Source organism: Nonomuraea sp. NPDC049419, assembly GCF_040676995.1.
Lineage (GTDB): Bacteria > Actinomycetota > Actinomycetes > Streptosporangiales > Streptosporangiaceae > Nonomuraea > Nonomuraea salmonea.
Map to the genome: position 1 here is coordinate 334,279 of NZ_JBFAQB010000005.1, position 115,343 is coordinate 449,621.

The window sequence follows — 115,343 nt, forward strand, 5'->3', positions numbered from 1 at the left end:
GCGCTCCAGCGCCGACCCGATCGAGCCGTGGCCGACGATCAGCACGCGCGAGTCGGCCAGCACGCCGGTGTGGTGGTAGGTCCACTCGCCCCTGCGCTGCGCGTCCACGAAGCCGGGGAACTCCCTGAGCACCGCGATCATCGCGCCCACCGCCCACTCGGCGGTGCCCGCGTCGTGCACGCCGCGCGCGTTGCACAGCACCGCGCCCTCCGGCATGTGCGGACGGTACGGCTCCACGCCCGCCGTCACCGTCTGCACCAGCCGCAACGACGTCATCCTCGCCAGCGTCCCCGGCACGTCGGGCACGGTCACCAGGGGCGGCACCCACACCTCGACGTCCTCCACGCCGTCCGGCATCGGAATTTTGCTGTGGTAAACGGCGCATTCGACGCCGGGGAGGTCGGAAAGTGCAGCTGCCACCGAATCGGACGGAACCCAGGTCTTCATGCCGAGAACCTTACGACTCCGGGGGCAGGATGGAACACATGAGGAAGCTCTGGACGATCATGCTGCTGGCCGTCCTGACCGCGTGCTCCGCGGGTGACGGCGAGGTGCCGCCCACGGCCGCGGTGTCCGCTGCCGCCGCTCCCGGCGAGCCGAAGGACGTCGCGACCGGGCTGTCCGTGCCGTGGGGGATCGCGTACCTGCCGGGTGGCGACGCGCTCGTCACCGAGCGCGACACCGCCCGGCTGCTCCGCGTCACGCCCGCCGGCCGGGTCACCGAGCTGGCCACCGTCCGGGAGGCGCGGCCCGACGGCGAGGGCGGGCTGATGGGCGTCGCCGTCAAGGACGACCAGGTCTTCCTGTACTACACCGCCGAGACCGGCAACCGCGTCGTGCGCTACCGCCTCGCCGGCGACGCGCTCACCGACGAGCACCTGCTCGTCCGCGACATCCCGAAGGGCGGCATCCACAACGGCGGCCGGCTCGCGTTCGGGCCCGACGGCCACCTGTACGCCACCACCGGCGAGGTCGGGGACGGCGACCTCGCGCAGCAGCGCGACTCGCTCGGAGGCAAGATCCTGCGCATGACCGTGGACGGGGCTCCCGCGCCCGGCAACCCGTTCGGCACCCTCGTCTACAGCTACGGCCACCGCAACGTCCAGGGCCTCGCCTGGGACCCGTCCGGGCGGCTCTACGCCTCGGAGTTCGGCGCGAACACGTGGGACGAGGTGAACCTGATCAGGCCCGGCGGCAACTACGGCTGGCCCGAGGTCGAAGGCCGCGGCTCCGACCGGCGCTACATCAACCCGATCCTGACCTGGCCCACCTCGGACGCCTCCCCCTCGGGCATGGCCTACGCCAACGGCTCGCTGTGGGTCGGCGCCCTGCGCGGCGCGCGTCTGTGGCAGATCCCGCTGAGCCAGGACGGCTCCGCCGGCACCCCGGCCGCCCACTTCACCGACCGTTATGGCCGCCTCCGCGCGGTAGCGTCGGCCCCGGACGGCACCCTGTGGATAGGCACCAGCAACAAGGACGGCCGCGGCTCCCCGAACCCCGGCGACGACCGCCTCATGACCCTGACCCCCTCCTGACCCGGACCCCTGGTCCTTCGGGCTCGTCAACGACGGTCCAGACCGAGCAACTCCGAGACCGTGACGAATCGGTACGACCTGAGAGCCGACGACGAAGAACGTCGCGCGAACGCGCTGCTCGGCGAGCCGGCTGGAAGGTGCGGACGTCCATCAGCTCGTACAGGCCCATCGGCCCAAGGAGGAGGATGGCGAGAAGGGCCACGACAAGCTTGAGCCATCTTCTCCGCACGGGTGGACGGCGGCGCCCCGCCCGGTCCCACTCCTCCGAAGAACCTCAGCCCGCGCCACCCGGCCGGACGATCCTGCGCAAGGTGCCACTCACCCGAAGGACCTCAGCCCTTCCGGAACTGAGGTCCTCCCATACGCCGTTAGCGGGTGCAGACGGTTTGGGGGCGGGGGCGGTACTTGGTGGTGACCTTCTTGTCCTTCTTCAGGATCTCGCCGTCCTTGTGGAAGACGCGGGTCACGTCGACGGTGAAGCCCTGTTCGCCCGTTGTCGGGACGCAATCCGGGGCGGAGCTCACCTCGCGGCGGAACGGGGTGAAGGCGCGCCGTTCCGACTCCACGGCCTCGATCTTGTCATAGCGCTTGACGCCCCACAGCGTGACGGTCACCGACGTCGGCGTGGACGCGGTCTTGATGAGGACCCCGTTCTCCGAGTCGTTGCGCCACTTCAGGTCGGGCTCCGGGTAGAGCAGGGTCGCGTCGCGGCCGACGGGGTAGCTCGAGGAGAAGTGGTCCAGGGGCTGGTGCTCGACGTCGTCGAACCCGGCGAAGTACGCCGCATTGTACATGGTGGTGGCGAACTGCGCCCCGCCTCCGCCGACGACGTTGACCATGCGCCCGCCGACGACCTGCCCGGCCTGGACGTACCCGTCCTCGACGGTCCGCTCCCCGAGCGCGTCGTTGAGCGAGAACGTCTCGCCCGGCCTGACCACGTACCCGTCGAGCTTCTGCGCCATGCGCTGGATGTTCGTGACGCGCGGCTGGCAGCAGTCGAACGTCGTGGTGAACGACGCCGCGATCTCCTTGATGCCGAGCCCCTCGATGCGGGAGGTCTCGACGGTCGGCGCGACGGTGCCGAGCCGGACCGCGACGACCCGGCTGCCGCCCTGGTCGAAGACCTTCTCGGCGTCCCTGGCGAGCAGCTTGTCGTTGACCCCCCGCCCGGGCCGCGAGGGCACGAGGACGGGCCTGCCGTTGACGATCTCGTACGTGGCGTCACGCGGCTGCTGCGCCGCGTCCACCAGGTTGCCCTCGACCTGTTCGAGCACGGCCTTGGCGTTGAACTGGGGCACGAGCCGCCCTTCGCCGTCCACGCCGTACGTGAGGTTCGCGGCGATCATGGCCGGCGGGATCTGCACCTGCTTGGGCCCGAGCGTGAGCGTCAGCGGCGCGGCGACGGCGGCCCTGGCCTTGGTCAGCGCCTCTTCGACGGCCCCCGAGCTGGTGACGGGCTTGGCCGGCCGGAGGGTGAGCACGACGGACCCGCCGCCGCTGAGGAAGGCGTCGCCGATCCTGCGTACGGCGTCCTCGCGGTCGAGCAGCACCCCGTTCGCCGGTGTCCGGGCCTGGGGCTCCAGCCCCGAGTAGGTGATGCGCCCCTCACGGGCGGGCTTGTCGACGGACCCGGCGAGCCCTTCGACGGTCCGCGTGAGCTGGGCGGCGTCCAGGGTGATCTTCGGCGGCAGGTCGGTGGTGCCGGTGAGCCCCCGCCAGACCTCCTCAGGCGTGGGAAACCCGCTGGGCGCCTGGCCGATGGTGCCGACGACGTCGAGTTCGAGCCCGGCCTCGTCGGGCTGGATCGTCTCCTTCTGCCCGCCGATGTCGGCGATGACGGGCTTGCTGAGCTTGCTGGCCAGCTCGGCACGCAGCTTGTCCGCGGCCTTGGTCACCGTCAGCCCGCCGATGTCGACCCCGGCGACCCGGGTGCCGCGCAGCACGGAGCCGGACATGAGCACGGCCGGCACCACGTAGGCGAGCGCGGCCAGGATCACGACCAGCGAGACGATCGCGGGCAGCAGCCGGCGACGGCGGGGCGGCTCCGGCTCGTACGACGACGGGCGCTGCGGCGTCCCGAAGACGGGCGCGGGTTGCGCGGGCTCCTTCTCGGAGGCCATGGGCCAGGGCTGGGCCGGCGGAGCGGCCGGTGGCAGCCCGCCGTTGCCCGGCGTACCGCCCGCGGCGCTCGGGCCTTGGGCCGGTCGGGGCTCCTGACGTTCCGGCGGGCCGAAGATGTCGCGGGAGACCCCGGGGGGCAGCCCTTCGATCCGCGGCTTCCTGGAGACGCCCGACGTGGGTAAGGGCACCGAGGCGAACGGGTCGGTCGGTGATTCGATCGGTCCGGCGTTTCGCACGCCTCAATCTCCTCCCGGTCCGCAGCCAAGTCTCAGGCAACAGTAAGGCACGCAGATCCGCATATGTCACGGGAAATGGCTACGGAAGTGTGTCAACCTAGCCACCGGTAGCGATGTTCGGGCCGTCCAGCGGTGCCGTAACGGGGCCGCAACTCGGCCTGGCCGACCGCGCACAGGTGCTCCAGATAGCGCCGGGCGCTGACCCGCGACAGGCCCGTGAGCTCGGCGGCCTCGGCCGCGGACAGGTCGCCGCCGGCCTCCCGCAGCGTGTCGGCGACCAGCGCGCAGGTGGCCGGCGACAGCCCCTTGGGCATGGGGGCGGCGGACGGCAGGACGCCGAAGAGGCGGTCCACGTCGTCCTGGCGCGCCTCGGGGCCGATGGCGGTCAGGCGTTCGCGGGTGGCGGCGTACTGGCGCAGGCGCTCGGTCAGTGCGGCGGCGGTGAACGGCTTGATGAGGTAGTTGACCGCCCCGCCCCGCATGGCCTCCCTGACCGTGGGCACGTCACGGGCGGCGCTGATCATGAGGACGTCCACGTCGTGCAGCGCCTTGAGCACCTCCAGGCCCGACATGTCGGGCAGGTAGATGTCGAGCAGCACCAGGTCGGGCCGCAGCTCCCTCGCGGCGGCGAGCGCGTCGGCGCCGCTGTGGGCGACCGAGACCACCTCGAAGCCGGGCACGCGGCGCACGTAGCCGCTGTGGATGCGGGCCACCATGAAGTCGTCGTCCACCACGAGGACGCGGATGTCCCGATCGGTCATGAGACCGCCCTCGCAGGAAGCAGCGTGCGGCCGCTCACGAGGCGGCCCTCGCCGGGAGCAGGGCGGTGAAGACCGCGCCGCCGCTGTTGCGTACCCGCACCCACCCGCCCCGGCGCAGGCACGCCTGCCGGGTGAGCGCCAGCCCCAGCCCGCGCGGCCCCGAATGGGCGGCCTTGGTGGTGAAGCCCTCCCTGAAGACCTCCCCCACCAGCTCGGGCGCGATGCCGGGGCCCGAGTCGCCGACCCGCACGTGTAAGCCGTCCGCGTCGGCCCGTACCGAGACCTCGATCGTGCCCTCCGCGCCGTCGAGCGCGTCGATGGCGTTGGCGACCAGGTTGCCGACCACCAGGACCGCGTCGCGCGGGTCGCCGAGCACGCCCTCGGGCACCGAGGAGTCGCCGGAGAGCACGAGCCTGGCCCCGCGCTCGGCCGCCTCGGCCGACTTGGCCATGAGCAAGGCCGCGAGGGTCGGGTCCTGGACGCGTTCGCGCAGGTCGATGGCGTTGGTGTGGTGGGTGCTGCGGGTGATGAAGCCGATCGCGGCCTCGTGCTCGCCGAGTTCGAGGAGGCCGACCACGGTGTGCATGCGGTTGGCGAACTCGTGCGCCTGCGCCCGCAGCGCGTCCGTGGCGCTGCTGGTGTCGTCCAGCTCGCGGGCCAGGCGGACCAGCTCCGTACGGTCGCGCAGGGTGACCACCCAGCCGAGCTGGCGGCCGCGTACCCAGACGGGGGTGCGGTTGAGCACCAGCACCCGCTCGCCGTGCAGCACGACGCGGTCCTCGCCGGGGTCGGCGCCGCCGAGCACGTCCCGCATGCGGTCGGAGACGGCCATCCTGGTGAGGTCCTCGCCGACGTCGCCGAGCAGCTCGCGGGCGGCGTCGTTGACCAGCGTGACGCGCCCGTCCATGTCGAGGGCGAGCACGCCCTCCTTGACGCCGTGCAGCACGCCCTCGCGCTGCTCGAGCAGCGCGCCGATCTCGCGCGGCTCCAGCCCGAACGTCTGCCTGCGCACCCGCGCCGTGATGAACGCCGCCAGCGCCAGCCCCGCGAGCAGCACCGCCAGGGCGGTCCAGATGAGCGGCGGCAGGGCGTCGGAGAGCTGGCTGATGACCGTGGTCTCCAGCACGCCGACGGAGACCAGGCCGATGATCTCGCCGTACTCGTCCCTGATGGGCGTCTTGCCCCTGACCGTGGTGCCGATCGTGCCCGTCTCGGTGCCGACCCAGCTCCTGCCGGTCCGCAGGACCGTGCTGCCGTCGGTCGACAACCGCTTGCCGATCAGCGAGGCGTTGGGGTGGGCGTAGCGCCGCTGGGCGGTGTTGGCGATCACCACGTAGTCGGCGCCGGTCTCCTGCTGCACGCTCATCGCCAGCGGCTGCAGCACGCTCTCCGGGTGCTCCAGCTCGAACGCCTCGCGTACCTGCGGCAGCGCGGCCACCGACTGCGCGATCGCCAGGGCGCGCTGCTCGTGCAGCGCGTCCAGCTGGTCGCGGGTGTGCTCCGCCCACACGCCTGCCGTGCCCCCGACGGCGAGCAGCACGATCACCATCTGGAGCGCGAACAGCTGGGTCCCGAGGGAGGCGTCACGAACCCGTCTCACCCTGCACATGGAAACAAACGGAGGTCACGTCCGGGTCGCGACCAATACGACCACTACGACGGCAACCACGCAAAGGCTCGACGCCGGCGGGGAACGGACCTCACCATGCCAGTCCTGACGACTGTGAGATCCCCCCTTGGAGTGATCATGCGCTTGCGCGTATTCGCCGCCCTCGCGGCACTCTCCCTCGGCGCGCTGACGGCCTGCGGCGACACGGGCGGCGGCGGCACGTCCGCGAACGCCACGCTGCGCATCATGGCCCCCGCCGCGCCGGGCGGAGGCTGGGACCAGACCTCCCGCGTGGCCGAGCAGGCGCTCAAGGCCGCCGACCCGCAGCGCAAGGTCGAGGTGTACAACGTGCCGGGCGCCGGCGGCACGATCGGCCTGGCCCAGCTCGCCGGCGAGAAGGGCAACGGCAACCTGCTGATGACGATGGGCCTGGTCATGGTGGGCGCCATCGAGCAGAACAAGTCGAAGGTCTCGCTGGCCGAGACCACGCCCATCGCCAAGCTGACCGAGGAGTACGAGATCGTCGTCGTCCCGGCCGAGTCCCCGTTCAAGTCGCTGGCCGACATGGTCGCGGCCTGGAAGGCCGACCCGGCGAAGGTGTCGATCTCGGGCGGCTCGGCGGGCGGCACCGACCACATCGTGGCCGGCCTGATGGCCAAGGCCGCCGGCGTCGACCCCAAGCAGGTCAACTACATCGCGCACTCCGGCGGCGGCGAGGCGCTGAACGAGCTGCTCGGCAACAAGGTCAGCGCCGGCATCTCGGGAGTGGGCGAGTTCGCCGAGCACGTGAAGTCCGGCAAGCTGCGGGCGCTGGGCGTCACCTCCGGCGAGCGGCTGCCCGACCTGGACGCCCCCACGCTGAAGGAGGCCGGCCTCGACGTCGAGCTGTCCAACTGGCGCGGCTTCGTGGCCCCCGCCGGGCTCTCCGACGCCGACAAGCAGGCCCTGACCGACCTGGTCACCAAGATGCACGACGCGCAGCCGTGGAAGGACGCGGTGGCCAAGAACGGCTGGATCGACTCCTTCCAGACCGGGCAGCAGTTCGCCGACTACCTCGCCGCCGAGCAGACCCGGGTCAAGGGCATCATCGCCGAGATGGGGCTCGTCTCCTGATGGCTCGACGGTGGCGGCCCGAGCTCGGGCTGGCGGTCGTGGTGCTGGTGCTGGGCGTGCTCGTCGTGGTCGGCACGCTCGACGTGTCGGCCGCGGCCTCCCAGCTCGGCCTCGGGCCGCGCTTCTTCCCCATGCTGGTGGGCGGCACGATGGTGGTGATCGGCCTGTTCTACGTGGCCGACGTGCTGCGCGGCGGCCACGCCGACCCCGAGGAGAGCGAGGACGTGGACGCCGACGCGCCCACCGACTGGCGCAGCCTCGGCCTGGTCAGCGGCATCTTCCTGGCCTTCGCCGCACTGCTGAACGTGCTCGGCTGGATCATCGGCGCGAGCCTGCTGTTCTTCGGCCTGTCCGTCGCGCTCGGGGCCGGGCACAAGCTGCGCGCGGCCGGGATCGCGGTGGTCATGGGGGTGGCGACGTACCTGCTGTTCGTCAAGGGGCTCGGCGTGTCGCTTCCGGGCGGGCCGCTGGAGGGGCTGATCTGAGGTGACCTCGTTCCAGCTCCTGCTCGACGGCTTCGCCGCCGCCCTCACCCCCGTCAACCTCCTGTACGCGCTCATCGGCGTCACCCTCGGCACCCTCGTCGGCGTGCTGCCCGGCATCGGGCCCGCGATGACCGTGGCGCTGCTGCTGCCGATCACCTTCACGGTGCCGCCGACCAGCGCGTTCATCATGTTCGCCGGCATCTACTACGGCGGCATGTACGGCGGCTCGACCACCTCCATCCTGCTCAACACGCCGGGCGAGTCCTCCTCGATGATCACGGCGCTGGAGGGCAACAAGATGGCCAGGCGCGGGCGGGCGGCGCAGGCCCTCGCCACCGCGGCCATCGGCTCGTTCGTGGCGGGGACGATCGCCACGGCGCTGCTCGTCGTGGCGGCGCCCGCGGTGGTGGCCTTCGCGATCTCCTTCGGGCCCGAGGACTACTTCGCGCTGGCCATCCTCGCCTTCACGGCCGTGTCCTCCGTACTGTCCCGCTCGATCGTGCGCGGCCTCGCCTCGCTCGGCCTCGGCCTGGTGATCGGGCTGATCGGCATCGACCAGCAGACCGGGCAGGCGCGGCTCACGCTGGGCATCCCGCAGCTGCTCGACGGCATCGACGTGGTGATCGTCGCGGTCGGCCTGTTCGCCCTGGGCGAGGCCCTGTACGTCGCCTCCCGCCTGCGGCACGCCCCTCCCGAGGTGGTGCCGGTCGGCCGGGCCTGGATGGGACGCTCCGACTGGCGGCGCTCGTGGCTGCCGTGGCTGCGCGGCACCGCCCTGGGCTTCCCGTTCGGCGCGCTGCCGGGCGGTGGCGCCGAGATCCCGACCTTCCTGTCGTACGCGGCCGAGAAGCGCCTGGCCAAGGGCGTCGCCAAGGAGGAGTACGGCAAGGGCGCCATCGAGGGGGTCGCCGGGCCAGAGGCGGCCAACAACGCCTCCGCGGCCGGCACCCTGGTCCCGCTGCTCACGCTGGGCCTGCCGACGTCCGCCACGGCCGCGATCATGCTGGCCGCCTTCCAGCAGTACGGCCTCCAGCCGGGGCCGCAGCTCTTCGACCACAACCCGGCGCTGGTGTGGGGCATGATCGCGTCGCTGTTCGTCGGCAACGTGATGCTGCTGGTGCTCAACCTGCCGCTGGCGCCGCTGTGGGCGCGCATCCTGCGGATCCCCCGCCCGTACCTGTACGCCGGGATCGTGCTGTTCGCCGCGCTCGGCGTCTACGCCCTGAACGCCACGATCGTGGACCTCTTCGTCCTGTACGTCCTGGGCCTGCTCGGCTACGCCATGCGCCGCTTCGGCCTGCCGGTCGCGCCCGCGGTGATCGGGATGATCCTGGGCCCGATGGCCGAGATCCAGCTCCGCCGCGCCCTGGCCATCGGCGCGGGGGACGTGACCGTCCTGATCCGCAGCCCGGTCGCCGTCGCCCTGCTGCTTCTCTCCGTACTCGCCCTCCTGACCCCCCTCTTCAGGACCTGGTACGCCCGCCGCGCCAGAAACAGGACCGACGCGGACACGACCAGCGCTCGCCCCTGACAGGAACAGGGCCGGACACGCCAGGAGGGCCCCGCCGACGTTGCGGGGCCCTCCTGGCAAGGGTCACTCCTGGACGCCGAGCTTCTCCAGGATGAGCTGCCGGGCCCTGGCCGCGTCGGCCTTGCCCCTGCTGGCCTTCATGACGCCACCGACCAGCGCACCGGCGGCGGCGACCTTCCCGGAGCGGACCTTGTCGGCCGCGTCGGCGTTGTCGGCGATCACCTGGTCGATGATCGCGGACAGCTCGCCCTCGTCGTTGACGATGCGCAGCCCGCGCCGCTCGACGACCTCGTCGGGCGTGCCCTCGCCGGCCATGACGCCTTCGAGCACCTCACGCGCCAGCTTGTCGTTGAGCGCGCCGGAGGCGACCAGCTCGGTCACCCGGGCGATCTGCTCGGGCGTGATCGGCAGGTCGGCGAGCGCGACGGCGTTCTCGTTGGCCCGCCGCGCCAGCTCGCCCATCCACCACTTGCGCGCGTCGGCCGCCGGCGCGCCGGCCGCGACCGTGGCCTCGACCAGCTCGATCGCGTCGGCGTTGTGCATGGCCTGCATGTCGAGGTCGGACAGGCCCCACTCGGTCTGCAACCGCTTGCGCTTGACCGACGGCAGCTCGGGCAGCGCGGCCTTGAGCTCGGCCACCCACGCCGTGTCGGGCGCGATCGGCACCAGGTCGGGCTCGGGGAAGTAGCGGTAGTCCTGCGCCTCTTCCTTGGACCGGCCGGATGTGGTGGTGCCGGTGTCCTCGTGGAAGTGGCGGGTCTCCTGGATGATCTTCCCGCCGTCGGCCAGCACCGCCGCCTGACGCTCGATCTCACTCCGCACGGCCCGCTCGACGCTGCGCAGCGAGTTGACGTTCTTGGTCTCCGTACGGGTGCCCCACTCGGACGAGCCGCGCGGCATCAGCGAGACGTTGACGTCGCAGCGCAGCGAGCCCTCCTCCATGCGCACGTCGGAGACGCCCAGCGAGCGCATGATCTCGCGCAGCTCGGTGACGTACGCCTTGGCGACCTCGGGCGCGAGCCGGTCGGTGCCGGGGATGGGCTTGGTGACGATCTCGACCAGCGGGATGCCGGCGCGGTTGTAGTCGACGATCGAGTAGTCGGCCCCGTGGATGCGCCCGGTGGCGCCGCCCACGTGGGTGGACTTGCCGGTGTCCTCCTCCAGGTGCACCCGCTCGATGCCGATCCTGATCGTCTGGCCGCCGACCTCGACGTCGAGGTAGCCGTCGAAGCAGAGCGGCTCGTCGTACTGGGAGATCTGGTAGTTCTTCGGCATGTCCGGATAGAAGTAGTTCTTCCGGGCGAAGCGGCACCACTCGGCGATCGAGCAGTTCAGCGCCAGGCCGATGCGGATCGTCGACTCGATGGCCTGCGCGTTGGCCACCGGCAACGCCCCGGGGAGCGCCAGGCAGGTGGGGCAGACCTGCGTGTTGGGCGGAGCGCCGAAGGTCGTCTTGCAGCCGCAGAACATCTTCGACTTGGTGCCCAGCTCGACATGCGTCTCAAGGCCGAGCACCGGCTCGAAGCGCTCGAGCGCTTCGTCGTACGGCATCGTTCCTGCTGTGTCAATCACGGATCAACCTCAGTTCTTTCAGAGCCTCGCACGTCTCGGTGACCCACAGACGATACGAGGGCACGCTTTCCAGGTAGTGCAGGCTCATCGTTTCGGCGATGTGCGTCAGGTAGTCACTCGCCTCACGTCCCGCCCGCCTGCGGCGCCTGCCGGTAGCGACGATGTCCTTCAACGTCCGTTTCGGATCGGACAGGCATTCCACCCGTGACAGTCGATCCCCTTCGAAGACGTCTTTGGCGTTCCATGCCGACCCCGCCACATAGCGCAGGACCTCCGGATCGCTCAGCGCCCAGCTTTCCATCTCGCGAACCGGAACCACTCTCACCAGCGGACGCTCCAGCCGGTGCCTCTCCCATGCCTCCTGTAAGGGGGCCCAGTATTTCTTCTCCTCGCGCTCCGGCGCCGCCGAACCGTCGTAGTGGTAGAAGAGCAATGTCATCCCTGCAACCGCCGCTCGGGCGGCCCTGCACACGGCGTCATGCCGAGTTTCCCGGTCCTGTACGGACAATCGCAGGACCTGCACAGGCGCCACACCAAGGTGGTGCGGCAGACAGACGCGGTCGAGGGCACGTTCGAGCAACACCGGCAGGAAGTCGTAGTCGGAGTTGCCCTCGGCGGTCAAAAAGGCGTTGACCTCAATCACGAGCGCCCTCCAGCAACTGCCGCGCCTCCTCTTCCGAGATGGCCGCGAAAGCACGCCACTCGGGCTCAGGCACTACTAGACCGACCTCGTCAAGGGGTGGCGTCCCACCGGGAGAGACCGGCGCCAAGTGGCGGGCACGTGAGACCCGGCTCCTGACGCCCGGCTCGCCGGGCTCCGGCACCGTGATCCAGTCCATGACCAGAAGTGCCTCGCGGTCATCGAAGGCCACGAGCATCAGCGGCGAGTGGCTGCTCATGATGAGCTGGGCGAGAGGCTCTTCCTCCGTTGCGTCCCCGGTGGGATCCGTGACGAGTTTCCTCAGATGACGGACGAGCTCCCGCAGCCGCTGCGGATAGATGCCGTTCTCAGGCTCCTCGAAGCAGATCAGTCCGCGATGAGCGGGATCGTAGAGCGCCGCGAGCAACGCCAGAACCCGCAACGTGCCGTCCGAGGCGACCCGGGCGCTCACCCTGCCCTCGTCCCGGGTGCGGAGATAAATCTCCCACTGCTCCTTGGCGGCGTTCTCCTCCACCTCGATGCCGGCGAAGCCGCGGACGATGCGTGCCATGTCCGTCGCGATCTCATTCAGCGAGCTGCCGTACTCGTCGGCGGTCGTCTGCTCGATCCTGCGCAGGACCTTGGCGAGGTTCGCCCCGCTCGGATCGAGCTGCTCTCCCCTCTGATGGCGTGAGCTGGGCATACGGAGGGAGGCCGGGTCCAGCTGGAGGAACCGCCACGACGCGATCTCCCTCCTGAGCGCGTACAGAAGAGGGAACTCTCCCGCCGACGTGATGCTCGAGAGGACGGTGGCCTCCGCCGCATGAGCGGCCAGCTCGCGCTTACGCCCTTGCCGTCCTTCTTGCGCGATGCGGAAGACCTGACGGCCTGCGTCGTCCACAGTCGTCTCGAGCAGCGGCGACTGTCGCTTGTAACGGAGGAAGGTGGACCGAAAGCCCCTTCCTACCCGCTGCCGCCGGGCCCAGATATCGTCGGCTGCCCTGATCGGCCAGGCTTCTTCCCTGGCCACGTAGGGCCGCACGAACCCATCCTCGCTCTGACGCTGCACGATCTCCAGTTCGTAGCGGATGCGGGTGTGGGACACTTCGAACTCCGCGCCGAACTGGTCCACCACCTTGGGGTCCAAAAGGACCTCGACCGCGAACGTCATGCGGTCCACCACCTGGCCGTCCCCGCGCCGTCTGAACAGCTCACCCAAGTCGCCTCTGGCCGCCGCAAAGGCGTCGTAGAGGCCGGCGGTGTCGACGAGTCGGCGAAGCAGCTGGATCCCATCGAACAAGTTGGACTTGCCACTGGCGTTCGCACCAATGACGACGAGGAACGGCGGCACGTCGAGCTTGAATCGCGCGAACGATTTGAACCCGTCGATCTCGATGCGCGTGAGCACGCCGCCGTCCCTCCTCTCGCCCTACAGCTCCGGCGCCTTCGCCAGCAGGCCGCCGCCCCAGCGGCTCTCCAGGGCCTGCTCCACGGCCGCGCCGACGCGGTAGCAGCGGTCGTCGGCCAGGACCGGCGCCATGATCTGCAGGCCCACCGGCAGGTCGTCCTCGTCGGCCAGGCCGACCGGCACGGACATGGCCGCGTTGCCCGCCAGGTTGGAGGGGATGGTGCACAGGTCGGCGAGGTACATCGCCATCGGGTCGTCGGCGCGCTCGCCGATCGGGAAGGCCGTGGTCGGCGTGGTGGGCGAGACCAGGACGTCGACCTGCTGGTAGGCGGCCTCGAACTCGCGCGCGATGACCGTGCGCACCTTCTGGGCCTGGCCGTAGTAGGCGTCGTAGTAGCCGCTCGACAGCGCGTACGTGCCGAGCATGATGCGCCGCTTGACCTCGGGACCGAACCCGGCGGCCCTGGTCAGCGCCATGACCTCCTCGGCGCTGCGGGTGCCGTCGTCGCCGACCCGCAGGCCGTAGCGCATGGCGTCGAAGCGGGCCAGGTTGGACGAGCACTCGGACGGCGCGATCAGATAGTAGGCCGGCAGCGCGGTCGTGAACGACGGGCAGGACACCTCGACGACCTTGGCCCCGAGCGACTCCAGCAGCTGGACGGCCTCGTGGTAGCGGGCCAGCACGCCCGCCTGGTAGCCCTCGCCGGAGAACTCCTTCACCACGCCGATGCGCATGCCCGCGACGTCGGGGTGCTTGGCGGCCTCGACCACGGACGGCACGGGCGCGTCGATGGAGGTGGAGTCCATCGGGTCGTAGCCGGAGAACGCCTCGTGCAGCAGCGCCGCGTCGAGCACGTTACGGGCGAACGGGCCCGGCGTGTCGAGCGAGCTGGCGAAGGCGATCAGGCCGTAGCGCGACGATCCGCCGTAGGTCGGCTTCATGCCGACGATGCCGGTGACCGACGCGGGCTGCCGGATGGAGCCGCCGGTGTCGGTGCCGGTGGACAGCGGCGCCTCGTACGCGGCCACCGCGGCGCTCGACCCGCCCGACGACCCGCCGGGCACCTTGGACAGGTCCCACGGGTTGCGGGTGACCTGGTAGGCGGAGTTCTCCGTCGATGAGCCCATGGCGAACTCGTCGAGGTTGGTCTTGCCCAGGATGACCAGGCCGGCCTCGCGCAGGCGGGCGGTGACGGTGGCGTCGTAGGGCGGCTGCCACCCTTCGAGGATCTTGGACGCGGCCGTCGTCGGCATGTCGCGCGTGGTGAAGATGTCCTTGTGGGCGATCGGCACGCCGGCGAGCGGCCCCAGCTTCTCGCCCGCGCGCAGCCGGGCGTCCACGGCCCGCGCCTGCTCCAGCGTCGTCTCCCGATCGACGTGGAGGAACGCCTGGACCTTGGGCTCGACCGCGGCCATGCGGTCGAGGTGCGCCTCGGCCACCTCGACGGCCGACACCTCACCTGCGGCGATCATCGAGCCCAGCTCGGCGGCGGTCTTGCGGATCAAGCTCATGCCTCCTCCCCGAGGATGCGCGGCACCCGGAAGCGGTCGTCCTCGACGGCGGGCGCGCCGGAGAGCGCCTGCTCGGGCGTGAGGGACTGTCGCACCTCGTCGGCACGGAAGACATTGGTCAGCGGAAGCGCGTGCGACGAAGGCGGCACATCCTCGGCGGCGACCTCGGCCACCTTCGCGACCGACTCGATGATCGCATCGAGCTGGGTGGCGTAGTGATCGAGCTCGTCGTCGGTGAGCGCCAGCCTGGACAACCGGGCCAGGTGTGCGACCTCGTCGCGGGTTATGGCGGACATGAGTCGTTGAACCCGTTTCGTGGATGGAGTCTTTGGACACTGCCATCCTAGGGGTCTTGACGTAGCAGCCCTGAACGCATTATCCGGTCAGGCGGAGCTGACCTCCGGCTGGTACTCGTACTCCACCGATCCCCCGGTCCTGTCGCGCAGCCAGACGGCGGTCTCGTCGGCCGGCATCGGCCGGCAGAACAGCCAGCCCTGCCCCACGTCGCAGCCCAGCTCGACGAGCCGCATCGCGACGTCGTCCGACTCGACGCCCTCGGCCACCGAGCGCAGCCCCAGCGAGCGTACGAGGTCGACGATCGAGCGGACGATGCGGTAGTCGTCCTCCGACTCGGCGATCCGGCGGACGAACGAGGCGTCGATCTTGACCTCGGAGACGGCCAGCCGCTGCAGCCGGATGAGCGAGGAGTAGCCGGTGCCGAAGTCGTCGAGCGCCAGCGGCACGCCGAGCGCGGCCAGCGCCTTGATGGTCTCCTGCGTGTACGCCTGGTCGCCGGTCAGGATGCGCTCGGTGACCTCCAGCTGGATGGCGGCCGGCGGCAGCGCGTATTTCGCCAGGCCCACCTCCAGCTGCTCGGGCAGCGCGGAGCCGAGCAAGTCGCGGGCCGAGATGTTGACCGAGATCTGCACCCGCAGCCCGGTGTGCCACCAGGCCGCGGCCTGCCGCAGGGCCTCCTCGATCACGTACGCCGTGAGCTGCCGCATCAGGTACGACTGCTCGGCCAGCGGCACGAAGTCGGCCGGCGCCACGGGCCCGTGCACGGGGTGCCGCCAGCGCAGCAGCGCCTCGACCCCCTGCACGTCGCCGGTGCCGAGCGCCACCTTGGGCTGGTAGTGCAGGCGCAGCTCGTGGTTGTCGATGGCGCGGCGCAGGTCGCCGAGCAGGGTCAGGCGTTCGGGTGAGTTGCGGTCTTTGTCGGGCTGGTAGAGCTCGACGCCCGTACGTCCCTCCTTGGCCAGGTACATCGCCACGTCGGCCCGCTGCAGCAGCAGCTCGAAGTCGGGCGCGTGGTCGGGATAGAGCGCGATGCCGACCGAGGCGTCGAGGTCGAACGTCATGCCCTCCAGGCGTACCGGCTCGGTCAGGGCGGCGCGCAGCCGGGCCGCGACCTCCCTGGCCGCGTGGGCGTCCCTGATCGAGGGCAGCAGCACGGCGAACTCGTCACCGCCCAGCCTGGCCACGACGTCGCCAGGGCGTACGGAATGGGTGAGCCGGTGCGCGACGAGCTGCAGCAGCCGGTCGCCGACCGGGTGGCCCATCGTGTCGTTGACCTCCTTGAACCGGTCGAGGTCGAGGAGGAACAGCCCCACCCGCTCGTCGTGGCGCACCTCGGCCAGCGCCTCCTCGGTGCTGACCACGAGCATCTTGCGGTTGGGCAGGCCGGTCAGCTCGTCGTGCATGGCCTGGTGGTCGCGGCGCATGGACAGCGTGGCGGTGAAGTAGACGGCGGCCAGCGGCGCCACGAACAACGGAACGAGCCCCGGCGAATGGCTCATCACGACCACCACCAGCGGCGCCAGGCCCAGCAGCCCGATGTAGACCAGCCCCTGCGGGCCGACGCTGGCCCTGAGCACGCGTACGAGCGAGCGCCGCTCGTGCAGCGCGACGGCACTGCACACGAGGGCACCCCTGACCAGGAAGTACGCGACGCCGGACAGCGCGATCGCGAGCAGGTCGCCGCCCTTCGGCACCCACGGCACGGCCGGGCTCGGCACGATGCCGAACGTCCCCAGCACCACGGCCGCCGCGATCAGCGCCAGGGAGGACTGCGCGATGTTGAACATGACCCGATGCCACGACTTGCGCGTCACCACGCCGTTGATGGTGACCGCCACGGCCTGCATGAGGACCGCCACGGGCAGCCCGAGGTGCAGCAGCACCGCGAAGGTGAACATGGTGGACGGGTACGTGCCGCCCACGGCGGTCGCTGACGACACCATGACGGGCCGCAGCTCGCCCAGGATCACCAGCACCGCCAGCACCCAGAACAGCGGGGTGCGGGCGAGCTCCACCAGACCGGACGGGTCGAGCCGGAGCATGGCCACGACGAGGCCGGTGAAGCCGATCACGGTGACGCCCGCGAGATAGCCCCACAGCGGCGTGCCGACGCGTGGTCCGGTGTCGCGGGTGTCGGTTGGGTCAGTCATCGGTAACAGAACCCCCATTAGGTCACTATGGGAGGGTACGACCTTCACCCCACTTCGCGAAACCAAGCGCGTACGTTCCGTCACTTCTCCTTTCCGACATATACCCAAAAAGCACCCTCTGTAGCAAACCGAGCACGCTACGACGACCCGTAGGGCCCGACCCGGCACCCCCGCACCCCGGAAAAAGACCGCCAACCGCACAACGCGACGACCCGAAAACCCGCTGGGGACACGCTCCCCTGCCCCTTCAAGCGGCTCGGGCGACGCGCCGGGTGGTGGTCGGTCTTGTAGAGGGCGTGCCGAAAGGGGGTCAGTCAAGCGAAAGGGGTCAGCCAAGCGAAAGGGGGTCCGCCCGCGTCCGCGAACGAACCCCCTCCCGCTACCTCCGTCAGGCCTCGGGTTTGGTGGCGACCTCGGCCGCTGCCTCAGGGCCGTCCTTCAGCAGCACCTCGAAGCCGGCGCCGTCGAGGATGGGGACCCCGAGATCGACCGCCTTGTCGTATTTCGAGCCCGCGTTCTCCCCCGCGATCAGGAACGAGGTCTTCTTCGACACCGAGCTGGACACCTTGCCGCCCCTGCTGGTCAGCTCGTCGGCCGCGGTGTCGCGGGTGTAGCCCTCAAGGGTGCCGGTCACCACGAAGGTCAGGCCCTCCAGGGTCTGCGGCCCCTTCTCGGGCGCGGGCTCGTCCTCCATGCGGACCCCGGCCGCCCGCCACCGCTCGATGATCTCGCGATGCCAGTCGACCTCGAACCACTCCTTGATCGTGGCCGCCACCTTGGGCCCGATGCCCTCGACGGCGGCCAGCTCCTCCTCGGAGGCGTTCATGATCGCGTCGATCGAGCGCATGGCGTCGGCCAGCGCGCGAGCGGTGGGCGGGCCGATGTGCCGGATCGACAGGGCCACCAGCACCTGCGCGAGCGAGGACTGCTTGGCCCGCTCGAGCTCCTCCATCAGCCGCAGCGCGTTTTGGCTGGGCTCGCCGTTGATGTTGGAGAAGAACGTGACGACCTTCTCCTGACCCGTCTTCGGGTCGATCTTGGGCAGCCCGGTCTCCTGGTCGCGCACCACCGACCTGATCGGGATGAGCCGATCGAGGGTCAGGTCGAACAGGTCGGCCTCGGTGCGCACCACCGGCTCCTGCGGCGGCAGCGGCTGGGAGAGCGCGGTGGCCGCGACGTAGCCGAGCCCGTCGATGTCGAGGGCGCGCCGCCCGGCGGCGAAGAACAGCCGCTCGCGGATCTGCGCGGGGCAGCCGCGCGCGTTGGGGCAGCGCAGATCGGCGTCGCCCTCCTTCTCGTAGGCCAGCTGCGTGCCGCACTCGGGACAGTGGGTCGGCATCACGAACTCGCGCTCCGAGCCGTCGCGCAGCGGCACGACGGGACCGACGATCTCGGGGATGACGTCACCGGCCTTGCGCAGCACGACCGTGTCGCCGATGAGCACGCCCTTCTTCTTCACGATCGCGGCGTTGTGGAGCGTGGCCCGCTCGACCGTCGAGCCGGACACCGACACCGGCTCCATCACCCCGAACGGCGTGACCCGCCCCGTGCGCCCCACCCCGACCTGGATGTCGCGCAGCTTGGTGTTGACCTCTTCTGGCGGATATTTGTAGGCGATCGCCCAGCGCGGCGCCCGCGAGGTGGAGCCCAGCTCCCGCTGGGTGCGGAAGTCGTCGACCTTGACCACGACGCCGTCGATCTCGTAGGGCGGGTCGTGGCGGTGCACGCGGTAGTGCTCGATGAACTCGTTGACCTCGTCGAGCCCCGGCACGACCTTGTAGAGGTCGCTGACCGGCAGCCCGAACTCGCGCAGACGGTCGTAGACCTCGGACTGGGCGCGCGGCTCCGCCGCGCCCTCCCACACGCCGATGCCGTGGACCAGCATGCGCAGCGGCCGCTGCGCGGTGATGCGCGGGTCCTTCTGCCGCAGCGTGCCGGCCGCGGAGTTGCGCGGGTTGGCGAACGGCGGCTTGCCCTGCTCGACGAGCTGCTCGTTGAGCTTCTGGAAGTCTTGGACCGGGATGTAGACCTCGCCGCGCACCTCGACCAGGCTCGGCACGTCGTCGCCCTTGAGCCGGTGGGGGATGCCCTTGATCGTGCGGACGTTGGCCGTGACGTCGTCGCCGGTGCGGCCGTCGCCGCGGGTGGCGCCGCGCTCCAGCTTGCCGTCGCGGTAGACCAGCGCGATGGCCAGCCCGTCGATCTTGAGCTCACAGAGATAGGGGCCAGGGTCGCCCTCGGCCAGCCGCTCGGCCCGCTGCATCCAGGCGAGCATGTCGTCGGCGTTGAAGGCGTTGTCGAGGCTCTCCATGCGGTTGAGGTGCTGGACCTTCGCGAAGTCGCCCGACACCGGCGCGCCCACCTTCTGGGTGGGCGAGTCGGGGGTCTGCAGCGAGGGGTGCGCCTCCTCCAGCGCCAGCAGCTCTCTGAACCACTCGTCGAACTGGGCGTCGCTCACCGTGGGCTGGTCGAGCACGTAGTAGCGCCAGCGCGCGTCCTCGACCAGATCACTCAGCTCGGCATGCCGCTTGAGCGCGGCCACCGGCACGCCCTCGACCTCGGCGCCTGGCTCACTCACGCAGCGTCTCCTTCCGTACGACGACCTGAGCAAACGCTACCGCCGACCACCGACAAAACCATGACTCAGCCGCCCTGGTTCGCGGGATCGTCCCGCAGCACCTGAGCCGCCTTCCTGCACGCCGCCAGCGCCGCCCGCGCGTACGCGGGAGACGCGCCCGCGAGCCCGCACGCCGGGGTCAGCACGACCTGCCCGGCCAGCCGGTCGGCGGCGAACCCGAGACGCCGCCACAGCTCGACGGCCGGCTTGGCGACCACGCCCACGTCGGGCAGCCGGGTGTCCCTGCCGGGCACGACGCCCATGAACAGCGTCATCCCCGCCTCGAACAGCTCGCCCAGCTCGTCCTCATCGCGCCGCCGCATCAGCGACGCGTCCACCGACACGCCGCGCACCCCGGCCCGCCGCAGCAGCGCGTACGGCACCCCGGGCGCGCAGCAGTGCACCACCGCGGCCTCGAACGAGCGCAGCGACTCCTCCACCCGCCACTCCTCGACCGCCGCGAGCCGCCCGAACCCGGACGCCGTCGGCACCGTGCCGGCCAGCACGCCCGGCAGCCCCGGCTCATCGAGCTGCAGCACGATGTCCGTCACCCCGGGCAGCCGCCTGCGCACCTCCGCGCAGTGCTCGGCCACCCCCTGCGCCAGCGAGGCCGTCAGGTCGCGTACGGCGCCCGCGTCGGAGAGCATCTTGTCGCCGTGCTTGAGCTCGATCGTCGCCGCCAGCGTCCACGGCCCGCAGACCTGCAGTTTCAGCGGCCCCGCGTAGTCGTGGCCGACCTCCTCCAGCCCGTCGAGGTCGCGCCGCAGATGATCGACGGCCCGCTGGTGGTCGCGCCCCGGCCGGTCGGTCAGCCGCCAGCCCGACGGCTGCACCTCGACGGGCAGATCGATGAGCAGCGCCGCCGTCCGTCCGACCATGTCGGCGCCGACGCCTCTGGCGGGCAGCTCGGGGAGGTACGGCAGCCCCGGCACCTCGCCGAACACGACCCTGACCGCCTCGAGATGATCATTACCGGGGTGCGAGCCGACCCCTGAGGCTTCCCATGTGGACCCGGGCTCAGTAGACATGGGCACAAGCGTAGGCTCTGCCGCATGAAGCTCACGAAACACGACCACGCCTGCGTACGCGTGGAGAAGAACGGCAAGGTGCTGGTCATCGACCCGGGCGCGTTCACGAGGGGCCCGGTGCTCGACGGCGCCGACGCGGTGCTCATCACGCACGAGCACGCCGACCACGTGGACGTCGACAAGCTCAAGGCGGCTTCGCCCGGCCTGGAGATCTACACGTGCGAGGCCGTCGCGGCCGGGCTGACCGAGGTGCCGGGGAAGGTCCAGGTCGTCCGCGCGGGCGACGGCTTCGAGGCGGCCGGGTTCAGGGTGCAGGTGTTCGGTGAGTGGCACGCCTTCAACCACCCCGACATGGCGATCGTCCAGAACGTCGGTTTCCTGCTGGACGACGAGGTGTTCTACCCGGGTGACGCGCTGACCGACCCCGGCGTCGAGGTGCCCACGCTGCTGGTGCCGACGAGTGCTCCCTGGCTCAAGCTCGGCGAGGTGGTGGAATATCTGCGCAAGCTCCGGCCGGCGCGGGCGTACTCGACGCACGACGCCCTCTACAGCGAGATCGGCCTCGGCCTCGTGGACAACTGGCTGCGCATGGAGGCCGACAAGCAGCAGGCCGACATCCGCCGCATCCCGGTCGGCGAGTCGGTGACGATCAGCTAGCCGACATGATCGTGGCCGATCCGATGACCGTCGGCCCTGAGTAGAGCACGGCTGCCTGCCCGGCGGCGACGCCCGTGGCGGGCCGGTCGAGCTCGATGGTCAGCCCGCCGCCGGTCTCGTCGAGCCGGCAGGGATAGACCTCGCCGTGCGCCCTGAGCTGCACGGTCAGGTCGTCGAAGCGGGACGGGCCGTTCCACACCGGGCGGCCGCAGACGATCGTGGTGACCTGCAGCGCCGAGCGCGGGCCCACCGTGACCGTGTTGGAGACCGGCTCGATGGACAGCACGTAGCGGGGCCGGCCGTCGGGCGCCGGGCGGTCGATGCGCAGGCCCTTGCGCTGGCCGACGGTGAACCCGTGTGCGCCCTGGTGGCTGCCCACCACCTCGCCGCTCTGGTCGACGATCGGGCCCTCGGCCGAGCCGAGCCGCTCGGCCAGGAAGCCGCGGGTGTCGCCGTCGGCGATGAAGCAGATGTCGTGGCTGTCGGGCTTGTCGGCCACGGTCAGGCCGCGCCGGGCTGCCTCTTCGCGCACCTCGGCCTTGGTGGAGTCGCCCAGCGGGAAGATCGCGTGGCCGAGCTGCTCGCGGGTGAGCACGCCCAGCACGTAGGACTGGTCCTTGCCCTCGTCGACGCTGCGCGACAGCACGCCGTCGACCAGCTTGGCGTGGTGGCCCGTGGCGACCGCGTCGAAGCCCAGCGCCAGCGCGCGGTCGAGGACCGCCGAGAACTTGATCTTCTCGTTGCACCGCAGGCACGGGTTGGGCGTGCGGCCCGCGGCGTATTCGGCGACGAAGTCCTCCACCACGTCGCGCTGGAAACGCTCGGCCATGTCCCAGATGTAGAACGGGATGCCGATGACGTCGGCCGCGCGGCGCGCGTCACGGGAGTCCTCGATCGTGCAGCAGCCCCTGGCTCCCGTGCGATGGGATTGGGGGTTGGCCGACAACGCGAGATGCACACCCGTGACGTCGTGACCTGCCTCGGCGATGCGGGCAGCGGCCACCGCTGAATCGACGCCGCCCGACATGGCGGCAAGCACTCGCAGTCCCATAACGCTTCCAGCGTAGTGTCCGGCCGGGAGTGCGCGACCATGGGCTCGGTCTGGAAGGATTCGGCCATGCGACTGTTCGGGCGCAAAGACGCAGACGAAGGGGCGGGCCGGCAGGGCGAGGCCATCGCCGGATTCTGGACGTGGTGGCAAGAGACCAGGCCGCGGCTCGACTCGCTGGTGGCATCCGGCGAGACCGGCGACCTCGAGGAGCTGCTGGCTCCCGCGGTCTCCGCGATCGATCCAGGGCTGGTCTGGGAGGTGGCGCCCGGCAAGGAGGCCGCGCACGCCCTCGTGGTGACCGCGGCCGGCGACGCCGAGCTGCGCTCGCTGGCCCACCGCTGGGTCAAGGGGGCGCCGCCCGCCGACCTGCTGTGGGAGTTCCACCCGTCGCGCCAGGCCAATCCGCGCGCCGGCGAGCTGGCCCTCGACGTGGGCGGGCTGACGTTCGGGCTCGACAAGCTGACGCTGGGGCTGCGGGTGCCGCGCAACCAGGCCAGGGTCGACGTCGCCGCCTACCACCCGATCTTCGGCGAGCTCGACGAGGACACCCGGCTGGAGAGCGCGCTGCTCGCCCTCGACTGGCTGCTCGGCGAGGACGACGTCGCCCGGTGGGTGGGCGAGATCACGGCGGTCACGTTCGAGCCGATCGACGCCGTCGCGGCCGTCCACCTGCCCATCGTCGTCGCCGACGTGGCCTCCGGGGCCGGCGAGGACGAGTGGGTGCTGATGGAGGGTCAGACCGGCGGCGGCGCCGCGCTGGTGGCGACCGCCCGCCATCCCTTGCGTCCCGTCGATCATCCGCTCTGCGATCAGCACCTCGCGATCACGCTCCCCTACGCGCACTGCGACGACAACGGCCTGCCCGCGGGCGACTCGGTGACCGCGCTGCGCGACTTCGAGGAGCGGCTGGCCGCGCGGCTGGCCAAGCGGCGCGACGAGGCGGTGATCGCGGTGCACCTGAGCGCCGAGGGGCACCGCGTCGTCCACGTCTACGCCGACCCTGCGGGCGACGCCGTCACGCACGCCGAGGAGCTGGCCGCCGGCTGGGACGAGGGCAAGCCGCGGGTCGACGTCGCCCACGACCCGGCCTGGACGGCCATCGCCCCCTTCCTGACCTGAGCCTGCGGCGGGGGCCGGCTGAGGCCGGCGCTGGACCGGGTGTGGCGCGGGCCGGCTGAGGCCGGCGGCGGACCGGTTGAGGCGGGGTCAGCTGAGGCCGGCGCGGCGGGCGCGCTCGACGGCGGCGGGCAGCACCTCGATCAGGCGGTCGACGTCTTCGCGGGTGGAGGTGTGGCCGAGGGTGAAGCGGAGCGAGCCGCGGGCGGTGGCCGCGTCGGCGCCCATGGCCAGCAGCACGTGGGACGGTTGCGCCACCCCGGCCGAGCAGGCCGACCCGGTGGAGCACTCGACGCCCTTGGCGTCGAGCAGCATGAGCAGCGCGTCGCCCTCGCAGCCGGGGAAGGAGAAGTGGGCGTTGCCGGGCAGCCGGTCGTCGGGGTCGCCGTTGAGCACCACGTCGGGCACGGCGTCGCGGACGCGCAGGATGAGCTCGTCGCGCAGCGCCGACAGGCGGCGGGCGAGGGTCTCCTGCTCGCGTACGGCGACGGAGACGGCGGCGGCGAGCCCGGCGATGGCGGGCGCGTCGAGCGTGCCGGAACGCACGTCGCGCTCCTGGCCGCCGCCGTGCAGCACCGACACCGGGGTGACCCCCCTGGCCAGCAGCAGCGCCCCGGCCCCGATGGGCCCGCCGACCTTGTGGCCGCTGATGGTGACCGCGTCGGCGCCCGAGCCGGAGAACGACACCGGCAGCTGCCCGACGGCCTGCACGGCGTCGCTGTGGAACGGGATGCCGTGGTCGTGGGCGATGGCGGCCAGCACGTGGACCGGCTGGACGGTGCCGACCTCGTTGTTGGCCCACATGATGCTGACCATGGCGATGTCGTCGGGGTCGCGCTCGATGGCGGCGCGCAGCGTCTCGGGGTGGACCCGGCCGAGCTCGTCGGCCTCGAGCAGCTCCAGCTCGGCGCCCTGGCTGTCGGCCAGCCAGTGGGCGGGGTCGAGCGCGGCGTGGTGCTCGACGGAGCTGATGAGCACCCGACGGCGCGGGCGGCGCGCCCAGTAGAGGCCCTTGATGGCGAGGTTGTCGGCCTCGGTGCCGCCGGAGGTGAAGACGACCTCGCTGGGCCGGGCACCGAGCGCGTCGGCTATCGTCTCCCGGGCCTCTTCGACCACCCTGCGGGCCTGGCGGCCCGCCGCGTGCAGCGAGGAAGCATTTCCGACGCGTTTGAGTTGATCCGTCATGGCCTCGATCGCCTCGGGCAGCATGGGGGTGGTGGCTGCATGATCAAGATAGGCCGACGGTCTGGTCACCCGTTCAGGGTATCTCGTTTGCGACTGTACCGTCCGGACGGTACAGTTGAGGCATGCGAAGGGACGAGCTGTTGGACGCGGCGGAGGATCTCCTCTGCGACCAGGGCTCGACCGCGCTCACCCTGGCCGCGGTGGCCGAACGGGCGGGCGTGAGCAAAGGCGGCCTGCTCTATCACTATGGCTCCAAGGATGACCTGATCAGGGGCATGGTGGAGCGGCTGATCGACGACTTCGACGAGCTCGTGGCCGCCCAGCCGGGCGCGACCTACACCGAGCGCTATCTGGGCGCGACGCTGGCCGCCGTACGCTCCGGCCGCCTGCGACGGTGGGCCGTCGTCACGGGGGCGTCGGGCAACCTGTTCCTGCTCGCTCCGCTGCGCGAGGCGATGGCCCGATGGCACCGCGAGGGGCTGAGCGACGAGCCCGATCCGCTGGCCGCGCAGATCGTCCGGCTGGCCTGTGAAGGGCTGTGGGACGTGGCGAGCCACGACCCCGAGCTCAACAGCGAAGAGGACCTCCAGGCCCTCGAACGCCGCCTGTCCGCGCTGCTCACCCCCGGCTGAGCCGACGCCCCTCCCGGGGCACCTTCCCCCTCCCCCCTCAGGGCGCCTTGACGGCGCCCCTTTGACGTGCGCCGTACCGGCTCCCGGTGCGGCGCTCGGCGTGCCGGAGCGAGCCGGCGCGCTCTGACGCATGACCAAGAACACGTACGACTTCAGTGAGGTGTGGCCTTATGACCCGCGAGCTGAGGAGTGCCCGTTACGGGGCGGTCCTCACCTTTGTCCTTGCCGGCCTGATGGTGGGCACGATGACCGTGCGCATCCCAGCCCTGACCGACAAGCTCGGCCTCTCCGAGGCCATGGTCGGGACGATCCTGCTGGCATGGGGCCTGGGCGCCCTGGTGACGATGCAGTCCATGCGCCGCGTCATGGCGCGCGTGGGCAGCAGGGCGGTGTTGCGGGCAGGTGGTCCCCTGACGGCGCTGAGCCTCCTCGGCGTGGGCCTCGCCCCCGACCTGCCGCTGCTGCTGACGGCCGTGGTGCTGTTCGGCATGGCCTTCGGCGTCATGGACGTCGCCATGAACGCCCAGGGCTCGGCCGTCGAGCAGGCGTACCGGCGGCCGCTGATGAACGGCATGCACGCCGGCTGGTGCGTGGGCGCCATCTCAGCGGGCGCGCTGGGCGCCCTGGCCATCGCCGCCGGGCTGCCGTTCACTGTGCACGTCACGCTGATCGGCCTGCTCTCGCTGCCGGTCATGGTGCTGCTCGGCCGCACGTACCTGGCTGAGCCGCCGGCCGCCGAAACGCGCGCGCAGGGGCGGCGCCGCCTGCCGCCGGTCGTCTACCTGCTGGGCGCGATCATGTTCTTCGCGTTCATGGTCGAGGGCACGGTGGCCGACTGGAACGGCCTCTACCTGCGCGACGAGCTGGGCGCGCCCGAGGCCGTGGCGGCGCTCGGCTACCCGGTGTTCGAGGTGGGCATGCTCATCGCCCGGCTGACCGGTGACCGGCTGCGGGTCAGGTTCGGGGTGCGCGGCATGCTGACCGTGTCGGGGGTGGCGACGGCCGGGTTCTTCGCGGTCGTGCTGCTGGCTCCCGCGGCGGTGGTGGCCGTGTCGGCGATGTTCTTCGTCGGGCTCGGCGTGGCGACGATCTCGCCGCTGACGCTGTCGCTCGCGGGCACCGCGACCGACACGCCGGGGCCTGCGATCGCGCAGGCCGGCGCCATGGGGTACGCCGGGCTGCTGCTCGGCCCCGTGGTGATCGGGTTCCTGTCGGACGCCGCGGGCCTGCGTACGGCGCTGGGCATCGGCGTGCTCCTGGGCCTGCTGATCGCGCTGTCCGCGCGCCTGCTCCCCGGTCGCGGGACGGCCGAGGTGACCTCCCTGCCGGAGCCCGAGCCGGAGCCCGTACGGGCCGCCGCCTGAGAGTTCCCTGTGCGTTCCGCGCGGGCGGTCCCCACGTCACCACGTGGGGCCGTCCGCGCTCACAGGGAACTCACAGAACCGTTCAGAACGCCCCCAGACGGCCGCCGCAGGCTGGATCGCATGATCGAGCTGACCGGACTGACCAAACGCTACGGCGAACACACCGCCGTGGACGATCTCACCTTCACCGTACGGCCGGGCCTCGTCACCGGCTTCCTCGGCCCCAACGGCGCGGGCAAGAGCACGACCATGCGCATGATCCTGGGCCTCGACCTGCCCACGTCGGGCACGGCCACGGTCCTGGGCCGGCCGTACCGCGAGCTGCCGCATCCGCTGCGCTCGATCGGCTCGCTGCTGGACGCGACCGCCGTGCACCAGAGGCGGACCGCGTACAAGCACCTGCTCTTCCTGGCCCAGACGAACGGCATCCCGGCCACCCGCGTCCACGAGGTGCTCGACCTGGTCGGGCTGGCGGACGCGGCGGACCGGCCGGCGGGCCGGTTCTCGCTGGGCATGGGCCAGCGGCTGGGCATCGCCGCCGCCCTGCTGGGCGACCCGCCGGTGCTGGTGCTCGACGAGCCGGTCAACGGGCTGGACCCGGAGGGCGTGCGATGGGTGCGGGCGCTGATGCGGGGCTGGGCGGCCGAGGGGCGGACGGTGCTCGTCTCCAGCCACCTGATGAGCGAGATGGCGATGACCGCCGACCGGCTGGTGGTGGTCGGCAAGGGGCGGCTGCTCGCCGAGGGCGACATCGCCGACTTCACCGGGTCGGGGCACGTGGTGGTCGTCCGTACGCCGGACGCCGGCTCCTTCGCGCGGCGGCTGGAGCTGTCCGGCGGCCGCGTCGAACCCGGCCACACGAACGAGCTGCTGGTCACCGGCATGACCGCACCCGACGTCGGCCGGCTGGCCGCGGCCGAGAACGTCACCCTGCACGAGCTGAGCACCCGCGGCCCGACACTGGAGGAGACGTTCATGGAGCTGACCCGCGACGCCGTCGAGTTCGGAGCGGCCCGATGATCGAGACGCAGACGCTCAGGGCCGAGTGGACCAAGTTCAGCAGCGTCCGGGCCACCATGGTGCTGTCACTGGCGGCGGTGGCCATGTCGGCCTTCCTCGGCTGGATGTTCGCCAAGGCCTCCGTCATCGACTACCTCACCTCCACACCACAGGAACGGCTCGACTTCTCCCCTGTCGAGATGGGCATGCGGGGCGTGTTCCTGGTCCAGCTGCTGATCGCGGGCATCGGGGTGCTGGTGGTCTCCTCCGAGTACGGCTCGGGCACCATGCCGGCGACCATGGCCGCCGTCGGCAGGCGCGGGAAGCTGCTGGCCGCCAAGGCGGGCATGACGGTGCTGACCGCCCTGCCGGTGAGCGTGGCATCGGTCGTGCTGATGTTCACGATCAGCCAGAGCCACCTGGCCGCGAGCGGGGTGCCGTACACGATGCCGGGCGAGCCGATCGGGCTGCGCATGCTGCTCATCGGTCCTGTCGTGCTGACGCTGATCGCGCTCTTCGGGCTGGCGCTCGGCTTCCTGCTGCGCGGCACCGCCGCCGCGGTCAACGTGGCCACCGCCTTCCTGCTGCTGCCGGCCCTGTCGGACGTGATGCCCGGGGTCGGCCCCTTCGTCGAGTCGTACTGGCCCAACGCGGCGCCCTTCAAGGCGATCTACGGAACGCACGAGCTGCCGGACGTGATGGCGTACGGGATTGTCGTGGTCTTTGTGGCGGTCATGATGGTCGCGGCCTTCGTCCGGTTCAGGGACCGGGACGCCTGATTACCCTGGAGACCGGGAGGTGGCTGACGTGGCCGAGCGGCTGCTGGTGGTCGACGACGAGCCCACCGTCAGAGAGCTGCTGTCGGCGACGCTGCGCTTCGCGGGCTTCGAGGTGGGCTCGGCGGCCGACGGCGTGCAGGCGCTGGAGGAGGCCCGGCGCGAGCCGCCCGACCTGGTGCTGCTCGACGTCATGCTGCCCGACCTCGACGGGTTCGAGGTGCTGCGCCGGCTGCGCGCCCTGCCCACGGCCGACGGCCGGCCGGTGCCGGTGCTCTTCCTGACCGCCCGTGACGCCAAGACCGACAAGATCAATGGGCTGCGACTGGGCGGCGACGACTACGTCACCAAGCCGTTCGACCTGGAGGAGCTGCTGGCGCGGATCCGCGCCATCCTGCGGCGCACCGGCGCCGGCGACCACACGCTGGTGGTCGGCGACCTGGAGGTCGATCCCGACGGCCACCAGGTCACCAGAGCCGGGCGGCCGGTACGCCTGTCGCCCACCGAGTTCAGGCTCCTGCACCACCTGGTGCTCAACGCCGGCCGCGTCCTGCCCAAGGCGAGCATCCTCGACCACGTCTGGCGTTACGACTTCGCGGGTGACACCAGCATCGTCGACACCTACATCAGCTACCTGCGCCGCAAGCTCGACTCCGGCGACTCGCCCAAGCTGATCCACACCGTGCACGGCGTCGGCTACGTCCTGCGCCGCCCGAAGCCGTGATCGCCCGGCTGCGCGGGCTCTCGCTGCGCGCCCGGCTGCTGGCCATCACGGTCCTGCTGCTCGTGGTGGGGCTGGCGGTGATCGGGTCGGTGCTCGTACGCCAGCTCGAAACGCAGCTCATGGCCCGCGTGGACGCCCAGCTCGCCCCCATGGGCGCGGCGATGTCGGCGGTGCCGCCGGAGCTGGCCACCGCGCTCAGCACCCGGGCGGGCGACACCCCGATGGTCCTCACCGATCTCGACCTCGTCAGCCGGATCCACGCGGCCTACCTGGCGCCCGACGGCCGGGTGCTGCGCGCGTTCGGCGAGAGCGGCATCGACCTGCCCCGGCTCGACACGGTGGCCATCGCCGAGCGGGGCGGGCGGCCGTTCACCGTGCGGGACGCGGACGGCTCCGAGTGGCGGGCGGTGGCGCTGCCGGCCCGGCGTACCAGTGCCGAGGTCGGGCACACGGGCGTGGTGGCGGCGGTGTCGCTGGACGGGCTGCACTCCACGGTCGATCGCATGTGGGTCGTCTGTTACGTCGCCGGAGGGATCCTGCTCGCCTTGCTCGCCCTGGTCGGCGGGCTGGCCATCCGGGCCGGGCTGGCTCCGCTGCGGCGGGTGGAGGAGACGGCGGCGGCCATCGCCGGGGGTGACCTGTCCAGGCGGGTGCCCTCGCCAGGGCCCGCCACCACCGAGGTCGGGCGGCTGGCCCGCTCGATCAACGCGATGCTCGCCCAGATCGAGCAGGGCGTCACCGCCAGGGTCGACTCCGAGGCGCGGATGCGGCGGTTCGTCGCGGACGTCAGCCATGAGCTGCGCACGCCGCTGTTCGGCATCAAGGGCTTCTCCGAGCTGTACCGCATGGGCGGCACCGAGGCCGGGCCCGCGCTGGCCCGCATCGAGAGCGAGTCCGGGCGGCTCGCCACGCTGGTGGACGATCTGCTGCTGCTCGCCGGGCTCGACGAGGACGACGGGCCTGGGCTGGAACTGACGCCCATGGATCTGCGTACGCTGGCCGCCGACGCCCGCCACGACGTCACCGCCCTCGATCCCACCCGCCCCATCACCTTCACCGGTCCGTCCGGCGGCCCCGCCGGCACCGCACCGGTCCTGGGCGACGAGGCCCGCCTGCGCCAGGTCGTCAGCAACCTCGTCGGCAACGCCATCACCCACACCCCCGCGGGCACCCCGATCAGAATCGGCGTCGGCGCCGAGCGGGGCGAGTCGGTGCTGGTCATCGAGGACGAGGGCCCCGGCCTCACGCCGGAGGAGGCCGCCCGAGCCTTCGACCGCTTCTACCGCGCCGACGCCTCCCGCGCCCGCGCGACGGGCGGCGCCGGCCTGGGCCTGGCGATCGTCCGCTCGATCGTCACCGCCCACGGCGGCCACGTGGACCTGCGCACGGCCCCCGGCCAAGGCGCGACCTTCCGCATCCGCCTCCCCACCCATGAAGACCGCCCGCCCTGACCGCACCCCACCAACCCAGGGAGCCACCACAAGACCGCCTGACACCCCCGCTGCCGCGGAGGGGCCGGGACGCGTGGGGGGCGGGAGGCGCAGGAACGCGGGGTGGGGCGGTACGCGGGCTTGAGCGCGATCGGGCGCGAGGGCGCGAGCCCCCTTTTCCTGGGCAAGCGGAAGGGGCCGGGCGCTCGTCCCGGCCCCTCAGCGACTTACCTACTTGCGCTTCTTGATCTCTTCGGTGAGCTGGGGGACGACCTGGTGGAGGTCGCCCACTACGCCGTAGTCGGCGAGCTCGAAGATCGGGGCCTCCGGGTCCTTGTTGATGGCGATGATCGTCTTCGCCGTCTGCATGCCGGCCCGGTGCTGGATGGCGCCGGAGATGCCGGCCGCGATGTAGAGCTGCGGCGAGACGGTCTTGCCGGTCTGGCCCACCTGGAACTGGTGCGGGTACCAGCCGGCGTCCGTGGCGGCGCGCGAGGCGCCCACCGCGGCGCCCAGGGAGTCGGCGAGCTCCTCGATGACCGAGAAGTTCTCGGCGGAGCCCACGCCGCGGCCACCGGAGACGACGATGGCGGCCTCGGTCAGCTCGGGGCGGGCGCCCTTCTCCTGCTTGACGCGCTCCACCACGCGGGCGGCCTTGGCGGCGTCGGACAGGGCGACCGCGACCTCCTCCTCCGTGCCCGCGCCGGCGGCCGGCACGGGGGCGGTGGAGTTGGGACGTACGGCGATGATGGGCGTGCCCTTGCGGACCCGCGCGTGCACGTTGATGCCGCCGCCGAAGATGGACTGGTCGGCGACGAAGCCCTCGCCGAGGCCGACGGCGTCGGTGATGACGCCGGAGTCGGTCTTGATGGCCAGCCGCCCGGCGATCTCCTTGCCCTCGGCGGTGGCGGCGATGAGCACGCCGGCCGCCGATTTCTCGGTGACGAGCTGGGCGAGCAGTTCGGCCTTGGGCGCGACGACGTGGTCGACCAGGTCGCCTGAGGCGGCGACGTAGATCTTGTCGGCGCCGTATTCGGCGAGGCGGGCCTTGGCCTCGGGCGTGATGCCGGGGCCGGCCCAGACGGCGGCGGGCGTGCCGAGGGTGCGGGCCAGGGTCAGCAGCTCAAGCGTGACCTTCTTGACCTCACCGTCGACCTGCTCGACGAGAACGAGAATGTCCGACATATCAGTGAATCCCCCGTTCTCAGATGAACTTCTTGGAAGCCAGGAAGTCGGCCGCGTTCGCGCCGCCGTCGCCCTCGTCCTTGACGATCGTGCCGGCCGCGCGCGGCGGGGCCGGGGCGAAGTCGACCACCTCGGACCAGGCGGCGCCCAGGCCGACCTGGTCGGCGTCGATGGAGGCGTCGCCAATGGCGAGCGTCTCGACCGGCTTCTTCTTGGCCGCCATGATGCCCTTGAACGACGGGTAGCGCGGCTCGTTGATCTTCTCGACCACGGAGACGACGGCGGGCAGCGTGGCCTCGACGCGGTCGTAGCCGTAGTCGGCCAGCCGCTGCACGGTGATCGTGCCGCCGTCGACCTCGACCTTGTTGGCGAGCGTGAGCTGCGGGGTGCCGAGCCGCTCCGCCAGCATGGCCGGCAGCATGCCGGTGCGGGCGTCGGTGGACTCGGAGCCCAGGATGACCAGGTCGAACCCGATCTTCTTGAGCACCTGCGCCATCGCGTACGAGGTGGACAGCGCGTCGGAGCCGTGGAGCGCGTCGTCGCTCAGGTGGACGGCCTTGTCGGCGCCCATGGCCAGGGCCTTGCGGATGGTCTCGGTGGCTCTGGCGGGGCCCATGGTCAGGACGGTGACCTCACCGCCGTGGGCCTCCTTCAGCTTGAGCGCCTCCTCGACCGCGTACTCGTCAAGCTCGTTGACCACGCCGTCGGCGGCGTCCCGGTCGAGCGTGTTGTCATCGGACCGCAGCTTGCGCTCGGTCGCCGTGTCGGGGACCTGCTTCACGCAGACGACGATGTTCATGGCCGGTGGCCGACCTCCCGTAGTTCGCCTGCGCCCCCGCCTCGTTGCGGTGGGCGCCGAATCCATCTGTCCAGACTGCCAGGTGCCCCGGGGGCATCCGACAGAGGGTCTGCCGAGGTTTCGCCGTTATGTTACCCATGGGTAGCTTCCGCGCAAACCGAGCACGGCGGCTTGCCCCTACCATACCGAACTTTATTCGGTCAGCACCTGTGACATCTCTTACGCCGACAGCAGGAACACGACCCCCACCACCAGCGCCGTACCCGCGAACAAGGCCAGCGTGAACGCGCTGAACCACGTCGCCAGCCCGAAGCAGAGCCCCACCGTCCCCGCCACGCTGAGCAGATTCGCGATCATCCGGCTGCGCCGGTAGGGGCCCTTCGAGAACAGCGCCACCCCCGCGTCGCTCACCACGGCCAGCGCGTACGCCGCCAGCAGGAACAACGACACCTCGGGCAGCGGCTCCCGCGCGGCCGCCGCCAGCAGCGCCACGAACAGCGCCGACCCGATCAGCCACCGCCTGCGCACCTTCTCCCGGTGCCGCGCCCTGGACTCCTCCACAGAGCGCCGGTGCTGCTCCTTGACCGGCGGCCGGATCTCCCTGGTGCTCATCTCGTCGTGCTCGGCGACCCGGGGACGTACGGGCCCGAGGCGCGGAGGCGGCACGTGGGCGACGGGCGCCACGCCGAGCCGGTCGCAGATCTGGGCGGCCGTGGGCCGCCGCGCCGGATCGGTGGACAGGCACTCGCGTAACAGCGGCTCCAGCCAGCCCGGCGCGCCCTCCAGGTCGGGCGGGTGGTGCACGACCCGGTAGGCGACGGCGGAGGCGGGACCCTGCCCGTACGGCTGCCGCCCGGTGGCCGCGTACGCCAGCGTCGCCCCGAACGAGAACACGTCGGCCTCCACCCCGGCGGGCCGCCCCTCCAGCACCTCGGGCGCCAGGTAGCCGGGCGTGCCGACGACCGCCCCCGAGGCGGTGACGGACAGCGAGTCGAGCGCGCTGGCGATGCCGAAGTCGATCACGACGGGCTCGCCCTCGGTCATCATGACGTTGGCCGGCTTGAGATCGCGGTGGACGACCCCCGCATCGTGCATGGCGAGCAGCGCGTCGGCCAGCCCGGCGGCCAGCCGCCGCAGGTCGGCGACCGGCACGGGCACGGCGCTCAGCGGGCGGCCCTGGACGTAGCGGGTGACGAGGTAGGGGCGGTCACCGTCGAGCGAGGCGTCGAGCACCTCGGCGATGTGCGGGCCGCCGACGATGCGCATGGTCTCGACCTCGCGGGCCAGCCTGGCGAGCGCCCCGCCGTCGGCGGCGACATGGGGATGGAGCACCTTGACCGCGACCGTACGCCCCTCGGCGTCGAGCGCCAGGTGCACCTCGCCGAAGCCGCCGGACCCGAGACGGGAGAGAAGCTCGTACGGGCCGAGGTGCTCGCTCATACTTCATCTCTCCCCCCGTGGGACCAGGCGGACACTCAGGACCAGGGATTCAGGAAGCTCAGCCCCAGACCGTCCATCAGGCTGCCGATCAGGCCGGTGATCAGGCCGATCGTGCTCTGCCTGGCCTCGTTGGCGAGGCTGTCGATCACCGATTCCGGAGCTCGCCACGGATACCAGTCGGTGGCCTGCCCCATCGCGAACATGACGGCGAACAGCGCCGCGGTGCCCACCAGCAGCACCGCGATCAGCGCCGCGCCGGGACTGCGCAGCACGCCGGTGAGCGTGCGGGTGACGGCCTTGCGCGGGGCGCCGCCGCCGGGCAGCACGAACAGGCCGGCGGTGAAGGCGCCCGCCGCGTACGCGGCCGCCTCGTTGATGGTGAACGGCCCGGCGAGGTGCAGCACGCCCCAGACGCACACGCCGAACAGCAGGGCCAGCGGCACGTGCACGACCGTGACGAGCGCGGACTTGATCAGCGCCCACGGCGTGCCGACCAGGACGAGCAGCGGGTCGGCGGCACTGCTGCCGCGCACCTGCCGCCGCTTGACCATGTCGCCGAACAGGTATTCGCCGATGCGCAGGACGAGCGCCAGCGCGACGGCGATCGCGCCCGCCATGACCGGCATCACCACGCTCAGCGCCACCAGCGTGACCAGCAGCAGCAGGCCCACGACCTGGCTGCCGAACAGGTAGCGCTTGCGCTCGGCGGGCGGGGTGTACTGCGGCGGTGGCGGCTCGTAGGGCCTGGCCTGTGGCTGTGGTCGGGGCGCGGGGTAACCGGCCACGCGCTGGTCGGGGCGCGGCGCGGGCGGCCTGGCGGCCATCGGCGCGGGCACGTAGGGGGGCGGGCGCTCCTCGCGCCTGGTGGGCGTCGGTGAGGGCGGGGGCGGCGGGGCGGCCTTGCCGTACTCGACCGGCGGCAGCAGGTCGGAGAAGGTGTCCATGGTGCGGGTGCGGTCGGCCAGCCGCTTGGTGCCGGTCGGCCCGTCGAAGGACGCCTCGTTGAACGTCGTCACCGACGGGTCGAGCGCCCTGGCCATGCGCAGCAGCTCGGGCGCGCTCGGCCGGGCCTCGGCGTCGACGTGGAGCGCCCTGCTCAGCCAGCCGCGCAGCCAGGCGGGCGCCTTGTCGAGCTGGGCCCGCCCTTCCATGATGTTGAAGCAGACCGACTCGAACGTCCCCGTGCCGAACGGCGGCGCCCCGGTGGCGGCGAAGAACACCGTGGAGGCCAGCGCGTGCACGTCGGCGGCCTGGGTGATCTCGGAGTCGCGGATGATCTCGGGCGCGAGGTAGCCGGGCGTGCCGACGAACATGCCGGTCTGGGTCAGCCGGGTGGCGTTGACCAGGTGGGCGATGCCGAAGTCGATGACCAGCGGCTCGCCGTCGACCAGCATGACGTTGGACGGCTTGAAGTCGCGGTGGATCACGTCGGCCGCGTGGATGGCCACCAGCGCCTGGCAGAGCCCCTGAGCGAGCCTGATGACCTGGCGGGCCTCCAGCGGCCCCTCGGTCAGCACGGTGTCCTCGAGCGTGCGGCCCGGCGCGAACCTGGTCACGACGTAGGGCTGGCCGCCCACGAGCTCGGCGTCGATGACCTCCGCGACGTAGGGGCTGCGCACCCTGCGCATGGTCTCGACCTCGCGGGTGAGCCGGTCGCGCGCCTTGAGGTCGGCGGCGACGTGGGGATGCAGGACCTTGATGGCGACTTCCCTGCCCGCGCCGTCGAGGCCGAGGTGGACGACCCCCATGCCACCTTCGCCGATCTTCCTGACCAGGCGGTAGGGCCCGAGGCGTTCTGGTGCTTGGGTGTTCATCGCCACCTTCCCCGCGTCATCCCCCGGAATTCCCCCTCAACCCTTCCAGCTGCTCCACCACTGCGTCGACGTTCAGCGGAGTCCATACACCGGCCCCCTTTGGCTTGTCCCCGAACGTGCCGTAAGCGAGGATCAGCGAGAGCGCGGCCGCGGCCACCAGGACTCCCGCCATCACCATCGCCGCTGTTCTCGAGGGTACGAGCGATGAGAGCGTTCTGCGCATCTGTTTGCCCGGGCCTTCCACTCCTGGGCCGGCGCAGACCGTCCACAGGGCGATGGATGCCCCCCAGGCCAGAGCGTAATAAGGGCTCATGTTCACGACGACGGTGAGCAGCAGCGTCACCGGCAGCCCGAGGATGAGCGCGTAGAGCGTGAGCGCCAGCGTGATGCCGACCGATTTGGCGAGCACGGCGGGGTAGGCGAAGACCCTGACCACGTCGAGTGCCGCCGCTCCCGCCGCCCTGCGGGCCGTCAGCTGCGGCTGCGCCAGGTCGGCGGCGCGCAGCAGGATGACCGCGGGCAGCGCCAGGACGGCCACGATGACGGGAGCCCGCACGGCCGCCACGATCATCAGGACCAGCAGCATGGCCGCGGAGACGCCGTACGCGCGGGAGCGCTGCAGCACCCGGCCGGGCGGCACGCTCGGGATGTACGGCTCGCGCATGGTGCTCGGGTCGGGCTGCTGCTGCGGGTAGGGCTGCGGCTGCGCCGGGATGTACGGCGGCGGCTGCAGCGGCATCGGGTTGGGCCGCGCATAGTCGGACCGGCCTGCGTTGGGATGGCCTGCGTTGGGATGGCTCACATGGGGGTGACCCGCGTTGGGGTGACCCGCGTGCGGCAGGCCCGGGTGCGGCTGGCTCGGGTGCGGCCGGCTCGGGTTGGGCTGGCTCAGGTTGGGCTGACTCAGGTTGGGCGCCGGCGGCTGGGTGAGGCTCCGGAACTCGGGCGAGTCGGGGCGTACGCGCCGGGTGGGCACGTCACCCTCGCCCGCCGGCGGCGGCACGGGAAGCCCCTGCTGAGGCAGGCTCTGGCTCTGCGGCGGCTTGCCGAGACCGGCCTCGCGCTGGATGCGCCGCAGCTCCTCGGGCGAGACCCGGCGGGTCGGCCACGGGTCGGGCTGGTCCGGCAGCAGCGAAACGTATTGCTGCTCGGGCTGGGCGGGCGGCGGCACCGGCGGGCTCGCCTGGTGGTCCTGGCCCTCCAGCAGCCGCCGCGGCGTCACCGGCGGGGTGGAGACGTCGTACGACGGCTTGTCGCTCACCCGCGGCGGGACCGCGCGCGAGCCGTCGGTGCGCGGCACCGTGGAGATCTCGTCGGGCGCGTCGCCCGGCGGCGGCTTGGGCAGCATGCGGGCGGTCTGCTCGGCCAGCTCGGCGGCCTTGGGCCGCTTGGCGGGGTTGCGCGAGAACGCGGCCTTGAGCAGCGGCCGCAGCTCGGCAGGCGCGGCGCTGATGTCGGCCTTGCCCGCGGTGATGTTGTAGAAGATCATCTCCAGCGTGCCCTTGCCGAAGGGCGGCTGGCCGGTGCCGGCGTAGAGCAGGGTGCCGGCCCACGCGTGGATGTCGACCTCGGGGCCGGCCTCCTGGCCCTCGATGATCTCGGGCGCGAGGTAGCCGGGCGTGCCGATGAACATGCCGGTCTGCGTCAGCCTGGTGGCGTCGACCGCCTGGGCGATGCCGAAGTCGATCAGCACGGGCTCGCCGTCGAGGATGAGCACGTTGCCCGGCTTGAGGTCGCGGTGGATCACGCCGACCGAGTGGACGGCGGCCAGCGCGGTGGCCACCCCGTGCGCGACCTTGACCAGCGCGGGCAGGTCGAGCGGGCCGTCGTCCTTGACGATCTCGTCGAGCGGCCGGCCCGGCACGTAGCGGGTGACGATGTAGGGGCGATGACCGGTGACGTCGGCGTCGAGCACCTCGGCGATGTATTTGCTGCGCACCCTGCGCATGGTCTCGACCTCGCGCGAGAGCCGCCGCCTGGCGACCTCGTCGCCGGCGACCTCCGCGCGCAGGACCTTGACCGCCACCTGCCGACCCTGGGGGTCGACAGCGAGGTGGACAACGCCCATCCCGCCTTCACCGAGCCGCCTGAGCAGCCGGTAAGGGCCTAGTCGGTCATCGTTCATGGCATGAAGCACCATACCGGCTTAATCCCCGCCCACGAGATGAACCATGAGGCCACATTCCCACTCGTACAACGTCCAAGAAGCCCTCTCCGGTTTCCCAAACGACGGTCTCGAAATGGCCTCGATTCCGCCGTCAGCCGGCCAGGGAGAGCACCTCCGCCTTCTTCAGCCCGGCCAGGGTGGCGCCCGAGACCGCGAGCTTCGACCTGCGCACGCCGCTGCCGATCACCACGCGCGGCTGCTCGGCGACCCTGGTGTCGACCAGGACGGGCCACTCCTCGGGCAGGCCGAGGGGGGTGATGCCGCCGTATTCCATGCCGGTGCGCTCGACCGCGTCTGCCATCGGCGCGAAGCTCGCCTTGCGGGCGTCGAGATGCCTGCGCACGACGCCGTTGACGTCGACCCGCATCGTCGCGAGCACCATGCAGGCGGCGTAGCGCGTCTCGCCGCCCCGCTTGGCCGCCACCACGACGCAGTTGGCGGACTCGTCGAGTGACACGCCGTAGCGCTCGCAGAACGCCGCCGTGTCGGCCAGCTCGGGGTCGATCTCGGCCACCTCGACGCCCTCCAGGTCAGCGACGGCACGCGCCACCGGGTCGGCCAGGAGGTCGGGCCGTACGGTCGCGGGCACCCACTGCAACGTCATCTCCAACTCCTCGTCTCGCTTCTCCTGACGAGCCTATTGCGGCCGCCGGAGCAGCGTGCGACGTCACGGAGACCGCAACACGCGCTGGTGCAGCCCGGTGACGACGGCGCGGGCCGACTCCATGGCCCCCGCCTGCCAGGCGATGAGGTGGGTGAGCCAGTCGCCCGCGAAGTAGACCCTTCCTGCCGGACGTTGCAGAAGAGTGAACGACGGATCAAAGGAGGGCCAGCGCACCCAGCCGCCCAGGATGTGCTCCTGCCGGTGCCAGGCGATGGAGGCGCTGCCCAGGACGTTCTGGCGGTATTTCTCGCCGTGGATCTTCTTGCCCTGGGTGAGCGCCCTGCGCCTGCGGTCCTCAGGGGTGAGCGCGCCGTACAGCTCGGCCTCGGGGCCGGTGTTGTAGTAGCCGACGAGCAGGCCGCGCTCGGCGTGGTAGTCGTGCGAGGGGTACCAGATGTGGGTGATGTCGAGGTCGGTCTCGGTGACGCCGCCGTAGATGCGGTCCTCGCGCTCCCACCAGCGGGTGCCGTACTCCAGGCCGATCTTGCCGGCGGCGACCGGGACGGGGGTGGCCAGGGCGCCGGTCACCTGGGCGCCGAGGTTGTGCGGGATCTTGGCGAGGACGTGCGGCGGGAGCGCGGCGATGCAGTAGTCGGCCTTGAGCACGCCGCCGGTGTAGGAGACCTCGACGCCGTCGTCCATCGTGGTGATCTTGGTGACCTTGGCGCCGGTCTTGATCCGGTCCGTGCCGACGGCCTCCTGCAGCCTGGTGACGATCGCGTCCATGCCGCCGACCGGCTGGAACATGGGAGTGGCCTGCTCGTAGCCGAAGTCGTTGGTGATCGCGCGGCCGGTGCCGGCGGCCAGCACCTGGCGGAGGGTGCCGGGGGCGTCGAGCGGGGTGCCGCCGTCGACGGCGGGAAACTTCTCGAAGCCGCGCCGGGGCGAGCCCTCGTACTCGTGCCTGGGTCCGAGGTCGCCGAATCGCCGCAGGAACTCCAGCAGGCGTTCCCTGTCGTCCTTGGTGAGGGTCCTGTTCAGGGCGCCGGAGTCGGTGACTTTCGCGAGGAGTTCGGCGACATATCCGTATATGTCGGCGCGGGCGGTGCGGGCTCTGACCGTCCTGTTGTCGACGTGCACGTACGCCGCCGCGTTCGAGTTGACGAACGTCTCGATCGGGATGCCCAGCTCGCGGCAGTAGTCGAGGGTGACCATCCACGGCGCGATGCGGCCGGGCCCGGCGTTGAAGTAGACGCCCTCGCCGAACGTGACCTCCTGAGCCGGGCCGTTCAGCTCGGTCAGGCGGTCGCCGCCGCGCAGCGTGAGGTTCCTGCCGCCGGCCTTGGGCCGCGCTTCGAGCAGCGTGCAGTCGTAGCCGGCCTTGCCCAGCTCGTACGCCGCCGTCAGCCCCGCCACCCCGGCCCCCAGGATGACCACGCTGGCCGACGCCTTGCCGCGCAGCGTGAAGTCGCCCGCGCGCGGCGGCGTGAACTCCTTGTCCTGCCCGGTGGGGGCGAGGCCGAGCGCGCCCATGGCGGCGTACATGGCGCCCGCGCCCCCCGCCGCGCCGATCCCGACGAGCAGGCCGCGCCGGGTGAGCGCGGCCCCCTTGCCGTCAGCCATAGGGCCCGCTGCCGCACGCGACCTGGCCGCCGATCGTGGCGAAGATCCCGAACAGGGCCATGATCTGGGCGAAGTCGTCGGTGGTGAACTCGGTGTGGCGGGTGCCCACCTGCTTGACGCCCGGCACCAGCGAGACGGCGGCGGCGATGGCGGTCGAGTTCCACTCCACGCCCAGCGTGTACGGCGCCGGCACCACGTACGGCGTGAAGTCGCTCAACCGGCCCAGCGCCCGCGCGGTGGCCTCACGGATCCTGCCCTGGGCCACGCTCGGCGGCAGCAGCTCGGCCGAGAACTTGTCGATGCCCTTCTTGACCGCCACGGTCTCGACGTCGCCGAGCAGCTCGCGGGCCTCCTCGCCGACCGCCTCGTCCCCGGTCACCAGGACGACCGGCACCCCGTGGAACCCGGCGCACGCCGCCACCAGCCGGGTCTCGCCGCACAGGTCGCCGTTGAGGTAGACGTTCTGGATCTCCTTGCCCATCCAGGTGTGGTTGAGCACGCCGTCGGGCACCCCGGCACGGGCGTGGTAGCCGACGAAGCAGGCCGCCTGGAACGTCCCGTCGAGGCCCTGCGCCATCCGCTGCGCCTTGCCCGGCCCCCTGATGAGGCTGGCCCGCGGGTCGAGCAGGTCGATCCTGAGGTTCTTGGTGGAGCCGTGGGCGTCGTTGACCAGCACGCTGTCCGCCCCGGCCGCGAACGCGCCCTCGACCGCCGCGTTCGCGTCGGCCGTCATCAGCTCGCAGCCGCGCTCGTAGCCGCGCTTGCCGGCGTGCATCTCCTCCGGGTCGGTCAGCCCGGTCACGCCCTCCATGTCCACCGACAGGTAAACCTTCACGCCCCTGCTCCACTCCCCCAGGTCTCCACCTGGCGCACTTCCGGCTCCGTCATCAACCCGATGTTCGCCTCGACGAACGCGGCCGCCTCCGCGCGCCACGGCTCAGGGATCTCCTCCAGGGCCGGCGGGTAGCAGTGGTCGAGCCAGCTCGTCGCCTCCTCGCTGACGTCGAAGTAGTCGAGCGCGGGCGCGAGGACGGTCTTCTCGATGCCGGGGACGCGGGAGAGCCCGTACTGGATCATCTCCTGGCCGCCGTACGGCGGTTTCTTGAGGTATTTCCTGACCGACGGGTGCTCGGCCTTCATCGGCGAGTCCAGCGGGCGGCGCTCGACGGCGGCCTGGATGAGCTCCTTGTAGAAGCACTTGCCGCACGTGCGGCAGGGGCCGTCCACGCCCTGAAGGCACCAGCGGACCTGCTCGCGCAGCGGCGAGCCGAGCGCGAGACGCATGGTGACCGCCTCGCTGACGCCGCCGACGGGCAGCACGATGTGCAGGCCCGCCGCCGCGAATAAGCGCCCCCAGCGGCCGTGCGGCGCCCACATGGGGTTGTCGGGGGTGAAGCGGCCCAGGTAGCGGTCGCCGCCGAGCCAGCGCGAGCCCAGCTCGTAGCCGAAGCCGAGGCCGCCCAGGTCGAGCTGGTCGGCCAGCAGCAGCGCGCCGGCGGCGACCGCGTGGTGCTCGGGGTAGCCGGGGCGGGGCTCGGCCAGGGTGTATTCGAGGTCGGAGCTGACCGTGGTCAGCTCGCGGCCGGTCTTGGCGGCCAGCTTGGCCAGCACGTCGGAGCGGTAGTGGGGCCAGCGGTTCGGTACGCGCGGATGCGCCACCCGCTGGAAGTGAACAAACGGGGCATCCGGGTACATCGTGGCCGCCGCGACCGAGTCGGCGCCGCCGCTGTAGGAGATGGCCAGCCGCGACCCCGGCCGCCGCCGCTCCGCGCCCACCGGGCCCGCCTCGACGCCGAAGCCGTCGTGCAGCACCTCGGCCAGCTCGGCGGAGATCGCCCGGTCGAACGTGACGCGCCGGCGCGTCCACGGGGCCACGACCGTCCAGGCGGCGACGGCGTACAGGTCGGGGTGTGCGTCCTCGGGGACCCCGGTGATCGAGCAGGAGTTGATGGCCAGCTTGATCGGGTAGTCGTCGGAGGCCCTGCCGGTGATCTCGTCCTCGGAGTCGAGACGGAAGCTCAGCTGCGCGGCGCCCGTCCAGGTCACGCGCACGGCTGCTCCTCGGCGCGGCCCCGCTCGTCACGCAGCTGGTCGATGGCCTGCCAGACGAGGACCTCGTTCTGCAGCACGCCGTCCAGCGCCTTGGCGGTCTCCTGGGCGAGCCGGTGGGTCTCGTCGACCTTCTTCTTGTCGATCACGGGCGGGCGGACCTTGCGCAGCCGCTCGACCTCCTCCTGGAGGGTCTGCATCTCCCGCCGCAGCGTCTGCACCTCCCAGAGCGCGTCCCTGATGTCCTGCCGGTGATCGGCGATCGAGATGTAGCGGGAGTCGAACCACGTGCGCACGGCCTTTCTGAGCCGTGCGGGGACCAGGACGCGCTTCATGGAAGGCCACCATAGTGGTAAACGAATCCCGCTATGGACGGGCGTAACCGAATGTGATGGCTTCGGGGGGAATCGCTCAGCGGCCCGTGAACTTCGGCTTGGATCGCTCGGTGAAGGCGCGCATGCCGGCCTTCGCGTCCTCGGTGGCGAACATGCCGGAGAACTGCAGCCGCTCGATCTCCAGGCCCGTCTCCAGGTCGGTCTCCAGGCCCTGGTCGATGGCCTGCTTGGCGGCGCGCAGCGCCACGGCGGGCCCGCCGACGAACGTGGCGGCCCATTCGAGCGCGGCGGTGTAGACCTGCTCGTCCGGCACCACGCGATCGACCAGCCCGATGGCGAGCGCCTCCGCGGCGTCGACGTGGCGGCCGGAGAAGATGAGGTCCTTCGCCCGCGCGGGGCCGATCAGCCGGGGCAGGCGCTGGGTGCCGCCCGCGCCGGGGATGAGGCCGAGCTGCACCTCGGGCTGGCCCAGCTTGGCCGACTCGCCCGCCACCCGGAAGTCGGCGCACAGCGCCAGCTCGCAGCCGCCGCCCAGGGCGTAGCCCGTGATGGCGGCGATGACCGGCTTGCCGATGCGGGCGATCGCGGTCAGCGCGCCCTGGAGGGTGACGGAGTGGGCGGACATCTCGACGTACGACATGTCGGACATCTCCTTGATGTCCGCGCCGGCGGCGAACACCCGCGCGCCGCCGTACAGGATCACCGCATGCACCTGCGGGTCGGCGTCGATCAGCGCGGCCGCCTCGGCGAGCTCACGCTGCACCTGAGCGTTGAGCGCGTTCATCTTCGGACGGTCTAGACGAATCGTGGCGATCTGGTCGGCCACCTCGACGCTGACGAACTCACCCATGACCCAGAACCTAACAGCCGCCGATCACCGCGCGGCAGCCGCCTTCACCTCGTCCACGGACTTCTTGCTCCGCGCCACCCTGACGAGCGCGGCCGACAGGCGCGCCAGCTCGTCGCCGGACCCGGCGAGCTTGGCGAGCGGCCCCGCCTGCCGCGGCAGGCCCAGCTTGCCCGCGCCGTCCAGCACCCGCCGGTCCAGGTGCGGCGCGACCTGCGGCCAGACGGCCTGGACCTCGCGCAGGAAGATGTCGGCCCCCGTCGGGCCGATGCCGGGGAACTCGGTCAGCAGCTCCGCGATCCGCCGCTCGTCGCCGCCCGCCTCGTCGCGCAGCCGCCGCAGGTCGCCCTTCCACCGGTCGAGGAGCAGCTCCGCGCCGTCGCCGAGCATCGTGGCCGTGCGCTCGTCGTAGCGGCGGTAGTGGCCGCGGCCCAGCGCGTCCACCCGGTCCTGCCAGCTCGCCTCGCACATGCCCTTGGGCGTGCCGTACCCGGCGGCGAACAGCTCCTTCGCCGCCGCCACCGCCACGTCGGCCGAGATGCGGGCGCTCAGCAGCGTCGCGAGCACCAGCAGCTCGTAGAGCGGTTTCGGGCGGTCGGCGAGTTTGATGCCGGCCTCGCCCGCGTACGTGCGGCCGTAACGGTCGAGCAGCGCCTCCAGCACGGCTTCATCGGTCTTCGCCATGCCGTCCCCGCTACCCGGCGCTGCCCGGCGCATGTGTTTGCTGCTCCGAGGTGGGGGGAGTCGGAGGGTTCCAAGAGGACAAAGGAGCAGGTCGTGCTGACATTGACCGATAACGCCGTGGTCGCCATCCGCGACCTCTTGGTCGGGGAGAACGTGCCCGCCGACGCGGGCCTGCGCATCGCCCCGAAGGCAGACGAGGCAGGAACGCTGGAGGTCACGCTGGCGAGCACGCCGCACGCCGGTGACCAGGTCGTCGAGAAGGAGGACGTACGGGTGTTCGTCGCCGAGGACGCCGTACGGATCCTCGACGACAAGTCGCTGGACGCCCAGCCGGGCAGGCCGGGGCAACCCTCGTTCCGGCTCGACCGGCGCGGCTGACGCGGACGCTGTGAGAGGGGGACGCAGCGGACGTTTCGTGTCACGATGACGGCGCGTCCTTTCCAGGGAGTGTCCGATGTGTCACGACCCGCTGCTTCCTCCGTCCGTGGCCGCCGCGCTCACCGACTACCGCTCGTTACGTGACGCGCACGACGTCCGCTGGGCGAACCGCCCCTCTCGTACGTGGTCCAGGCGTGGACCACCCTCTACCTCCGCGACGACGCCTTCTGGGGGGTGACACCCCGCGAGCACCGGCGTGGCGCGGGGGCAAGGTGAAGCCGCAGCGGGTCTATGATGTTGGAAAGTAAAGCGGCGGGAGGTCGGGCGTGCGGATGTCGCAGTGGGCTCACGACATGTTCGGACAGCGGGCGTCCCTGGTCAGGGAGTGCGTCGCCGAGGCGTTGTCGGTGGCCGCCGACAACGCGCGCGAGGCCCAGGAGGTCGCGCGCACCGATCATCTGCACCCGTTCGGGTTCACGCTCATGTCGCGCAAGTTCGAGGCGCTGGCCGAGGCGTTCCAGGACCTCGGTGACGTGCGCATCGTCAAGCCAGGCGGCTCCCAGCACGAGCTGGTGGCGCTCGACGGCACGCTGCTGTTCCCGTTCCGCTACGCCAAAGACCGCGCGGGCAGCGTGATGAGCGCCCGCATCGGCGACGGGCGGCCGTCGGCGCTGGTGCAGGCGCTGTTCAACCGGTTCGGGCCGGAGCCGCGCATGCGGCAGCTCGCGCTGCACGACGTCGCTCCTCACGCGGTGCCGGTGGCCGAGGCGCTCGGCGACCTGCCCGACGACACCCGCCTCGTGCTGATCGCGTACGCGGCCAACGCCCACGCCGGGCTGCTCGACGCCTGGTGGGGCGAGGCCGAGCTGCTCGACCGCCTCGGCAGCCTGCGCTGGCACCACTGCGAGGAGATCCCGCTCACCCAGGAGGCCGCCGCGCTCACCCAGGGCGACACCGCGGCGGCGTTCGACCAGGGCGCGCTCCCCTCCCCCGAGCTCAACCCCCGCTCGGCCGCCCCCGCCCCCATCCCTCTCTGGCCGGAAGCCGCCGGCGGTGCGTGACCCCGGCTCCCCCGGGCCGACGCCACAGGCGGTGGCGGACGCGTTCGACGCGACGCGGCTCACGCAGGCTCGTCATCTGGCCGCGCTCACCAAGAAGGAGGTCGCCGAGCGGCTCGGCGTCTCGCCCGCCGCCGTCGGGCAATACGAGGCGGGCGTCACCCGGCCGCGGCCCGACCTGATCCCGCTGCTGGCCGAGGTGCTGTCGGTGCCGGCGGCGTTCTTCCTGTCCGGGCGGCCCCACGGCAAGCTCGACGGGTCCATGGCCCACTTCCGCAGCCTGCGCTCCACCCGGGCCTACCAGCGGGCCAAGGCCGTGGCCTTCGTCGAGCAGGTGTGGGAGCTGACGTACGCGCTGGAGAGACGCGTCCAGCTGCCCGCCGTCGACCTGCCGGGGTTCGCGGGCGGCGAGATGCACTCCGCGCTGCCGCGCGACCCGGCCGGCGCCGCCCGCGCGCTGCGGGCCCACTGGGGGCTCGGCACGGGCCCGATCAGCCACCTCGTACGCCGCATGGAGTCCCACGGCATCGTCGTCGCCTTCCCCCGCCACGACCCCGACGCCGTCACCGTCGACGCCTTCTCCACCTCCAGCCTGCCCAGGCCCATCGTGGTGCTGACGCCCAACCGCTTCGACGACATCTACCGCCACCGCTTCACCGCCGCCCACGAGCTGGGCCACCTCGTGCTCCACGGCGACACCGCGGCCGGCGACTCCCAGCAGGAACGCGAGGCCGACGCCTTCGCCGCCGAGTTCCTGACGCCGCGCGAGAGCATCCTGCCCCGCCTGCCCTCCCGCGCCGACCTGCGCAAGCTGGCCGAGCTGCGGCAGACGTGGGGGGTGTCGGTCGACTCGCTGCTCTACCGGTGCCGCGAGACCGGGCTGCTGTCCGACTCGGCGGCCGGCCGCGCCTACCAGCGGCTCAACGCCCTGCGCGGCCAGCCGGGCTTCACCAACGAGCCCGTGTCCGGCTACCCGGGCGAGCAGCCGGTGCTGCTGGCCGAGGCATTCGAGCTGGCCTGCCGTGAGGGCTCGCTGAGCGCGGCGGCGCTGGCCCAGGAGCTGGCCTGGCCGATCGCCCGCGTCCGCGAGCTCATCGGCCTCCCCGACCGCCGCCCGTCGCTCCGGCTCGTCCCCTGACCGCGCCGGTCAGCGCGTGCCGCCAGGCGGCCACCAGCATGTCGCCCGCCAGCGGCCCTTCCCTCACCATCACGCGAGTGTGGGGTCTGGGAAGCGGCGCTTGACCTCAAGTGGGCTTGGGGTTGCAGGCTCGGGGGACGAAGCTGTTCGTCGTTTCTTGGAGCACGTCATGCACGCCGTCGTTCTGCACGCCTTCGGTCCCGCCGAGAACCTTCGCTACGAGGAAGTCCCCGACCCCGAGCCCGGCCCCGGGCAGGTGCGCGTCGCCGTCAAGGCGGCCGGGGTGCACTTCATCGAGGCCGTCATGCGGTCGAGGCCGACAGGAGGTTTCACGCCGCCGCTGCCCGAGCTGCCGGCGATCATGGGCGGAGAGGTCGCGGGCCGGGTGGACGCCGTGGGGCCTGACGTCGATCCGTCCTGGATCGGCCGTGACGTGGTGACGTCGGGCGGGCGGCCCGGCGGGTACGCCGAGCTGGCCGTGGCCGACGTGACGGCCCTGCACCCGATGCCCGAGGGGCTCGACCACGTGACGGCCGTCGCCATGATCGTCACCGGCGGCACCACCCTGCACTACCTGGACGTGGCCGCGCTGACGCCCGGCGACGTGGTGCTGGTGACGTCTGCGGCCGGCGGGATCGGGCGGCTGGTCATCCAGTACGCCCGCCGCCTCGGCGCCACCGTGATCGGCGCGGCGGGCGGCCCCGCCAAGGTGGCGGCCGTCCGCGAGCTGGGGGCCGACCTCGCCGTGGACTACGACCTGCCCTCCTGGGACGAGCAGGTCGCCGGGCACCTCGGGGGCCGCAAGGTCACGGCGGTGCTCGACGGGGTGGGCGGCGACAAGGCGCGGGCCGCGTTCGGGCTGCTGGCCGACGGCGGCCGGTTCCTCACCATCGGCAGCGCCTCCCAGCAGGACTTCTGGCCCGACGACGACACCCTCGCCGCCCGCGGCCAGACCGCGACCAACGCGCTGCTGGTCCTGCTGGAGCACCCGGAGACGCGACCCGCGTACGAGGCCAAGGCCCTCGCCGCGGCGGCCGACGGAGCGCTCGTCCCCGCCGTCCAGACATTCCCCCTGGAGCAGGCCGCCGAAGCCCACGCGGCCATGGAGTCCCGCCGCACCACGGGCAAGGTCGTCCTCGTCCCCTGACCCGCGCGGCGCGTGGAAAGCGGGGGTGGTCCTGGATGGGGTGGGGGCGGGTTCTAGGGTGCTTGGCATGGCTGATCCCCTTGCCGATCCGGGAACGCCCGACTGTCGCGGTGCGGCTCGCTACCTGTGGTGGCTGGTCGTCCGGCAGCCTGGGCGGGTGTTGCTGGGGGCGTGCTTAGGGACGGCGTGGATGGTGTGCCTGACGCTGCCGCCGTACCTGCTCTCCCGCGCCATCGACGACGGGCTCGCCACGGGGGACCTGGCCGTGCTGACCGGCTGGGTGGCGGCGGTGCTCGGCACCGGCGTGCTGAACGCGTGGCTGGCCATCATGCGGCACAGGACGATGACGCGCGTACGCATGGACGCCGCCTTCCGCACCGCCCACGTGGTGGCTCTGCAGGCGACCCGGCTGGGTGCGGCGCTGCCGCGCAAGGTGACGGCCGGTGAGGTGGTCACGATCGGGTTCGGGGACGCGGCCATGATGTCCGCCACGCTCACCGTCACCGGGCCTGGCGTCGGCGCGGTGCTGGCCTACATCGTCGTGGCCGTGCTGCTGCTGGCGGTCTCCCCGGTGCTGGCCGCCGTGGTGCTGCTGGGCGTGCCGCTGCTCGTCGTGCTGCTGGGGCCGCTGCTCGGACGGCTGCGCGGGGTGGAGACCGCGTACCGGGCCGGGCAGGGCGAGCTGGCCGCCAGGTTCGCCGACATCGCGGGCGGGCTTCGGGTGCTGAACGGCATCGGCGGCAAGGACGTCTACGCCGCCCGCTACCGGCGCGGCTCGCAGGAGCTGCGCGAGCGCGGCTACCGGGTGGGGGCGGTGACGAGCTGGATCCACGCGCTGGGGGTCGGGCTGCCCACGCTCTTCCTGGGGGCGGTGACGTGGCTGGCGGCCAGGATGGCGGTGCAGGGCGACATCACGGCGGGGGAGCTGGTCGCGGTGTACGGGTACGCCGCCGTGCTGGTGGTGCCGGTGTCGTTCTTCGTGGAGGGCGGTTACGACATCAGCAGGGGTCTGGTGGCGGCCCGCAGGACCGTACGGTTCCTGTCGCTCGAACCCGAGGACCTCGGGACGCCGGGCGCCGCGCCGCCCGCGCCGCCCGATGGCGTGTTGCGTGACGGCGTGTCCGGGGTGGAGCTGGCGCCGGGGCGGCTGACGGCGCTGGCCGGCGCGCGGGCCGCGGAGGGTGCGGCGGTGCTCGACCGGCTGGGCGGGTTCGCCGAACCGGCCGCTACCTGGGACGGGGTGAGCCTGCGCGACCTCGACCCCGCCTGGGTGCGGGAGCGCGTCCTGGTGGCCGACAACGAGGCCGACCTGTTCGCGGGCACGCTGCGTGAGGTCGTGGCCGGTCGCGCCGACCCTTCGGACGCGGAGCTGGAGCTCGCCCTGCACGCCGCCGGGGCCGAGGACGTCGCCAGGCACGGCCTGGACGCGCCCGTCACCGCCCAGGGCCGCAACCTGTCCGGCGGGCAGCGCCAGCGGGTCCGGCTGGCCCGCGCCCTGCTCGCCGCCCCCGACGTGCTCCTGGCCGCCGAGCCCACCTCGGCCCTGGACGCCCACACCGAGGCCGTGGTCGCCGCCCGCCTGCGTGCCGTACGCGCGGGCCGCACGACCGCCGTCACCACCACCTCGCCGCTCGTCCTTGAGCAGACCGACACCGTCTACTACCTGGTCGACGGCACGGTCGCGGCCTCCGGCGACCACCACACCCTGCTCCGCGACTCCCCCGGCTACCGCGCCCTCGTCGCGCGCGGCGAGCCCGACGGGAGCGGCGAAGGGGACGAATCCCCCGGCGACCTCGACAGCGACCCCATCGGGGCCGGGACAGGAGGCCGATCGTGATCGCGGAGGCGCGAGGCCGCGAGGCGGCGGAGGCGGTGGATCGGTTGCCGGTGGCCCGGCCCGCCCAGGTGCGGCGGGCGTGGGTGCGGCTCGTGCGGATGGACGGGCGGGCGTTCGCCGGGATGCTGGCGCTCAACGGGCTGGCCGCGGCGGCGGGGCTGGCCGCGCCGTGGTTGCTCGGCCGGATCGTGGACGAGGTGCGCGCCGGGGCGGGCCTTGCGACGGTGGACCGGCTGGCGCTGGCCATCCTGGTGTGCGCGCTGGCCCAGATCGTGCTGTCACGGTACGCGGGCCTGGCCGGCCACCGGTTCGGGGAGCGCACGCTGGCCCGCATCCGCGAGGAGTTCGCCGACCGCGCGCTCGCCCTGCCCGCGACCACGGTCGAGCGGGCGGGCACGGGCGACCTGATCACCAGGGGCACCACCGACGTGGCGGCGGTCGGCGCGACGTTGCGCGACGCGGGCCCCACGATGGCGATCGCCGCCGTGCAGGCCGGGTTCGTGCTGGCCGCCGTGTTCGTGCTGAGCCCGCTGCTGGGCGCGTGCGGGGTGGCCGGGCTGGCCGGGATCTGGTTCGCGACGCGGTGGTACCTGCGCAGGGCGGTGACGGCGTACCTGGCGGAGGGCAGGGCGAACGCGGCCCTGGCCGAGGAGCTGGCGGCCACCACGAGCGGCGCCCGCACGGTGGCGGCGCTGCGGCTGGAGCACCGCCGCCTGTCGGTGTGCCGCCGCGCCATCGAGGAGTGCCGGCGCACCCGGGTCAGGACGTTGTTCCTGCGCAGTGTGCTGTTCCCGGTGGTGGACGTCTCGTACGCGATCCCGGTGGCCGCCGTCCTGCTGCTGGGCGGCGTGCTCATGGCGCAGGGCACGGTGACGCTGGGCACGGTGACGCTGGGCACGGTGGTCGCGGCGGCGCTCTACCTGCGGCAGCTGTCCGCGCCGCTGAACACCATCCTCGAGAACCTGGAGCTGCTGCAGAGCAGCAGCGCGTCGTTCGCCCGGGTGGAGGGCCTGGCTCAGGCGCCGCGCGGCGGGCCCGCGGGCGCGGCCCCCGAGCCGGTGGACGACCGGATCGAGGTGCGCGGCGTGTCCTACGCCTACGACGGAGGCCCCGACGTCCTGCACGGCGTGGATCTGCGGGTACGTCCGGGCGAGCGGCTCGCGATCGTCGGCCCCTCGGGGGCGGGCAAGACCACGCTGGGCCGGCTGCTGGCGGGCATGGACGCCCCGCGTACGGGCGAGGTCACGGTGGGCGGCGTCCCCGTGGCCGGGCTCGACCCTGACCGGCTGCGCGAGCGCGTCATGCTCGTCACCCAGGAGCACCACGTGTTCCTCGGCACCGTACGCGACAACCTGGCCATCGCCGCCCCCGACGCGACCGACGCCGAGCTGCGCGCGGCGCTGAACGCGGTCGGCGCCGACTGGGCCGTGGACCTCGACGCGCACCTCGGCCCCGGCGGTCACCGCCCGGACGGGGCGCAGGCGCAGCAGCTCGCGCTGGCCAGGGTGGTGCTGGCCGACCCGCACACGCTGATCCTGGACGAGGCCACGGCCCTGCTCGACCCGAGGACGGCCCGGCACACCGAGCGCGCGCTGGCCGCCGTGCTCGCGGGCCGCACGGTGATCGCGATCGCGCACCGGCTGCAGACGGCCCGCGACGCCGACCGGGTGGCGGTCATGCGCGACGGCCGGCTCACCGAGCTGGGCACGCATGAGGAGCTGGTGGCGGCGGGCGGCGCCTACGCGGCCCTCTGGCACTCCTGGAACGGCGACCCCACCTCACGAACCACCCGCTGAGCCTCCCCGGCCCTCCCACGCCGCGCCCGGCACCCCCCATCGAGCCTCCCCCGACATAGCGGCGCCATGACCGTTAAGAGCTGAAAAATATCTTCGCAAAGATCTCGCCTGAGAAGGAAAATGTTGAGACGCTGAATCGCACTATGCGCCCCCAGCCCCGAGGAGTGGTTCATGCGCAGACTACTGGCGACCTCGCTCGTCGCCCTGCTGCCGTTAATCCCGGCGAGCCCCGCCCAGGCAGAGCCGCCGGCGGACCGGCAGCAGGCGTTCGCGTCCGCCGCGAAGGAGTTCGGCGTCCCCGAGAGCGTGTTGCTGGGTGTCTCCTACCTGGAGTCCCGCTGGGACGCCCACGCCGGGCAGCCGTCGAGCGACGCCGGCTTCGGCCCGATGCACCTCACCGACGCCGCCGCGTTCACCGCGGGCAACCACCATGACGCGGGCGAGGAGGACGCGCGCGGCGACGACGGCCGTCCGCTGCCCGCCCCCGAGGCCCGCCCGGCGCCGGCCGAGCTGCCGGCCTCGCTGCGGACCATGGAGCGGGCCGCGCAGCTGACCGGCGAGAGCCGCGAGCGGCTGCGTTCCGACGCCGCCGCCAACATCCGCGGCGGCGCGGCGCTGCTGGCCGAGTACCAGAAGGCGCTCGGCGCGCCGCTGAGCGACGACCCTGGCCAGTGGTACGGCGCGGTCGCGAAGTACTCGGGCGCCGAGGAGTCGGGCGCGGCCAAGTTCTTCGCCGACGAGGTCTTCTCGATCATCAAGGAGGGGGCCGAGCGGACGACCGACGACGGCCACCGGGTCCGGCTGCCCGCCGTGCCGCGCCTCGACGCGATCGAGAAGTGGCTGGAGAAGCTCGGCCTGCGCCCGCCGGTGCGTCCCGACGGCATCGAGTGCCCGGCGTCGATCTCCTGTGAGTGGATCCCGGCCGCGTACGCGCAGCTCCCGAACGACGACTACGGCCACTACGACCTGGCGAACCGCCCGGCCAGCCAGAAGGTCGACTACATCATCATTCACGACATGGAGGGATATTTCCTGCCCTCCATCCGCCTCAACCAGGACCCCGCCTACGGCGCGAGCTGGCACTACTCCGTCCGCTCCACCGACGGCCACATCGCCCAGCACATCAAGACCAAGGACGTCGGCTGGCAGGCCGGCAACTGGTACGTCAACGCCAAGTCCATCGGCATCGAGCACGAGGGCTTCCTGGCGGAGGGCGGCACCTGGTTCACCGAGGCGATGTACCGCTCGTCGGCCCGCCTGGTCCGCTACCTGGCGCTGCGCCACGGCGTGCCGCTCGACCGGGCCCACATCCTGGGCCACGACAACGTCCCCGGCACCCTGCCGACCACCGTGCGCGGCATGCACGAGGACCCGGGGCCGTTCTGGGACTGGGCGCACTACTTCAAGCTGATGGGCGCGCCGCTGCACGGGCTGGGCGGCCCCCGCTCGGGCGCGGTCATGATCAGGCCCGACTTCGAGACGAACAAGCCGCACTTCTACGGCTGTGACCGCCAGAACCCGGAGGCCGACTGCCCGCCGCTGCCCGCCCACACCGTGTGGCTGCGTACCGAGCCGCGCGAGGACGCGCCGCTGGTCAAGGACATCGGCAAGCACCCGACCGGCGAGTCCCTCTACAGCGTCTACGACCACAGCGCCCGCGCCAGCACCGGCCAGCGCTACGCCGTGGCCGAGCGCAGCGGCGACTGGACGGCCATCTGGTACCTCGGGCAGAAGGCGTGGTTCCACAACCCGGCCGCCAACCCGACCGCCGTGCCGTCGATGGGCCTGCTGGTCACCCCCAAGCCGGGCAAGGCGACCGTGCCGGTCTACGGCAGGGCCTACCCCGAGGAGGAGGCGTACCCGGAGGGCATCCCGTACCAGGCGGTGACCCCGCTGCAGTACACGTTCTCGGCGGGCGAGAAGTACACGCTCGCGGGCGTGGCGCCGGCCGAGTATTACCGGGCGGTCACCTTCAACCTGGAGGACCACACGGTCGTCCGCGGCAAGACGAAGTATCTGCAGATCCAGTTCGGCCACCGCGTGATGTTCGTCAAGGCTGACGACGTGCGGGTGACGTTCTCCGGGTGAACTCCGTGACGGCGCGCCTGGTGCTCTCGAGCGCCTCCTGAGAGGAGTCGAACGTGCGCTGGGCGACGCCGACGAACACGCAGTCGACGACGAGGAGCTGGCTGATGCGGCTGGCCAGGGCTCCGGGACGGAACTCCGTCTCGCGCCCGGCCGAGATCAGCACGTGTTCGGCCAGCTCCGCGATCGAGGAGCGGGGGTTGTTGGTGATGGCGACCGTGGTGGCCCCCGCCTCCTTGGCGCGGGTCAGCGGCTCGATCACGTCGGGGGTCTCGCCCGAGGTGCTGATGCCGATGGCGACGTCGCCTTCGCGCAGCAGCACCGCGCTGGTCAGCGCGAGGTGGGCGTCCTGGAAGGCGTGGGAGGACAGGCCGATGCGCATCAGCTTCTGGGCGACGTCCTCGGCGACCAGGCCGGAGGCGCTGACGCCGTAGGCGTCGATCCTGCGGGCGCCGACGATGGCGTCGACCACCAGGCCCAGCCGCTCGGAGGTGAGCTGGGCGACGGTGTCGTTGATCGCCTCCGACTCGGCCCGCGCCACCTTGTGGATGACCTCCGACAGCGGGTCGTCGGGGGCGAGGTCGCCGGGCACCAGCCGGTCGGGCTGCGCGGCCGCCGCGGCTAACGCCAGCCTGAGCTGCGGGTATCCGGCGAAGCCGAGCAGCCGCGCGGTGCGCACGATCGTGGCCTCGCTGGTGCCCGAGGCGGCCGAGAGCTCGGTGATGGTGCTCCTGGCCACCGTCGCGGGGTCTTCGAGTATGAGGCGGGCGACGGTCTGGGCGGCAGGCGTCAACGACGGCAGCACACCGCGAACCGTGGCCACCAGTGTGTCGGCCCGCAGGCCGTTCCCGTTGTCGTCCACCCCCTGATTATGCCGCGTTGACCGCATTGCCGGCCCCGGCCCGCAGTCCTACCGCAACGTCCCGTTCGTCATGCCGGCCGGCTCCTCGGGAACGGTGACGAGCCCCAGCTCGGCCGGGGTGACGAGCAGCGGGTGGTGCGGGACGACGCGCACGGTGTAGCCGAACGCGCCGGTGCGGTCGAGCGGCACCTTCCCGGTGTAGTGGGCGCGCCGGTCGTCGTCCACCGACTGCACCGACAGCGTCGCGTACACCGGGTGCACCAGCTCGTCGTGCGGCCCGACCTTCCCGTAGGCGGCCTGCACCTGGACGTCGTCAGGGTCGAGGTCGCCGAGCGCGATCGTGGCGTGCAGCTCGATCGCGGCCCCCACCTCAGGCGTGTCGCCGACGCCGGTCGCCTCGACGTGCTCGACCCGCACCCCCGGCCAGGCCCTGGCCACCCGCACCCGCCAGGCGGCGAACGCCTTCGCGGGGGCGTAGGAGTCGGCCGACAGCGCGCGGGCGGAGGCGGCGGCCGGGTTGTAGAGGGTCAGCACGTAGTCGCGGAGCATGCGCCCGGCGAGCACCTTCGGCCCGAGCGAGGCCAGGGTGTGCTTGACCATCTCGATCCAGCGCCGCGGCAGGCCGTCGAACGCCCGGTCGTAGAAGCGGTCGGACACCTCATGCTCGATCAGGTCATAAAGGGCGGCGGCCTCCAGCTCGTCGCGCCGGTCGGAGTTGCTCACGCCGTCGGCGGTGGGGATGGCCCAGCCGTTGGTGCCGTCGTACCACTCGTCCCACCAGCCGTCGCGGATGGACAGGTTGAGCCCGCCGTTGAGCGCGGACTTCATGCCCGACGTGCCGGACGCCTCCAGCGGGCGCAGCGGGTTGTTCAGCCAGACGTCGCAGCCCTGCACCATGAGCTGCCCGAGCGCCATGTCGTAGTCGGGCAGGAACACGATCCGGTGGCGGACCTGCTGCTGGTCGGCGAACTTGACGATCTGCTGGATGAGCTTCTTCCCGCCCTCGTCGGCCGGGTGCGCCTTGCCGGCGATCACGATCTGCACCGGCTTGTCGGGGTCGAGCAGCAGCTCGGTGAGCCGCTCGGGGTCGCGCAGCATGAGCGTGAGCCGCTTGTACGACGGCACCCGCCGCGCGAACCCGATGGTCAGCACGTCGGGGTCGAGCGCGTCGTCGATCCAGCCCAGCTCGGCGTCGGAGGCCCCGCGCTCGCGCCACGACCGGCGCAGCCGCACGCGGGCCCCTTCGACCAGCCGCTTGCGCAGCGTGCCGCGGATGTGCCAGATGTCGGCGTCGGAGATCTTCTGGATGCCCTCCCAGCCGCGGGCCCGCTCCAGCAGCGTGGGCAGCTCGCGTCCGGCCAGCTCCATGAACTCGCGGCCGACCCAGGTGGGCGCGTGGACGCCGTTGGTGATCGACCCGATCGGCACCTCGTCCAGGTCAAAACCGGGCCAGAGATCTTTGAACATCTCCCGGCTGACTTCTCCGTGCAATTGGGACACCCCGTTGACCCTCTGGGCCAGCCGCATGCCCATCACGGCCATGTTGAACCGGCTCGGGTCGGCCTCGGCGCCCAGCGCGAGAATGCGCTCGACCGGCACGGTCGGCCAGGAGTTGGGCCCGCCGAAGTGCCGCTCGATCATGTCGCGCGGGAAGCGGTCGATGCCGGCGGGCACGGGCGTGTGGGTGGTGAACACGGTGCCTGCGCGTACGGCCTCCAGCGCCTCGTCGAACGACATGCGGGCCTCGGTCAGCTCGCGGATGCGCTCGAGGCCGAGGAAGCCGGCGTGGCCCTCGTTGGTGTGGAAGACCTCGGGGTCGGCGTGCCCGGTGATGCGGCAGTAGGCCCTGATCGCGCGTACGCCGCCCACGCCGAGCAGCAGCTCCTGCATGAGTCTGTGGTCGGTGCCGCCGCCGTAGAGGCGGTCGGTGACGTCTCTGGCCGCGTTGTCGTTCTCGGCCACGTCGGAGTCGAGCAGCAGCAGCGGCACCCGGCCCACCTGCGCCACCCACACCTGGGCGTGCAGGACCCGCTCGTCGGGCAGCGACAGGCGGATCTTGACGGGCGTGCCGTCGGGCTCCTTGAGCAGGCTGAGCGGCAGCCCGCCGGCGTCGAGCGACGGGTAGTGCTCCAGCTGCCAGCCCTCGGGCGACAGGGACTGCGTGAAGTAGCCGTGGCGGTAGAGCAGGCCCACCGCGAGGATGGGCACGCCCAGGTCGCTGGCCGCCTTCAGGTGATCACCCGCGAGGATGCCGAGGCCGCCGGAGTATTGCGGCAACGCGCCGGCGATGCCGTACTCGGGCGAGAAGTAGGCGATGGCCCTGGCGCTGTCGGGCAGCGTCTGGTACCAGCGCGGAGAGGTCATGTATTCGCGCAGGTCGTCGGCCGCGTCGGCGAGGCGGCGCAGGAACCGGCGGTCGGCGGCCAGCTCGGTGAGCCGGGCCGGGGCGACGGCGCCGAGCAGGGCCACGGGGTCGTGGCCGACCTGTTCCCACAGCTCGGCGTCGACCTCCGCGAAGAGGTCCATCGTCTCCGGGTGCCAGGACCAGCGGAGATTGTGGACGAGCTCGCCGAGGGCGGCCAGCTCCGCGGGCAGGACGGTGCGGACGGTAAACCGGCGGATAGCTCTCACGTTTCTGCACCCTACGGGCTAGGAGGGACCTCTGAGTCCTTCACCCTCATCAAGGCCGTTCAAACCCCTTCCGGGAACAAGCATGAAGAGGGACTATTGGGGCAACTTTCCAGGTTGTTGGGCCTTCCTGCACACAGTCCGGGGAGGTCTATCCGCTGCTGTCCACAATTTACATGCAAGGATCGTTCCTGCCAGGGAAAGCCTCCGGCGGTACCGGGAGTACCGCCGCAAACCCTTGAATGCGATGATCGGACGAATTCCCATCACGGACATCTCCCCCGTCGTCGACTGCGGGCAGTGGCCCGCCAAGGCGGTCGCCGGCGAGACCTTCGAGGTCTCGGCGACCGTGTTCAGAGAGGGCCACGACGCCGTCGCGGCGGGCGTGGTGCTCACCGCGCCCGACGGACAGCGCGGGCGCCTGAGACCGATGCGCGAGCTGGCGCCCGGCACCGACCGCTGGGCCGTCGAGGTGTGCCTGCCCGCCGAAGGCGACTGGCTGTTCCGCGTGGAGGCGTGGAGCGACCCGATCTCGACCTGGCTGCACGACGCGGAGATCAAGATCCCGCGCGGCATGGACGTCGACCTGATGTGCGAGGAGGGCGCCCGGCTGTTCGAGCGGGCGGCCAAGGCCGTACGCGCGGCCGACTGCCCCAACGCCGAGGGCACCAGGGCCACCAGGCAGCGCCAGAACGGGAACGGCAACGGCGACAGCGCGTGCGGCCATCGCGCCGCCCTGCTGTCCATCTCCGCCACGCTGCGTGACGAGAGCCTCGACCCGCGGGCCAGGCTGTCCATCGCCCAGCTCCCCGAGACGGCCGCGCTGCTGGAGGCGCACCCGTTCCGCGAGCTGGTGACCAGGTCGAAGTCGCACAAGGTGAGGGTGGACCGCCGCCGCGCGCTCTACGGCTCCTGGTACGAGTTCTTCCCCAGGTCAGAGGGGGCGGTGGTCGACGAGAACGGCGTGTCGAAGTCCGGCACGTTCCAGACGGCCGCCAAGCGGCTGCCCGCGATCGCCAAGATGGGCTTCGACGTCGTCTACCTGCCGCCCATCCACCCGATCGGCACCACGTTCCGTAAAGGGCGCAACAACACGCTGAGCCCCGAGCCCGACGAGCCTGGCTCGCCGTGGGCGATCGGCTCCGAGGACGGCGGCCACGACGCGATCCACCCCGACCTGGGCACGATCGAGGACTTCGAGGAGTTCGTGGAGCGGACGAGGGCCCTGGGCATGGAGGTGGCGCTGGACTTCGCGCTGCAGTGCTCGCCCGACCATCCGTGGGTCAAGGAGCACCCGGAGTGGTTCACGATCAGGGCCGACGGGTCGATCGCGTACGCCGAGAACCCGCCCAAGAAGTACCAGGACATCTACCCGATCAACTTCGACAAGGACCCCGAGGGGATCTACAACGAGGTCAAGCGGGTGCTGCGGCACTGGATGGACCATGGGGTGCGGATCTTCCGGGTGGACAACCCGCACACCAAGCCGGTGGCGTTCTGGGAGCGGCTGCTGGCCGACGTGCATCGCACCGACCCCGATGTGATCTTCCTCTCTGAGGCGTTCACGCGGCCGGCGATGATGCGTACGCTGGCGAAGACCGGTTTTCACCAGTCCTACACCTATTACACGTGGAAGAACAGCAAATGGGACGTTGAGAGCTACCTGACCGAGCTGGCCAAGGAGACCTCGGCCTACCTGCGTCCGAACCTGTTCGTCAACACTCCCGACATCCTGCACGAATACCTGCAACACGGCGGTGTCCCGGCCTTCAAGATCAGGGCAGTCCTGGCCGCCCTGGCGTCGCCGACCTGGGGCGTCTACTCCGGGTACGAACTCTTCGAAAACGTGCCGGTTCGGCCCGGGAGCGAGGAATACCTGGATAGCGAAAAATATCAGTACAAACCTCGCGATTGGGCTGCGGCTGAACGTGAAGGACGCACCCTCGCCCCCTTCATCACTCACCTGAATTTGTTCCGAAGAGCGCATCCCGCACTGCAAGAATTGCGTAATCTACGGTTCCACAGGGTCGACCAACCGGACATCGTTTGCTTGTCCAAACGGCTCCCGGGCGCCTATGACACGGCCACACGAAGGCACGGGCTGGGCGACGTCGTTCTGGCGGTCATCAACCTCGATCCACATCACACCCACGAGGCGACTGTAGAACTCGACCTGCCTGCACTCGGGCTCGACTGGAACGCGGAGTTCGTCGTCGACGACGAGTTGTCAGGCGAGTCGTACCGCTGGCGGCAGAGCAACTATGTACGCCTCGACCCCCACATCCAGCCTGCCCACATCCTGACCGTACGAGCCGCGCCACGGTAAGACCTGAATTCAGCGGGGAGTCTTCGACGTGTGTGAAAGCGCCTCCCTCATGAGCCTCCTGCGAGGCGGCTCATGAGCTCCACACCCATTCCCAACACCTTTGACGAGGAGAAACCGCGCGATCCCCATTGGTACAAGCGCGCGGTCTTCTACGAAGTCCTGATCCGGGGTTTCTCCGACTCCAACGGCGACGGGACCGGCGACATCAAGGGCCTCATCAGCAAGCTCGACTACCTGCAATGGCTGGGCGTCGACTGCCTCTGGCTGCTGCCGCTCTACGACTCGCCGCTGCGCGACGGCGGTTACGACATCTCGGACTTCATGAAGATCCTGCCCGAGTTCGGCGATCTCGGGGACTTCGTACGACTGGTCGACGAGGCGCACAAACGCGGCATGCGGGTCATCGCCGACCTGGTCATGAACCACACCAGCGACGCCCATCCCTGGTTCCAGGCGTCCCGGCACGACCCCGAGGGGCCGTACGGGGACTTCTACGTCTGGTCCGACACGGATGAGAAGTACCAGGACGCCCGGATCATCTTCATCGACACCGAGACGTCGAACTGGACGTACGACCCCGTACGCGGCCAGTACTACTGGCACCGGTTCTTCCACCACCAGCCCGACCTCAACTACGACAACCCGGACGTGCAGGAGGCGATGCTGGAGGTCCTGCGGTTCTGGCTGGACCTGGGTATCGACGGGTTCCGGCTGGACGCGGTGCCGTACCTCTTCGAGGAGGAGGGCACCAACTGCGAGAACCTGCCGAAGACCCACCAGTACCTCAAGCAGGTGCGGGCCGAGGTGGACCGCCTCTACCCCGACCGGGTGCTGCTCGCCGAGGCCAACCAGTGGCCGTCGGACGTGGTGGAGTACTTCGGCGACCCGGTCGGCGGTGGGGACGAATGCCACATGGCCTTCCATTTCCCGCTGATGCCCCGGATCTTCATGGCCGTCCGCAGGGAATCCCGCTTCCCCATTTCCGAAATTTTGGCCCAAACACCGAAAATTCCGGAAAATTGCCAATGGGGGATCTTCCTCCGTAACCACGACGAGCTCACCCTCGAAATGGTCACGGACGAAGAACGCGACTACATGTACACCGAGTACGCCAAAGACCCCCGCATGCGGGCGAACGTCGGCATCCGCCGCCGCCTGGCCCCTCTGCTGGAGAACGACCGCAACCAGATCGAGCTGTTCACCGCGCTGCTGCTGTCGCTGCCCGGCTCCCCCGTGCTCTACTACGGCGACGAGATCGGCATGGGCGACAACATCTGGCTCGGTGACCGCGACGGCGTGCGCACCCCCATGCAGTGGGACCCCGACCGCAACGCCGGCTTCTCCGACTGCGACCCCGGCCGGCTCTACCTGCCGGTCATCATGGACCCGATCTACGGTTATCAGGCCATCAACGTGGAGGCCCAGCAGAAGAACGCGGGCTCGCTGCTGCACTGGACCCGCCGCATGATCGAGATCCGCAAGCGCCACCCGGTCTTCGGGCTGGGCGGTTACGCCGAGCTCAACTCCTCCAACCCCAGCGTGCTGGCGTTCGTCCGGGAGCTGGGCGACGACCGGATGCTGTGCGTGAACAACCTGTCACGCTTCCCGCAGCCGGTGGAGCTCGACCTGCGCAGGTTCGTCGGCGTGTCGCCCGTGGAGACCATGGGCGGCGTTCCATTCCCGGCAATTGGCGAGCTTCCGTATCTTTTGACGCTTCCCGGGCATGGGTTCTATTGGTTCACACTCCCGCCGGCCATCACCCAGGAGGAGTAGGGCGTGCTTGATGAGCTCCTTGCCGCATGGATCAGCCGTCAGCGTTGGTTCGGCGGCAAGGGGCGCCCGATCGACGACCTGTCGATCGACGCGGACGTCGAGCTCGCCGCCGGGCTGCGGCACCTCATCGTGGCCGTCTGGCAGGACGGCTCGCGCGACCGCTACCAGCTGCTGCTGGGCGAGCGTGACGACCTGCCGGATCGGCTCTCCCACGCCCTCATCGGCACCCATGACACCACCTACCTCTACGACGCGGTCCACGACAGCGACCTGATGCACGTGCTGCTCGAAGGCATGGCCGCCGACGGGACCCGCAACGGCCTGCGCCTGCGGCACGTGCCGGGGCACACCGTGGACACCTCGCCGCGCAGTCTCGTGCTGGGGGCCGAGCAGTCCAACACCTCGCTGGTGTTCGGGGACGCGTACATCTGCAAGCTCTTCCGCCGGCTCATCCCCGGCGTCAACCCCGAGCTGGAGATCATCACCGCGCTCGCGGCCAGGAACGCGCCGCACATCGCGCAGCCGTACGGGTGGATCGAGGCCGACCTCGACGGCACGGACACCACGCTCGCGATCATGCAGGAGTTCCTCACCCCCGCCAACGACGGCTGGGACCTCGCCCTGGCCAGCGTGCGCGACCTGTACGCCTCACTGCCCGAGGTGCCGGCCGGCGAGGCAGGAGGCGACTTCGCGGCCGAGGCGCTGCGGCTGGGGGTCGCCACCGCGCGCGTCCACCACGAGCTGGCCGCCGCCTTCCCCACGAGCGTCGTCGAGATCCACGAGGTCAAGCGCATGGCCGAGGGGTTCAGGCGGCGGCTCGGGCGGGCCGTGGCCGAGGTGCCCGAGCTGCGGCCGCATGTGAGTGCCATTGAGGCCGCCTATCACCAGGTGGAACTGCTCACCACCGAGGTGCCCGTGCAACGGGTTCACGGAGATTTCCATCTCGGACAGGTCATGCGCACGCCGACGGACTGGGTGATCCTCGACTTCGAGGGCGAACCAGGACAGCCGCTCGCCGAGCGCCGCGCCCTCTACTCGCCGCTGCGTGACGTGGCCGGCATGCTGCGCTCGTTCGACTACGCGGCCCGGCACCTGCTGCTCGGCAACTCCGAAGCCGAGCGGCTGGAGCCCCGGGCGCAGGAGTGGGCCGACCGCAACCGCGCCGCCTTCCTCGACGGCTACACCGAGGGCGGCGGCGTCATCAACGCCGCCGACGCGGCGCTGCTGCGGGCGTTCGAGCTGTCCAAGGCGGTGTACGAGGTCGTGTACGAGGCCCGCAACCGCCCCACCTGGATGCCGATCCCCCTGGCCGCCTTCCGCCCGCGCGCGGCGTGACCGCCGTCAGTCCGAGACCGCCGCCAGTCCGAGACCGCCGCCAGTCCGAGACCGCCGCCGGTCCACGACCGCCGTCAGTCCGAGACCAGCTCCTCGACCAGCCCCGACAGGCCCTCGTGCGCCAGGCCGCGCGCCACGCGGCGCTCCAGGATCTCCTGCATCGGCAGCAGCAGGTCGGGCCGCACGCCCTGCTCGCGGAACGCGCGCACCAGGTTCGCCACGCCGGACCTGTTGATCTCCAGGTTGGAGACGTCGGTGCCGTGGTCGCCCGACTCCATCTTCTCCGCCCACGCCGGCTGCTGGGCGGCCATCGCGTTCAGCCACGGGACCAGCAGGCCGGCGGTGAAGTCCCGCAGCGGGTAGCCCGCCGAGCGCACCAGGGCGGCGGCCTCCAGGAAGCCGGCCATCTGGCCGTACATGCCGGTCAGCATCGCGAGGTCGAGCAGCGGCGCCATCCCAGGGTCCGCGCCCGTGTACTGGGGGCGGGCCATGGCGGACAGCGCCTGCTCGTAGCGGTCATAGGCGGTCTTGGAGCCGCTGTAGAGGATGAGGGCCCCCGGCGTGGCGATCATCTGAGGGACGGCCATGATGCCGCCGGCCAGGTGGTCGCCGCCGCGCTCGGTCACCAGGGCGGCCACCTCGCGGGCCTCGGCGGGGCGGCTGGTGGTGAGGTTCGCGATGATCCGGCCCTGCAGCTCGGCGCCCTCCAGCGTGGCCGTCACGGACCGGCTGTCGAGCAGGCAGGCGATGACCAGCTCGCTCGCCGCCACCGCCTCCGCCGGGGTGGCCGCCTGCTTCGCGCCCTCGGCGACGAGGGGGGCGGCCTTGGCGGGCGTACGGTTCCAGACCGTGACCTGGTGGCCGGCGGCGAGCAGGCTCTTGGCGAGCGCGGCGCCCATGAGGCCGAGGCCCAGAACGGAGATATTTTCCGACATTTCAGTGTTCCTTAGGGATGAGGATGTTGCGTCGGGATCCAGGCTGCTGGTGGGCGGTTATGGTCGGGTTCTGAGTTGGTTATGGGGGTTCTTCGGATGCGGTTCGGGGTGCTGGGGCCGCTCGCGGTGTGGTCGGCGGACGGGCGTGCGGTGCGGGTGCCCGAGGTCAAGGTCCGCGCGCTGCTGGCCAGGCTGCTGGTCGACCCCGGGCGTACCGTCTCCGCCGACCGGCTCGTCGAGGACCTCTGGGGCGGGCGGCCGCCCGCCGACGCCTCCGCCGCGCTGCGGGTCAAGGTGTCGCAGCTGCGCCGGGCCTTGGGTGAGCGGGAGCTGGTCGCGTACCGGCCGCCCGGGTACGCGCTGCGCGTCGAGCCCGCGTCCGTGGACGCCGCCCTGTTCGAGTCGCTGCTGCGGCGCGCCCGGCACACCGCCGCCCTCGACGAACGCGCCGCCCTGCTGCGCGAGGCGCTCAGATTGTGGCGGGGCCCGGCCTACGCCGAGTTCGCCGATGCGCCCTTCGCCGTCTCCGCCGTGGCCAGGCTCGACGAGCAGCGGCTGGTGGCGTACGAGGAACTGGCCGAGACCCGTCTCGGGCTGGGCGAGCACGCGCTGGTCGCCGCCGATCTCCCCGGCCTCATCACCGCCCATCCGCTGCGGGAGCGCCTGCGCGCCGCCCACGTGCGCGCCCTCAACGGCGCCGGCCGCCCCACCGAGGCGCTGGACGCCTACCAGGACCTCCGCCGTCGCCTCAAGGACGAGCTGGGCCTGGACCCCAGCCCCGACCTGGCGGCCCTCCACCAAGCCGTCCTCCGCCAGGACCCGACCCTCGCGAGCGCGCCCACCCGAGGTTCGACCGCCGTGCGACCGGGCGCGCTGCCACCCGAGGCTCCGCCCCGCACGAACCTCCCCGCTCCCCTGACTCCCCTGGTCGGGCGGGAAACGGCGGTGTCCGAGGTGCGCGCTCTCCTCCGCGATCACCGGCTTGTCACCCTCACCGGCCCCGGAGGCGTCGGCAAGACCCGCCTCGCCCTGGCCGCCGCCGCTCGGCACGAGACGCCCTTCGACGGCGCCTGGCTCGTCGAACTGGCCGCGCTCCGGCCTGAGGCGCGGGTGGTCGAGGTCGCGGAGGCCATCGCCGCCGTGCTCGGCCTACGCGACGACACCCCGGACACCCTCCAGAACCACACGCCCGGGCCCCGCGACGGCGTCCCGGGCTCGCTTCAGGACCGTCTGCCCGCCGCCCTGGCCGGCCGGGCCACGCTGCTGGTGCTGGACAACTGCGAGCATGTGATCGAGCAAGTCGCCGAAGTGACCGCCCGCCTGCTCCGGGCCGCGCCCGACCTGCGGGTGCTGGCCACCGGTCAGGAGCCGCTGCGCATCGAGGGCGAGGCGGTCTACGCCGTGCCCCCGCTGGACCTGGACGCGGCGGTCGCCCTCTTCACCGCCCGCGCCTCGGTCGCCCCCGATTCCCACGTGGCGGAGATCTGCGCGCGGCTGGACGGGATCCCGCTCGCGCTGGAGCTGGCCGCCACGCGGATGCGCACGCTGACGCCCAGGCAGCTCGTGGAGCGGCTGGACGACCGGTTCAGGGTGCTCGCCTCCGGGATGCGCGACGCGCCGGCCAGGCAGCGCACGCTGCGAGCGATGATCGACTGGAGCTGGGAGCTGCTGACGGACGCGGAGCGGGTGGTGCTGCGCCGCCTGGCCGTGCACGCCGACGGCTGCACGCTGGAGGCGGCCGAGGACGTCTGCGCCGAACCCGGCCTCGACGTGCTCGACCTCCTGGCCCGCCTGGTGGACCGCTCGCTCGTGGTCAGGACGGCGCCGCACGAGGCGCGGTACCGGCTGCTGGAGTCGGTGGCGGCGTACTGCGTGGAGCGGCTGGAGGCGGCCGGGGAGCTGGAGGAGGTGCGGCTGCGGCACGTACGTCATTACGCCGCCCTGGCCGAACGGCTGGAGCCGCACCTGCGCGGCCACGGCCAGCGGGAGGCGCTGGCCCGCCTCGACGCCGAGGGCGCGAACCTGCGGGCGGCGCTGGAGACGGCGGTCAGGACACGGGCGGCGGCCGAGGCGCTGCGCCTGGTCAACTCCCTGGCCTGGTACTGGGTGCTGCGCGGAAGACTCGGCGAGGCAAGGCGCGCCCTGGAGTCGGCCCTGTCTCTGACCCTGCCCCCGGCCCTGTCCCCGGCCCTGTCCCCGGCCCTGTCCCCGGCCCTGTCCCTGGGCACGGACGGCTCCGGCGCGGCGGAGGCCGAAGGGTGGCTGGCGGGGGTGACGCTGCTGGCAGGCAGGCTCGTGCCGGTGGATCGCCTGCGGTTCGAGGAGATCGCCGATCGGGGGCGGCGGGCGCGGGTGCGGTGGTTCGTCGGGCACGCCCTGTACGGGTACGACGATCTGTCGGCGAGCGTGGGGCTCATGCGGGCGGCGCTGGCGGAGTTCGGCGAGCTGGGCGACGAGTGGGGCACCGCAGCCGCGCTGACGGTGCTCGGGCGGCATGCCGGCCTGCTCGGCGAGCTCGGCACCGCACGCGATCACGCCGAGCGCGGGCTGGCGGTGTTCAGGGCGGCCGGGGACCGGTGGGGCGAGCTGCGGGCGGCGGAGAACCTGGGGACGCTGGCCGAGATCACCGGCGACTACGAGCGGGCGGCGGCGCTGCGCACCGAGGTGCTGGGGCTGGCGGAGGAGCTGGGCCTGTGGAGCACGGTGCCGGACGCGCTGTCCAGGCTGGGCCGGGTCGCGCTGCTGACCGGCGACCACGCTCGGGCGGACGACCACCACGAGCGGGCCAGGCGGCTGGCGGTGGCGCAGTCGAACCGGCCCGCCGAGGAGTTCGCCGAGCTGGGGCTGGCGATGAGCGCGCGCAGGCAGGGCCGGCTCGATGAGGCGGAGCGGCGGTTGCGTGCCTGGCTGGGCTGGGTCGCGGACGTGGCGGGCGACCCGGGGGCGGCGCTGATCCTGGCCGAGCTGGGGTTCGTGGCCGAGCAGCGCGGCGACCCGGCGGGCGCCCTCGACTTGCAGCTCCAGGGCCTGGCGATGGCCCGCAAGGTCGGCGACCCGCGGGCGACGGCGCTCGCCCTCGAAGGTCTGGCGGGCGCGCGGGCACTCGGCGGCCGCCATGAGGAGGCGGCGCGGCTGCTCGGCCGGGCCGCCGCGCTCAGGGAGTCGGTGGGCGCGCCGCTGCCGCCGGGCGAGCGCGGTGACGTGGACCGGATCTCGGCGGCCGTCCGTACGGCGCTGGGCCAGGAGGCGTTCGCGACCGCCCTGGCGGCGGGCGCCGCCCTCCCCCTGGAGGACACCTTTTAGCGGGCAACGCCGGAAAGCGTCCCTGTTGCACCTTTTGTCTAAACCCAAGAACAACCCCTGTTTTTCGCACTTGCAGTGATTGTCAGGGTGAAAGCGGGCAGTGCCTGGGAGGAACGGTCATCATAGGGCAGTGTTGGGAGCATGCCGATGAGGACAGAGCTCGACCGCCTCGCGGGCGGCGCGCACCACGACCCGCACTCCGTGCTCGGAGCGCACCCCGTCAGCGGCGGGGTGGTGTTCCGTGCACTGCGCCCGCTCGCCGAGCGGGTGCGCGTGGTGTTCGAGGACGGCTCTGCCCACGACCTGAAACACCAGGCCCACGGCGTGTTCGAGGTGACCGTGCCGGGGCTGGACAAGGTGCCGGCGTACACGTTGAGCGTGAAGTATCAGGGCTGCGAGCCGATCGAGATGCTCGACCCCTACCGGCACTGGCCGACGCTCGGCGAGGTGGACCTGCACCTCATCGGCGAAGGACGGCATGAGCGGCTGTGGGAGGCGCTCGGCGCCCGCGTGATGGAGCACGAGGACGTCGAGGGCACCGCGTTCGCCGTCTGGGCGCCCAACGCGCGCGGCATCCGGGTGGTCGGCGACTTCAACCACTGGGACGGCACCGCCTACCCCATGCGCTCGCTCGGCCGTTCAGGGGTGTGGGAGCTGTTCGTGCCGGGGCTCGGGGCCGGGCAGCGGTACAAGTACCAGATCCTGGGCGCCGACGGCGTGTGGCGGGACAAGGCCGACCCGATGGCGCGGCGCACCGAGGTGCCGCCGATGACCGCCTCGGTGATCGACAAGTCCGACTACAGCTGGCAGGACGACGCCTGGATGGTCGAGCGGCGCGAGCAGCAGCCGCAGACGGGGCCGATGAGCATCTACGAGGTGCACCTGGGGTCGTGGCGGCCCGGCCTGTCGTACGTGGAGCTGGCCGACCAGCTCTCCGAGTACGCCGCCGACCTGGGCTTCACCCACGTGGAGCTGCTGCCGGTGGCCGAGCACCCGTTCGGCGGCTCGTGGGGCTACCAGGTGACCTCCTACTACGCTCCGACCGCCAGGTTCGGCACGCCCGACGAGTTCCGCCACTTCGTGGACCGCATGCACCAGCGCGGCATCGGCGTGCTGCTCGACTGGGTGCCCGCGCACTTCCCGATGGACGACTGGGCGCTGGCCCGCTTCGACGGCACCCCGCTGTACGAGCACGCCGACCCGGCCAGGGGCGAGCACCCCGACTGGGGCACGTACGTCTTCGACTTCGGCCGCAGGGAGGTGCGCAACTTCCTGGTGGCCAACGCGCTGTTCTGGCTGAAGGAGTTCCACATCGACGGCCTGCGGGTGGACGCGGTGGCCTCGATGCTCTACCTCGACTACTCGCGCCGCGAGGGCGAGTGGACGCCGAACGTCTACGGCGGCAGGGAGAACCTCGACGCGGTCGAGTTCCTCAAGGAGATGAACGCGGTCTGCTACCGCGAGGCGCCCGGCATCTCGACCGTGGCGGAGGAGTCGACGGCCTGGCCGGGGGTCTCGCGGCCGGTGCACCTGGGCGGGCTGGGCTTCGGCTTCAAGTGGAACATGGGCTGGATGCACGACACGCTCGAATACCTGCGCCACGAGCCGATCTTCCGCCAGTACCACCACCACAAGATGACGTTCTCGCTGCTGTACGCCTACTCGGAGAACTACGTGCTGCCCCTCTCCCACGACGAGGTCGTGCACGGCAAGGGCTCGCTGCTGGGCAAGATGCCCGGCGACGAGTGGCAGCGGTTCGCGCAGCTGCGGGCGCTGCTGGCGTTCATGTGGGCGCATCCGGGCAAGCAGCTGCTGTTCATGGGCGGCGAGTTCGGTCAGGGCTCGGAGTGGTCGGAGAGCCGCGGGCTCGACTGGTGGGTGCTGGAGTTCGACGGGCACCAGGGCGTGCAGCGGCTGGTCCGCGACCTCAACAGGATCTACCGCGAGACCCCCGCGCTGTGGGAGCAGGACTCCAAGCCGGAGGGGTTCCGGTGGATCGACGCCGACGACGCCTCGGGTAACACGTTCTCGTTCGTCCGCTACGCGAACGACGGGTCGGCGGTGGCGTGCGTGGTCAACTTCAGTGGCGGGCCGCACGAGAACTACCGGCTGGGGCTCCCGTACGCGGGGCAGTGGACAGAGATGGTCAACACCGACGCCTACGACTACTGGGGCAGCGGCGTGGGCAACATGGGGCTGGTCGAGGCCGGGGACGAGCCGTGGCACGGGCTGCCGTACTCGACGACGCTGCGGGTGCCGCCGCTCGGCGCGGTCTGGCTCACGCACCCGGGCAGCCGGCTGAACGATTGAGGGGCGGCTGCTGAAAGTTCGGTGAGAAAGCGGGGCGGGGGCCTGTGCCTGCCCGGAAAATCACCCTAAACTCCGAGATCATCCCCTCTCGGAGGACGCGTGCGATTCCGCCCCTTGTTCGTGACCTCGATCGCGCTGGCCCTGCTGCCGCTCGCGGGCCCGGCGTACGCCGATCCGACGCCGGCGCCCACCCCGGGCGTCACCCAGCCGGTCACCCCGCCCGTCACACCGCCGGCCACCCCGCCGGCCACCCCGCCGCCCCCTGAGGAGACGCCTCCGCCGCCACAGGAGACGCCCAAGACTCCTGAGGAGAAGGTCGAGGAGGGCTTAGGCGTCGACGGCGGCACCGAGCGGGCCATCGTCGAGCTGACCGACCCGGCCCAGCACGCCCCCGTGGCCACCCAGGCCGCAGCCGAGAGCGTGGACGTGCTGCTGCAGCCGCAGGACCAGCCGTTCATGGTGGTCGAGGGCACCGCCGCGGAGCTGGCCAAGCTGGCCGCGGACCCGCGCGTCTCCTCCATCCACCGCGACCGCCTCTACAGCCCGGCCGAGGTCACCCCGAACCTCTCGCTGATCGGCGCCGACCAGGTGCACCAGGGCAGCAACACCGGCGCGAACCAGGCCGTGGCGGTCATCGACACCGGCATCGACGTGGACCACCCGTGGTTCCAGGGCCGGATCCTGGCCCAGGCGTGCTTCTCGGCGACCGAGGACGCGGGCGTCGAGTCGCTCTGCCCGAGTGGCGCGACCGAACAGCTCGACGGCGACGCGGCCTCGGCCACCACGCCGAAGTGCCTGCTGGGCTCGGTGAACATGTGCGACCACGGCTCGCACGTCGCGGGCATCGCGGCCGGCACCGGCGGCGTCGCGCCGGGCGCGGGCATCGTGGCGGTGCAGGTGTTCAGCCGGATCAACGACGAGGACCTGTGCGGGGAGGCGGCCTGCCTCATGGCGTACGAGTCGTCGCTGCGCCGGGCTCTTGAGTACGTACGGGACCTGAACGTCGCCAAGCCCATCGCGGCGGTGAACCTGAGCCTGGGCGGCTGGCTGTACGACACGAGCTGCGACACCGAGCCGGAGGGCGCCGTCTTCAAGGAGACGATCGACGCCCTGCTGGCCAGGAACATCGCGACCGTGGTGGCTGCGGGCAACGAGTACTACGAGGGCGTGGCGCACCCGGCCTGCGTCTCGACGGCGGTGGCGGTGGGCGCGAACGACAACGAGGACCGCATCGCCGACTTCTCGAACCGGGGCCCGCTGCTCGACCTGTTCGCGCCGGGCGTGGACATCACCTCGGCGGTGCCGGACGACGCGACGACCGCCTACAGCGGCACCTCGATGTCCACCCCGCACGTGGCGGGCGCGCTGGCGCTGATGCGCGAGGCGAACCCCGACGTGCCGATGACCGAGCTGATCGAGAAGCTGAGGACCACCGGCCGCCCGTACGTGTACGAGGCCGCCGGCGCCCAGGTCACCACGCCGCGCCTGGACCTGGCGGCGGCCATCGCGGGGGCCACCACGCAGCCGCCCGTCTCGCAGAGCCCGGCGCCCGGGTCTCCGCCCGGCGAGCTGGAGCCGGACCCGACCGACAGCAGCGGCCCCACGCCGCAGCCGGAGGAGCCGGGCGACCAGCCCTCGACGCCGCCCAGCCCCGTACCGCTGCCGACGGTGACGGTCACGGTGACCGTGACGCAGACGGCGACGCCCGCGGCGCCGGCGGCGGCCGTCTGCACGCGGGGCACCGCAGCCGAAAACGGGGCCAAGAAGCTCAGCGCCAAGGCGTGGGCCGTGGAGCTGCACCGCAGCAGCGGCAAGCTGTCCGACGAGACGCTGACCTGCTACCTGAAGCTGATCGCGAAGTCGAGCAAGGTGTTCCCCGAGCTGACCAAGGCGTCGTCGCTGGGCAAGGCGTACCGGGTGATCAAGGGGACGAGCAGCGGCAAGGCGAAGCTGGACGGCGCGCTGCTGACGGCCTGGCTGAACTGGGCGCACGGCACGAACGGCACCAAGGCGCTGACGGCGGCGGAGAAGGTGCGCCTGTCGAGCAAGCCGTCCGCGAAGGCGCTGAAGAAAGCCACCGCGAACATCCTCAAAACCGTCAAATAGCCACATGTAGCGAGAAGGCCGGTCGAATGTGGACCGGCCTTCTTCTCTTCTCCCGATTCCCCGTAAAGAACCCTCCATCGTTTCTCTGCCTCACATACGTCACTGACATCACAGTTGTCACAGGCGGGGAGGTAGCGGCTGTAATCAGCCGGGAGCCGGACGCGCTTCACGGCTCCAGCCTCCGGGAGGAACAAGTGAGGCTACGGTCTCTGCTGGCCGGCGCGGCGACGCTGGCCCTGACATCAGCCGTGCTCTATGCGGCCCCCGCATTCCACGCCGACGCCGCCGACACGGGCGATCCGATCATCAGCCCGGCACTCGCCTCGGAGGTGCAGGCGAAGAGCCGGGTCCGCTCCATCATCCAGCTCAAACCAGGTCAGAGCGTGCAGGCGGTGGCCGCCGACCTGGAGCAGGCGTCCGACGGCAGCCGCATCGTCGAGGCGACGGGCTCACCGCACTTCTTCGTCGCCGAGGTGGACCGGCGCACGCTCGACAAGCTCAAGCAGGACGATCGCGTGCACTCGGTCTACAAGGACGAGCTGAGCATGCCCTTTCTCGACGTCAGCACCGCCCTGATCCGCTCGAACCGGGCGAACGCGGCGGGCTGGAACGGCACCGGCACCACCATCGCCGTGCTCGACACCGGGATCGACCGGGACCACCCGTTCTTCACCGGGCGCATCGTGGACGAAGCCTGCTTCTCCTCCGCCAGCGCCACCGACGGCACGGTCTCGCTCTGCCCCAACAACCAGCCCAGCCAGACCGGGCCTGGCGCGGCCGACGCCGAGACCGCGCAGTGCCTGGTCAACGGGCAGAACGCGTGCTCGCACGGCAGCCACGTGGCGGGCATCGCAGCGGGCAAGATGACCGAGGGCGCGCCCGCCAACGGGGTCGCCCCCGAGGCGCGGCTGCTGCCCATCCAGGTGTTCAGCCGGGTGGACAACGCCCTGACCTGCGCGCTGCGGGGCAGCACCGCGCCCTGCTTCCTCAGCTACACCTCCGACCAGAAGCTGGCGCTCGAGTACGTCTCGCGGGTGGTCAGGAGGCACAACGTCGCCGCGGTGAACATGAGCCTGGGCGGCGGGACGCCGTACTCGGAGGCGTGCGACAGCGACCCGACCGCCGCGGGCGTCAAGCCGGAGTTCGACGCGCTGGTGAACCTGGGCGTGGCGCCCGTGGTCGCGGCCGGCAACAGCGGGTTCGCCAACGCGGTGGCCTCGCCGGCCTGCATCTCCACAGCCATCGCCGTGGGGGCGACCGACGACGGTGACCGGCTGGCCTCGTTCACGAACAGGGGGCCGCTGCTGGACCTCTTCGCGCCGGGCGTGGCCATCAACTCGGCGGTGCCCGACGACGCGTACGGGGACAAGAGCGGCACCTCGATGGCCGCGCCGCACGTCGCGGGGGCATTCGCGCTGCTGCGCCAGGCCAACCCGGACTTCACGGTCGCGCAGAGCCTGCAGCGGCTGCGGGACACCGGGACGGCGATCCAGTTCGACGCCTCGGGCACGCCGGTGGTCACCTCCAGGATCGACCTGGAACGCGCCACCACCACGGCGCAGGCCGGCATGGACCCCCGGCTCTGAGCGCGGAGCAGCTGCTACCGGCGCTCAAGCGCACCGGTGGTGACCGGTCCTGTCACCTCGCCGCCGGGGGCTGAGTCCTCCGGCGGCGCGCGGGAACGTACGATGTGCACGTGCCCGGCTTCTTACGCTCCATCTGGAGCGAGCCCCGCCCGCCCGATCCCCCGTGCCGGGTGTGGCACGACTGGGTGCTGGTGGGCCTGCTCGTGCCGGCCATCGTGCTGGAGGGCCTGCTCAGGGACGACCTGCAGCACCGCCCGCTGTCCATGATCTTCGCGCTGGCGCTGCTGCCCACCCTGCTCGTGCGGCGCACCCATCCGCTGCTCGCCCTGGCCGTGCCCATCGTGCTGACGGGCCTCATCCAGCTCACCACCGGGGCCGACCCGTCGGGGCTGACGGCGTCGGCGTACGTGCTGCTCCTGCTCCACGCGCCCGCCCGCTGGGGCAGCGGGCGGGAGGCACTGGCCGCGCTCGGGCTGATGGTGCTCGCGGTGCTCACCGCCACCGTCTCCGGCGTCATCGCGCCGGGTGACGTGCTCGGGGCGTTCAGCGCCGTGTTCGCGGTGTTCGCGCTGGGCGCGACCTTCCGCTTCCTCACCCGGGCCAGGATGCGCGAGCTCGACCAGGTCAAGCTGCTCGAACGCGAGCAACTCGCCCGCGACCTGCACGACACCGTGGCCCACCATGTCTCGGCGATGGCGATCAGGGCGCAGGCGGGCATCGCGACCGCCGCCACCGATCCGGGAGCGGCCGTGGACGCGCTGCGGGTGATCGAGGCCGAGGCGTCGCGCACGCTCGCCGAGATGCGCGCCATGGTGCGGGTGCTGCGCAGGGACCAGGTCGCCGAGCGGACGCCCAACGCGCGCCTCGCCGACCTCGAACAGCTCGCGGGACGACCGTCCGGCACCGGGCCCGTCGTGGTGCTGGAGATCGACGGCGACCTCGGTGGCGTGCCGCCGTCGGTGGGCGCGGCGGTCTACCGGATCGCCCAGGAGTCCGTCACGAACGCCCGCCGCCACGCCAGGCACGCCACCAGGATCGACGTGCGGGTGACGGTGGACGACACGTCGGTGCGGGTGAAGGTGAGCGACGACGGCGACAGCACCGCCGGCCGTCCCGTGATCTCGTCCGGGTACGGCCTGCTCGGCATGGCGGAGCGCGCCGACCTGCTGGGCGGCACCTGCGAGGCGGGACCCAACCCGGGCCGCGGCTGGACGGTCACCGCCGTGCTGCCGCGCTCAGGACCTCAGGCGGAGCTCGGCAGGCGACCGGCCGCGAGCCGGACGGAGCGGTGGGCGGGAGGACAGGCGTGAGCGAGCCCATTCGGGTGATCGTCGCGGACGACCAGGAGATCGCGCGTACGGGGCTGCGGATGATCCTCGACGCGCAGCCCGGCATCGAGGTGATCGCCGAGGCGGGGGACGGCGCGCGGGCGGTCGAGCTGGCCAGGCGGCTGCGGCCGGAAGTGTGCCTGTTCGACATCCGCATGCCGAGCTGCGACGGCATCGAGGCGACCGCGCGGCTGGCCGGGCCCGACGTGGCCGACCCCCTCGCGGTGGTCGTCATCACGACGTTCGACCTGGACGAGTACGTCTACGCGGCGCTCAGGGCCGGCGCCCGCGGATTCCTGCTCAAGGACGCCGGGCCCGACCTGCTGGCCCAGGCCGTACGCGCGGCCGCGGCCGGCGACGCGCTCATCGCCCCGAACGTCACGGCGAGGCTGCTGTCCACGTTCGCCGGCACGGGGCCCGCCCAGCCGCTCGCGCAGCCGGTCGAGCCGCTGACCGAGCGGGAGGAGGAGATCCTGCTCACCGTGGCACGCGGGCGGACGAACAGCGAGATCGCCGACGAGCTGCACATCTCACTCAGCACGGTCAAGAGTCACGTCGCCAGCCTGATGACCAAGCTCGGGGTCCGCAACCGGGTGGAGATCGCCATGTGGGCGTACGAGACCCGCCGGGTGCGGCGCTGACCTGCGGATCCCCCACTCGGCGACGGCCAGGTTGATCATCCAGGCAGCGGCCTGGAGCAGGGCGCGGGCGAAGGCATCCGGCGCTCCCGCCGCCGCCTCCCAGAGCCCCAGGGTGAACGCCTGCGTGCCGGCGCCGAGGCCGAGCGCGTACGCGCGGGTCATCCAGGCGCGGTGCCGGCGGACGTCCCGGCGCCGGATGGCGGCGAAGCCGCGGACGAGCGCGACCGCCATGAGCGTCCCGAACACCAGCCGGAACGCGGTGAGCAGGCCCTCGTCGCGCGGCGGGAGCGGCGCGAACAGCGTCATCCACACCGCCGACAGCGCCGACACGAGCCCCGCCACGACCAGCACCCGCCCGGCCACCCGATGCCATCCGCGCCTGCGCCGCCGAAAGCGCGGCGCGAACTGAAAGGCGCCGAGCACGGTGTAGAGCGGCGAGGCCGTGACGTGCAGCGCCAGCGGCACCCCATGCGCCGCCTCCCCCGGCAGGTTGCCCACCCGCAGCACCCCGGCCACCACGGGCACGAGCCCCAACGCGATCAGCCCGGCGGGCACCGCCCATCCACCTGGAGTTCTCATGCCGCGATGGTGGCCGCGCGGACCGCACGGGGGCATCGGCCCAGGGGCCCGTTCCCTGGGGCCGTTCGGCGGGCTCGCCCGTCGTACTTTCGGCTGCCGGACGGTCCCGCTTACGGCCGTTACGCCGCCCCTGGTCGCGCACTCACACTGAGGCCGTCAGCGCAGCGAACCAGCAGAAGGAGATGCGCGATGAAGGCCTGGGTCCTCCGCCGGTACGGCTCCCCCGACGTGCTCGACCTCACCGACCTCGACCGCCCCGCCCCCGGCCCAGGCGAGGTCCTGGTCCAGGTCAAGGCCGCGTCCGTCCAGCCCTGGGACTGGCACCTGATGCGCGGCGAGCCGCTGATGGCCCGCCTGGTGGGCCCGCTCGGCTTGCGCCGGCCGCATCTCAGCGTCCTGGGCGCGGACGTCTCCGGCGTCGTGGTCGCGGCCGGCGAGGGGGTGACGGAGTTCGCGCCGGGCGACGAGGTGTGGTCGATGCCCGAAGGCGGCGGGTTCGCCGAGTACGTCACCATCCCCGCGGACAAGGTCGCGCGCAAGCCGCACCACCTGTCGTTCGCGGAGGCGGCGGCCGTGCCGCTGGCCGCCATGACGGCGCTGCTCGCGATCCGCGACCACGCCAAGGTCAGGCCGGGGCACCGGATGCTGGTGAACGGCGCGTCGGGCGGGGTGGGCACGTTCGCGGTGCAGCTCGCCAAGGCGTACGGGGCGCACGTCACGGCCGTGTGCGGCGGCAGGAACGCGGGCCTGATGCGCACGCTCGGCGCGGACGAGGTGATCGACTACGCCAAGGAGGACTTCACCAGGGGCGGCCGGCCGTACGACTCCCTGCTCTCCATCGCGGGCAACAGGAAGTTCCGCGAGTGCCGGCGGGTGCTGCGGCCCAAGGGCGTGTGCGTGCTCATCGGCGGCTCGCCGGGGCGGTGGGTGCAGCCGATGGGGCAGCTCATCGGGACGGTCGCGGCGTCCACGTTCGTCTCGCAGCGTGCCGTCGTGGCGAACGTGGTCGGCTGCCCCGAGATCCGCCGCAACCTGGACGAGCTGGCGGGGCTCATGGAGGACGGCAAGGTGCGGTCGGTGATCGACAGCACGTACGCGTTCGACGAGCTGCGGCCCGCGATGCGCTACCAGGAGGAGGGGCACGCGACCGGCAAGGTCGTCCTCACGATGTGAGCCGGGTGTGAGCCGGGGAACCCCTGGTCCGGCAAGGCCGCATTTCGAATTGTGTCGCTTAGGGTGGCTTCTATGGACGCAGGCAAGGCGATCTTCGAAACCGTCGGCAAGCTCCGCCAGCGGCGTACGGCCCCGCTGGTGCTGGAGCTCGACCTGACCGAGGGCCTCACCGAGGGCCCGCCGTCCGATCCGCTCGCCGCGGTGCTGTCGATGCGCAAGCCGCGCCTGGCCGACATCCTGTCCGGGCTCAAACGGGCCCGCCAGGACCCGAAGGTCAGGGCGCTGGTCGTGAAGATCGGCGGCAACCCGCTGGGCCTCGCCATGGTGCAGGAGCTGCGCCAGGCGGTGATCAGGTTCCGGGCGTCGGGCAAGCTGACCGTCGCGTACGCGGAGACGTTCGGCGAGTTCGGCGGCGGCACCGTCCCCTATTACCTCGCCACCGCGTTCGAGCGCCTCTACCTGCAGCCGAGCGGCGACGTCGGGCTGACCGGACTCGCCATGGAGCAGCGGTTCGTCAAGGGCGCGCTGACCAAGCTCGGCATCGGCTACGAGGCCGGCCAGCGGCACGAGTACAAGACGGCCGTCAACACCTTCACCCAGGACCACATGACCGAGGCCCACCGCGAGTCGGCGGCCCGCCTCCTCGAGTCGGTCACCGAGACGGTCGTCGCGGGCATCGCCGACGGCCGCCGGCTCGACCCCGGCAAGGTGCGCGAGCTGATCGACCGCGGGCCGTTCACCGCCGCCGAGGCGAAGGAGGCGGGGCTGGTCGACGGGCTGGCCTACCGCGACGAGGTCTACGACGAGCTCAAGCGCGCCGCCGGCGAGGACGCCCACCTCCTGTACGTCTCCCGCTACGTCAAGGGCGCCTCCGTACGCAAGCTGCCCCAGCCCATGGCCGACGGCATCGCGCTCGTCCACGGCACCGGCATGATCAAGAGTGGCCGCAGCGGACGCAGCCCGCTCGGTGGCGGCGGCGCGATGGGGTCCGACACGATCAGCGCCTCGCTGCGCGCCGCCCGGCGGGACGAGCACGTCAAGGCCGTGGTGTTCCGGGTCGACAGCCCCGGCGGCTCCTACGTGGCCAGCGACACCGTCTGGCGCGAGGTGACGCTGACGAGCAAGGTCAAGCCGGTGATCGTGTCGATGGGCGACGTGGCGGCCTCGGGCGGCTACTTCGTGTCGATGGCCGCCGACGTGATCGTGGCGCAGCCGGGCACGCTGACCGGCTCGATCGGCGTCTACGGCGGCAAGGCGGTGCTGGCCGAGCTGCTGGAGAAGATCGGGGTCAACTCCGAGCTGCTGGCCGAGGGGGCCAACGCCGGGATGTTCTCCTCCTCGCGCGGCTTCTCGCCCGAGCAGTGGGAGCGGGTGAACGCCTGGCTCGACCGCATCTACGACGACTTCGTGGGCAAGGTGGCCCGCAGCCGCGACCTCAGCCCGGAGCGGGCGCACGAGCTGGCCAAGGGCCGCGTCTGGACGGGCGCCGACGCGCACGCCAACGGGCTGGTGGACGAGCTGGGCGGCCTTGAGGACGCGCTGGCGCTGGCCAGGAAGCGCACGGGGCTGGCCGACGACGCTCCCGTACGCACCTATCCCCGGCTCAACCCGCTCGAACGGCTGCGCGGGCCCGAGTCCAGCGAGGACAAGTCGGCGGCGCTGGCCAGGATCCGGCTCGACGCGTGGGGGCCGCTCGCGCGCCTCTCGGCCGAGCTGGGCCTGCCCGCCGGCGGCCCGCTCCTCCTGCCCTCGTGGTACCGGATCAGCTGAGGCTGCCGCTCACGGCAAACTCTCAGCCGGTGGAGCGGTAGCGGCCGCGCAGGCGTACCAGCGGCTGCTTGGTGGCGTCGACGTAGTCGACGGCGAGGACGGCGGCGATGAAGATCGTGTGGTCGCCGGCCGCGACGACCTTGGTGGTCTCGGCCTCGACGGCGGCCACCCCGCCCTCGACGACCAGCGCCTCCGTGTGCGGCCCCCGGTGGTGCGGGGTGCCGGCGACGAGCAGGCGGGCGCTCGGCCGGCCCGCGGTGGCGAAGCGGCTGGCGACGGCCGCCTGCCCGGACGACAGCAGCGAGGCGGCCCAGCGGTCCTGCCGCAGCAGCACCTCGTTGAGGTAGCCGCGGCTGGCCAGGCTCACCAGCACCAGCGGCGGATCCAGCGACACCGACATCAGCGCCGACACGGTGGTGCCGATGTCGTCGCGCCCGTCGCGCGCGGTCACCACCGCCACGCCGGCCGCGAGCTGCGCCATCGCCTCCGTGAACAGCTCGCTCACGGCGCCGCCCGCCCCGCCGTGCAACTGGCCGGGCCTCCGCGCGTGCGGAGGCCCCTGACGTAAGTGACGGCGCTCAGGCGAGGCCGTTGCCGGTCAGCCATTCCTTGGCCACCGTAGCGGGCTCGTCCTTGTTGACCGAGATCTTCTGCATCATCTGCAGCAGCGAGTCGGTGGTCAGCTTGGCCGAGATGCCGTTCAGGGTGGTCCTGATCGTGTCGTCGGCGGACGCCTTGTGCAGCAGCGGGGTCACGTTCTGGGCGGCGAAGATGTTCTTGGTGTCCTCGAGCGGCACCAGGTCGTTCGTCGTCATCTTGGGGTCGGTGGTGAAGACGTTGCCGACCTGGATGGAGCCGTCCTTGAGCGCGTCGGCCGTGGTGGGGCCGGTCGGCTTCCACTCCTTGAACTCCAGCCCGTAGACCTCCTTGAAGCGCGACTCCCAGCGCTTCTTGAACTCGGGCGGAGCCCCCAGCACCATGTCCTTCGAGACCTTGGCGAGGTCTTCGATGGTGTTGAGCGACTGCTTGGCCTGGGTGTCCTTGGTGACCGACAGGCTGTCCTTGTCCTCGGCCGGCGAGGAGTCGAGCACTTCGAGCTCGGCCGGCAGCTTCTGCTTGAGTGCCGCGTTCACCTCGTCGGTGGTCACCGAGGTGTCCTTGATGTCGACGAAGGCGAGCAGGTTGCCGTTGTACTCGGGGACGATCGTCAGGCCGCCGCTCTTGACCTGGTCGTAGACGACCTCGCGGCTGCCGATGCGCGGCTTCTCCTCCACCTGCACGCCCTTGGCCTCAAGCGCCTGGGCGTAGATGGAGGCGAGCAGCACGCTCTCGTCGAAGTCGAAGGAGCCGACGATCGCCTTGCCTCCCGCGCCGGAAGCCGAGCCGGAGGGGGCCGCGCTCGTCGTGTCGAGCGGGTTGCCCCCGGGGGAGCCACCCCCACCGCAGGCGGCCAGCGCGAGCATCGCCGACAGGAGCACCCCCGCGATGCCGTACGTGCGTCTCATGACTTTTCCCTTCTTAGCGGGAGGTTATACAGCAAAACCTAGCGAACCTTCAGGCGCCGGCTCACCCCCGGAGAGACCGCCACTCTCTGGGCGAGAGCGAACAGCACCTGCACGACGAGCGCGAACAGCACAATCAGTACGGAACCACCGACGACGCTCGCGTAATCCTTGGTCGCGAAACCGTCGATGACATAACGGCCGAGGCCCCCGAGCCCGGTGTACGCCGCGACCGTCGTGGTGGCCACGACCTGGATGGCCGACAACCGGCAGCCCAGCAGGATCAGCGGCAGCGCCACCGGCACCAGCACCCGCCCGAGCACCTGCCCGCCGCGCAGCCCCATCCCGTACGCGGCGTCGCGCAGCTCGGGATCGACCCCCTTGATCCCCTCGAAGGTGTTGACCAGGATCGGCGGCACCGACAGCAGCACCAGCGGGATGATCACCGGCCAGATGGAGGCGGTGCCCAGCAGCAGCACGAACATCACCAGCAGCCCCAGCGTGGGCAGCGCCCTGGCCAGGTTCGCGGTGACGACGACGAGCACCTCGCCCCGCCCGGTGTGGCCGATCAGCAGGCCGAGCGGCACCGCGATCAGCGCCGCGAGCAGCAGCGCGAGCGCCGAGAACTCCAGGTGTTCGAGCAGGCGGGCGGGGATGCCGCCGGTGCCCGACCAGTTGGCGGGGTCGCCGAAGAAGTCGCCGAGCCAGCCGAAGAAGGAGGTCAGCCAGGTCACGACGCGGTCCCCTCTCGTGCGCGCACCCAGGGGGTCAGCAGTCGCTGGGCGAGGACCAGCAGGCCGTCGGCGACCAGCGCCAGCGCGACGATGAGCACGATGCCGGTGATGACCGGCGGCATGAACGGGTTCTGGTAGGCCCGGGTGAACAGGCCGCCGAGCCCGCCCTGCCCGATGAGCGCGCCCACGCTGACCAGGCTGATGCTGGAGACCGCGACCACCCGGAGACCGGCCAGCACCACGGGGACCGCGATGGGCAGCTCGACCGCCAGCAGCCGGCGCAGCGGGGTGAAGCCCATGGCGACGGCCGACTGGCGGACGTGGTCGGGCACCGAGTCGAGGCCGTCCACCACGGCGGGGATGAGCACCGCCGTGCCGTAGAAGGCCAGCGGGATGATCACCGTGGTCTGCGACAGCCCGGTCACCGAGATCAGCAGCATGAAGACGGGCAGCGAAGGCAGCGCGTAGATGACGTTCATCAGCCCGGAGGTGGGCTGGTAGAGCCAGCGCCAGCGCGCGCAGGCCAGGCCCAGCGGCAGCGCCACGACCAGCGCGAGCAGGATCGGCATGAACGACATCACGAGGTGGTCGGTGAGCAGGTTGCTGATGCTGTCGACCCGGCCGGTGTCCCAGTTGCGCCCGATCCACTCCCACAGGGAGGGAGGACCGTCACCCATCTGCGGCCTCCGCCAGCGCCTCGTCAAGTGCCTGCCGGGTGGCCACGCCGGCCACCTTGCCGTCGGCGTCGAGCGCCACCGCGTAGCCGGACGGCGACAGCAGCGCCGCGTCGAGCGCGGTGCGCATGCTGTCGCGGCCGTGCCGGAAGGTGCCGAACGGCTCCAGCTCGCCGCCCGGCTCGCCGGTGCGCCAGCCCACCGGCCGGCCGTCGCCGGTCACGACGAGCAGCCAGGGCTCGGGCGAGGCCGCCGTCGAGTCTTCTGGCACGGTCAGGTCCGTACGCAGCGGCAGCCCCTCGGTGGAGACGAACTGCAGCCGCCTGATGCCCCTGTCGTGGCCGAGGAACTCCTGGACGAAGTCGTCGGCCGGCGCGGCGAGCAGCGTCTTGGGGTCGGCGAGCTGGGCCAGCTTGCCGCCCACCCGCAGCACCGCCACCCGGTCGCCGAGCTTGATGGCCTCGTCGATGTCGTGGGTGACGAACACGATCGTCTTGTTCAGCTCGCTCTGCAGCCGCAGCAGCTCGTCCTGCAGGCTCGTACGGACGATGGGGTCGACCGCGCTGAACGGCTCGTCCATGAGCAGCACCGGCGGGTCGGCGGCCAGCGCCCGCGCCACGCCCACGCGCTGCTGCTGCCCGCCGGAGAGCTGGAACGGGTAGCGCTGGCTCAGCGCCGGGTCGAGCCCGACGCGTTCGAGCAGCTCCATGGCCCGGGAGCGGGCCTTGTTGCGGTCCCAGCCGAGCAGGTAGGGGACGGTCGCGACGTTGTCCACGATCTTGCGGTGGGGGAAGAGACCGGCCTGCTGGATGACGTAGCCGATGCCGCGCCGCAGCGTCGGCGGGTCGATGCCCTGCACGGGGACGCCGTCGAGGAGGATGCGGCCCTCCGAGGCGTCGATCATCCGATTGATCATCCGCAGGGACGTCGTCTTTCCGCAGCCAGACGGGCCGACGAGCACGGTGATCTCGCCCGTGGGCGCCTCTAGGTCGAGGTGATCGACGGCTACCGTGCCATCGGCATAGCGTTTGGTGACGGATTCGAATGTGATCACGCGCGAACTCTCGCTTCGGGCTTCGGGAGGCAGCGCCGCAGCCCCCGTGCCACGACCGCCGCATGATCTGCTGGACCCACAGACTACGGCGACTCTGACCGGCCTGTCCTCCCGGGTTTTCCTGAAACGCTTCACTTGCCGCATCACTGAAAACCTGCGTAAAGACCGGATATTCCTGGCAATTCCGCATCTGGTAGTGCGCCGGACCACGCCAGTTGGCATGATTACCCTCACGAATCCTGACGCATCAGCTCACACCTCCTGACGCGCCTCACACTCCCCAGCGTCCGCATCCAGCAAGGGACCGGCCACGTGTCTCAGCCGCTCACCGATCAGCGCCAGCGCGCCGAACTGATCGCAGAGCTCTACGACCGCCACGCCGCCGGGCTGTTCGCGTACTGCGCCGACCAGCTCGGGGATCTCGGCGCGGCGTCCGACGTCCTGGCGTCCGTGCTCAACGGCGTCCCGGCCACCGCTCCGCCGCGTGCCGCGCTCTACGCGTTCGCGCGCCGCGAGATCCACCGCAGGGACATCGTCTACTCTCCCCCCACCGTCGACCCGCTCATCGACCCGGCCACCGCGCTCGTCGAGCGCTCCCTGCGCGAGCTGCGCCCGCACCAGCGCGAGGTGCTCGTGCTGTGCGCGGTGTGCGGGCTCAGCAAGGCTGAGCTGGCCTGGGTGCTCGACGTCGCGCCCGACACCGCCGAGGAGCTGGCGGTCGGAGCGGGACACCAGCTCAGGCAGGCATTGGGCACCGCGCTCGCCTCCACCGGGGTCCGGCTGCCCAAGCCGATCGCCGACGTGTACGGCGCCCTGCGGGTCGCGCCGCTGCCCGACGTGCTGGGCCGCCTGCCGTGGCCGCAGCCGCCAGGTGCGCTGCGCATCCACTTCGCCGGCTCGCGCCCGGCCGCGCCCGGCCCGCTGTTCACCAAGCCGCGCTGGCCGAGCCCGCCCGTCTGGCCGCAGCCGCTGGCCGACGCCGACCCGGCCACCAGCACGGTGATCTTCCCGGCCGAGCTGCTGACGCCACCCGCGCCGTCGCACCGGCCCGAGCACGACGCCACCACGGCGCCGATGCCGAAGCTGCGCGATCCGCTCAGGCCGCCGGGCGACGTGCTCGATCCCGGCGTGCCGCTGCGCGACCCGCTCGGCTCGACCCGCGCCTTCAAGGACCCGCGGGCCGGCCGAGGTCCGCTCGGCGGGTCCGCGCGCGATCCGCGCGACGCCGGTGACATCCTCGCCTGGTCCGGTACGTCGGGCGGGCAGCCGGTCGAGCGGCCGTTCTACCTGGCCCAGCCCGAGCCCAACGCGGCCGACCCGTTCGCGACGGGTGACGTGATCCTGCCGAAGGACGCGCCGGATCCGTACATGACGGGTGACGTCCTCCTCCACAAGGGTCCCGCCCGGCCGGTCCCGCCGCGGGGCGACCGGCTCCAGCCGTCGCTGGAGCCGCAGCCCACGCCCGAGGAGTTCCGCCGCCTGCCCGAGATGTTCTCAGGGGCGGCTCGGACGGACGAGCCGGTCCGCGAGCCGGCCGCGCCGCTGTTCAAGCCGCGCTCCCGCCCGTCCGACCGGCCCCAGAAGTCCGGCGGGACGGGCAAGCCGGGCCACCGCGCGACCGGCGGCAAGGCCCCGGACAGGCCGGCCAAGGGCAGGCCCGCGAGCGAGCCCGTCTACCGCATGCCCGAGCGCCCCGCCACCCCGGAGCCCTCGGCCCGGCCCGCCCGCGAGACCCCGTGGAGCAGCGGCCAGAAGACCAGGACCGCGCAGGAATCCGGGCAGGAATCCGGGCAGCGATCCGGGCAGGACGCTCTTCGCGGGGCCGAGCGGCGGGGCGGGCGGCAGGCCGCGCGGGAGACCGGGTGGGAGGCCGGGCAGCGGGCCGGGCGGGAGGTCGGGCTGGAGGCGGGATGGCAGGAGGCGTCGCTGATCGCGCCGCGTCCCGTACGCGCCCGTCCCGTCACCAAGCGCCGCCCCGAGGTGACCCCGCGCCCGAAGAAGCAGCGCCGCCGCAAGAACCGTCATTACGACTGGGTGTGGGAAGTGGTCGGCTTCCTGCTGTGCGTGGCGATCGCGATGATCGTCTTCTTCTCCATGCCGGTCTTCGTCAACCCCTGACCGCCCCTGACCGCCCCGTGACGCCCCCGGGGCGCCTCCGGGGCGGTCAGCCGCCGGACAGGATCAGCCCGCTCGTCGGCACTCCCGTCCCGGCGGTGACGAGGACGTTGGCGACGTTCGGCACCTGGTTGGCGGCCGTCCCCCTGATCTGGCGGACGGCCTCGGCGATGCCGTTCATGCCGTGGATGTACGCCTCCCCGAGCTGCCCCCCATGCGGGTTGACCGGCAGCCGCCCGTCCAGCTCGATGCCCTCGTCCCGCACGAAGCCCGCCGCCTCGCCGCGCCCGCAGAAGCCCAGCTCCTCCAGCTGGGTCAGCACGAACGGGGTGAAGTGGTCGTACAGGATGGCCGTCTGGACGTCGGCCGGCGACAGCCCCGACTTCGCCCACAGCTGGCGCCCGACGACGGACATCTCAGGCAAGCCGGTCATGTCATCGCGGTAGTAGCTGGTCATCATCATCTGCTCGGCCCCCGCCCCCTGCGCGGCGGCCGCGATCAGGACCGGCGACCTGCGCAGGTCGCGGGCGCGCTCGGCCGAGGTGACGACCAGAGCCACCGCGCCGTCGCTCTCCTGGCAGCAGTCGAGCAGGTGCAGCGGCTCCACGATCCACCGGGATGCCTGGTGCTCCGCCAAGGTGATCGGCCGGCCGTGGAACCAGGCCGCCGGGTTCGTGGCGGCGTGCCGGCGCATGGCCACCGCCACCCGGCCGAAGTCCTCGGAGGTGGCGCCGTACACGTGCTGGTAGCGGCGGGCGAACATGGCGACCCAGGCGGCGGGCGTCATCAGCCCGTACGGCACGTGCCAGCTCATCTCCAGCCCCTGCGAGGTGGGCTGCCCGCTCAGCCCCGAGTTGGGCTGCCCGAACCTCCGTCCTGAACGCTCGTTGAAGGCCCGGTAGCAGACCACCGTGCTCGCCATGCCGGTCGCCACCGCCATGACCGCGTGCGCGACCGTGCCGCAGGCCGCGCCGCCGCCGTACTCGACGCGGGAGAAGAAGGTCAGCTCGCCGATGCCGGTCTCCCTGGCCACGGCGATCTCCTGGTTGCCGTCCTGGGTGAAGGTGACCAGGCCGTCCACGTCGGAGGGCGACAGGCCCGCGTCGTCCAGCGCCGCCAGCACGGCCTCGGCGGCCAGGCGCAGCTCAGAACGTCCCGACCGCTTGCTGAACTCGGTGGCGCCGATGCCCGCGATGGCGGTGTTCACTGGCTCTCCCCCTGGATGAACGTGACGGTCGCGGTGGCGTGGTCGCCGAGGCTCACCCGGCCGCGCACCCGCACGGCCGTCGCGCCGTCCGCGCCCTCGACGACCGTGCCGCTGAAGGTCAGCCGGTCCCCCGCGTACGCCGGCACGCCGAGCCGTACGTCGATGGCCTTGATCACCGCGCCGGGGCCCGCCCAGTCGGTGACGTACCGCTCGACCAGGCCCATCGTGGTCAGGATGTTCAGGAAGATGTCCTTCGAGCCCTGGGCGCGGGCCAGCGCCGTGTCGTGGTGGACGGGCGTGAAGTCCATCGTGGCCAGCGCCGTCGAGATCACCATGGTCGGGGTGAGCTCGATCGTCAGCTCGGGCAGCGTCGTCCCCATCATGCGGGCTCCCATCTCGGCAGCACCAGCTCGGCGTCCATCGCGTCGAACCGCACCCGTAACCGCATCCCGACCTCCACGTCCTCGGGCGGGCAGCCCACGACGTCGCCCACGACCCGCACGCCCTCCGGCAGCTCCACCACCCCCACCACGAACGGCGTCTCCCGTCCCGGCACCGGCGGATGGTGGTGCACGACGTAGCTGAACAGCACACCCTCGCCGCTCGCCACCGTGTGGCCCCGGTTGGCGGAGCGGCAGCGCGGGCACAGCGGGCCCGGCGGGTGGCGCCGCTCCCCGCAGTCGGCGCACGCCTGGATCCGCAGCTCGCCCTGCTTCGCGCCCTCCCAGAAGAACGCGGTGTCGTCGTTCACGGCCGGCCGCAGCGGGTACGGCTCCCGCTCCTCGGCCTGTTCCCTGTCCGGGGGGCGGAACTTGAGTACGCGGAACATCATCGTGGCGACCGGCTCGTCCTCGTCGGTGTACCAGGTGACGTTCCAGGTGGTGAAGTAGCCGGTGCCCAGCGCCGTGCGCTTCGGCCCGGCGAGCCCCGACAGCCGGGTGGCGGGGGTGAGCCGCTCGCCCACGCGTACGTAGCGGTGGTAGGTCTGCTCGCAGTTCGTCGCCACCACGCCCGTGTAGCCGGCGCGGTCGAGCGCGGCCAGCAGGTCGTCGACCGGCGAGCGGTCCCTGCCGCCCGGCCCGCGCATGGTCCACACCTGCGCCATGGCGGGCGGAGCCAGGCCGCGGTCGAGGTAGACGAGGTTCGTGTCGCCCATGGCGGTCAGCCAGTGCCGGATCATGGGGACGTTGACGGGGTCGTCGGCCGGCGTGCCGCGTACCTCGCCGAGCGCCGCCTGCTTGGCGGCCAGCTCGTGCAGCTCCTCCTCGCCGAGTACCGCGCTCATCGGGGCGGCCTCGGCAGGCTCAGGCCGAGCATGGCGATCAGCTCTCGCTGCACCTCGTTCACCCCGCCGCCGAACGTCAGCACCACCGCCCCCTTGGTCGCGTGGTCGGTGCGCTCGATCAGCTCGGCGGTCTCGGGGTCGGCCGGGTCGCCGTACCTCGCCAGCACGTCCCCCACGATCCTGCCGACCTCCTGCATGCGCTCGGAGGCGTAGATCTTGGTCGCGGACGCGTCCGGCGCGCCCAGCCAGCCGAGGTCCATGTTGGCCGCGACCTGCCAGTTGAGCAGCTCGTTCGTACGGAACGCGGCCCACACCGCGGCCAGCGCCCGCCGCACGCCCGGCTCGGCGTCCAGCCCCGTGCGCCGCGCCCAGGCGCGGAACCTGTCGTAGGTCTGCCCGATGTTGCCCGCGGGGCCGAGCGTGACCCGCTCGTGGTTGAGCTGGTTGACGATGAGGTCCCAGCCCCGGTCCACCTCGCCCACCACCATGTCCACCGGCACGCGCACGTCGGAGTAGTAGGTGGCGTTGGTGTGGTGGCGGCCGTCCATGGTGACGATCGGCGTCCACGAGAAGCCGGGGTCGTCGGTGGCGGCGATCATCATCGTGATGCCCTTGTGCCGCTTAGCCGTCGGGTTCGTCCGGGCGGCGAGCCAGATGTACTGGGCGTAGTGCGCGCCGCTGGTGAAGATCTTCTGGCCGTTGACGACGTAGTGGTCGCCGTCCAGCACCGCCGTCGTCCGCAGCGCGGCCAGGTCGGTGCCCGCCTCGGGTTCGCTGTAGCCGATCGCGAAGTGGCACTCGCCGGCCAGGATGCGGGGCAGGAAGAAGTCCTTCTGCTCCTGCGTGCCGTACTGCATGAGCGTGGGGCCCACCGTCTGCACGGTGATGATCGGGTACGGCACTCCCGCGCGGGCGATCTCGTTGGCGAAGATCTGCTGCTCCAGGGGGCCGTAGCCGCCTCCGCCGTACTCCTTGGGCCAGCCGAGGCCGAGCTTGCCGTCCCTGCCGAGCCGGCGGCAGTGCTCCATGTACGCCTCGCCGAACGGATCGTCGGCGATCTTGGCCCGGTCCTCGGCGGTCAGGCAGGAACCGAAGTACTCGCGCAGCTCGTCGCGGAGACTGCGCTGCTCGGGGGTCAGGTCGATGAGCATCAGACGAGCGCTCCGATCAGGTCGAGCTGGGCGTCGGCGCCGCCGAGCAGGTGGGACAGGTGCTTGGCCTGGGCGAAGTAGCGGTGCAGCGGGTAGGTGACGTCGAGTCCGAGCCCGCCGTGCAGGTGCTGGCAGGTGTAGAGCGCCTTGACCGCCTCCCCCACCTGGTACGCCGCCAGCGCCAGGTCCTGCTCGGCCGGCAGCCCCTCGGCCAGCCGCCAGGCCGCCGACCACATCGCGACGTCGAGCGCCCGCCCCGCGATGTAGACGTCGGCGATCTGCATCGTCACGGCCTGGAACTCGGCCAGCGCCCGCCCGAACTGCTTGCGCTGCTTGATGTAGCCGGTCGTCAGCTCCAGCGCCCCCGCCAGCACCCCGCTCGCCTGGGCGGCGGCGGCGGCCATGAACAGCTGGACGGCGTCCCGCGCCCCCTCGGGCCCCGCCACGCGCTCGGCCGGGGCCGCGTCCAGCACGATCGTGGCCGCCGGCTCGCCGGTCGAGGTGTGCTCCGGCGTGCCCGCCACGCTCTCCACCAGGAACAGCCCCTCGTCCGCCGTCACCAGCACCCCGGCGCCGTCCGGGTGCAGCACGCCCGTCTTGCGCCCGCTGACCTCCCACCCGCCGCTCACCTCGCGGGCGGTGGTGCGGGGCGGCCCGGCCAGGGGGACGCCGGGCTCGCGCAGGGCGAGGGTGAGCCGGGCGCCGGGCGGCGGCTGCCGGTCGGGGGCCGCGTGCCGGGCCATGAGGAGTTGTCCCGCGAGCACCGGCAGGGCGGGCACCGGGGCCGCGCGGGCGCCGACCTCGCGCAGCACCACGGCCATCTCCACCGGGCCGAGCCCCGCGCCGCCCGCCGCCTCGGGCACGCACACGCTGAGCAGCCCGGCCTGCCACAGCCGTTCCTCGTCCCCTTCCTTCGACCCTTCTTTCGACAGGACATCGGCCGCCAGCTGCTTCAGCTCCCGCTGGGTTTCGTCCAGGTTGAAATCCACTACGTCTCCAAGAGGTGTCGCCTGCCGTGCCGTACGAAGTCGTCCTCGATGCCCTTCACGTCCGCGTCGGTGAGCGGACGGAAGCCGTGCCGCGTGCGCCACCAGACGGGGTCGGCCGTGCGCCACGCCTCGCGGGCGAGGTGCCGCTTGATGACCTTGTGCGAGGGCGTCTGCGGCAGCTCGCCGGCGATGCGGACGTAGCGGGGCAGCGCCTTGACGCCGAGGTCGGCGCGCCCGGCCAGGAAGTCGGCGAACGCCTCCGGGTCGAAGCCGCCCTCCAGCACCAGCGCCGCCATCACCTGGTCGCCGGCCGCCGCGTCGGGCACCGGGTAGACGGCCGCCTCCACCACCCCGGCGAACTCGCGTAACGCCGCCTCGATGGGCGCGACCGCGAGGTTCTCGCCGTCCACGCGCAGCCGTTCCGTGCCTCTTCCCGCGAAGAAGACGTGGCCTTCCGCGTCGGCGTAGGCCAGGTCTCCGGACCAGAACGCGCCGTCCCTGACCCGCTCCGCGTCCGCCTCCGGGTCGTTGTAGTAGCCGTCGAACAGCCCCAGCCCTGCCGTGTTCACCAGCTCGCCGACCGCTTCCTCCGCATTGAGCAGGCGGCCGTCCTCGATCATGGCGGGCGGGCAGGGGCGGCCGGTGAACGGGTCGAGGATGTGGACGCCGTCAGGGAGGCGGCCCAGGCAGCCCGGCGGGCCCGCGGGGTCGGGGGTCAGCGAGATCGCCGTCTCCGTCGATCCGAACGCGTCGATCACCCGGCACCCGAACCGCTCCCCGAACCGCCTGGTCGCCACCGCGCTGCCCTCGTTGCCGAACGCGATCCGCAACGGGTTGTCGGCGTCGTCGGGGCGCTCCTCGGTGGCGAGCACATAGGAGAGCGCCTTGCCGACGTAGTGCAGGTACGTGGCGCCGTACCGTCTGATGTCGGGCAGCAGCCCCGTCGCCGAGAACCGCCGCCGCAACACCAGCCGGGCCCCCGACGCGACGGCCGGGGCGTAGGCGGCCATGAGCGCCCCCGAGTGGAACAGCGGCATCGAGCAGTAGACGGCGTCGTCCGGGCCGAGCATGGCCGCCAGACTGACCCCGGGCACAGCCAGCTTCCGCTGCGTGATCCGGACAGCCCGCGGCCGCCCCGAGGTCCCCGAGGTGAAGATCAGCATCACCAGCTCGCCACCCTGCGGGTCAGCACGCTCGTGCCTGGCGGGCCGCTCATGGCCCGCAGAGGGCGGGTGCGGAGACGGGTTCTGGGCGAGCGGCGTGTCCTGGGCGAAGGGCGAGCCCGTATGCGCGCCCGTGGCGAGCGGGCGGGACTCCAGCCCCAACTCCCCGGACACCTCGGTGGCCAGGTTGGTGAAGGGGGTGTCGGCCAGGAGCAAGGTGACGTCGGTGGCGCGGGCGTCGCGGATCAGCTCCGGGGCCGGGCGGGTGGGGTTGAGCGCCACCACCACGTGGCCGGCCAGCGCCGCGCCGCCGATGAGGAAGACCAGGTCGGGAACGTTCTCACTCAGCACGCCGACGTGCGTGCCAGGGCCGTGCGCGGACAGGCGGGCGGCGGCCTCCCGACAGGCGATGACGTGCTCGCGCCACGTCCACACCCTGTCCTCGAACACGAGCCCGGGGCGGTCGTCGTGGGCGCGTGCGGTCAGCAGGGAGGCGAGCGTGTCCGCGGTCATCGCTCCTCCAGCAAGCGCTAGGTAAGCCGATTCGCAAACTAGAACAGATTCTAATGTCTGTCCAGCGGCCACCTATCGACATAAGGCCGGATATATCCGTGTAACGCCGGAGACATGGGGCTATAGGGCTGGTTTGTGACCCGCGAGTAACAAGCCGCGTCAAGAAGAAATCAGATAACGTGTTCTCATGCGTTCCACGCACGCCACCCCCGCGGCGCCCCCCGGCGACTCCGAGGGCACCATGGAAAACGGTTCCACCCAGGGCGGGCACAGCGTCCGCACCCGCAGCCAGCACCAACGCCGCAAGCGCATCGTCCAGGCCGCGGCGGCGCTGGCCTCACGCGGGGGTGTCGAGGCCATGCAGATGCGGACGGTGGCCGAGCGCGCGGGCGTGGCGCTTGGCACGCTCTATCGCTACTTTCCATCCAAGATGGACCTCGTCGTCGCCGTCGTCGGCGAGGAGATCGACCTGCTGGAGAGCAGCATCGAGCGGCGCCCGCCGGGTGCGGCGACCCCTGCCAGCCGCGCGGTCGACGTGCTGATGCGGGCCACCAGGGGGCTCATGCGCGAGCCCGAGCTGGCCGACGCGCTCATCCGCTCCCTCATCATGGCCGAGGTCCAGACCCCCTTCGGCGACCGCATGACCGGGCTGCTGCTGCGCGTCTCAGCCGACGGCCTGACCCTGCAGGAGGCGAGCGAGGAGCAGATCGACCTGGCCGGCTCCCTGGCCAGCGTCTGGGTCCAGGAACTGCTGGAGATGCTGCGCGGCCGCCGCACGTACGACCAGATCCAACGCCGCATCGAAACGGCCGCCACCCGCCTCCTCGCCGACATCTGATCCGCACCCCCGGAAAGGTGTTTCTGGGATTCTGTCGGTGGCGGGGGCTATACAAGGGGGTATGACCGACAAGCCGACGAGCGAGGACTTCCTCCGCCAGGCTGATCCCATGCGGCGCGAGTTGCTCGCGCACTGCTATCGCATGATGGGTTCGGTGCACGACGCCGAAGATCTCGTGCAGGAGACCTACCTGCGCGCGTGGAAGGCGTACGAGGGCTTCGAGGGGCGTTCGTCCCTGCGCACGTGGCTCTACCGCATCGCGACCACCACGTGCCTGACGGCGCTCGACAGCCGTTCCAGGCGCCCCCTGCCGACCGGGCTCGGCGCTCCCAGCCAAGAGGCCGCCGCGCCGCTCGTCCGCGACGACGAGGTGCCGTGGCTGGAGCCCGCGCCCGACACCCTGACGGGCGCCGGCGCCGACGACCCGGCCGCGATCGTGACCTCGCGCGAGAGCATCAGGCTCGCGCTGATCGCCGCGCTGCAGCACCTGCCGCCCCGCCAGCGCGCGGTGCTGGTCCTGCGCGACGTGCTCAAGTGGAAGGCCGCCGAGGTGGCCGAGGCGGTCGGGGTCTCGACGGCGGCGGTCAACAGCCTGCTGCAACGGGCCCGCGCCCAGCTCGACGAGGTGGCGCCGAGCGTCGACGACCCGGTAGAGCCGCTGACCTCCGAGCAGCGCGACCTGCTCGACCGCTACGTCGCCGCGTTCGAGAACTACGACGTCGACGGCCTGGTCCACCTGTTCACCGAGGAGGCGGTGTGGGAGATGCCGCCGTTCACCGGCTGGTACCAAGGGCCCGAGTCGATCGCCGAGCTCACCAGGACGCAGTGCCCGGCAGAGCGCGCGGGTGATCTGCGGCTGGTCCCGGTCGCGGCGAACGGCCAGCCGGCGTTCGCGGTCTATCACCGCAAGGACGGCGTCTACGGCCAGTTCGCCATCATGGTGCTCACCTTGTCGGGCGACCGGGTCAGCCACGTCGGCATGTTCTTCGAGGAGCAGCTGTTCGAGACGTTCGGCCTGCCGCCGAAGTGGGAGGGTTCCGCAACGAAGTAGAACCAGTTACAGTCGCGCCAGAGCTTAATTCTGGAGGCGGCTATGGGCACACCCGTGATCGTCGAGGCCATACGCACACCGATCGGCAAGCGGGCCGGCTGGCTGGCGGAGCTGAAACCGCAACAGGTTCTGGCCACGGCGCTGAACGGGCTCGTCGATCGGGCGGGCATCGACCCGGCGATCGTCGAGCAGGTGTTCACCGGCTGCGTGACACAGGCGGGCGAGCAGGGCGGCCACGTCGGGCGGCACGCCTGGCTCTATGCCGGGCTGCCGCACCAGACGGGTGTCACCACCGTCGACGCCCAGTGCGGCTCGTCACAGCAGGCGGTGCACCTGGCGGCGGCGCTGATCGGCGCGGGCGTGATCGAAGCCGGCGTCGGCTGCGGTGTCGAGGTGATGAGCCGGGCGCCGCTGGGCAGCAACGTACGCCCCGCCAAGCCGCGCCCCGACGACTGGACCATCGACCTGCCCGACCAGTTCACCGCGGCCGAGCGCATCGCCAAAAGGCGCGGGCTGACGCGTGAGCGGCTCGACTGGTTCGGGGCGCGCTCGCAGCGGCTGGCGGCCAAGGCGTGGGCCGACGGGCGGTTCGAGCGGGAGATCGTGCCGGTGGGCGACGTCCGCAGGGACCAGGGCCTGCGCGAGACCACCGTCGAGGGGCTGGCCGCGCTGAGGCCGGTGGTGGAGGGCGGGCTGCACACGGCCGGCACGTCCTCGCAGATCTCCGACGGCGCGGCGGCCGTGCTGGTGATGAGCGAGACGGCGGCGCGGCGGCACGGCCTGCGGCCCCGGGCCCGCATCCTGGCGCAGGCGCTGGTGGGGGCGGAGCCGTACTACCACCTCGACGGGCCGGTGGCGGCGACGGCCAAGGCGCTCGCGTCGGCCGGGATGACGATCGGCGACATCGACAGGTTCGAGGTGAACGAGGCGTTCGCGTCGGTCGTGCTGTCCTGGGCGAGCGTGCACGAGCCCGACTTCGACCGCGTCAACGTCAACGGCGGCGCGATCGCGCTCGGCCACCCCGTGGGCGCGACGGGCGCCCGCCTCGTCACCACGGCGCTGCACGAGCTCGAACGCTCCGATTCCAGCACCGCGCTCGTCTCGATGTGCGCGGGCGGCGCGCTGGCCACCGCCACCATCCTGGAACGGATCGGCTGAACGGGTATCCGGGCGCCGCACCGGGCGCTCTTACCCACGAACCACCACGAATCGGGGGCACATGAAGACCAGGCGCAGACCGTACGCTGAGCAGCGTCCGCAGGATCTCGGCGGCGGCGTGTGGAGCGTGCCGGTGCCGATCCCCGGCAACCCGCTCGGCTACACGCTCGTCTACGCCGTCGAGTCGCCCAGGGGCCCGGTGCTGATCGACGCCGGCTGGAACCACCCCGACGCCTGGGACGCGCTCACCGGCGGCCTGGCCGCGCTCGGCATCGACGTGAGCACGGTGAGCGGGGTGGTCGTCACCCATTTCCATCCCGACCACGCCGGGCTCGCCGGGCAGGTGCGCGAGGCGTCCGGCGGCTGGATCGCCCTGCACGAGGACGACGCGGCGCTGGTCAGGCTCATGACCGAGTACGCGGCCGGCGAGCACGACGACTTCCAGACCGACATGCTGCGCCGCGCGGGAGCCGACCCGGGCGAGGCCAGGCAGGTCATGGGCACCAGGCCCGCGCCGCCCGCCCTGCCCGATCGCGAGCTGCGTGACGGCGACCTGGTGGACCTGCCGGGCCGCAAGCTGCGGGCGGTCCACACGCCCGGCCACACACCAGGACACATCTGCCTGCATCTGGAGGACGCGGACCGGCTGTTCACCGGTGACCACGTCCTGCCCGACATCACCCCGCACGTGGGGATCTATCCGTACGATCGCGACGACGTCGATCCGCTCAGCGACTTCCTGAACTCGCTGGACCGGATCGGCGACCTCTCGGCGGCCAGTGGCCCGCTCGACGCCCTCCCCGCCCATGAGTGGATATTTCCGGATGTAGCGGCGCGCGCCGCCGAGATCCGCCACCATCACGAGGAGAAACTCGAACGGCTGCGCGCCCTCCTGGCCAGGCAGGCGCAGCCGCTGACCATCTGGGAGGTCGCCGCGATGATGACGTGGAACCGGCCGTGGGACGAGCTGCCCCCGGTCCTGAAGGGCATGGCGGCCGGGGAGGCCGCGGCCCATCTGCGTACGCTGGAGGCGCGCGGTCAGGTTCGTCGCCACGCGGGGGTCGATCCGGTCCGCTTCCAGGCTCTAGACTCCTAGACATCCGATGTCTAGGGAGAAGAGCGTGGCGGTCACCGACGCGGCCATCGACAAGATCAAGCAGATGATCGTCTCCGGCGAGCTGGCGCCAGGAGACCGCCTGCCCAAGGAGGCCGACCTGGCCGAACGGCTCGGCCTCTCACGCAACTCGCTGCGCGAGGCCGTCAGGGCGCTGTCGCTCATCAACGTCCTCGACGTACGCCAGGGCGACGGCACGTACGTCACCAGCCTCGAGCCCCGGCTGCTGCTCGACACCATGTCGTTCGTGCTCGACCTGCACCGCGACGACACCGTGCTGCAGTTCTTCGAGGTCCGGCGCATCCTCGAGCCGGCCGCCACCGCGATGGCCGCCGAACAGATGACCGACGCCGACATCGCGGAGCTGCGGGTGATCCTCGACAAGCTGCCCGAGCAGCCGACGGTCGAGGAGCTGGTGGCCAACGACCTCGAGTTCCACCACCGCATCGCTCAGGGCTCGGGCAACAGCGTGCTGTGCTCGTTCATCGAGAGCCTGTCGGGGCCGACCACCCGGGCCAGGATCTGGCGCGGCCTCACCCAGGAGGGCGCGATGGACAAGACCCGCGAGCAGCACGGCGCGATCTACGAGGCCATCGCCGGACGCCAGGCCGACGTGGCCCGCTCGTGGGCGACCGTGCACGTCGCGGGGGTCGAGGCGTGGCTGCGGCGGGCTCTGGACATGGACTGACACATCGGAGGATTATCCGCGATCAGCCTGCGTGGCAGCGGGTAGTACCGGTTCTGTGCCCGACAAACTGACGCAGTATCGGAGCAAACGCGACCCCGGCCGCACGCCTGAGCCCATCCCCGACGCCCCCACCGGCACCCCTGGCGGCAACGCGTTCGTCATCCAGGAGCACCACGCCCGGTCCCTGCACTGGGACCTGCGGCTCGAACGCGACGGCGTGCTCGTCTCGTGGGCGGTGCCCAAGGGGCTGCCCGCCGACCCCGACACCAACCATCTCGCCGTGCACACCGAGGACCATCCCATGGAGTACCTCACCTTCCACGGCGAGATCCCCAAGGGTGAGTACGGCGGCGGCTCCATGACCGTCTGGGACACCGGCACGTACGAGACCGAGAAGTGGTCGGATCGCGAGGTCAAGGTCGTGCTGAGCGGCGAGCGGGCCTCCGGCCGGTTCGTGCTGTTCCGTACCCGGGGCAAGAACTGGATGATCCACCGGATGGGCCCGTCCGTCCGCGACCCGTTCCCCGGCCTCGCGCCCATGGAGGCGACCGCGCGTTCCCGGCCGCCCAAGGACGTCTCGGCGTACGCCTTCGAGTTCGCGTGGGGCGGGCGGCGGCTGCTCGTGCCGATCGACGGCGGGCGTACGGAGGCGGCCGGCGAGCACCCCTGGCTGCGCGGGCTTGCCGAGTCGTTCGGCAGCCGCACGGCGGTGCTGGACGGCGAGCTGGTCACGCTCGGCGGCGCGGAGCTGCTCGTCTTCTACGACCTCCTGTACGACGACGGCCACACGCTCACCGGCGAGCCCTACACGGTGCGGCGCGCCGCTCTGGAGGCGCTCAACCTGACCGGCGCCCACTGGCAGACCGCCCCATCGTGGCCCGGCGACCTGGCCCCGGTCCGCCAGGCCGCCCGCGACCAGGGCCTGCCGGGCGTGGTGGCCAAACGCCTCGACTCACCGTACGAACCGGGCCCGTCGAAGCACTGGCTCTTCCTGAAGTCCTGACCGAGAGCCCGCGCCTTGCCCCGGCCGGAAGGCCGGAAGGCCGGAAGGCCGGAGCGCGCGTGCCCGCCGTCACCCCACCCTTCCCCCTTTTCAGGGGCGAGGCCGGAGGCGAGCCGTCATAGCAGGCCTTCCGCGGCGAGGTCCGTCCACAAGGACTCGGGGACCGGGCGGTCCAGGAGGGTGGTGTTCTCCTGGACCTCCTGGGGGGTGCGGGCGCCCACGACGATCGTGGCCACCGCCGGGTGGCGGAGGGGGAAGGCCAGCGCGGCCTGGGGCAGGGTGACGTCGTGGCGTTCGCAGACCGCGGCGATGCGCCGCGCCTTCGCCACCAGGTGCTCGGGGGCGGGCAGGTAGTCGAAGGTGCCCGCGGGCTCGTGCGTGGCGAGCAGGCCGCTGTTGAAGACGCCGGCGGCCAGCACCGCGACGCCCCGCCGCGCGCACTCCTCCAGGAGGGGCAGGCCCGACTGGTCGAGCAGCGTGTAGCGACCGGCCAGCATGACCACGTCGATGTCGGTCTCGCGGACGAACCGCAGCGGCACCTGCCACTGGTTCATGCCGACGCCGACCGCCCGGATCCGCCCCTCGGCACGCAGCTCGGCCAGCGCCGGATAGGCCTCCTTGATCGCCTGGTCGGCGTGGTCGTCGGGGTCGTGGATGAAGGCGATGTCCACACCGGGCAGCCCGAGGCGGGTGAGGGACTCGGCCAGCGACGCGCGTACGCCGTCGCCGGAGAAGTCCCACACCCGCTCCAGGTCGTCGGGCTCGTCGAAGCCCAGCTCCGCGCGTCCGCCCTGCTCGGAGGAGGTGACGGTGACCGGCCGCAGCAGCCGGCCGACCTTCGTGGACAGCAGGTAACCCGACCGGCCGGCCAGCGCCGCGCCGATCCGCCGCTCCGACACGCCGAGCCCGTAGTGGGGCGCGGTGTCGTACAGGCGGATGCCGCTCTGCCAGGCGGCCTCGACGGTGGCCCGCGCCTGGTCCTCGGCCACCGCGTCGTACAGGTTGCCGATGGGCGCGCCGCCGAAGCCGACGCGGGGCAGGTCGATCCGGTCCATCAATCTTGCGCCTTTCCGCCGGCGATCCTGCTGATCATGAGGGCGACGAGGATGATCGAGCCGTAGATGACCGGCTGCCAGAAGCCTGACACCCCGATGAGGGTGAGGATGTTCTGCACGAGACCGATCACCAGCACGCCGGTGAGCGCGCCGAGGATGGTGCCCTTGCCGCCGTCCATGCTGACACCGCCGATGACGGCCGCGGCGAACACCATGAAGATCCAGCCGACGCCCTGCTGGTTGCCGATGGCGCCGAGACGGCCTGTCTCCAGCACGCCGGCCAGCGCGGCGAGCGTGCCGCCCAGGATGAACACGCCGTACAGGACCCGGTCGACCCGGATGCCGGCGGCGCGGGCGGCGTCGAGGTTGCCGCCGATCGCGTAGAGCGCGCGGCCGAGCCGCAGATAGCCGAGGCCGAAGATGCCGGCCGCGAACAGCACGCCGGCGATCCAGATGGCGGCGGGCAGGCCCAGCCACATGGCGCTGCCCAGGTAGAGGATCGAGTCGGGGAGCTCGAACAGCGTCTTGCCCTCGGTCGGCCCCTGGAGCAGCCCGTGCACGATGATCAGCATGGCCAGCGTGACGATGAACGCCGACAGCTGGAACCGTACGATCAGAAAGCCGTTGAACGCGCCGATCGCGGCTCCGACGAGCAGCGCCAGCGGGATCACCAGCACGCCGGGCAGGCCGATGCCGAAGCCGCCCGCCGACACCGGGATCACCAGCATCACCGCGATCGCCGGCGCGGTGCCGACCGTCGACTCCAGCGACAGGTCGAACTTGCCGGCGATCAGGATCATCGCCTCGGCCAGCACCAGCAGCGAGATCGCGGCCTGCTGCTGGAGCACGTTCGTCAGGTTGCCCGCCGTCAGGAAGGTCGGGTCCAGGAACGCGCCGACGACGAGCAGGAGCACGATCACCGGGACGAGCGTCAGATCGCGGAACTTGGCCAGCCGCACCCGGGGCGCGGGAGCCGTCAAAGCAGTCACTCTTCTATGCCTTCCATCACGGCCACGAGCTCGTGGTCACTCCAGCCACGCGGCACCTCCTTGACGACCCTGCCGTGGAACATCACCAGCACCCGATCGCAGATCCGCAGGTCGTCGAGCTCGTCGGAGACCACCACGGCCCCCGCGCCGCGCTCGACGGCGTCCTCGACGGCGCCGAGCAGGGCCTGCTTGGCCTTGACGTCGACGCCGGCGGTCGGGTTGATCACCACCAGCACGGCCGGGTCGTCCACCAGCGCCCGTGCGAACACCACCTTCTGCGCGTTGCCTCCTGACAGGTCGCCCACCGGCTGGTCGGGCCCCTCGGTCTTGATGTCGAGGGAGGCGATCAGCCGCTCGGCCTCGGCGCGGCGCCGAGCGGGCGAGACCATGCCGAAGCGGCCGAGCTTCCGGGCGATCGGGAACGTGGCGTTCTCCCCCACCGACAGCAGCGGCACGAAGCCCTCGTGGTGGCGGTCCTCCGGGACGAACCCGAGCCCGGCCCGCATCGCGGCGGGCACGTCGCCCGCTCTGACCTGGGTGCCGTTGACGGTGACCGTGCCGGCGTCCGCTTCGCGCAGCCCGACCAGCGTCTCCGCCAGGCCGACCTTGCCGCTGCTCGCCGACCCGGCCAGGCCGACGACCTCGCCGGACCTGACCGCGAGATCGACGCCGGTGTAGCGGCCGGCCAGCGACAGCCCGGCGCCCTCCAGCACGACCCGCTCGGTCGGCGTGTGCTCGCGGGCCTCGTACGCCGCCGTCGCCTCGCCGGTCATCGCGGCCACCAGCTCGTCGTGCGGCAGCCCCGCGACCGGCCTGGTCAGGACGTGCCGGGCGTCGCGGAACACCGTGACGCTCTGGCAGATCTCGTAGACCTCGTCGAGGTGGTGGGAGATGTACATCATGGTCACGCCCTGCTCGCGCAGCGAGCGCATGCGCGCGAACAGGCGCTCGATCGCCGGGCCGTCGAGCCGCGCGGTCGGCTCGTCCAGGATGATGAACCGGGCGCCGAACGACAGCGCGCGGGCGATCTCCACGAGCTGGCGCTGCTCGACGCTGAGGTCTCCGGCCAGCGCCTGCGCGTCGACGTCCACCTCGTACGTGTCCAGCAGCTCCCCGGCCCTGGCCCGCAGCGCCCGCCAGTTGATCGTGCGCCCTTCGGACTGGCGATTGAGGAACAGGTTCTCGGCCACCGTCAGCGCCGGGATGATCGTGGACTTCTGGTAGACGCACGCCACCCGCCGCCGCCAGGCGTCCCGGTCGCCGAGCGCGGGCGCGGGCTCGCCTGAGAAGCGCACCTCGCCCTCGTCCGGCCGTTGCAGCCCGGTCAGGATCGACACCAGCGTGGACTTCCCGGCGCCGTTCCTGCCGACCAGCGCGTGCGTCTCGCCCTCGGCGATCGTGATGCCGGCGCCGTCGAGCGCGGTCGTCGGGCCGAAGCGCTTGACCACGTTCCTGGCTTCGACGTGGGTGCTCATCACTTGACCTGGTTGCCCCAGAGGGCCTGGTCGTCCACGTTCTCCTTGGTCACGAGCGGCGCGGGGAGCTGGTCCTCCAGGCCGTTCGGCAGCTCGATGATCGTGCTGTCGTGGTCGGTCGGGCCGGGCTTGAACGTCTTGCCCTCGGCCGCGGCCTTGGCGTAGAAGAGGGCGTACTTGGCGTACAGGTCGGCCGGCTGCGAGACCGTCGCGTCGATGTCGCCCTTGCGGATCGCCTCGAACTCCTGCGGGATCCCGTCGTTGGAGATGACGAAGATGTGCTTGGGGTCGTCGGTGGGGAGCAGCAGGCCCTTCTGCTTGAGCACCTGGAGCGTCGGTGCCAGGTGCACGCCGCCCGCGTGCATGTAGATGCCCTTGATGTCGGGGTTCTGCTCCAGGCGGGTCTGCAGCATCGACGCCGCCTTCGTGCCCTCCCACTCGGTCGGCTCGCTGAACACCGTGATGCCGGGGAACTTGCTCTTCATGCAGTCGAGGAACGCCTCCGACCTGTCGCGGCCGTTGATCGAGCCGAGCGAGCCCTGGAGCTGCACCACCTTGCCCTTGCCGCCGAGCTTCTCGCCGAGGAACTCGCACGCCTTGGTGCCGTACGCGCGGTTGTCGGCGCGGACGACCATGTAGACGTTGCCCTTGTCGGGGCGGGTGTCCACGGTGACGACCGGGATCTTCTTGTTCTCCAGCTGCTGCAGCGTGGTGGCGACGGCGCCGGTGTCCTGCGGGGCCATGACGATGACCTTGGCGCCCTGGCCGACCAGCGCCTGCACGTTGTTGACCAGCTTGGCCACGTCGTTCTGCGAATTCGTGGCGGGCATGAGGTCCACCTTGAGCTCGCCGGCCATCTGCGGGACGTACTTGATGTAGGAGTTCCAGAAGTCGGAGTCGGCGCGGGGATGGTCGATGCCGATCTTCCCGCCGCCGCCTCCTTCCGCCGTCGTGCCGCCTGAACCGCACGCGGTCACGACCGTCAGCATGGCCGCTGCCGCGACCGCCCGTCCGAACTTCATGGGGGGTACCTTCCTTAGTTGCCTGGCCCTCTGGTCGGAGGGCCGTCGGCCGGCGGCCTGCGGGGCCGCCGGTCATCGGTCGGCGCATTTACGGCCGTGCCGCCGTTCGGCGGCGGCTGTTCAGGTGGCGGGGCGCAGTCGCAGGCCCTGCATGCCGCCGTCCACCGCGAGCGCGGTGCCCGTGGTCGAGGCGGCCTCGGGGCTCGCGAGGTAGGCGATCGCCGCGGCGACCTCCTCGGCGGTGACCAGGCGTCCCATCGGCTGCCTGGCGTTGAGCGCCGCGCGTTCGGCCTCGGGGTCCTCGGCCGCATCCAGCAGCCTGCCCACCCACGGGGTGTCGGCGGTGCCCGGATTGACGCAGTTGACCCTGATGCCCTCGCGGATGTGGTCGGCGGCCATGGCGAGCGTCAGCGACTGCACCGCGCCCTTGGTGGCGCTGTAGAGGGCGCGCTGGGGCAACCCCGCGGTGGCCGCGACCGAGCAGGTGTTGACGATCGCGGCATGCTCCGACCTGCGCAGGTACGGCAGCGCCGCCCGCGCGACCCGGACCATGCCGAGGACGTTCACGTCGAACACCCGATGCCACTCACTGTCCGGGTTGTCCTCGATCGTGCCCTGGGCTCCGATGCCGGCGTTGTTGACCAGCACGTCGATGCCGCCCAGCCGCTCGGCCGCCTCCGCCACCGCGGCGCGTACCGCGGCGTCGTCGGTGACGTCGGCCTTGATGCCGATGAACGGCTCGCCCGGCGGGTTGAGGTCGAGGCAGGCGACCCGCATGCCGCGCACCGCCAGCGCCGACGCCGCCGCCAGGCCGATCCCCGAGCCGCCGCCGGTCACGACCGCCTTCAGCGCGTCACTCATGCGTCCCTCCAGACCTCGCCGCCGGGGAAGGTGTGGGCGGCGATCGACTCCTCGCGCAGCTCCGCGCTGAACCCGGGGCGCGACGGGGCCGTGTATCTGCCGTCCTTGATGACCACCGGGTCGACGAAGTGCTCGTGGAGGTGGTCGACGTACTCGATGACGCGGCCGTCCATCGTGCCGGTCACCGCCACGTAGTCGAACATCGAGAGGTGCTGCACCAGCTCGCACAGCCCCACGCCGCCCGCGTGCGGGCACACCGGCACCCCGAACTTGGCCGCCAGCAGCACGATCGCGAGGTTCTCGTTCAGCCCGCCCACCCTGGCGGCGTCGATCTGCACGTACGACAGCGCCTCGGCCTGCAGCAGCTGCTTGAAGACGATGCGGTTCTGGACGTGCTCGCCGGTCGCCACCGGGATCGGCGCGATGCCCCGCGCGATCGCCGCGTGCCCCAGCACGTCGTCGGGGCTCGTCGGCTCCTCGACCCAGTGCGGCTCGAACTCGCGCAGCGCGTTCACCCACTCGATGGCCGAGCCGACGTCCCAGCGCTGGTTGGCGTCGATGGCGATCGGGAAGCCGGCACCGCACACCTCCCTGGCCACCCTGAAGCGCCGCCTGTCGTCCTCCAGGTCCGCGCCCACCTTGAGCTTGATCTGGCCGAAGCCCTGCTCAAGCGCCTCCTTGCAGAGCCGGCGCAGCTTCTCGTCGTCGTAGCCGAGCCAGCCCGGCGACGTCGTGTACGCCGGATAGCCCGTCTCCTGCAGCCGCGCGATGCGCTCCGCCTTGCCGTCCTCCGCCGCGCGCAGGATCTCCAGGGCGTCGTCCCTGGTCAGCGCGTCGCTCAGGTAGCGGAAGTCGATCAGCTCGACGATCTCCTCCGGCGACATGTCCGCGAGCAGCCGCCAGAGCGGCTGGCCGGCCCGCTTCGCCTTCAGGTCCCACAGCGCGTTGACCACCGCGGAGATCGCCATGTGCATGACGCCCTTCTCCGGGCCCAGCCAGCGCAGCTGCGAGTCGTTGATCAGCTCCTTGTAGAGCGCGCCGAGGTCCTCGACGTCCTTGCCGATCACGTACGGCCGCAGCGCACCGATCGCCGCCGTCTGCACGTCGTTGCCCCGGCCGATGGTGAACGCGAACCCGTGGCCCTCATAACCGTCGTCCGTCTTGAGCACCACGTACGCGGCGGAGTAGTCGGGGTCGGGGTTCATCGCGTCGGAGCCGTCGAGCTCGCGCGACGTCGGGAAACGCACGTCGTGCGTCTCCATGCCCACGATCCGGTACCTCGAGGTCGTCATGCCTGCCCCACCGTCTGCCGCTGCCGGCCGAGGCCCTCGATCTCCAGCTCCATCACGTCGCCCGCGCGCAGGTACGGCTGGCCGGGCATGCCCATGGCGACGCCGGCCGGGGTGCCCGTGTTGATCACGTCTCCCGGCTCCAGCACCATGAACCGGCTCAGGTACCGGACGACCTCCGCCACGTCGAAGATCATGTTCTTGGTGTCGCCGTCCTGGCGCAGCTCGCCGTTCACCCACAGGCGCATCGCCAGGTTCTGCGGGTCGCCCACTTCGTCGGCCGTCACCAGCCAGGGGCCCAGCGGGTTGAACGTCTCGCACGACTTGCCCTTGTCCCACTGGCCGCCGCGCTCAAGCTGGAACTCCCGCTCGGAGACGTCGTTCGAGATCGCGTACCCGGCCACGACCTCCAGCGCCTCCTCCCGGCTGCCGAGGTAGCGGGCCTCCCGCCCGATCACGATGGCCAGCTCCACCTCCCAGTCGGTCTTCACGCTGCCGCGGGGCACGAGCACCTCGTCGTACGGGCCGACCATGGTGTTGCTCGCCTTCATGAACACCACCGGCTCCTCCGGGACCGCCGCGCCCGACTCGGCGGCGTGGTCGCTGAAGTTCAGCCCGATGCACACGATCTTTCCTGGCCGCGCGATCGGCGCCCCGACCCTCAGCCCCTCGGCCTCCACGACGGGCAGGTCGCCCCGCTCCAGCGCCTCTCTGACCCGCGCCACTCCCCCGGAGGCGAGAAAGGCCCCGTCGATCTCGGGTACGCCAATGTCACGCAGGTTGCCGGCGTCGTCCATGACCACCGGCCGCTCCTGGCCGACAGGTCCTACTCGCAGCAGCTTCACACCGCACCCTTCACCTATACATCGGATGTCTCGCCTCACGATGCTCGTGCGGCAAAGTGCAACGTGTCAAGAGGCGCAGTGTCGTCCGATGTTTCCAGGCGAGCTTTGGACCGATACTGAGGGGCAGCCGAAGCGCCACACACCCCGAAGAATCACCCACTCACCCCCAGCACCACCCCTCGCCCTCGCCCAGGAACATCCGGATATAACCGAAACGCCGCCCGATATACCCCTTTCGCCTTTCCTTCCCGCCATCACATTCACCCCCTACCAAGCCCGCCACCAGCACCAGCGGGAGCACATCCGAAGCGCATCAGGAGCCAACCCAACCCCTCCTTGACGGGCGTACAGTGGCGTAATAGAACACGTTTCAAGTACGGTGTCGATGACCCAACCAAGCGCTTGACCTACGAGGTGACCCCGCGTGCACATCGACCTGGTCGACAGGGACCTATACGCGACCGCTGGACCACCCCACGCCCAGCTCGCCTGGCTACGCGCGAACTCCCCGGTCCACTGGCACGAGGGCGACCCGGGCTTCTGGGCCGTCACCCGCTACGACGACGTCGTCCACGTGTCGCGCCACTCCGAGCTCTTCTCCTCCCACCGCAGGCTCGCCCTCTTCGACGAGCTGGAGGAGGACCAGATCGCGCTGCAGCGCCTCATGATGCTCAACCAGGACCCGCCCGAGCACACGCGCCGGCGCGCCCTGGTGAACCGGGGCTTCACCCCGCGCACGATCGGCGCCCTCGAACAGCACATCCGCGACATCTGCGACGACCTCCTCGACAAGGTCACGGGCGAGGTCGACTTCGTCACCGAGGTCGCCGCGCCCCTCCCCCTGTACGTCATCTGCGAACTCCTCGGGGCTCCGGTCGCAGACCGCGACAAGCTGTTCAACTGGTCGAACCGCATGATCGGCGCCCAGGACCCCGACTTCGCCGCCACCCCGGAAGAGGGCTCGGGCGCGGCGATGGAGGTGTACGCGTACGCCAACCAGCTGGCCGCCCAGCGCAAGGCCAACCCCAGGAACGACATCGTCACCCGGCTCCTCCAGCCCAACGAGAACGGCGAGACGCTCGCCGAGGATGAGTTCGACCTGTTCGTCCTCCTTCTGGTGGTGGCCGGCAACGAGACCACGCGGAACGCGGCCTCAGGCGGCATGCTCGCCTTCTTCGAGCATCCCGACCAGTGGGACCGGCTGGTCGCCGACCCCACGCTGGCGAAGACGGCCGCCGACGAGATCGTCCGCTGGGTCTCCCCCGTGAACCTCTTCCGCCGCACCTCGACCGCCGACCAGGTGCTCGGGGGCCAGGAGATCAAGGCGGACGACAAGGTCGTCGTCTTCTACGCCTCGGCCAACCGGGACACCTCCGTCTTCCCGGACGGCGACGTCTTCGACATCGGCCGCGACCCGAACCCGCACATCGGCTTCGGCGGCGGCGGCGCCCACTTCTGCCTCGGCAACCACCTCGCCAAACTGGAACTCCGCATCCTCTTCGAGCAGTTGGCCCGCCGCCACCCCCACATCCACCAGTCAGGCGCCCCCCGCCGCCTCCGCTCGAACTTCATCAACGGCATCAAGGAACTCCCCGTAACCATCGGCTAGCGCCCCTCGGCCACCCCTATGGCGACCGGGTCGGTCCTGGGCGGTGGACCGGAGCACCACCTCGCCGACGTCGTGGGGCGCCCATCCGTGGGGCGTCCGTTGGCAGAGCAGGGGCATTGGCTGTGTGATTCGCCGATCAGTGCGTTGGGGTCAGCGGTAGCGGGGTTTGCGGCGGGCGGCGCGGATTCGGGAGAGGATGCGGGTTGTCCCTTGAGGGCCGGGTTGCCAGCCTTGTTCGATCAGGGTGTTGGCCACCTGGTGGAGGAGGTCGGCTATCTGGGCGGGGATGACGTCTCGGCGGACGGCTATCACCCGCCAGCCCCGGCGGCGCAACTCCTCTCGCCTGTCCAGGTCGTGTTGCTGGTCGGCGGGTGAGGTGTGGTGTTCGCGGCCGTCGTACTCCACGGCGACCTTGTACTCCTCCCAACCGAGGTCGAGGTAGGCGGAGCGGTCTTCGCTCAGTCGCACCTTGATCTGGGTGGTGGGTCTGGGGAGGCCGCCGTCCACGAGGATCACCCGTAGCCAGCTTTCCCTAGGTGAGGCGGCTCCTCTGTCGGCGAGGCCGAGGGTGTCGCGCAGGCGCCAGGAGTTGAGGGGACGGTGCCACAGGGCTTGTAGGTCCACGCCTCGGCGGGCGAACTGGTCGAGGATGGCGACCGCTTCCGTGCGGGGTAGCCGGCGGGCGCAGTCGAGGGCCGTGCGTTCCATGGTGGTGAGGCGGACGCCCTTGTGGCCGGTGATGTCCTCTTGCGGGAGTGGGGTCAGGTAGGTCACGCAACCGGGGATCGCCAGGTGGGTGGGGGCCATCACCTCGACGGGCCGCTCGTGGCCGGGAGTGGTCGTGACCTGGAGGCCCCAGATGTGGGCGGCCGTCTGACCGCAGACGACGGCGTGCGGGACGGCCATGGTGATGGTGCGGGCTCGCTCGATCAGGGGCACGGGGGCGGGTGTCCGTCCTGAGAGTGAACGTGGCAGGCCCAGGAGCTCCTCTGATCGACCGGCCGGCTCCGCAGGTCGCTCCGCCGGTGCCTCCGCTCGCCTCGTGAGTGCTTCTGGTCGGTTCGCGAAGGTCTGCGGCCCGCCCATGGGTGCCTGCGGTCGCCCAACAGCGAGTGGCTGTTCTGCGGGGGCGAGTGGTCGTGCCGCAGGCGGCAGGGGTTGGCGTGTCTTGGTTGGTTGTGGGTGGCTGGTGGTGGGCTGGGGTGTGTGGGTGGTGGGGCGGGTCATGGGTTGAGGATGGCGGCTCGGGGCCGTGGAACCAGGGCCGAATGCGGTTCTGTGGAGGAGGGGGGTCATCCACAGAACCGCATTCGGTTCGAGGGTGCCTGCTGCCGGGAAGGGGCTGCTCCCTGCGACCAGCCCCTTCTCGCCATTCTGCGACCCGCCCCTGCGCCGCTCTGCGGCCGGTCCCTGCGCCGCTCTGCGGCCGATCTCTGCGGCCGGTCCCTGCGGCCGCTCTACGGGCGGCCTTCCTCCCGTCAGGGGTGGAGGGTGAGGCCCTTCAGGGATTTGTCCATCGGGGTTTTGGGGCCGTACAGAGCTAGTCCGACCAGGTTGAGGTCCTCGGCCGGGTACGCCCGTACGGCGGCCCGGTTGTCCTCGTCGTTGCCCGTCTTGAACATGTCCTCCGTGTAGACGGCCACGCCCAGCCCCCGTCCCACGGCCTTCTCGCGGACCTTGCGCAGCGTGGCGAGGTCCGCCTGGTAGATGACCACGGGCTGGCGGAACATCGGCAGGTACGTGTTCCCCGACCCGTCCTCGTAATCGTCCCCCATCACCTCCGGCCGCCCGCCGGCGATGGCGCCGGCGAGGAAGGCGGTGACGTTCAAGCGTTGCCAGGCGGCGAGGTCCGAGCGGACGACGATGCCGATTTTGGTGTCGAAACGCATGGTCAGCAGCATTCCGGGCCGATAAGGCCGTGTCTTGAACGCTCGTGCGCCGGCCCAGAGACCCGGCACAGCTACGCGGTGATGATCGGCTGCCAGCCCGGGATCTCGTGGTAGCGGCGCAGCTCCGCCAGCCCCGACACGAACCCGCCCCACGCCGCGTACGGCGGCCGCGACTCGTCGAAGCCGCTCTGCACCAGCGTCAGCCGCGTCTTACCGCCGGACCCCTCCAGCTCCCACGAGCCCACGCCGTTCGAGCCCCAGCCGACGGAGAGCTTGCGGGCGGGCTCCAGCTCCAGGATCTTGGCGGGGTCGGGGTCGTTGTCGAGGCCGCCCATGGCGAACCGCCCGCCGACCTGCGGCTCGATCTCGATGGGGAAGCCGAACCACTTGGAGACCTCCTCGGATGAGGTGAGCGACTCGAAAACCCGCTCGGGCGAGGCCGCGATCTCGACGGTGGTGCGCATCTCCGCCGAGGTGAAGTCGATCTTGTCGGTGAGCGGGCGGCCTTCGAGGTGCTCGGCGAGGTTGGTGAGCACCAGGCACCAGTACGTCTGCAGCACGCCCCTGATGCTCTTGCCGGTGATGACGTCCTGGAAGTCGAAGTGCGTCTGCGACAGCGTCACCACGGTGTTCTCGCCGTCGGCCTCCCAGGTCAGCTCGCTCGTCGTCTCCTCGCCGTCGAGCAGCCAGGCGAAGCGCAGCGTACGCTCGTCGGCGTGCAGCAGCCGCTGGTGCGGCGCGTCGCCCTCGGGCGTCGTACGCCCCCAGAATCCGAAGCGTCCCTCGGCGAGGTTCACGTCCACGTGCTCGGCCAGCCACCCGCGCAGCGCCTCGGGGTCGGTGAGCGCGCGGCGCACCTCCTCGACGCCGGCGGGGATGCGGGCACGCACGATCAACGGCTCAGACATCGTCTCGTTCTCCTTCTGGCTGGGGTGCGGCATGGGGGTAGCAGGCGATGGCCAGCTTGAAGGCGTCGCCTTCGTCCCCGCCGTATCGGGTGAAAAGGTCCTGCAGCAGGGTCTGCAGCTCGTTCAAGAACTCCTGCCGTCGCTCAGGGCGCACGTGGATCTCGCCGGACAGCCCGATGGACGGCAGCTCGGGGGCGCTGCGGTCGAGCGCCGCGATGTCGGCCTGCACCTCCTCCATGAGGTCGAGCAGGTAGCCGAGGCTCAGCTCGTCGCGGGCCTTGCGCAGCCCGATGCGGCCGACGAGGCGGGGCGACAGCCAGTACGACCGCGCGCCCGCCTGGTAGATGCCCTCGTGGACGCCGCGCACCTTGCGCTCGGCCACCTGATCCACCAGGCCCGCGTCGACCAGCCGCTTGACGTGGTAGTAGACCCGCTGCGGCGTCTGGCCGAGTCGTTCCGCCACCTCTGAGCAGGTGCGGGGCTCGGCCAGCTGCCGCAGCACCTCCACGCGCTGCGGCTTGAGCAGGGCTTCTGCCTGCTCGATCTCTTCCAGGTACAGGACGTCTCTCATCGCAAAAAGAATCCTTTACGTAAAAACTCTCTTTGTCAATAGAGTGGAAGGGTGACGCATGACTGGTCCCGCTACTGGAGGTCGCCCGACCGGCCGCTCGAGGCCATGCACGCCCACTTCGAGCGGCACGTCTACCACCGGCACAGCCACGAGACCTACTCGTTCGGGGTCACGGAGCACGGCGCCCAGGCGTTCACGTGCCGGGGCGCGGCGCACACGAGCGCGGCCGGCATGGTCATGGCCTTCAACCCCGAGGACCCGCACGACGGGCACGCCGCGAACGCACTCGGCTTCACGTACCGGATGGTGCACATCGGGCCCGCCCTGGTCACGGACGCGCTGGAGGACGCCACGGGCCGCCGCGCGGGCCTGCCGCTGTTCGCCAGCCCCGTGGTGGACGATCCGGCGCTCGCGGGCGCGCTACGCGCCCTGCACGCCGCGCTCCTCGACGACCGCGCGACCGCACTGCGCCGTGACGAGCTGCTCGCCGCCACGATCGCGGCCATCGTAGGTCGCGCCGCGGTCTCCCCCGTGAGCGCCGCCCGCGTACGCCACCACGCCACGGCCGCCCGCGCCAGAAGCGTCCTGCACGACCGCCTGACCGACGATCTCACCATCGACGACCTCGCCACGGCGGCGGGCGCCAGCCGGTACGCCGTCTACCGCGCCTTCCACGCCGCCTACGGCATGGCGCCCAGCGACTACCAGCGCCAGCTCAGGCTCAGGAAGGCCCGCGACCTGATCGCCACCGGCACGCCCATCGCGGGCGCGGCCGCCGCGTCCGGCTTCGCCGACCAGAGCCACCTGACCCGCTGGTTCACCCGCTACTTCGGCCTGACCCCTGGGGCCTACCGCGCCGCGCTCACCCGCTGAGCGCGCCGTAAGAGGCGAGGCGCGGTGAGGAGCCAGGAACGAAAGGAGAGGGAGAAGTCATAAGGGGGAAGAAGGGGACGCCGCTGCGCGGCCGGACCAGGCGGGGCGGTGCCAGCGGGGCCGGCCCCCTCATCAGGGCCAGGAGCTGTCGTCGTGGGGGTCGGCGCCGTCCCTGAGCAGGCGCAGATCTGCCTCGACCATCATGGCGACCAGTTCGTCGAACGACACCTTGGGCTCCCAGCCGAGCTGGGCCCGCGCCTTCTTCGGGTCGGCGCAGAGGAGGTCGACCTCGGCGGGGCGGTGCAGGGTCTGGTCGGTGACGACGTACTGCTCCCAGTCCAGGCCGGCCGCGCTGAACGCGGCCTCCACCAGCTCCCTGACCGACTTCATCCGGCCGGTGCCGATGACGTAGTCCTCAGGGGTGGCGGACTGCAGCATCAGGTGCATGGCCTTGACGTAGTCGCCGGCGAAGCCCCAGTCGCGGCGCGCCTCCAGGTTCCCGAGGCGCAGCTCGTTCGCCAGCCCGAGCTTGATCCGGGCGACGCCGAGCGAGACCTTCCTGGTGACGAACTCGGCCCCGCGCCGCGGCGACTCGTGGTTGAACAGGATGCCGGAGACGGCGAACATGCCGTACGACTCGCGGTAGTTCTGGGTGAGGAAGTGGCCGTACGCCTTGGCGACGCCGTACGGGGAGCGCGGGTGGAAGGCGGTGCGCTCGTTCTGCGGGGTCTCGCTGACCTGCCCGAACATCTCAGAGGACGAAGCCTGATAAAAGCGGATCTGTCCGGACGCCGACCCGCCCCGCGACACCCCGGAACACACCCGGATCGCTTCGAGCATCCGCAGGACGCCCATCCCGGTCACCTCGGCCGTGAGCTCCGCCTGCTCCCACGACATCGGCACGAACGAGATCGCACCCAGGTTGTAGACCTCATCGGGCTGGACGCGTTCCACCGCCGAGATCAGCGACCCCTGGTCGAGCAGATCACCCCGCACCACCTGGACGTCGGCGAGCAGCTTGCGCATCCGCGACACGCGCGGGTTCGCCTGCCCGCGGGCCAGCCCCCACACCTCGTACCCCTGCTCCAGGAGGTGCTCCGCCAAGTAGGAACCATCCTGGCCGGTGATGCCGGTGATCAGAGCGCGCCTGGCCAAGGGGTCCTCCAACGATCGCCTGCCCCATCCCTTAGGGACGGAATGTACCGCCAAGCACCTCTTTGAGGTACTGAGCCGCCTAGAACACGTTCCACCGAACCACGCTCGGTCACGGCAACGTCGCAGTTCGCACGACCTGTGAGCCCGGTTGTGAACAATTCCAGCCGACCTACCGAATGGTAGCCTTTTCGGACTAAGGTCATCTTTCACGGTACACGCCCGACTCAGGGCCCTACCGGCGGAGAAAGGGGTGTCCGTGCGGGAGCCAAAGCTGCGGATCGCGCTTCTGTCCTACCGCAGCAAGCCCACCTGTGGTGGTCAGGGTGTCTACCTCCGTCATCTGAGCCGCGAGCTCGTGGCGCTCGGGCACCACGTCGAGGTCTTCTCCGGCCAGCCGTACCCCGAGCTGGACGAGGGCGTCATCCTGCGGGAGGTGCCGAGCCTCGACCTCTACCGCGACGAGGACCCGTTCCGAACCCCCAAGCTGCACGAATACCGCGACTGGATCGACTGGCTGGAAGTCGGCACGATGTGGACGGCCGGCTTCCCCGAGCCGCTGACGTTCACCCTGCGGGCCTACCGCGAGCTGAAGAAGCGCGTCGGCGACTTCGACGTCGTCCAGGACAACCAGACGCTCGGCTACGGCCTGCTCGGCATCCAGCGCCTGTTCCCCGTGGTCGGGACCATCCACCACCCGATCAGCGTGGACCGCCGCATCGAGCTGGAGGCCGCCGAAGGCGGAAAGAAGCTGAGCCTGCGCCGCTGGTACGGCTTCGTGAAGATGCAGTCCCGCGTCGCGCCCAGGCTCAGCCCCATCCTCACCGTCAGCGAGTCGTCGCTGGCCGACATCCACCGCGACTTCAACGTCCCGCAAGCCAACATGCGCCTCATCCCGCTCGGCGTGGACACCCGCTACTTCCACCCGCGCCCCGGCAAGCCCCGCCGCAAGGGCTCGATCGTGGCCGTGGCCAGCGCGGACTCCCCCATGAAAGGCGTCGCGACGCTGCTGCGCGCGGTGGCCAAGCTCGCCACCGAGCGCGACGTGAACCTCACCGTCGTCAGCAAGCCCACCCCCGGCGGTCCCACCGAGCAGCTCGTCCAGGAGCTGTCGCTGCAGGACCGGGTGCGCTTCGTGCACGGCATCTCCGACGACGAGCTGGGCGAGCTGATCGCCACCTCGGAGATCTCCGTCGTGCCCTCCCTGTACGAGGGCTTCTCCCTGCCGGCCGTCGAGCACATGGCCTGCGGCACGCCGCTGGTCGCCAGCCGTACGGGCGCGCTGCCCGAGGTGGTCGGCGACGCGGCCGTACAGGTGCCGCCGGGCGACGCCGAGGAGCTGGCCGCGGTGCTGCGCCGGCTGCACGACTCCCCCGAGGAGCGCGAGCGGGTGGGCAAGGCGGGATACGACCGCGTCATGGAGCGCTACACCTGGCACGTCGTGGCCAAGCGGACCGTCGAGGCGTACCACGAGGCCATCGACAACCACAAGAGGAGAGGCTAAGCAGTGCTGACCGTGGACTTCGCCCGGCTTCCCGTGGGCCCCGGCGTGCGCGTGCTCGACCTGGGCTGCGGCGGCGGCAGGCACGCGTTCGAGGTGCTCCGCAGGGGCGCCGACGTGACCGCGTTCGACATGGACCAGGCGGAGCTGGACGGCGTCGCGGCCATGTTCACGGCGATGGACAAGGCGGGCGAAGTGCCGGACGGCGCCACCGGCGAGATCGTCCAGGGCACGGCGCTGGACATGCCGTTCGAGGACGGCGGCTTCGACCGGGTGATCGCGGCCGAGGTGCTGGAGCACATCCCCGACGACATGACGGCCATGCGGGAGATCTTCCGCGTGCTGCGCTCCGGCGGCACGGCGGCGGTCACGGTGCCGAGCTTCCTGCCCGAGCGGATCTGCTGGGCGCTGGACGAGGCGTACCACACGGCGCCCGGCGGCCACGTGCGCATCTACACGCTGGCGGAGCTGTCGGCGAAGCTGAAGTCGGTCGGGTTCGAGATCGGCCCGCACCACCACGCCCACGGCCTGCACGCGCCCTATTGGTGGATCAAGTGCGCGGTCGGCGTGAACAACGACGACCATCCCCTCGCCAAGGCCTACCACCAGCTGCTGGTGTGGGACATCATGAAGCGCCCGGCCGCGACCAGGATCGCCGAGAGCCTGCTCAACCCGGTCATCGGCAAGAGCGTGGTCCTCTACATCAGGAAGCCATGATCTCCCGCGCGCAGGTCGTGCGGACGGCCGAGAGCATCGCCGCGATCCAGCAGGACGACGGCGGCGTTCCGTGGCCCGAGGGCCACGTCGACGCGTGGAACCACGTCGAGTGCCTGATGGCGATGTCCGTTGCGGGCCTGCGCGAGCCGGTACGCAGCGGCTACGCCTGGCTGGCCCGCCACCAGCGCCCCGACGGCTCCTGGCCGATGAAGCTGGTGGACGGCGTCGCAGCGGAGCGGGGCGGCGAGAGCAACCACGCCGCCTACGTCGCCGTGGGCCTCTGGCACCACCACGTCGTCACCGGCGACCGGGGCTTCACCGAGGAGCACTGGCCGATGGTCAAGGCGGCCCTCGACTACGTGGCGGGGCTGCAGACCGAGCGCGGCGAGATCGTCTGGGAGCGCGACGCCGAGGGCAGGGCCGCCTCGTACGCGCTGCTGACCGGCTGCTCCTCCATCCACCAGGGGCTGCGCTGCGGCGTACGGCTGGCCGAGCACCTGGGCGACCCCCAGCCGCACTGGGAGCTGGCCGCCGGCCGCCTGGCGCACGTGGTGGCGGCGCACCCTGAGGCGTTCGCCGACAAGAGCCGCTTCTCGATGGACTGGTACTACCCGGTGCTGGGCGGCGCCGTACGCGGGCGGCAGGCGCTGGAGCTGCTGGAGCGCGAGTGGGCCACGTTCGTGGTGCCGGGGCTCGGCATCCGGTGCGTGTCCGACCAGCCGTGGGTCACCGGGGCCGAGACGTGCGAGCTGGTGCTGGCGCTCGACGCGCTGGGCGACGGCGAGCGGGCCCGCGCGCTCTTCACCGACGTGCAGCACCTGCGGCACGAGGACGGCTCGTACTGGACGGGCTGGCAGTTCGCCAACCGCAAGCACTTCCCGCACGAGCGCTCCGGCTACACCGCCGCGGCGGCGGTGCTGGCGGCCGACGCGCTGCTCGGGCTGTCGCCGGGCGCCGGAATCTTCCGCGACGTGGACGGGACCGCGGTGTCGGATCCCGAGGTGTGCGGATGCGCTGCCGTACGCGGGGCCGAAGAAGGCCGCTGACCGGGGCACAAGCGCTTTTGCCGGTTCTTTAACGGGGAAATCCGGTGCGCCGCCGCCGAACGCCGCAATGGGGTTACTAGCTTCGTGTCTGGCCGTACGAGGCGTCTTCGGGGGAAGCGTGGGCGACACGGGCACAACTTCGTTCTTGGACCAGGTCAGGACCGAGCCGACAACCCTGCCGGCACTCTCGCGCCCGAAGGGGCTGCTGAGATGGCTGGCGAAGGACCCGCTGGAGTCCGATCTGAGCCGGCGCAGGTTCCGGCTCAGGGGCGGCGCTCCGCGTACGGTCTTCGGCAAGGCCGAGCAGTCGTACGTCTTCGGCTTCAACGCGGCGATCTCCCGCGAGGTCGAGAAGGTCGAGGAGATCCCGCAGGAGCAGCGGCCCTTCGGCTACGAGGGAGCCGCCGCCGCGTGCACTGTGCTCGACCTGCTCACATTGACTCGGGGCCGGCGCCTTCACGAGCTACTGGCCGGCCCCGCCCAGCATCACCGCCACGCCGCGTACGTCGGCGCCGGGCGCGGCTACGCACTGCTGCGGCTGCGCCCGGTGTGGGGCGCGCGGCGGGCGCACCCGCTGCTGCGCTGGCTGGCCGTGGACGGGTTCGGCTTCCAGTGGGGCCTGTCCAGGACCGACCGCATGGTGGGCGAGCGCATGATGCCCGACCTGCTGACCAGGGCGCACTGCGCGGTGTTCGACCAGGGGCTCGGGCGGCTGCTGTGGTATCACGACTGCGCCTCGCCCGACGACGTGGCGGCGCGCATCGCGAGCTACCCGCCCTCGCGCCGGGCCGACCTGTGGAGCGGGGTCGGGTTCGCGGCGACGTACACCGGCGGCGCCGAGGCCGACGAGCTGTGGTGGCTGACCGAGCACGCGGGGGGCGACGGGTTCCGCGCGTACCTGGCGCAGGGCTGCGCGTTCGCGGTCAGCGCGCGGCTGCGCTCGGGGCTGCTGCCGGACCACCTGGCGCAGGCCGTGCCGATCCTGGCGGGCGCCGAGCCCGACGAGGCGGCCGCGTGGACGGACGAGGCGCTCATCGCGCTCGGCCACGAGGCGCACACCCACGAGGACTTCCAGAAGTGGCAGTCGCGGATCCGCGGCGCCTGGACCCGCC

96 protein-coding genes (2 of these 96 only partly in view) are annotated in these 115,343 nt (G+C 71.6%); 43 read left to right on the forward strand and 53 right to left on the reverse strand.

Annotated elements, in window-relative coordinates:
• Positions 1–357, reverse strand: partial view of a 2-hydroxyacid dehydrogenase gene (locus AB0K12_RS18805; RefSeq protein ID WP_364562223.1) — the start only. It extends 462 nt beyond the left edge of the window; only the first 357 of its 819 coding nucleotides appear in the window; the start codon lies at positions 355–357; its stop codon lies off the left edge, out of view.
• A 128-nt stretch (positions 358–485) separates the two neighbouring features.
• Here AB0K12_RS18805 and AB0K12_RS18810 point away from each other — a divergent pair, with 128 nt between their 5' ends.
• Positions 486–1,535, forward strand: coding sequence for a PQQ-dependent sugar dehydrogenase (locus AB0K12_RS18810; RefSeq protein ID WP_364562225.1), 1,050 nt, complete (start codon positions 486–488; stop codon positions 1,533–1,535).
• A gap of 368 nt (positions 1,536–1,903) precedes the next feature.
• Here the strand turns inward: AB0K12_RS18810 and AB0K12_RS18815 are convergent, their stop codons facing one another.
• From AB0K12_RS18815 to AB0K12_RS18825, 3 genes are all read right to left on the reverse strand, one after another.
• On the reverse strand, positions 1,904–3,892 hold the full coding sequence (locus AB0K12_RS18815) for a VanW family protein (protein WP_364562228.1): 1,989 nt from the start codon (positions 3,890–3,892) through the stop codon (positions 1,904–1,906).
• A 92-nt stretch (positions 3,893–3,984) separates the two neighbouring features.
• A complete protein-coding gene (locus AB0K12_RS18820; protein ID WP_364562231.1) occupies positions 3,985–4,653 on the reverse strand; it encodes a response regulator in 669 nt (222 codons plus the stop codon).
• 34 nt (positions 4,654–4,687) lie between these two features.
• Entirely contained in the window at positions 4,688–6,262 is a 1,575-nt protein-coding gene (locus tag AB0K12_RS18825) for a sensor histidine kinase (RefSeq protein WP_364562235.1), read from the reverse strand.
• 138 nt (positions 6,263–6,400) lie between these two features.
• Here AB0K12_RS18825 and AB0K12_RS18830 point away from each other — a divergent pair, with 138 nt between their 5' ends.
• The 3 genes from AB0K12_RS18830 to AB0K12_RS18840 are packed head-to-tail and all read left to right on the forward strand — an operon-like array spanning position 6,401 to position 9,391.
• Positions 6,401–7,375: a tripartite tricarboxylate transporter substrate binding protein gene (locus tag AB0K12_RS18830; protein ID WP_364562238.1), complete on the forward strand. Its 975-nt coding sequence runs from the start codon at positions 6,401–6,403 to the stop codon at positions 7,373–7,375.
• Positions 7,375–7,860 (forward strand): tripartite tricarboxylate transporter TctB family protein, encoded by a 486-nt coding sequence (locus AB0K12_RS18835; RefSeq protein WP_364562241.1) that lies wholly within the window; start codon positions 7,375–7,377, stop codon positions 7,858–7,860. Before AB0K12_RS18830 ends, AB0K12_RS18835 begins: the two co-directional genes overlap by 1 nt.
• A 1-nt stretch (position 7,861) precedes the next feature.
• Positions 7,862–9,391, forward strand: a complete 1,530-nt coding sequence (locus AB0K12_RS18840; protein WP_364562243.1) for a tripartite tricarboxylate transporter permease — start codon at positions 7,862–7,864, stop codon at positions 9,389–9,391.
• A gap of 63 nt (positions 9,392–9,454) precedes the next feature.
• Here the strand turns inward: AB0K12_RS18840 and gatB are convergent, their stop codons facing one another.
• The 8 genes from gatB to AB0K12_RS18880 all read right to left on the reverse strand — a co-directional run bounded on the left by gatB (position 9,455) and on the right by AB0K12_RS18880 (position 20,615).
• Positions 9,455–10,942, reverse strand: coding sequence for an Asp-tRNA(Asn)/Glu-tRNA(Gln) amidotransferase subunit GatB (gatB, locus tag AB0K12_RS18845; RefSeq protein WP_364562245.1), 1,488 nt, complete (start codon positions 10,940–10,942; stop codon positions 9,455–9,457).
• 13 nt (positions 10,943–10,955) lie between these two features.
• Positions 10,956–11,606: a DUF4276 family protein gene (locus tag AB0K12_RS18850; protein WP_364562247.1), complete on the reverse strand. Its 651-nt coding sequence runs from the start codon at positions 11,604–11,606 to the stop codon at positions 10,956–10,958.
• The gene (locus tag AB0K12_RS18855) at positions 11,599–13,011 is read right to left on the reverse strand and encodes an AAA family ATPase (protein WP_364562249.1); all 1,413 of its coding nucleotides are present in this window, start codon (positions 13,009–13,011) and stop codon (positions 11,599–11,601) included. The genes AB0K12_RS18850 and AB0K12_RS18855 overlap by 8 nt, the downstream gene beginning before the upstream one ends.
• A gap of 21 nt (positions 13,012–13,032) precedes the next feature.
• Complete coding sequence (gatA, locus tag AB0K12_RS18860; RefSeq protein ID WP_364562252.1) at positions 13,033–14,523, reverse strand: Asp-tRNA(Asn)/Glu-tRNA(Gln) amidotransferase subunit GatA; 1,491 nt, start codon at positions 14,521–14,523, stop codon at positions 13,033–13,035.
• Positions 14,520–14,819 carry an Asp-tRNA(Asn)/Glu-tRNA(Gln) amidotransferase subunit GatC gene (gene gatC, locus AB0K12_RS18865; protein WP_101787882.1) on the reverse strand — a complete coding sequence of 100 codons (300 nt, stop codon included), beginning with the start codon at positions 14,817–14,819 and terminating at the stop codon, positions 14,520–14,522. Before gatC ends, gatA begins: the two co-directional genes overlap by 4 nt.
• An 87-nt stretch (positions 14,820–14,906) precedes the next feature.
• Positions 14,907–16,970: an EAL domain-containing protein gene (locus AB0K12_RS18870; RefSeq protein WP_364562255.1), complete on the reverse strand. Its 2,064-nt coding sequence runs from the start codon at positions 16,968–16,970 to the stop codon at positions 14,907–14,909.
• 388 nt (positions 16,971–17,358) lie between these two features.
• A complete protein-coding gene (ligA, locus tag AB0K12_RS18875) occupies positions 17,359–19,548 on the reverse strand; it encodes an NAD-dependent DNA ligase LigA (RefSeq protein WP_364562258.1) in 2,190 nt (729 codons plus the stop codon).
• 65 nt (positions 19,549–19,613) lie between these two features.
• On the reverse strand, positions 19,614–20,615 hold the full coding sequence (locus AB0K12_RS18880; RefSeq protein WP_364562262.1) for a methionine synthase: 1,002 nt from the start codon (positions 20,613–20,615) through the stop codon (positions 19,614–19,616).
• 24 nt (positions 20,616–20,639) lie between these two features.
• Between AB0K12_RS18880 and AB0K12_RS18885 the strand changes: the two genes are divergently transcribed.
• Complete coding sequence (locus tag AB0K12_RS18885) at positions 20,640–21,272, forward strand: MBL fold metallo-hydrolase (RefSeq protein ID WP_364562265.1); 633 nt, start codon at positions 20,640–20,642, stop codon at positions 21,270–21,272.
• Here AB0K12_RS18885 and mnmA read toward each other — a convergent pair.
• Positions 21,265–22,323: a tRNA 2-thiouridine(34) synthase MnmA gene (mnmA, locus tag AB0K12_RS18890; RefSeq protein WP_364562268.1), complete on the reverse strand. Its 1,059-nt coding sequence runs from the start codon at positions 22,321–22,323 to the stop codon at positions 21,265–21,267. The genes AB0K12_RS18885 and mnmA overlap by 8 nt on opposite strands.
• Positions 22,324–22,389: 66 nt before the next feature.
• Here mnmA and AB0K12_RS18895 point away from each other — a divergent pair, with 66 nt between their 5' ends.
• The gene (locus AB0K12_RS18895; RefSeq protein WP_364562271.1) at positions 22,390–23,442 is read left to right on the forward strand and encodes a DUF695 domain-containing protein; all 1,053 of its coding nucleotides are present in this window, start codon (positions 22,390–22,392) and stop codon (positions 23,440–23,442) included.
• A gap of 87 nt (positions 23,443–23,529) precedes the next feature.
• Here AB0K12_RS18895 and AB0K12_RS18900 read toward each other — a convergent pair whose 3' ends face one another.
• Positions 23,530–24,693, reverse strand: a complete 1,164-nt coding sequence (locus AB0K12_RS18900) for a cysteine desulfurase family protein (protein WP_364562273.1) — start codon at positions 24,691–24,693, stop codon at positions 23,530–23,532.
• 53 nt (positions 24,694–24,746) lie between these two features.
• Here AB0K12_RS18900 and AB0K12_RS18905 point away from each other — a divergent pair, with 53 nt between their 5' ends.
• From AB0K12_RS18905 to AB0K12_RS18930, 6 genes are all read left to right on the forward strand, one after another.
• A complete protein-coding gene (locus AB0K12_RS18905) occupies positions 24,747–25,256 on the forward strand; it encodes a TetR/AcrR family transcriptional regulator (RefSeq protein WP_364562276.1) in 510 nt (169 codons plus the stop codon).
• Between the two features lie 170 nt (positions 25,257–25,426).
• The gene (locus AB0K12_RS18910; RefSeq protein WP_364562280.1) at positions 25,427–26,620 is read left to right on the forward strand and encodes an MFS transporter; all 1,194 of its coding nucleotides are present in this window, start codon (positions 25,427–25,429) and stop codon (positions 26,618–26,620) included.
• Positions 26,621–26,740: 120 nt separating this feature from the next.
• Entirely contained in the window at positions 26,741–27,640 is a 900-nt protein-coding gene (locus AB0K12_RS18915; protein WP_364562283.1) for an ABC transporter ATP-binding protein, read from the forward strand.
• Entirely contained in the window at positions 27,637–28,398 is a 762-nt protein-coding gene (locus AB0K12_RS18920; protein WP_364562286.1) for a hypothetical protein, read from the forward strand. Before AB0K12_RS18915 ends, AB0K12_RS18920 begins: the two co-directional genes overlap by 4 nt.
• Positions 28,399–28,417: 19 nt before the next feature.
• Positions 28,418–29,119: a response regulator transcription factor gene (locus tag AB0K12_RS18925; RefSeq protein ID WP_364562289.1), complete on the forward strand. Its 702-nt coding sequence runs from the start codon at positions 28,418–28,420 to the stop codon at positions 29,117–29,119.
• Positions 29,116–30,570: a HAMP domain-containing sensor histidine kinase gene (locus AB0K12_RS18930; RefSeq protein WP_364562291.1), complete on the forward strand. Its 1,455-nt coding sequence runs from the start codon at positions 29,116–29,118 to the stop codon at positions 30,568–30,570. Before AB0K12_RS18925 ends, AB0K12_RS18930 begins: the two co-directional genes overlap by 4 nt.
• Before the next feature lie 210 nt (positions 30,571–30,780).
• Here AB0K12_RS18930 and AB0K12_RS18935 read toward each other — a convergent pair whose 3' ends face one another.
• The 12 genes from AB0K12_RS18935 to AB0K12_RS18990 all read right to left on the reverse strand — a co-directional run bounded on the left by AB0K12_RS18935 (position 30,781) and on the right by AB0K12_RS18990 (position 44,096).
• A complete protein-coding gene (locus AB0K12_RS18935; protein ID WP_364562294.1) occupies positions 30,781–31,734 on the reverse strand; it encodes an electron transfer flavoprotein subunit alpha/FixB family protein in 954 nt (317 codons plus the stop codon).
• 19 nt (positions 31,735–31,753) lie between these two features.
• A complete protein-coding gene (locus AB0K12_RS18940) occupies positions 31,754–32,533 on the reverse strand; it encodes an electron transfer flavoprotein subunit beta/FixA family protein (protein ID WP_364562297.1) in 780 nt (259 codons plus the stop codon).
• 219 nt (positions 32,534–32,752) lie between these two features.
• The gene (locus AB0K12_RS18945; RefSeq protein WP_364562299.1) at positions 32,753–33,973 is read right to left on the reverse strand and encodes a serine/threonine-protein kinase; all 1,221 of its coding nucleotides are present in this window, start codon (positions 33,971–33,973) and stop codon (positions 32,753–32,755) included.
• Positions 33,974–34,008: 35 nt separating this feature from the next.
• Positions 34,009–35,787 carry a serine/threonine-protein kinase gene (locus tag AB0K12_RS18950; RefSeq protein WP_364562302.1) on the reverse strand — a complete coding sequence of 593 codons (1,779 nt, stop codon included), beginning with the start codon at positions 35,785–35,787 and terminating at the stop codon, positions 34,009–34,011.
• A gap of 16 nt (positions 35,788–35,803) precedes the next feature.
• Positions 35,804–37,912: a protein kinase gene (locus tag AB0K12_RS18955; protein ID WP_364562305.1), complete on the reverse strand. Its 2,109-nt coding sequence runs from the start codon at positions 37,910–37,912 to the stop codon at positions 35,804–35,806.
• Positions 37,913–38,045: 133 nt separating this feature from the next.
• Entirely contained in the window at positions 38,046–38,564 is a 519-nt protein-coding gene (locus AB0K12_RS18960) for a YbaK/EbsC family protein (protein ID WP_364562308.1), read from the reverse strand.
• A 57-nt stretch (positions 38,565–38,621) separates the two neighbouring features.
• Positions 38,622–40,181, reverse strand: a complete 1,560-nt coding sequence (locus tag AB0K12_RS18965) for a flavin monoamine oxidase family protein (RefSeq protein WP_364562311.1) — start codon at positions 40,179–40,181, stop codon at positions 38,622–38,624.
• Positions 40,174–41,016, reverse strand: a complete 843-nt coding sequence (locus AB0K12_RS18970) for a M55 family metallopeptidase (protein ID WP_364562314.1) — start codon at positions 41,014–41,016, stop codon at positions 40,174–40,176. The genes AB0K12_RS18965 and AB0K12_RS18970 overlap by 8 nt, the downstream gene beginning before the upstream one ends.
• Positions 41,013–42,233, reverse strand: a complete 1,221-nt coding sequence (locus AB0K12_RS18975) for a DUF6395 domain-containing protein (RefSeq protein ID WP_364562317.1) — start codon at positions 42,231–42,233, stop codon at positions 41,013–41,015. The genes AB0K12_RS18970 and AB0K12_RS18975 overlap by 4 nt, the downstream gene beginning before the upstream one ends.
• The gene (locus tag AB0K12_RS18980) at positions 42,224–42,565 is read right to left on the reverse strand and encodes a hypothetical protein (RefSeq protein ID WP_364562320.1); all 342 of its coding nucleotides are present in this window, start codon (positions 42,563–42,565) and stop codon (positions 42,224–42,226) included. The genes AB0K12_RS18975 and AB0K12_RS18980 overlap by 10 nt, the downstream gene beginning before the upstream one ends.
• 76 nt (positions 42,566–42,641) lie before the next feature.
• Complete coding sequence (locus AB0K12_RS18985) at positions 42,642–43,415, reverse strand: enoyl-CoA hydratase-related protein (RefSeq protein WP_364562323.1); 774 nt, start codon at positions 43,413–43,415, stop codon at positions 42,642–42,644.
• A gap of 24 nt (positions 43,416–43,439) precedes the next feature.
• A complete protein-coding gene (locus AB0K12_RS18990) occupies positions 43,440–44,096 on the reverse strand; it encodes an endonuclease (RefSeq protein ID WP_364562326.1) in 657 nt (218 codons plus the stop codon).
• A 93-nt stretch (positions 44,097–44,189) separates the two neighbouring features.
• Here AB0K12_RS18990 and AB0K12_RS18995 point away from each other — a divergent pair, with 93 nt between their 5' ends.
• The 7 genes from AB0K12_RS18995 (at position 44,190) to AB0K12_RS19025 (ending at position 53,538) form a co-directional block, all read left to right on the forward strand.
• Positions 44,190–44,474: a Fe-S cluster assembly protein HesB gene (locus tag AB0K12_RS18995; RefSeq protein ID WP_345389333.1), complete on the forward strand. Its 285-nt coding sequence runs from the start codon at positions 44,190–44,192 to the stop codon at positions 44,472–44,474.
• 353 nt (positions 44,475–44,827) lie between these two features.
• Positions 44,828–45,535 carry a hypothetical protein gene (locus AB0K12_RS19000; RefSeq protein WP_364562330.1) on the forward strand — a complete coding sequence of 236 codons (708 nt, stop codon included), beginning with the start codon at positions 44,828–44,830 and terminating at the stop codon, positions 45,533–45,535.
• A gap of 31 nt (positions 45,536–45,566) precedes the next feature.
• The gene (locus tag AB0K12_RS19005; RefSeq protein WP_364562333.1) at positions 45,567–46,670 is read left to right on the forward strand and encodes an XRE family transcriptional regulator; all 1,104 of its coding nucleotides are present in this window, start codon (positions 45,567–45,569) and stop codon (positions 46,668–46,670) included.
• A gap of 169 nt (positions 46,671–46,839) precedes the next feature.
• Positions 46,840–47,817, forward strand: coding sequence for a zinc-binding dehydrogenase (locus tag AB0K12_RS19010; protein ID WP_364562336.1), 978 nt, complete (start codon positions 46,840–46,842; stop codon positions 47,815–47,817).
• A gap of 67 nt (positions 47,818–47,884) precedes the next feature.
• Positions 47,885–49,654, forward strand: a complete 1,770-nt coding sequence (locus AB0K12_RS19015; protein ID WP_364562339.1) for an ABC transporter ATP-binding protein — start codon at positions 47,885–47,887, stop codon at positions 49,652–49,654.
• Positions 49,651–51,450, forward strand: coding sequence for an ABC transporter ATP-binding protein (locus tag AB0K12_RS19020; RefSeq protein ID WP_364562342.1), 1,800 nt, complete (start codon positions 49,651–49,653; stop codon positions 51,448–51,450). Before AB0K12_RS19015 ends, AB0K12_RS19020 begins: the two co-directional genes overlap by 4 nt.
• Before the next feature lie 171 nt (positions 51,451–51,621).
• A complete protein-coding gene (locus AB0K12_RS19025; protein WP_364562345.1) occupies positions 51,622–53,538 on the forward strand; it encodes an N-acetylmuramoyl-L-alanine amidase in 1,917 nt (638 codons plus the stop codon).
• Here the strand turns inward: AB0K12_RS19025 and AB0K12_RS19030 are convergent.
• Entirely contained in the window at positions 53,501–54,397 is an 897-nt protein-coding gene (locus AB0K12_RS19030; RefSeq protein WP_355414562.1) for a MurR/RpiR family transcriptional regulator, read from the reverse strand. The two genes, AB0K12_RS19025 and AB0K12_RS19030, sit on opposite strands and share 38 nt — an antisense overlap.
• Positions 54,398–54,445: 48 nt before the next feature.
• A complete protein-coding gene (glgP, locus tag AB0K12_RS19035; RefSeq protein WP_364562349.1) occupies positions 54,446–57,028 on the reverse strand; it encodes an alpha-glucan family phosphorylase in 2,583 nt (860 codons plus the stop codon).
• Positions 57,029–57,272: 244 nt separating this feature from the next.
• Here glgP and AB0K12_RS19040 point away from each other — a divergent pair, with 244 nt between their 5' ends.
• The 3 genes from AB0K12_RS19040 to AB0K12_RS19050 all read left to right on the forward strand — a co-directional run bounded on the left by AB0K12_RS19040 (position 57,273) and on the right by AB0K12_RS19050 (position 62,459).
• A complete protein-coding gene (locus AB0K12_RS19040; protein WP_364562352.1) occupies positions 57,273–59,351 on the forward strand; it encodes an alpha-1,4-glucan--maltose-1-phosphate maltosyltransferase in 2,079 nt (692 codons plus the stop codon).
• A 72-nt stretch (positions 59,352–59,423) separates the two neighbouring features.
• Positions 59,424–61,124, forward strand: a complete 1,701-nt coding sequence (gene treS, locus AB0K12_RS19045; protein ID WP_364562355.1) for a maltose alpha-D-glucosyltransferase — start codon at positions 59,424–59,426, stop codon at positions 61,122–61,124.
• A gap of 3 nt (positions 61,125–61,127) precedes the next feature.
• Positions 61,128–62,459, forward strand: a complete 1,332-nt coding sequence (locus AB0K12_RS19050; protein WP_364562358.1) for an aminoglycoside phosphotransferase — start codon at positions 61,128–61,130, stop codon at positions 62,457–62,459.
• Between the two features lie 74 nt (positions 62,460–62,533).
• Here AB0K12_RS19050 and AB0K12_RS19055 read toward each other — a convergent pair whose 3' ends face one another.
• Positions 62,534–63,394, reverse strand: a complete 861-nt coding sequence (locus AB0K12_RS19055; protein ID WP_364562361.1) for an NAD(P)-binding domain-containing protein — start codon at positions 63,392–63,394, stop codon at positions 62,534–62,536.
• Between the two features lie 96 nt (positions 63,395–63,490).
• On the opposite strand from AB0K12_RS19055, the gene AB0K12_RS19060 reads away from it, so the two are divergent.
• From AB0K12_RS19060 to AB0K12_RS19085, 6 genes are all read left to right on the forward strand, one after another.
• Complete coding sequence (locus AB0K12_RS19060) at positions 63,491–66,697, forward strand: BTAD domain-containing putative transcriptional regulator (protein WP_364562364.1); 3,207 nt, start codon at positions 63,491–63,493, stop codon at positions 66,695–66,697.
• Positions 66,698–66,844: 147 nt separating this feature from the next.
• Positions 66,845–69,007 (forward strand): 1,4-alpha-glucan branching protein GlgB, encoded by a 2,163-nt coding sequence (gene glgB, locus AB0K12_RS19065; RefSeq protein WP_364562367.1) that lies wholly within the window; start codon positions 66,845–66,847, stop codon positions 69,005–69,007.
• A gap of 99 nt (positions 69,008–69,106) precedes the next feature.
• Positions 69,107–71,113: a S8 family serine peptidase gene (locus AB0K12_RS19070; RefSeq protein ID WP_364562370.1), complete on the forward strand. Its 2,007-nt coding sequence runs from the start codon at positions 69,107–69,109 to the stop codon at positions 71,111–71,113.
• Between the two features lie 194 nt (positions 71,114–71,307).
• Positions 71,308–72,699, forward strand: coding sequence for a S8 family serine peptidase (locus AB0K12_RS19075; RefSeq protein WP_364562373.1), 1,392 nt, complete (start codon positions 71,308–71,310; stop codon positions 72,697–72,699).
• 110 nt (positions 72,700–72,809) lie between these two features.
• Positions 72,810–74,009 (forward strand): sensor histidine kinase, encoded by a 1,200-nt coding sequence (locus AB0K12_RS19080; RefSeq protein ID WP_364562376.1) that lies wholly within the window; start codon positions 72,810–72,812, stop codon positions 74,007–74,009.
• Entirely contained in the window at positions 74,006–74,668 is a 663-nt protein-coding gene (locus tag AB0K12_RS19085) for a response regulator transcription factor (protein WP_355414585.1), read from the forward strand. The genes AB0K12_RS19080 and AB0K12_RS19085 overlap by 4 nt, the downstream gene beginning before the upstream one ends.
• Here AB0K12_RS19085 and AB0K12_RS19090 read toward each other — a convergent pair.
• A complete protein-coding gene (locus tag AB0K12_RS19090) occupies positions 74,558–75,247 on the reverse strand; it encodes a DUF2306 domain-containing protein (RefSeq protein ID WP_364562381.1) in 690 nt (229 codons plus the stop codon). The two genes, AB0K12_RS19085 and AB0K12_RS19090, sit on opposite strands and share 111 nt — an antisense overlap.
• Before the next feature lie 189 nt (positions 75,248–75,436).
• Here AB0K12_RS19090 and AB0K12_RS19095 point away from each other — a divergent pair, with 189 nt between their 5' ends.
• Complete coding sequence (locus AB0K12_RS19095; RefSeq protein ID WP_364562384.1) at positions 75,437–76,420, forward strand: NAD(P)-dependent alcohol dehydrogenase; 984 nt, start codon at positions 75,437–75,439, stop codon at positions 76,418–76,420.
• Positions 76,421–76,492: 72 nt separating this feature from the next.
• Positions 76,493–78,190 carry a signal peptide peptidase SppA gene (gene sppA, locus AB0K12_RS19100; protein WP_364562387.1) on the forward strand — a complete coding sequence of 566 codons (1,698 nt, stop codon included), beginning with the start codon at positions 76,493–76,495 and terminating at the stop codon, positions 78,188–78,190.
• A 22-nt stretch (positions 78,191–78,212) separates the two neighbouring features.
• Here the strand turns inward: sppA and AB0K12_RS19105 are convergent, their stop codons facing one another.
• From AB0K12_RS19105 to AB0K12_RS19125, 5 genes are all read right to left on the reverse strand, one after another.
• Positions 78,213–78,695: a flavin reductase family protein gene (locus tag AB0K12_RS19105; protein WP_364562390.1), complete on the reverse strand. Its 483-nt coding sequence runs from the start codon at positions 78,693–78,695 to the stop codon at positions 78,213–78,215.
• A gap of 73 nt (positions 78,696–78,768) precedes the next feature.
• Positions 78,769–79,695 (reverse strand): ABC transporter substrate-binding protein, encoded by a 927-nt coding sequence (locus tag AB0K12_RS19110; RefSeq protein WP_364562393.1) that lies wholly within the window; start codon positions 79,693–79,695, stop codon positions 78,769–78,771.
• A 38-nt stretch (positions 79,696–79,733) separates the two neighbouring features.
• Complete coding sequence (locus tag AB0K12_RS19115; protein ID WP_364562395.1) at positions 79,734–80,426, reverse strand: ABC transporter permease; 693 nt, start codon at positions 80,424–80,426, stop codon at positions 79,734–79,736.
• On the reverse strand, positions 80,423–81,103 hold the full coding sequence (locus AB0K12_RS19120) for an ABC transporter permease subunit (protein ID WP_364562398.1): 681 nt from the start codon (positions 81,101–81,103) through the stop codon (positions 80,423–80,425). The genes AB0K12_RS19115 and AB0K12_RS19120 overlap by 4 nt, the downstream gene beginning before the upstream one ends.
• Positions 81,096–82,154: an ATP-binding cassette domain-containing protein gene (locus AB0K12_RS19125; protein WP_364562402.1), complete on the reverse strand. Its 1,059-nt coding sequence runs from the start codon at positions 82,152–82,154 to the stop codon at positions 81,096–81,098. Before AB0K12_RS19125 ends, AB0K12_RS19120 begins: the two co-directional genes overlap by 8 nt.
• A 312-nt stretch (positions 82,155–82,466) precedes the next feature.
• On the opposite strand from AB0K12_RS19125, the gene AB0K12_RS19130 reads away from it, so the two are divergent.
• Positions 82,467–84,272 carry a hypothetical protein gene (locus tag AB0K12_RS19130; protein WP_364562405.1) on the forward strand — a complete coding sequence of 602 codons (1,806 nt, stop codon included), beginning with the start codon at positions 82,467–82,469 and terminating at the stop codon, positions 84,270–84,272.
• 46 nt (positions 84,273–84,318) lie between these two features.
• Here AB0K12_RS19130 and AB0K12_RS19135 read toward each other — a convergent pair whose 3' ends face one another.
• Genes AB0K12_RS19135 through AB0K12_RS19160 form a run of 6 tightly spaced genes read right to left on the reverse strand, consistent with a single transcriptional unit; the run spans position 84,319 to position 90,577 of the window.
• Positions 84,319–85,476 carry a lipid-transfer protein gene (locus tag AB0K12_RS19135; RefSeq protein WP_364562408.1) on the reverse strand — a complete coding sequence of 386 codons (1,158 nt, stop codon included), beginning with the start codon at positions 85,474–85,476 and terminating at the stop codon, positions 84,319–84,321.
• A complete protein-coding gene (locus AB0K12_RS19140) occupies positions 85,473–85,859 on the reverse strand; it encodes a MaoC/PaaZ C-terminal domain-containing protein (protein WP_364562410.1) in 387 nt (128 codons plus the stop codon). Before AB0K12_RS19140 ends, AB0K12_RS19135 begins: the two co-directional genes overlap by 4 nt.
• On the reverse strand, positions 85,856–86,761 hold the full coding sequence (locus AB0K12_RS19145) for an OB-fold domain-containing protein (RefSeq protein ID WP_364562412.1): 906 nt from the start codon (positions 86,759–86,761) through the stop codon (positions 85,856–85,858). Before AB0K12_RS19145 ends, AB0K12_RS19140 begins: the two co-directional genes overlap by 4 nt.
• Positions 86,758–87,912: an acyl-CoA dehydrogenase family protein gene (locus AB0K12_RS19150; RefSeq protein ID WP_364562415.1), complete on the reverse strand. Its 1,155-nt coding sequence runs from the start codon at positions 87,910–87,912 to the stop codon at positions 86,758–86,760. Before AB0K12_RS19150 ends, AB0K12_RS19145 begins: the two co-directional genes overlap by 4 nt.
• Positions 87,912–88,901 carry an acyl-CoA dehydrogenase family protein gene (locus AB0K12_RS19155; RefSeq protein WP_364562418.1) on the reverse strand — a complete coding sequence of 330 codons (990 nt, stop codon included), beginning with the start codon at positions 88,899–88,901 and terminating at the stop codon, positions 87,912–87,914. The genes AB0K12_RS19150 and AB0K12_RS19155 overlap by 1 nt, the downstream gene beginning before the upstream one ends.
• The gene (locus AB0K12_RS19160; RefSeq protein WP_364562420.1) at positions 88,901–90,577 is read right to left on the reverse strand and encodes an AMP-binding protein; all 1,677 of its coding nucleotides are present in this window, start codon (positions 90,575–90,577) and stop codon (positions 88,901–88,903) included. Before AB0K12_RS19160 ends, AB0K12_RS19155 begins: the two co-directional genes overlap by 1 nt.
• Positions 90,578–90,818: 241 nt before the next feature.
• On the opposite strand from AB0K12_RS19160, the gene AB0K12_RS19165 reads away from it, so the two are divergent.
• The 6 genes from AB0K12_RS19165 (at position 90,819) to AB0K12_RS19190 (ending at position 96,429) form a co-directional block, all read left to right on the forward strand.
• The gene (locus tag AB0K12_RS19165; protein WP_364562710.1) at positions 90,819–91,415 is read left to right on the forward strand and encodes a TetR family transcriptional regulator; all 597 of its coding nucleotides are present in this window, start codon (positions 90,819–90,821) and stop codon (positions 91,413–91,415) included.
• A 61-nt stretch (positions 91,416–91,476) separates the two neighbouring features.
• Complete coding sequence (locus AB0K12_RS19170) at positions 91,477–92,466, forward strand: sigma-70 family RNA polymerase sigma factor (RefSeq protein ID WP_364562423.1); 990 nt, start codon at positions 91,477–91,479, stop codon at positions 92,464–92,466.
• Positions 92,467–92,508: 42 nt separating this feature from the next.
• Positions 92,509–93,624 (forward strand): steroid 3-ketoacyl-CoA thiolase, encoded by a 1,116-nt coding sequence (locus AB0K12_RS19175; RefSeq protein WP_364562426.1) that lies wholly within the window; start codon positions 92,509–92,511, stop codon positions 93,622–93,624.
• Between the two features lie 61 nt (positions 93,625–93,685).
• Positions 93,686–94,720 carry an MBL fold metallo-hydrolase gene (locus AB0K12_RS19180; RefSeq protein WP_364562430.1) on the forward strand — a complete coding sequence of 345 codons (1,035 nt, stop codon included), beginning with the start codon at positions 93,686–93,688 and terminating at the stop codon, positions 94,718–94,720.
• 25 nt (positions 94,721–94,745) lie between these two features.
• Positions 94,746–95,426 (forward strand): FadR/GntR family transcriptional regulator, encoded by a 681-nt coding sequence (locus AB0K12_RS19185; protein WP_364562433.1) that lies wholly within the window; start codon positions 94,746–94,748, stop codon positions 95,424–95,426.
• Between the two features lie 55 nt (positions 95,427–95,481).
• On the forward strand, positions 95,482–96,429 hold the full coding sequence (locus AB0K12_RS19190; protein ID WP_364562436.1) for a DNA polymerase ligase N-terminal domain-containing protein: 948 nt from the start codon (positions 95,482–95,484) through the stop codon (positions 96,427–96,429).
• Positions 96,430–96,545: 116 nt separating this feature from the next.
• Here the strand turns inward: AB0K12_RS19190 and AB0K12_RS19195 are convergent, their stop codons facing one another.
• From AB0K12_RS19195 to AB0K12_RS19225, 7 genes are all read right to left on the reverse strand, one after another.
• On the reverse strand, positions 96,546–97,484 hold the full coding sequence (locus tag AB0K12_RS19195) for an aldo/keto reductase (protein WP_364562439.1): 939 nt from the start codon (positions 97,482–97,484) through the stop codon (positions 96,546–96,548).
• The gene (locus tag AB0K12_RS19200) at positions 97,484–98,473 is read right to left on the reverse strand and encodes an ABC transporter permease (RefSeq protein WP_364562442.1); all 990 of its coding nucleotides are present in this window, start codon (positions 98,471–98,473) and stop codon (positions 97,484–97,486) included. Before AB0K12_RS19200 ends, AB0K12_RS19195 begins: the two co-directional genes overlap by 1 nt.
• The gene (locus AB0K12_RS19205) at positions 98,470–99,948 is read right to left on the reverse strand and encodes a sugar ABC transporter ATP-binding protein (protein WP_364562445.1); all 1,479 of its coding nucleotides are present in this window, start codon (positions 99,946–99,948) and stop codon (positions 98,470–98,472) included. The genes AB0K12_RS19200 and AB0K12_RS19205 overlap by 4 nt, the downstream gene beginning before the upstream one ends.
• Positions 99,948–100,970 carry a sugar ABC transporter substrate-binding protein gene (locus AB0K12_RS19210; RefSeq protein ID WP_364562447.1) on the reverse strand — a complete coding sequence of 341 codons (1,023 nt, stop codon included), beginning with the start codon at positions 100,968–100,970 and terminating at the stop codon, positions 99,948–99,950. Before AB0K12_RS19210 ends, AB0K12_RS19205 begins: the two co-directional genes overlap by 1 nt.
• A 120-nt stretch (positions 100,971–101,090) precedes the next feature.
• Positions 101,091–101,831 carry an SDR family oxidoreductase gene (locus tag AB0K12_RS19215; RefSeq protein WP_364562450.1) on the reverse strand — a complete coding sequence of 247 codons (741 nt, stop codon included), beginning with the start codon at positions 101,829–101,831 and terminating at the stop codon, positions 101,091–101,093.
• Complete coding sequence (locus AB0K12_RS19220; protein ID WP_364562453.1) at positions 101,828–103,123, reverse strand: L-fuconate dehydratase; 1,296 nt, start codon at positions 103,121–103,123, stop codon at positions 101,828–101,830. Before AB0K12_RS19220 ends, AB0K12_RS19215 begins: the two co-directional genes overlap by 4 nt.
• Positions 103,120–103,965: a fumarylacetoacetate hydrolase family protein gene (locus tag AB0K12_RS19225; RefSeq protein WP_364562456.1), complete on the reverse strand. Its 846-nt coding sequence runs from the start codon at positions 103,963–103,965 to the stop codon at positions 103,120–103,122. The genes AB0K12_RS19220 and AB0K12_RS19225 overlap by 4 nt, the downstream gene beginning before the upstream one ends.
• Before the next feature lie 424 nt (positions 103,966–104,389).
• On the opposite strand from AB0K12_RS19225, the gene AB0K12_RS19230 reads away from it, so the two are divergent.
• Positions 104,390–105,574, forward strand: coding sequence for a cytochrome P450 (locus AB0K12_RS19230; protein ID WP_364562458.1), 1,185 nt, complete (start codon positions 104,390–104,392; stop codon positions 105,572–105,574).
• A 150-nt stretch (positions 105,575–105,724) separates the two neighbouring features.
• Here the strand turns inward: AB0K12_RS19230 and AB0K12_RS19235 are convergent, their stop codons facing one another.
• From AB0K12_RS19235 to AB0K12_RS19250, 4 genes are all read right to left on the reverse strand, one after another.
• Positions 105,725–106,513, reverse strand: a complete 789-nt coding sequence (locus tag AB0K12_RS19235) for a DUF559 domain-containing protein (protein ID WP_364562461.1) — start codon at positions 106,511–106,513, stop codon at positions 105,725–105,727.
• Between the two features lie 539 nt (positions 106,514–107,052).
• Positions 107,053–107,463 carry a DUF2000 domain-containing protein gene (locus AB0K12_RS19240; RefSeq protein WP_364562464.1) on the reverse strand — a complete coding sequence of 137 codons (411 nt, stop codon included), beginning with the start codon at positions 107,461–107,463 and terminating at the stop codon, positions 107,053–107,055.
• A gap of 71 nt (positions 107,464–107,534) precedes the next feature.
• A complete protein-coding gene (locus AB0K12_RS19245; protein ID WP_364562467.1) occupies positions 107,535–108,371 on the reverse strand; it encodes an SRPBCC domain-containing protein in 837 nt (278 codons plus the stop codon).
• Positions 108,364–108,942 carry a helix-turn-helix domain-containing protein gene (locus tag AB0K12_RS19250; RefSeq protein ID WP_364562469.1) on the reverse strand — a complete coding sequence of 193 codons (579 nt, stop codon included), beginning with the start codon at positions 108,940–108,942 and terminating at the stop codon, positions 108,364–108,366. The genes AB0K12_RS19245 and AB0K12_RS19250 overlap by 8 nt, the downstream gene beginning before the upstream one ends.
• Positions 108,943–108,993: 51 nt before the next feature.
• Between AB0K12_RS19250 and AB0K12_RS19255 the strand changes: the two genes are divergently transcribed.
• Positions 108,994–109,815 (forward strand): AraC family transcriptional regulator, encoded by an 822-nt coding sequence (locus AB0K12_RS19255; RefSeq protein ID WP_364562472.1) that lies wholly within the window; start codon positions 108,994–108,996, stop codon positions 109,813–109,815.
• A gap of 132 nt (positions 109,816–109,947) precedes the next feature.
• Here the strand turns inward: AB0K12_RS19255 and AB0K12_RS19260 are convergent, their stop codons facing one another.
• Positions 109,948–110,970, reverse strand: coding sequence for a GDP-mannose 4,6-dehydratase (locus tag AB0K12_RS19260; protein ID WP_364562475.1), 1,023 nt, complete (start codon positions 110,968–110,970; stop codon positions 109,948–109,950).
• 250 nt (positions 110,971–111,220) lie between these two features.
• Here AB0K12_RS19260 and AB0K12_RS19265 point away from each other — a divergent pair, with 250 nt between their 5' ends.
• The 4 genes from AB0K12_RS19265 to AB0K12_RS19280 all read left to right on the forward strand — a co-directional run.
• A complete protein-coding gene (locus AB0K12_RS19265) occupies positions 111,221–112,471 on the forward strand; it encodes a glycosyltransferase family 4 protein (RefSeq protein WP_364562478.1) in 1,251 nt (416 codons plus the stop codon).
• Positions 112,472–112,474: 3 nt separating this feature from the next.
• Positions 112,475–113,185 (forward strand): class I SAM-dependent methyltransferase, encoded by a 711-nt coding sequence (locus AB0K12_RS19270; RefSeq protein WP_364562481.1) that lies wholly within the window; start codon positions 112,475–112,477, stop codon positions 113,183–113,185.
• On the forward strand, positions 113,182–114,231 hold the full coding sequence (locus AB0K12_RS19275) for a prenyltransferase (protein ID WP_364562483.1): 1,050 nt from the start codon (positions 113,182–113,184) through the stop codon (positions 114,229–114,231). Before AB0K12_RS19270 ends, AB0K12_RS19275 begins: the two co-directional genes overlap by 4 nt.
• A gap of 145 nt (positions 114,232–114,376) precedes the next feature.
• Positions 114,377–115,343 carry the 5' portion of a DUF1702 family protein gene (locus AB0K12_RS19280; protein ID WP_364562486.1) on the forward strand. The gene runs 14 nt beyond the window's last position, so 967 of the gene's 981 nt are visible here — the first part of the coding sequence; its start codon is at positions 114,377–114,379; the stop codon falls past the right edge of the window.

What these genes read in the sequence shown, in the direction of transcription:
- AB0K12_RS18810 (WP_364562225.1), top strand. Translation starts at nt 486, where the DNA reads ATGAGGAAGCTCTGGACGATCATGCTGCTGGCCGTCCTGACCGCGTGC.
- AB0K12_RS18820 (WP_364562231.1), bottom strand. Translation starts at nt 4,653, where the DNA reads ATGACCGATCGGGACATCCGCGTCCTCGTGGTGGACGACGACTTCATG.
- AB0K12_RS18825 (WP_364562235.1), bottom strand. Translation starts at nt 6,262, where the DNA reads ATGTGCAGGGTGAGACGGGTTCGTGACGCCTCCCTCGGGACCCAGCTG.
- AB0K12_RS18830 (WP_364562238.1), top strand. Translation starts at nt 6,401, where the DNA reads ATGCGCTTGCGCGTATTCGCCGCCCTCGCGGCACTCTCCCTCGGCGCG.
- AB0K12_RS18835 (WP_364562241.1), top strand. Translation starts at nt 7,375, where the DNA reads ATGGCTCGACGGTGGCGGCCCGAGCTCGGGCTGGCGGTCGTGGTGCTG.
- gatB (WP_364562245.1), bottom strand. Translation starts at nt 10,942, where the DNA reads ATGCCGTACGACGAAGCGCTCGAGCGCTTCGAGCCGGTGCTCGGCCTT.
- gatA (WP_364562252.1), bottom strand. Translation starts at nt 14,523, where the DNA reads ATGAGCTTGATCCGCAAGACCGCCGCCGAGCTGGGCTCGATGATCGCC.
- gatC (WP_101787882.1), bottom strand. Translation starts at nt 14,819, where the DNA reads ATGTCCGCCATAACCCGCGACGAGGTCGCACACCTGGCCCGGTTGTCC.
- AB0K12_RS18870 (WP_364562255.1), bottom strand. Translation starts at nt 16,970, where the DNA reads ATGACTGACCCAACCGACACCCGCGACACCGGACCACGCGTCGGCACG.
- AB0K12_RS18880 (WP_364562262.1), bottom strand. Translation starts at nt 20,615, where the DNA reads ATGTCTACTGAGCCCGGGTCCACATGGGAAGCCTCAGGGGTCGGCTCG.
- AB0K12_RS18885 (WP_364562265.1), top strand. Translation starts at nt 20,640, where the DNA reads ATGAAGCTCACGAAACACGACCACGCCTGCGTACGCGTGGAGAAGAAC.
- mnmA (WP_364562268.1), bottom strand. Translation starts at nt 22,323, where the DNA reads ATGGGACTGCGAGTGCTTGCCGCCATGTCGGGCGGCGTCGATTCAGCG.
- AB0K12_RS18895 (WP_364562271.1), top strand. Translation starts at nt 22,390, where the DNA reads ATGCGACTGTTCGGGCGCAAAGACGCAGACGAAGGGGCGGGCCGGCAG.
- AB0K12_RS18905 (WP_364562276.1), top strand. Translation starts at nt 24,747, where the DNA reads ATGCGAAGGGACGAGCTGTTGGACGCGGCGGAGGATCTCCTCTGCGAC.
- AB0K12_RS18910 (WP_364562280.1), top strand. Translation starts at nt 25,427, where the DNA reads ATGACCCGCGAGCTGAGGAGTGCCCGTTACGGGGCGGTCCTCACCTTT.
- AB0K12_RS18915 (WP_364562283.1), top strand. Translation starts at nt 26,741, where the DNA reads ATGATCGAGCTGACCGGACTGACCAAACGCTACGGCGAACACACCGCC.
- AB0K12_RS18920 (WP_364562286.1), top strand. Translation starts at nt 27,637, where the DNA reads ATGATCGAGACGCAGACGCTCAGGGCCGAGTGGACCAAGTTCAGCAGC.
- AB0K12_RS18935 (WP_364562294.1), bottom strand. Translation starts at nt 31,734, where the DNA reads ATGTCGGACATTCTCGTTCTCGTCGAGCAGGTCGACGGTGAGGTCAAG.
- AB0K12_RS18940 (WP_364562297.1), bottom strand. Translation starts at nt 32,533, where the DNA reads ATGAACATCGTCGTCTGCGTGAAGCAGGTCCCCGACACGGCGACCGAG.
- AB0K12_RS18945 (WP_364562299.1), bottom strand. Translation starts at nt 33,973, where the DNA reads ATGAGCGAGCACCTCGGCCCGTACGAGCTTCTCTCCCGTCTCGGGTCC.
- AB0K12_RS18950 (WP_364562302.1), bottom strand. Translation starts at nt 35,787, where the DNA reads ATGAACACCCAAGCACCAGAACGCCTCGGGCCCTACCGCCTGGTCAGG.
- AB0K12_RS18955 (WP_364562305.1), bottom strand. Translation starts at nt 37,912, where the DNA reads ATGAACGATGACCGACTAGGCCCTTACCGGCTGCTCAGGCGGCTCGGT.
- AB0K12_RS18965 (WP_364562311.1), bottom strand. Translation starts at nt 40,181, where the DNA reads ATGGCTGACGGCAAGGGGGCCGCGCTCACCCGGCGCGGCCTGCTCGTC.
- AB0K12_RS18980 (WP_364562320.1), bottom strand. Translation starts at nt 42,565, where the DNA reads ATGAAGCGCGTCCTGGTCCCCGCACGGCTCAGAAAGGCCGTGCGCACG.
- AB0K12_RS18985 (WP_364562323.1), bottom strand. Translation starts at nt 43,415, where the DNA reads ATGGGTGAGTTCGTCAGCGTCGAGGTGGCCGACCAGATCGCCACGATT.
- AB0K12_RS18990 (WP_364562326.1), bottom strand. Translation starts at nt 44,096, where the DNA reads ATGGCGAAGACCGATGAAGCCGTGCTGGAGGCGCTGCTCGACCGTTAC.
- AB0K12_RS19000 (WP_364562330.1), top strand. Translation starts at nt 44,828, where the DNA reads ATGTTCGGACAGCGGGCGTCCCTGGTCAGGGAGTGCGTCGCCGAGGCG.
- AB0K12_RS19010 (WP_364562336.1), top strand. Translation starts at nt 46,840, where the DNA reads ATGCACGCCGTCGTTCTGCACGCCTTCGGTCCCGCCGAGAACCTTCGC.
- AB0K12_RS19015 (WP_364562339.1), top strand. Translation starts at nt 47,885, where the DNA reads ATGGCTGATCCCCTTGCCGATCCGGGAACGCCCGACTGTCGCGGTGCG.
- AB0K12_RS19025 (WP_364562345.1), top strand. Translation starts at nt 51,622, where the DNA reads ATGCGCAGACTACTGGCGACCTCGCTCGTCGCCCTGCTGCCGTTAATC.
- AB0K12_RS19040 (WP_364562352.1), top strand. Translation starts at nt 57,273, where the DNA reads ATGATCGGACGAATTCCCATCACGGACATCTCCCCCGTCGTCGACTGC.
- treS (WP_364562355.1), top strand. Translation starts at nt 59,424, where the DNA reads ATGAGCTCCACACCCATTCCCAACACCTTTGACGAGGAGAAACCGCGC.
- AB0K12_RS19055 (WP_364562361.1), bottom strand. Translation starts at nt 63,394, where the DNA reads ATGTCGGAAAATATCTCCGTTCTGGGCCTCGGCCTCATGGGCGCCGCG.
- AB0K12_RS19060 (WP_364562364.1), top strand. Translation starts at nt 63,491, where the DNA reads ATGCGGTTCGGGGTGCTGGGGCCGCTCGCGGTGTGGTCGGCGGACGGG.
- glgB (WP_364562367.1), top strand. Translation starts at nt 66,845, where the DNA reads ATGAGGACAGAGCTCGACCGCCTCGCGGGCGGCGCGCACCACGACCCG.
- AB0K12_RS19090 (WP_364562381.1), bottom strand. Translation starts at nt 75,247, where the DNA reads ATGAGAACTCCAGGTGGATGGGCGGTGCCCGCCGGGCTGATCGCGTTG.
- AB0K12_RS19095 (WP_364562384.1), top strand. Translation starts at nt 75,437, where the DNA reads ATGAAGGCCTGGGTCCTCCGCCGGTACGGCTCCCCCGACGTGCTCGAC.
- sppA (WP_364562387.1), top strand. Translation starts at nt 76,493, where the DNA reads ATGGACGCAGGCAAGGCGATCTTCGAAACCGTCGGCAAGCTCCGCCAG.
- AB0K12_RS19110 (WP_364562393.1), bottom strand. Translation starts at nt 79,695, where the DNA reads ATGAGACGCACGTACGGCATCGCGGGGGTGCTCCTGTCGGCGATGCTC.
- AB0K12_RS19120 (WP_364562398.1), bottom strand. Translation starts at nt 81,103, where the DNA reads ATGGGTGACGGTCCTCCCTCCCTGTGGGAGTGGATCGGGCGCAACTGG.
- AB0K12_RS19140 (WP_364562410.1), bottom strand. Translation starts at nt 85,859, where the DNA reads ATGATGGGGACGACGCTGCCCGAGCTGACGATCGAGCTCACCCCGACC.
- AB0K12_RS19145 (WP_364562412.1), bottom strand. Translation starts at nt 86,761, where the DNA reads ATGAGCGCGGTACTCGGCGAGGAGGAGCTGCACGAGCTGGCCGCCAAG.
- AB0K12_RS19150 (WP_364562415.1), bottom strand. Translation starts at nt 87,912, where the DNA reads ATGCTCATCGACCTGACCCCCGAGCAGCGCAGTCTCCGCGACGAGCTG.
- AB0K12_RS19160 (WP_364562420.1), bottom strand. Translation starts at nt 90,577, where the DNA reads ATGACCGCGGACACGCTCGCCTCCCTGCTGACCGCACGCGCCCACGAC.
- AB0K12_RS19165 (WP_364562710.1), top strand. Translation starts at nt 90,819, where the DNA reads ATGGAAAACGGTTCCACCCAGGGCGGGCACAGCGTCCGCACCCGCAGC.
- AB0K12_RS19170 (WP_364562423.1), top strand. Translation starts at nt 91,477, where the DNA reads ATGACCGACAAGCCGACGAGCGAGGACTTCCTCCGCCAGGCTGATCCC.
- AB0K12_RS19175 (WP_364562426.1), top strand. Translation starts at nt 92,509, where the DNA reads ATGGGCACACCCGTGATCGTCGAGGCCATACGCACACCGATCGGCAAG.
- AB0K12_RS19180 (WP_364562430.1), top strand. Translation starts at nt 93,686, where the DNA reads ATGAAGACCAGGCGCAGACCGTACGCTGAGCAGCGTCCGCAGGATCTC.
- AB0K12_RS19195 (WP_364562439.1), bottom strand. Translation starts at nt 97,484, where the DNA reads ATGGACCGGATCGACCTGCCCCGCGTCGGCTTCGGCGGCGCGCCCATC.
- AB0K12_RS19205 (WP_364562445.1), bottom strand. Translation starts at nt 99,948, where the DNA reads ATGAGCACCCACGTCGAAGCCAGGAACGTGGTCAAGCGCTTCGGCCCG.
- AB0K12_RS19210 (WP_364562447.1), bottom strand. Translation starts at nt 100,970, where the DNA reads ATGAAGTTCGGACGGGCGGTCGCGGCAGCGGCCATGCTGACGGTCGTG.
- AB0K12_RS19215 (WP_364562450.1), bottom strand. Translation starts at nt 101,831, where the DNA reads ATGAGTGACGCGCTGAAGGCGGTCGTGACCGGCGGCGGCTCGGGGATC.
- AB0K12_RS19220 (WP_364562453.1), bottom strand. Translation starts at nt 103,123, where the DNA reads ATGACGACCTCGAGGTACCGGATCGTGGGCATGGAGACGCACGACGTG.
- AB0K12_RS19240 (WP_364562464.1), bottom strand. Translation starts at nt 107,463, where the DNA reads ATGCGTTTCGACACCAAAATCGGCATCGTCGTCCGCTCGGACCTCGCC.
- AB0K12_RS19245 (WP_364562467.1), bottom strand. Translation starts at nt 108,371, where the DNA reads ATGTCTGAGCCGTTGATCGTGCGTGCCCGCATCCCCGCCGGCGTCGAG.
- AB0K12_RS19250 (WP_364562469.1), bottom strand. Translation starts at nt 108,942, where the DNA reads ATGAGAGACGTCCTGTACCTGGAAGAGATCGAGCAGGCAGAAGCCCTG.
- AB0K12_RS19275 (WP_364562483.1), top strand. Translation starts at nt 113,182, where the DNA reads ATGATCTCCCGCGCGCAGGTCGTGCGGACGGCCGAGAGCATCGCCGCG.